The organism is Ottowia flava (genome assembly GCF_008017535.1).
Classification (GTDB): Bacteria; Pseudomonadota; Gammaproteobacteria; order Burkholderiales; family Burkholderiaceae_C; genus Ottowia; species Ottowia flava.
Map to the genome: position 1 here is coordinate 226,185 of NZ_VRUA01000002.1, position 114,188 is coordinate 340,372.

The 114,188-nt window shown below is 67.5% G+C and carries 101 protein-coding genes (2 of these 101 cut by a window edge); 41 read left to right on the top strand and 60 right to left on the bottom strand.

Translation table 11 applies throughout. The features are described 5' to 3' along the window. The 3 genes in view from FVQ98_RS03215 to FVQ98_RS03225 are tightly spaced (at most 56 nt apart) and all read left to right on the top strand, a layout consistent with a single transcriptional unit that may run on beyond the window. A protein-coding gene (locus FVQ98_RS03215) for a phenylacetate--CoA ligase family protein (RefSeq protein ID WP_147911982.1) crosses the window boundary here: on the top strand, positions 1–345 show its final stretch. It extends 1,017 nt beyond the left edge of the window; 345 of the gene's 1,362 nt are visible here — the last part of the coding sequence; its start codon lies off the left edge, out of view; the stop codon is at positions 343–345. A 37-nt stretch (positions 346–382) separates the two neighbouring features. After that, positions 383–1,147 carry an enoyl-CoA hydratase/isomerase family protein gene (locus tag FVQ98_RS03220; protein ID WP_147911983.1) on the top strand — a complete coding sequence of 255 codons (765 nt, stop codon included), beginning with the start codon at positions 383–385 and terminating at the stop codon, positions 1,145–1,147. Between the two features lie 56 nt (positions 1,148–1,203). Next, the gene (locus tag FVQ98_RS03225; RefSeq protein WP_255507609.1) at positions 1,204–2,394 is read left to right on the top strand and encodes an ABC transporter substrate-binding protein; all 1,191 of its coding nucleotides are present in this window, start codon (positions 1,204–1,206) and stop codon (positions 2,392–2,394) included. An 89-nt stretch (positions 2,395–2,483) separates the two neighbouring features. Here the strand turns inward: FVQ98_RS03225 and FVQ98_RS03230 are convergent, their stop codons facing one another. Then, positions 2,484–4,646, bottom strand: a complete 2,163-nt coding sequence (locus tag FVQ98_RS03230) for a 3-hydroxyacyl-CoA dehydrogenase NAD-binding domain-containing protein (RefSeq protein WP_147911985.1) — start codon at positions 4,644–4,646, stop codon at positions 2,484–2,486. Positions 4,647–4,707: 61 nt separating this feature from the next. Further along, positions 4,708–5,913 (bottom strand): acetyl-CoA C-acetyltransferase, encoded by a 1,206-nt coding sequence (locus FVQ98_RS03235; RefSeq protein WP_147911986.1) that lies wholly within the window; start codon positions 5,911–5,913, stop codon positions 4,708–4,710. Positions 5,914–6,197: 284 nt separating this feature from the next. On the opposite strand from FVQ98_RS03235, the gene FVQ98_RS03240 reads away from it, so the two are divergent. The 6 genes from FVQ98_RS03240 (at position 6,198) to FVQ98_RS03265 (ending at position 12,913) form a co-directional block, all read left to right on the top strand. Continuing rightward, positions 6,198–7,073 (top strand): branched-chain amino acid ABC transporter permease, encoded by an 876-nt coding sequence (locus FVQ98_RS03240; protein WP_147911987.1) that lies wholly within the window; start codon positions 6,198–6,200, stop codon positions 7,071–7,073. Then, positions 7,073–8,149 carry a branched-chain amino acid ABC transporter permease gene (locus tag FVQ98_RS03245; RefSeq protein ID WP_147911988.1) on the top strand — a complete coding sequence of 359 codons (1,077 nt, stop codon included), beginning with the start codon at positions 7,073–7,075 and terminating at the stop codon, positions 8,147–8,149. The genes FVQ98_RS03240 and FVQ98_RS03245 overlap by 1 nt, the downstream gene beginning before the upstream one ends. Next, positions 8,146–8,958, top strand: a complete 813-nt coding sequence (locus tag FVQ98_RS03250) for an ABC transporter ATP-binding protein (RefSeq protein ID WP_147911989.1) — start codon at positions 8,146–8,148, stop codon at positions 8,956–8,958. The genes FVQ98_RS03245 and FVQ98_RS03250 overlap by 4 nt, the downstream gene beginning before the upstream one ends. 8 nt (positions 8,959–8,966) lie before the next feature. Next, positions 8,967–9,773, top strand: coding sequence for an ABC transporter ATP-binding protein (locus tag FVQ98_RS03255; protein ID WP_147911990.1), 807 nt, complete (start codon positions 8,967–8,969; stop codon positions 9,771–9,773). A gap of 5 nt (positions 9,774–9,778) precedes the next feature. Continuing rightward, entirely contained in the window at positions 9,779–11,638 is a 1,860-nt protein-coding gene (locus FVQ98_RS03260; protein ID WP_147911991.1) for an AMP-dependent synthetase/ligase, read from the top strand. Positions 11,639–11,752: 114 nt separating this feature from the next. After that, positions 11,753–12,913 (top strand): ABC transporter substrate-binding protein, encoded by a 1,161-nt coding sequence (locus tag FVQ98_RS03265; RefSeq protein WP_370512910.1) that lies wholly within the window; start codon positions 11,753–11,755, stop codon positions 12,911–12,913. Positions 12,914–13,012: 99 nt separating this feature from the next. On the opposite strand, the gene FVQ98_RS03270 is transcribed toward FVQ98_RS03265, so the two are convergent. The 11 genes from FVQ98_RS03270 to asd all read right to left on the bottom strand — a co-directional run bounded on the left by FVQ98_RS03270 (position 13,013) and on the right by asd (position 27,560). After that, a complete protein-coding gene (locus FVQ98_RS03270; RefSeq protein WP_147911992.1) occupies positions 13,013–14,590 on the bottom strand; it encodes a class I adenylate-forming enzyme family protein in 1,578 nt (525 codons plus the stop codon). A gap of 74 nt (positions 14,591–14,664) precedes the next feature. Beyond that, positions 14,665–15,477, bottom strand: coding sequence for an SDR family oxidoreductase (locus FVQ98_RS03275; RefSeq protein WP_147911993.1), 813 nt, complete (start codon positions 15,475–15,477; stop codon positions 14,665–14,667). After that, entirely contained in the window at positions 15,455–17,071 is a 1,617-nt protein-coding gene (locus tag FVQ98_RS03280) for a class I adenylate-forming enzyme family protein (protein ID WP_147911994.1), read from the bottom strand. Before FVQ98_RS03280 ends, FVQ98_RS03275 begins: the two co-directional genes overlap by 23 nt. A gap of 131 nt (positions 17,072–17,202) precedes the next feature. Continuing rightward, a complete protein-coding gene (locus FVQ98_RS03285) occupies positions 17,203–18,444 on the bottom strand; it encodes an acyl-CoA dehydrogenase family protein (protein WP_147911995.1) in 1,242 nt (413 codons plus the stop codon). Continuing rightward, complete coding sequence (locus FVQ98_RS03290) at positions 18,441–20,408, bottom strand: acetyl/propionyl/methylcrotonyl-CoA carboxylase subunit alpha (protein ID WP_147911996.1); 1,968 nt, start codon at positions 20,406–20,408, stop codon at positions 18,441–18,443. The genes FVQ98_RS03285 and FVQ98_RS03290 overlap by 4 nt, the downstream gene beginning before the upstream one ends. Positions 20,409–20,730: 322 nt before the next feature. Next, positions 20,731–21,900 carry an acyl-CoA dehydrogenase family protein gene (locus FVQ98_RS03295; RefSeq protein WP_147911997.1) on the bottom strand — a complete coding sequence of 390 codons (1,170 nt, stop codon included), beginning with the start codon at positions 21,898–21,900 and terminating at the stop codon, positions 20,731–20,733. Positions 21,901–21,942: 42 nt separating this feature from the next. Beyond that, positions 21,943–23,586, bottom strand: a complete 1,644-nt coding sequence (locus tag FVQ98_RS03300) for an acyl-CoA carboxylase subunit beta (protein WP_147911998.1) — start codon at positions 23,584–23,586, stop codon at positions 21,943–21,945. Continuing rightward, positions 23,583–24,467, bottom strand: coding sequence for an SDR family oxidoreductase (locus FVQ98_RS03305; RefSeq protein WP_147911999.1), 885 nt, complete (start codon positions 24,465–24,467; stop codon positions 23,583–23,585). The genes FVQ98_RS03300 and FVQ98_RS03305 overlap by 4 nt, the downstream gene beginning before the upstream one ends. Then, a complete protein-coding gene (locus FVQ98_RS03310) occupies positions 24,464–25,111 on the bottom strand; it encodes a TetR family transcriptional regulator (protein WP_147912000.1) in 648 nt (215 codons plus the stop codon). Before FVQ98_RS03310 ends, FVQ98_RS03305 begins: the two co-directional genes overlap by 4 nt. A 290-nt stretch (positions 25,112–25,401) precedes the next feature. Further along, positions 25,402–26,622, bottom strand: coding sequence for a formate-dependent phosphoribosylglycinamide formyltransferase (gene purT / locus FVQ98_RS03315; protein WP_147912001.1), 1,221 nt, complete (start codon positions 26,620–26,622; stop codon positions 25,402–25,404). A gap of 89 nt (positions 26,623–26,711) precedes the next feature. Further along, a complete protein-coding gene (gene asd, locus FVQ98_RS03320; RefSeq protein WP_147912002.1) occupies positions 26,712–27,560 on the bottom strand; it encodes an archaetidylserine decarboxylase in 849 nt (282 codons plus the stop codon). Positions 27,561–27,642: 82 nt separating this feature from the next. Here asd and FVQ98_RS03325 point away from each other — a divergent pair, with 82 nt between their 5' ends. Then, positions 27,643–28,155, top strand: a complete 513-nt coding sequence (locus FVQ98_RS03325; RefSeq protein ID WP_147912003.1) for a hypothetical protein — start codon at positions 27,643–27,645, stop codon at positions 28,153–28,155. Between the two features lie 30 nt (positions 28,156–28,185). Here the strand turns inward: FVQ98_RS03325 and FVQ98_RS03330 are convergent, their stop codons facing one another. Both FVQ98_RS03330 and FVQ98_RS03335 read right to left on the bottom strand, forming a co-directional pair. After that, positions 28,186–28,884: a fumarylacetoacetate hydrolase family protein gene (locus FVQ98_RS03330; protein ID WP_147912004.1), complete on the bottom strand. Its 699-nt coding sequence runs from the start codon at positions 28,882–28,884 to the stop codon at positions 28,186–28,188. Positions 28,885–28,939: 55 nt separating this feature from the next. Then, complete coding sequence (locus FVQ98_RS03335) at positions 28,940–30,013, bottom strand: cupin domain-containing protein (protein WP_147912005.1); 1,074 nt, start codon at positions 30,011–30,013, stop codon at positions 28,940–28,942. A gap of 183 nt (positions 30,014–30,196) precedes the next feature. On the opposite strand from FVQ98_RS03335, the gene FVQ98_RS03340 reads away from it, so the two are divergent. Both FVQ98_RS03340 and FVQ98_RS03345 read left to right on the top strand, forming a co-directional pair. Next, positions 30,197–31,141 carry an ATP-binding cassette domain-containing protein gene (locus FVQ98_RS03340; RefSeq protein ID WP_147912006.1) on the top strand — a complete coding sequence of 315 codons (945 nt, stop codon included), beginning with the start codon at positions 30,197–30,199 and terminating at the stop codon, positions 31,139–31,141. Between the two features lie 66 nt (positions 31,142–31,207). Continuing rightward, the gene (locus tag FVQ98_RS03345) at positions 31,208–32,050 is read left to right on the top strand and encodes an ABC transporter permease (RefSeq protein WP_147912007.1); all 843 of its coding nucleotides are present in this window, start codon (positions 31,208–31,210) and stop codon (positions 32,048–32,050) included. Between the two features lie 170 nt (positions 32,051–32,220). Here FVQ98_RS03345 and FVQ98_RS03350 read toward each other — a convergent pair whose 3' ends face one another. The 8 genes from FVQ98_RS03350 to FVQ98_RS03385 form a co-directional block, all read right to left on the bottom strand. Further along, positions 32,221–33,852, bottom strand: coding sequence for an MFS transporter (locus FVQ98_RS03350; RefSeq protein ID WP_147912008.1), 1,632 nt, complete (start codon positions 33,850–33,852; stop codon positions 32,221–32,223). Positions 33,853–33,987: 135 nt separating this feature from the next. Continuing rightward, positions 33,988–34,626: a CDP-diacylglycerol--serine O-phosphatidyltransferase gene (pssA, locus tag FVQ98_RS03355; RefSeq protein WP_147912009.1), complete on the bottom strand. Its 639-nt coding sequence runs from the start codon at positions 34,624–34,626 to the stop codon at positions 33,988–33,990. A 36-nt stretch (positions 34,627–34,662) separates the two neighbouring features. Next, positions 34,663–35,640, bottom strand: coding sequence for a glutathione synthase (gshB, locus tag FVQ98_RS03360; RefSeq protein WP_147912010.1), 978 nt, complete (start codon positions 35,638–35,640; stop codon positions 34,663–34,665). A 57-nt stretch (positions 35,641–35,697) separates the two neighbouring features. Further along, positions 35,698–36,891 carry a benzoate/H(+) symporter BenE family transporter gene (locus FVQ98_RS03365; protein ID WP_147912011.1) on the bottom strand — a complete coding sequence of 398 codons (1,194 nt, stop codon included), beginning with the start codon at positions 36,889–36,891 and terminating at the stop codon, positions 35,698–35,700. A gap of 93 nt (positions 36,892–36,984) precedes the next feature. Continuing rightward, positions 36,985–38,856 (bottom strand): potassium transporter Kup, encoded by a 1,872-nt coding sequence (locus tag FVQ98_RS03370; protein ID WP_147912012.1) that lies wholly within the window; start codon positions 38,854–38,856, stop codon positions 36,985–36,987. Between the two features lie 162 nt (positions 38,857–39,018). After that, the gene (gene gshA, locus FVQ98_RS03375) at positions 39,019–40,308 is read right to left on the bottom strand and encodes a glutamate--cysteine ligase (RefSeq protein WP_147912013.1); all 1,290 of its coding nucleotides are present in this window, start codon (positions 40,306–40,308) and stop codon (positions 39,019–39,021) included. Positions 40,309–40,459: 151 nt separating this feature from the next. Next, on the bottom strand, positions 40,460–41,782 hold the full coding sequence (locus tag FVQ98_RS03380) for a glutamate-5-semialdehyde dehydrogenase (RefSeq protein WP_147912014.1): 1,323 nt from the start codon (positions 41,780–41,782) through the stop codon (positions 40,460–40,462). Between the two features lie 215 nt (positions 41,783–41,997). After that, positions 41,998–42,207, bottom strand: coding sequence for a hypothetical protein (locus tag FVQ98_RS03385; protein WP_147912015.1), 210 nt, complete (start codon positions 42,205–42,207; stop codon positions 41,998–42,000). 8 nt (positions 42,208–42,215) lie between these two features. Here FVQ98_RS03385 and FVQ98_RS03390 point away from each other — a divergent pair, with 8 nt between their 5' ends. Beyond that, the gene (locus tag FVQ98_RS03390) at positions 42,216–42,575 is read left to right on the top strand and encodes a hypothetical protein (protein ID WP_147912016.1); all 360 of its coding nucleotides are present in this window, start codon (positions 42,216–42,218) and stop codon (positions 42,573–42,575) included. A 136-nt stretch (positions 42,576–42,711) separates the two neighbouring features. Here the strand turns inward: FVQ98_RS03390 and FVQ98_RS03395 are convergent, their stop codons facing one another. From FVQ98_RS03395 to FVQ98_RS03430, 8 genes are all read right to left on the bottom strand, one after another. Then, the gene (locus tag FVQ98_RS03395) at positions 42,712–42,963 is read right to left on the bottom strand and encodes a ribbon-helix-helix domain-containing protein (RefSeq protein ID WP_255507610.1); all 252 of its coding nucleotides are present in this window, start codon (positions 42,961–42,963) and stop codon (positions 42,712–42,714) included. A gap of 134 nt (positions 42,964–43,097) precedes the next feature. Next, positions 43,098–44,174, bottom strand: coding sequence for a DNA polymerase III subunit delta (holA, locus tag FVQ98_RS03400; protein ID WP_147912018.1), 1,077 nt, complete (start codon positions 44,172–44,174; stop codon positions 43,098–43,100). A gap of 52 nt (positions 44,175–44,226) precedes the next feature. Further along, positions 44,227–44,727 carry an LPS-assembly lipoprotein LptE gene (locus FVQ98_RS03405; RefSeq protein WP_147912019.1) on the bottom strand — a complete coding sequence of 167 codons (501 nt, stop codon included), beginning with the start codon at positions 44,725–44,727 and terminating at the stop codon, positions 44,227–44,229. Between the two features lies 1 nt (position 44,728). Then, positions 44,729–47,422, bottom strand: a complete 2,694-nt coding sequence (gene leuS / locus FVQ98_RS03410) for a leucine--tRNA ligase (protein WP_147912020.1) — start codon at positions 47,420–47,422, stop codon at positions 44,729–44,731. Between the two features lie 152 nt (positions 47,423–47,574). Continuing rightward, on the bottom strand, positions 47,575–48,021 hold the full coding sequence (locus FVQ98_RS03415) for an ExbD/TolR family protein (RefSeq protein WP_147912021.1): 447 nt from the start codon (positions 48,019–48,021) through the stop codon (positions 47,575–47,577). Between the two features lie 164 nt (positions 48,022–48,185). Further along, entirely contained in the window at positions 48,186–48,824 is a 639-nt protein-coding gene (locus FVQ98_RS03420) for a MotA/TolQ/ExbB proton channel family protein (RefSeq protein WP_147912022.1), read from the bottom strand. 26 nt (positions 48,825–48,850) lie between these two features. Beyond that, positions 48,851–49,663, bottom strand: a complete 813-nt coding sequence (dapB, locus tag FVQ98_RS03425) for a 4-hydroxy-tetrahydrodipicolinate reductase (RefSeq protein ID WP_147912023.1) — start codon at positions 49,661–49,663, stop codon at positions 48,851–48,853. 64 nt (positions 49,664–49,727) lie between these two features. Further along, a complete protein-coding gene (locus FVQ98_RS03430) occupies positions 49,728–50,300 on the bottom strand; it encodes an outer membrane protein assembly factor BamE (protein WP_147912024.1) in 573 nt (190 codons plus the stop codon). A 78-nt stretch (positions 50,301–50,378) separates the two neighbouring features. Between FVQ98_RS03430 and fur the strand changes: the two genes are divergently transcribed. Next, on the top strand, positions 50,379–50,843 hold the full coding sequence (gene fur / locus FVQ98_RS03435; RefSeq protein WP_147912025.1) for a ferric iron uptake transcriptional regulator: 465 nt from the start codon (positions 50,379–50,381) through the stop codon (positions 50,841–50,843). Positions 50,844–50,938: 95 nt separating this feature from the next. Here the strand turns inward: fur and hprK are convergent, their stop codons facing one another. From hprK to hpf, 3 genes are all read right to left on the bottom strand, one after another. Then, a complete protein-coding gene (hprK, locus tag FVQ98_RS03440) occupies positions 50,939–51,895 on the bottom strand; it encodes an HPr(Ser) kinase/phosphatase (RefSeq protein ID WP_147912026.1) in 957 nt (318 codons plus the stop codon). Between the two features lie 79 nt (positions 51,896–51,974). Continuing rightward, positions 51,975–52,442, bottom strand: a complete 468-nt coding sequence (locus tag FVQ98_RS03445; RefSeq protein WP_147912027.1) for a PTS sugar transporter subunit IIA — start codon at positions 52,440–52,442, stop codon at positions 51,975–51,977. 254 nt (positions 52,443–52,696) lie between these two features. Then, positions 52,697–53,029, bottom strand: a complete 333-nt coding sequence (hpf, locus tag FVQ98_RS03450) for a ribosome hibernation-promoting factor, HPF/YfiA family (protein ID WP_147912028.1) — start codon at positions 53,027–53,029, stop codon at positions 52,697–52,699. Between the two features lie 360 nt (positions 53,030–53,389). On the opposite strand from hpf, the gene corA reads away from it, so the two are divergent. Further along, positions 53,390–54,376 carry a magnesium/cobalt transporter CorA gene (gene corA, locus FVQ98_RS03455; protein ID WP_147912029.1) on the top strand — a complete coding sequence of 329 codons (987 nt, stop codon included), beginning with the start codon at positions 53,390–53,392 and terminating at the stop codon, positions 54,374–54,376. 265 nt (positions 54,377–54,641) lie between these two features. Here the strand turns inward: corA and FVQ98_RS03460 are convergent, their stop codons facing one another. The 6 genes from FVQ98_RS03460 to FVQ98_RS03485 form a co-directional block, all read right to left on the bottom strand. Continuing rightward, entirely contained in the window at positions 54,642–55,433 is a 792-nt protein-coding gene (locus FVQ98_RS03460; protein WP_187265606.1) for a 5'-methylthioadenosine/adenosylhomocysteine nucleosidase, read from the bottom strand. Between the two features lie 41 nt (positions 55,434–55,474). Continuing rightward, positions 55,475–57,193: a long-chain-fatty-acid--CoA ligase gene (locus FVQ98_RS03465; protein ID WP_147912031.1), complete on the bottom strand. Its 1,719-nt coding sequence runs from the start codon at positions 57,191–57,193 to the stop codon at positions 55,475–55,477. A gap of 244 nt (positions 57,194–57,437) precedes the next feature. Next, on the bottom strand, positions 57,438–58,871 hold the full coding sequence (locus FVQ98_RS03470) for an NAD(P)(+) transhydrogenase (Re/Si-specific) subunit beta (protein WP_147912032.1): 1,434 nt from the start codon (positions 58,869–58,871) through the stop codon (positions 57,438–57,440). A gap of 34 nt (positions 58,872–58,905) precedes the next feature. After that, positions 58,906–59,223, bottom strand: coding sequence for an NAD(P) transhydrogenase subunit alpha part 2 (locus FVQ98_RS03475; protein WP_147912033.1), 318 nt, complete (start codon positions 59,221–59,223; stop codon positions 58,906–58,908). 49 nt (positions 59,224–59,272) lie between these two features. Beyond that, on the bottom strand, positions 59,273–60,133 hold the full coding sequence (locus FVQ98_RS03480; protein WP_147912034.1) for a hypothetical protein: 861 nt from the start codon (positions 60,131–60,133) through the stop codon (positions 59,273–59,275). Between the two features lie 23 nt (positions 60,134–60,156). Next, entirely contained in the window at positions 60,157–61,317 is a 1,161-nt protein-coding gene (locus FVQ98_RS03485; RefSeq protein WP_147912035.1) for a Re/Si-specific NAD(P)(+) transhydrogenase subunit alpha, read from the bottom strand. A gap of 161 nt (positions 61,318–61,478) precedes the next feature. Here FVQ98_RS03485 and FVQ98_RS03490 point away from each other — a divergent pair, with 161 nt between their 5' ends. The 3 genes from FVQ98_RS03490 (at position 61,479) to FVQ98_RS03500 (ending at position 64,251) form a co-directional block, all read left to right on the top strand. Beyond that, the gene (locus FVQ98_RS03490; protein ID WP_147912036.1) at positions 61,479–61,967 is read left to right on the top strand and encodes an NUDIX hydrolase; all 489 of its coding nucleotides are present in this window, start codon (positions 61,479–61,481) and stop codon (positions 61,965–61,967) included. 227 nt (positions 61,968–62,194) lie between these two features. Continuing rightward, positions 62,195–62,959: a sulfite exporter TauE/SafE family protein gene (locus FVQ98_RS03495; RefSeq protein WP_147912037.1), complete on the top strand. Its 765-nt coding sequence runs from the start codon at positions 62,195–62,197 to the stop codon at positions 62,957–62,959. A 395-nt stretch (positions 62,960–63,354) separates the two neighbouring features. After that, the gene (locus FVQ98_RS03500) at positions 63,355–64,251 is read left to right on the top strand and encodes an L-type lectin family protein (RefSeq protein WP_147912038.1); all 897 of its coding nucleotides are present in this window, start codon (positions 63,355–63,357) and stop codon (positions 64,249–64,251) included. A gap of 188 nt (positions 64,252–64,439) precedes the next feature. On the opposite strand, the gene FVQ98_RS03505 is transcribed toward FVQ98_RS03500, so the two are convergent. Then, positions 64,440–65,579 carry an ABC transporter substrate-binding protein gene (locus FVQ98_RS03505; RefSeq protein ID WP_147912039.1) on the bottom strand — a complete coding sequence of 380 codons (1,140 nt, stop codon included), beginning with the start codon at positions 65,577–65,579 and terminating at the stop codon, positions 64,440–64,442. A 186-nt stretch (positions 65,580–65,765) separates the two neighbouring features. Between FVQ98_RS03505 and mnmA the strand changes: the two genes are divergently transcribed. Beyond that, positions 65,766–66,932, top strand: coding sequence for a tRNA 2-thiouridine(34) synthase MnmA (mnmA, locus tag FVQ98_RS03510; protein WP_147912040.1), 1,167 nt, complete (start codon positions 65,766–65,768; stop codon positions 66,930–66,932). Between the two features lie 131 nt (positions 66,933–67,063). On the opposite strand, the gene FVQ98_RS03515 is transcribed toward mnmA, so the two are convergent. After that, positions 67,064–67,972 (bottom strand): LysR family transcriptional regulator, encoded by a 909-nt coding sequence (locus FVQ98_RS03515; protein ID WP_187265607.1) that lies wholly within the window; start codon positions 67,970–67,972, stop codon positions 67,064–67,066. Between the two features lie 72 nt (positions 67,973–68,044). Between FVQ98_RS03515 and FVQ98_RS03520 the strand changes: the two genes are divergently transcribed. Next, positions 68,045–69,085 (top strand): aldo/keto reductase, encoded by a 1,041-nt coding sequence (locus tag FVQ98_RS03520; RefSeq protein WP_147912041.1) that lies wholly within the window; start codon positions 68,045–68,047, stop codon positions 69,083–69,085. A 91-nt stretch (positions 69,086–69,176) separates the two neighbouring features. Continuing rightward, entirely contained in the window at positions 69,177–72,164 is a 2,988-nt protein-coding gene (uvrA, locus tag FVQ98_RS03525) for an excinuclease ABC subunit UvrA (RefSeq protein ID WP_255507612.1), read from the top strand. A gap of 61 nt (positions 72,165–72,225) precedes the next feature. On the opposite strand, the gene FVQ98_RS03530 is transcribed toward uvrA, so the two are convergent. After that, a complete protein-coding gene (locus tag FVQ98_RS03530; protein ID WP_147912042.1) occupies positions 72,226–73,131 on the bottom strand; it encodes a LysR family transcriptional regulator in 906 nt (301 codons plus the stop codon). Positions 73,132–73,231: 100 nt separating this feature from the next. On the opposite strand from FVQ98_RS03530, the gene FVQ98_RS03535 reads away from it, so the two are divergent. From FVQ98_RS03535 to FVQ98_RS03550, 5 genes are all read left to right on the top strand, one after another. Beyond that, a complete protein-coding gene (locus FVQ98_RS03535) occupies positions 73,232–73,924 on the top strand; it encodes a type 1 glutamine amidotransferase domain-containing protein (RefSeq protein WP_147912043.1) in 693 nt (230 codons plus the stop codon). Positions 73,925–74,540: 616 nt separating this feature from the next. Then, positions 74,541–75,494: a sulfurtransferase gene (locus FVQ98_RS03540; RefSeq protein WP_147912044.1), complete on the top strand. Its 954-nt coding sequence runs from the start codon at positions 74,541–74,543 to the stop codon at positions 75,492–75,494. Positions 75,495–75,741: 247 nt separating this feature from the next. After that, positions 75,742–76,812, top strand: coding sequence for a YeeE/YedE thiosulfate transporter family protein (locus FVQ98_RS03545; protein WP_147912045.1), 1,071 nt, complete (start codon positions 75,742–75,744; stop codon positions 76,810–76,812). 13 nt (positions 76,813–76,825) lie between these two features. Then, positions 76,826–76,993, top strand: a complete 168-nt coding sequence (locus tag FVQ98_RS19570) for a hypothetical protein (protein WP_187265608.1) — start codon at positions 76,826–76,828, stop codon at positions 76,991–76,993. A gap of 219 nt (positions 76,994–77,212) precedes the next feature. Then, positions 77,213–78,031, top strand: coding sequence for a M48 family metallopeptidase (locus tag FVQ98_RS03550; RefSeq protein ID WP_147912046.1), 819 nt, complete (start codon positions 77,213–77,215; stop codon positions 78,029–78,031). A 132-nt stretch (positions 78,032–78,163) separates the two neighbouring features. Here the strand turns inward: FVQ98_RS03550 and FVQ98_RS03555 are convergent, their stop codons facing one another. From FVQ98_RS03555 to pyrF, 3 genes are all read right to left on the bottom strand, one after another. Next, on the bottom strand, positions 78,164–79,156 hold the full coding sequence (locus tag FVQ98_RS03555) for a M14 family metallopeptidase (RefSeq protein WP_147912047.1): 993 nt from the start codon (positions 79,154–79,156) through the stop codon (positions 78,164–78,166). Then, positions 79,153–80,133, bottom strand: coding sequence for a Bug family tripartite tricarboxylate transporter substrate binding protein (locus FVQ98_RS03560; protein WP_147912048.1), 981 nt, complete (start codon positions 80,131–80,133; stop codon positions 79,153–79,155). The genes FVQ98_RS03555 and FVQ98_RS03560 overlap by 4 nt, the downstream gene beginning before the upstream one ends. Positions 80,134–80,357: 224 nt before the next feature. Continuing rightward, positions 80,358–81,203 (bottom strand): orotidine-5'-phosphate decarboxylase, encoded by an 846-nt coding sequence (gene pyrF / locus FVQ98_RS03565; RefSeq protein ID WP_147912049.1) that lies wholly within the window; start codon positions 81,201–81,203, stop codon positions 80,358–80,360. Positions 81,204–81,356: 153 nt separating this feature from the next. Here pyrF and FVQ98_RS03570 point away from each other — a divergent pair, with 153 nt between their 5' ends. Further along, positions 81,357–82,490, top strand: coding sequence for a phosphoserine transaminase (locus tag FVQ98_RS03570; protein ID WP_147912050.1), 1,134 nt, complete (start codon positions 81,357–81,359; stop codon positions 82,488–82,490). 43 nt (positions 82,491–82,533) lie between these two features. On the opposite strand, the gene FVQ98_RS03575 is transcribed toward FVQ98_RS03570, so the two are convergent. The 6 genes from FVQ98_RS03575 to FVQ98_RS03600 form a co-directional block, all read right to left on the bottom strand. Further along, the gene (locus FVQ98_RS03575) at positions 82,534–84,684 is read right to left on the bottom strand and encodes a TonB-dependent receptor domain-containing protein (protein ID WP_147912051.1); all 2,151 of its coding nucleotides are present in this window, start codon (positions 84,682–84,684) and stop codon (positions 82,534–82,536) included. 272 nt (positions 84,685–84,956) lie between these two features. Then, a complete protein-coding gene (locus tag FVQ98_RS03580) occupies positions 84,957–85,373 on the bottom strand; it encodes a hypothetical protein (protein ID WP_147912052.1) in 417 nt (138 codons plus the stop codon). A 32-nt stretch (positions 85,374–85,405) separates the two neighbouring features. Then, positions 85,406–86,308, bottom strand: coding sequence for a phosphoribosylaminoimidazolesuccinocarboxamide synthase (locus tag FVQ98_RS03585; protein WP_147912053.1), 903 nt, complete (start codon positions 86,306–86,308; stop codon positions 85,406–85,408). Between the two features lie 49 nt (positions 86,309–86,357). Then, positions 86,358–87,686, bottom strand: a complete 1,329-nt coding sequence (locus FVQ98_RS03590) for a DUF2254 domain-containing protein (RefSeq protein WP_187265609.1) — start codon at positions 87,684–87,686, stop codon at positions 86,358–86,360. 19 nt (positions 87,687–87,705) lie between these two features. Further along, positions 87,706–88,770, bottom strand: a complete 1,065-nt coding sequence (gene fba / locus FVQ98_RS03595; protein WP_147912055.1) for a class II fructose-bisphosphate aldolase — start codon at positions 88,768–88,770, stop codon at positions 87,706–87,708. 118 nt (positions 88,771–88,888) lie between these two features. Beyond that, positions 88,889–89,827 carry a magnesium and cobalt transport protein CorA gene (locus tag FVQ98_RS03600; protein ID WP_187265610.1) on the bottom strand — a complete coding sequence of 313 codons (939 nt, stop codon included), beginning with the start codon at positions 89,825–89,827 and terminating at the stop codon, positions 88,889–88,891. 142 nt (positions 89,828–89,969) lie between these two features. Here FVQ98_RS03600 and FVQ98_RS03605 point away from each other — a divergent pair, with 142 nt between their 5' ends. The 3 genes from FVQ98_RS03605 (at position 89,970) to FVQ98_RS03615 (ending at position 91,921) form a co-directional block, all read left to right on the top strand. After that, positions 89,970–90,707 (top strand): phosphatase PAP2 family protein, encoded by a 738-nt coding sequence (locus FVQ98_RS03605; protein WP_147912057.1) that lies wholly within the window; start codon positions 89,970–89,972, stop codon positions 90,705–90,707. 221 nt (positions 90,708–90,928) lie between these two features. After that, the gene (locus FVQ98_RS03610; RefSeq protein ID WP_187265611.1) at positions 90,929–91,342 is read left to right on the top strand and encodes a phosphatase PAP2 family protein; all 414 of its coding nucleotides are present in this window, start codon (positions 90,929–90,931) and stop codon (positions 91,340–91,342) included. A gap of 42 nt (positions 91,343–91,384) precedes the next feature. After that, positions 91,385–91,921, top strand: a complete 537-nt coding sequence (locus FVQ98_RS03615; RefSeq protein ID WP_147912059.1) for a phosphatase PAP2 family protein — start codon at positions 91,385–91,387, stop codon at positions 91,919–91,921. 9 nt (positions 91,922–91,930) lie between these two features. Here the strand turns inward: FVQ98_RS03615 and pyk are convergent, their stop codons facing one another. The 5 genes from pyk to FVQ98_RS03640 form a co-directional block, all read right to left on the bottom strand. Continuing rightward, on the bottom strand, positions 91,931–93,364 hold the full coding sequence (gene pyk, locus FVQ98_RS03620; RefSeq protein WP_147912060.1) for a pyruvate kinase: 1,434 nt from the start codon (positions 93,362–93,364) through the stop codon (positions 91,931–91,933). Positions 93,365–93,577: 213 nt separating this feature from the next. Then, complete coding sequence (locus FVQ98_RS03625) at positions 93,578–95,146, bottom strand: phospholipase D family protein (protein ID WP_222707549.1); 1,569 nt, start codon at positions 95,144–95,146, stop codon at positions 93,578–93,580. Between the two features lie 78 nt (positions 95,147–95,224). Next, the gene (locus FVQ98_RS03630) at positions 95,225–96,418 is read right to left on the bottom strand and encodes a phosphoglycerate kinase (RefSeq protein ID WP_147912062.1); all 1,194 of its coding nucleotides are present in this window, start codon (positions 96,416–96,418) and stop codon (positions 95,225–95,227) included. Positions 96,419–96,602: 184 nt separating this feature from the next. Further along, positions 96,603–97,598 (bottom strand): Bug family tripartite tricarboxylate transporter substrate binding protein, encoded by a 996-nt coding sequence (locus tag FVQ98_RS03635; RefSeq protein WP_147912063.1) that lies wholly within the window; start codon positions 97,596–97,598, stop codon positions 96,603–96,605. Between the two features lie 60 nt (positions 97,599–97,658). Beyond that, complete coding sequence (locus tag FVQ98_RS03640; protein WP_255507613.1) at positions 97,659–99,284, bottom strand: long-chain-fatty-acid--CoA ligase; 1,626 nt, start codon at positions 99,282–99,284, stop codon at positions 97,659–97,661. Between the two features lie 253 nt (positions 99,285–99,537). Here FVQ98_RS03640 and FVQ98_RS03645 point away from each other — a divergent pair, with 253 nt between their 5' ends. After that, positions 99,538–99,975 (top strand): MarR family winged helix-turn-helix transcriptional regulator, encoded by a 438-nt coding sequence (locus FVQ98_RS03645; RefSeq protein WP_147912064.1) that lies wholly within the window; start codon positions 99,538–99,540, stop codon positions 99,973–99,975. A gap of 127 nt (positions 99,976–100,102) precedes the next feature. Here FVQ98_RS03645 and FVQ98_RS03650 read toward each other — a convergent pair whose 3' ends face one another. Beyond that, positions 100,103–101,071: a tetratricopeptide repeat protein gene (locus FVQ98_RS03650; protein WP_147912065.1), complete on the bottom strand. Its 969-nt coding sequence runs from the start codon at positions 101,069–101,071 to the stop codon at positions 100,103–100,105. Positions 101,072–101,260: 189 nt separating this feature from the next. On the opposite strand from FVQ98_RS03650, the gene purE reads away from it, so the two are divergent. The 4 genes from purE to FVQ98_RS03670 all read left to right on the top strand — a co-directional run bounded on the left by purE (position 101,261) and on the right by FVQ98_RS03670 (position 105,035). Next, positions 101,261–101,755, top strand: coding sequence for a 5-(carboxyamino)imidazole ribonucleotide mutase (gene purE, locus FVQ98_RS03655; RefSeq protein ID WP_147912066.1), 495 nt, complete (start codon positions 101,261–101,263; stop codon positions 101,753–101,755). An 85-nt stretch (positions 101,756–101,840) separates the two neighbouring features. Continuing rightward, entirely contained in the window at positions 101,841–103,064 is a 1,224-nt protein-coding gene (locus FVQ98_RS03660; RefSeq protein WP_370512911.1) for a 5-(carboxyamino)imidazole ribonucleotide synthase, read from the top strand. After that, positions 103,061–104,053 carry an L-threonylcarbamoyladenylate synthase gene (locus tag FVQ98_RS03665; RefSeq protein WP_147912067.1) on the top strand — a complete coding sequence of 331 codons (993 nt, stop codon included), beginning with the start codon at positions 103,061–103,063 and terminating at the stop codon, positions 104,051–104,053. Before FVQ98_RS03660 ends, FVQ98_RS03665 begins: the two co-directional genes overlap by 4 nt. Positions 104,054–104,120: 67 nt before the next feature. Continuing rightward, positions 104,121–105,035, top strand: a complete 915-nt coding sequence (locus FVQ98_RS03670; protein WP_147912068.1) for an SGNH/GDSL hydrolase family protein — start codon at positions 104,121–104,123, stop codon at positions 105,033–105,035. Between the two features lie 95 nt (positions 105,036–105,130). Here the strand turns inward: FVQ98_RS03670 and FVQ98_RS03675 are convergent, their stop codons facing one another. Continuing rightward, entirely contained in the window at positions 105,131–106,333 is a 1,203-nt protein-coding gene (locus tag FVQ98_RS03675) for an SGNH/GDSL hydrolase family protein (RefSeq protein WP_147912069.1), read from the bottom strand. Positions 106,334–106,505: 172 nt separating this feature from the next. Here FVQ98_RS03675 and FVQ98_RS03680 point away from each other — a divergent pair, with 172 nt between their 5' ends. Together FVQ98_RS03680 and FVQ98_RS03685 are read left to right on the top strand one after the other, a co-directional pair. Continuing rightward, positions 106,506–107,582 carry a tartrate dehydrogenase gene (locus FVQ98_RS03680; protein WP_147912070.1) on the top strand — a complete coding sequence of 359 codons (1,077 nt, stop codon included), beginning with the start codon at positions 106,506–106,508 and terminating at the stop codon, positions 107,580–107,582. 233 nt (positions 107,583–107,815) lie between these two features. After that, a complete protein-coding gene (locus FVQ98_RS03685; protein ID WP_147912071.1) occupies positions 107,816–108,187 on the top strand; it encodes a hypothetical protein in 372 nt (123 codons plus the stop codon). Positions 108,188–109,260: 1,073 nt separating this feature from the next. Here FVQ98_RS03685 and dacB read toward each other — a convergent pair. Then, positions 109,261–110,805, bottom strand: coding sequence for a D-alanyl-D-alanine carboxypeptidase/D-alanyl-D-alanine endopeptidase (dacB, locus tag FVQ98_RS03690; RefSeq protein WP_147912072.1), 1,545 nt, complete (start codon positions 110,803–110,805; stop codon positions 109,261–109,263). Positions 110,806–110,903: 98 nt separating this feature from the next. Here dacB and FVQ98_RS03695 point away from each other — a divergent pair, with 98 nt between their 5' ends. The 4 genes from FVQ98_RS03695 to FVQ98_RS03710 all read left to right on the top strand — a co-directional run. After that, positions 110,904–111,899 (top strand): DMT family transporter, encoded by a 996-nt coding sequence (locus FVQ98_RS03695; protein ID WP_187265612.1) that lies wholly within the window; start codon positions 110,904–110,906, stop codon positions 111,897–111,899. Between the two features lies 1 nt (position 111,900). Further along, positions 111,901–112,638, top strand: coding sequence for a tRNA (adenosine(37)-N6)-threonylcarbamoyltransferase complex dimerization subunit type 1 TsaB (gene tsaB / locus FVQ98_RS03700; RefSeq protein ID WP_147912073.1), 738 nt, complete (start codon positions 111,901–111,903; stop codon positions 112,636–112,638). A gap of 51 nt (positions 112,639–112,689) precedes the next feature. Then, on the top strand, positions 112,690–113,190 hold the full coding sequence (gene rimI / locus FVQ98_RS03705) for a ribosomal protein S18-alanine N-acetyltransferase (RefSeq protein ID WP_147912074.1): 501 nt from the start codon (positions 112,690–112,692) through the stop codon (positions 113,188–113,190). 118 nt (positions 113,191–113,308) lie between these two features. Next, positions 113,309–114,188 carry the 5' portion of a uracil-DNA glycosylase gene (locus FVQ98_RS03710; protein ID WP_187265613.1) on the top strand. Its footprint extends 149 nt past the window's final position, so the window shows 880 of its 1,029 coding nt (coding positions 1–880); it begins with the start codon at positions 113,309–113,311; its stop codon lies beyond the right edge, outside the window.

Genomic DNA, 114,188 nt, shown 5'->3' on the forward strand with positions numbered 1-114,188 from the left:
GGCCCACGATTCAAGGTTATCGGCCGCTCGGACGACATGCTGATCGTCAAAGGCGCCAACATTTATCCGGCCTCGATCCGCACGGTGATCAACGAATTTGTGCCTCAAATCACAGGGCAAATGCGCATCGTGCTGAACCAACCGCCGCCGCGCGTGGAGCCGCCCTTGCTGATCAAGGTGGAAAAGGGCGAAGGCATGACGGATGAAGCCGTCAAGGACGTCGACGCAAAAATCAAGAACGCCCTGCATACGCGCATCCGGCTGACACCCGCCATTGAATGGGTGAACGCGGGCGAACTTGAGCGCGCCGTGACCAAGACCCCCATGTTTGAAAAGAGGTATTGAATTGAAAACACCGGAATTCGAAACACTGCGACTTGACGTGGCAGGCGACACGCTCGTTGCCACGATGTCGCGCCCGCGCGAGCTCAACGCCGTATCTTCTGCCCTGCTCGAGGAACTGGTCCAGCTGGCCGATTGGTTGAAATACCAAACCAGCATCCATTTCCTGATTCTGGACCACGAAGGCCCCGCGTTTTCGGCCGGTGCCCACCTGAAGGAAGTCAGCGGCATTCTTGACGATAAAGAACACGCCGTGGATCGGCTTCGCATCAACCAGATCGTTGCCACCGAGATGGTCCGCAAGATGAGCAATGTCGAGCAGATCACCTTTGCCGCCGTTCGCGGGCCCGCCTACGGCGCCGGCGTGGGCATCGCGATGACCTGCGACTTCCGCGTGATGGAAGAAAACGCCAAGTTCAACTTGCCTGAAACCCGGCTTGGCATGTTTCTGACCTACGGCCTGACGCCCAGCCTCGTTGCTTCCATCGGGTTGGCCAAGGCCAAGGAAATGATCATGTTTTGCGAGGACTGGGACGCAGAAAAATGCCAACAGGCCGGTCTGGTCGAGCATGTCGTCGGCACGGGCGCGGCGCGCACCAAGATTGCCAGTCTGATCGATCAGCTGCGCACCATGGATTGGCAAGCGCTTCGACTGGTTAAGCGGATTGCCAACTCGGCCGCCGCCGCGATCGTCAACTCACCATCGACCACCGAGGTCGAACTCGCTGGCTTTGCCATTGCCGGCGGCGAGGTCGCGACGCACCTCAATGACTTTGTTCGCCGCAAAGCCGAAAGCAAGAACTAAAACGGCGCCCTTCCACCATTGATTCTGGAGACATGATGAAACTTTCACCCTCGCTGTTGGCCTTGTCGGCTGCTTGTCTGGCCGCCGGTGCGCAAGCCCAGATTTCGGACGACAAAATCAAGATCGGTGTGCTGACCGATATGTCGGGCATATTCTCCGATTTTTCCGGTCGCGGCTCGGTTGAGGCGGCCAAGATGGCGGTAGAGAAACTCGGGGGAAAGATTGCCGGCAAGCCCGTCGAGGTGGTCTTTGCCGACCATCAAAACAAGCCGGATGTTGGGCTGGCCATTGCGCGCAAGTGGTTTGACACCGAGGGGGTCGATGCCATCGTCGATATTCCGCAGACGGCCATCGCGCTGGCGGTCGTGAACCTGGCCGTCGAGCGCAACAAGGCCGTTCTGCTTTCGTCTGCCGCGTCCTCGGACTTGTCAGGCTCCAAATGCACACCCAACCACGTGATGTGGACCCACGACTCCTGGGCTTACACCAACACGGTCGGCAGGCAGATGGTCAAGGAGGGTGGCGACACCTGGTTTGTCCTGGCTGCGGACTACGTGTTCGGGAAAGTGCTCACCAACGACCTGACGTCGGCCGTCAATAAAGCCGGCGGCAAGATGGTCGGGACGGTCGCGCACCCGGTCGGCACCAACGACTTTTCGTCGTTCCTGCTACAAGCGCAGAGCTCAAAGGCCAAGGTCATCGCGCTCGGCAACTCGGGCGCCGACGCTGCCAACGCCGTCAAGCAGGCCACCGAGTTCGGGTTGACCCAAGGCGGCAAGCAACGGCTGGCGGGCTTGTTCATGACGCTGCCCGATATCCATTCCTTGGGCACCAAACTGACCCAAGGCATGTACCTCAGCACGACCTTCTATTGGGACAAGAACGACAGCACGCGCGCTTTCACGAAGCAGATATCGGCACGCAACAAGGGCATCTACCCCGACGCGCCGCAGGCGGGCGTCTATTCAGCCGTGCTCCACTACGCGAAAGCCATTGAATCGGAAAAAACCGACGCGGGCGACAAGGTCATCGCCGCGATGAAGAAGATCCCCACCGATGATCCGCTGTTCGGCCCGGGGCGGGTGCGGGAAGACGGTCGCAAGATCCACCCCGTGTACCTGATGCAGGTCAAGACGCCCAAGGAGTCGACCGGTCCCTACGACGTCTACAAGACCGTCGCCGTCACCCCGGCAGAAGAAGCGTTCCAGCCGCTGGCGGAAAGCGCCTGTCCGCTGGTCAAGAAGTAAGCGGAAGGGCAGCGGCCAGATAAACAGGCGCTGTGCTGCTAAGCAGCGCAGCGCCACGGACGCGCCAACCGCTCAGCCGCTGCCGCCGATCAGTACGCCGGACGGAACTTCTGGATCGCCGCGCGCACCTCGTCTGACAGCGCAAAGCCCGCCCCGTACCGGGCCGCCAATGCCGCGCAGCGCTTGTCAAACTCCTCGACGCCCTGCCCATAGATGAACTGCATGGCGCCGCCCGTCCACCCCGGAAAGCCGATGCCGAAGATGCTGCCGATGTTGGCGTCGTGCACGCTGGTCAGCACGCCTTCGGCCAGGCAGCGGGCGGTTTCAACGGACTGGCGGTACAGCAGACGGTCTTGCACGTCCTTTGCGGTCCACGGCACGTCGGCACGTTCGAACAGCGTTTTCAACTCGGGCCACAGGTGCTTCTTGCCATCGGCGCCGTAGTCGTAGAAGCCGCCGCCGCCCGCACGACCCGGGCGCTTCAGCGCCTTCACCATGCGCTCAACCAGCAACTCGCCTGGTGTGGCGCCGTAGGTTTTGCCTTCCGCTACAAAGTCGGCGCGGGTCTGGTCCAGCACATGGACGGACAGCGACAGCGCGGTTTCATCCAGCACAGCCAGCGGCCCGACCGGCAGACCGGCCTGGACGGCAGCGTTCTCGATCACGGCCGCCGGAATGCCTTCGCCCAGCATGGCCGCGCCTTCCATCACGTAGGCGCCGAAGGTGCGGCTGGTGTAGAAGCCGCGCGAGTCGTTGACAACGATGGGCAGCTTGCCCAGCGCCAGCACGTAGTCGTAGGCGCGCGCCACCGTCTCGTCGTCGGTCTGCTGGCCGCGGATGATTTCCACCAGCTGCATCTTGTCGACCGGGCTGAAAAAGTGGATGCCGACAAACTGGGCCGGCCGCGCGCTGGCCTGCGCCAGCCCGCTGATCGGCAGCGTGCTGGTGTTGCTGGCGAAGATACCGCCGGGCGCCAGCATGGGCTCGGCCTCGCGCGTGACCTGGGCCTTCAAATCGCGTTGTTCAAACACCGCTTCGATGATCAGATCGCAGCCGTTCAGGTCGGCCACGTTGGCGGTGGGCGTGATGCGCCCCAGCAGCTCGGCCTGCTCCACCGCGCCCATGCGGCCCTTGGCCACGCGCGCGCTGGTGAGCTTCTCGCTGTAGGCCTTGCCGTGCGCGGCCTTGTCGGCGCTGACGTCCTTCAACACGGTGGCCATGCCGCGGCTGGCCTGCGCGTAGGCGATGCCCGCGCCCATCATCCCGGCACCCAGCACGCCCACCTTCCTTGGGCGCCACTTGGGCACGCCACCGGGGCGCGACTGGCCGCTCTTGATCGCGTTCATGTTGAAGAAGAACGTGTTGATCATCGCCCTGGTCACCGGGCTGGCCAGCAGCCCCGCCAGGTAGCGGCTCTCGATCCGCATCGCGGTGTCGAAGTCGACCTGCGCGCCTTCGACCATGGCCGACAGCGTGGCCGCCGGCGCTGGGTACAGGCCGCGCGTGCGCGCCTTCAGCATGGCCGGCGCCACGGGCAACATCGCGGCCACCTTGGGGTTGTCCGGCGTGCCGCCCGGCATGCGGTAGTCCTTGCGCTCCCACGGGTGCTGCGCCGCTTCGGGCTGGCCTTGCACGCTGTCGATCCAGGCGCGGGCGGCGGGCAGCAGCGCGTCGGCGCTGGCCACCAGCTCGTGCACCACACCCAGTTGAAGCGCCTCTTGTGGGCCGAACAGCTTGCTTTCGACCAGGTACGGCTGTGCCCCGGTCAGGCCCAGCAGGCGCGTCATCTTGGTGATGCCACCGCCGCCCGGCAGCAGGCCGATGCTGACTTCGGGCAGGCCGAGACGGATCTTCGCGTCGTCCACGGCGATGCGGTAATGGCCCACCAGGCCCAGCTCCCAGCCGCCGCCCAATGCCGCGCCGTTCAGGCAGGTCGCGATGGGCTTGCCCAGCGTTTCGATGGTGCGGAAGTGGCGCTTCATGCCCTCCACTTCGGCGAAGAACCTGCGCGGCGCTTCCACCGCGTCCATGCGCATCACACCCTTGAGGTCAGCGCCCGCGAAGAAGGTGCTTTTGGCCGACGCGAGCACGATGCCGCGGAACTGGTCTCGCTCCGCGCTGAGCTGGGTGGCCAGCGCGGTCAGATCGGCCTGCCAGGCCTCGCTCATGGTGTTGACCGGCGCTGCCGGATCGTCGAAGGTGACGACGGCAATGCCGTCCTCGATGGCGTAGCGCAGGGTCTTGTAGCTCATGGATGCTCTTAATTGAGTAGCTGGTTGCGCAGGTAGTTGTAGGGCTGCAACCTGATTTCTCTTAAATTCTCTCAACGATGGTGGCAATGCCCATGCCACCGCCCACGCACAGCGTGGCCAGGCCGTAGCGCAGCTGGCGGCGGTGCAGCTCGTCGATCAGCGTGCTGAGGATCATGGCGCCCGTGGCGCCCAGCGGGTGGCCCATGGCAATGGCGCCGCCGTTGACGTTGACCTTCTCGTGCGGCACGCCAAATTCCTTCATGAACTTCATCGGCACGGCGGCAAACGCCTCGTTCACTTCGAACAGGTCGATCTGGTCGATCGTCATGCCCGCCTTGGCCAGCGCCTTGCGCGTGGCGGGCATCGGGCCGGTGAGCATGATGGTCGGGTCGGCGCCCGACAGCGCCGTGGCGACGATGCGCGCGCGCGGCGTGAAGCCGTGCGCCTTGGCCGCGGCCTCGCTGCCGATCAGCATCGCCGCGGCGCCGTCGACGATGCCCGACGAGTTGCCGGCGTGGTGCACGTGGTCAATGCGCTCGACCTGCGGATAGCGGCCCAGCGCCACGGCGTCAAAGCCCAGCGCACCCAGCTGCGCGAACGAAGGCTTCAATCCGCCCAGTGCCTCCACCGTGGTGCGTGGTTTGATGAACTCGTCGGCGTCCAGAATGGTCTGGCCCAGCCAGTCTTTCACCGGTACGACCGAGCCGGAGAAGTAGCCACTGTCGCGCGCCTTGGCCGCGCGCTGCTGCGACACCACGGCAAAGCCGTCCACGTCTTCGCGCGAAAAGCCTTCCATGGTGGCGATCAAATCGGCGCCCACGCCTTGTGGCACGAAGTCGGTCGCCATGTTGGTGGCCGGGTCCTGCGCCCAGGCCCCGCCGTCGGCGCCGATGGGCACGCGGCTCATGCTTTCCACCCCGCCAGCGACCACCAGATCTTCCCAGCCGGAGCGCACTTTCTGCGCGGCCAGGTTCACGGCCTCCAGGCCCGACGCGCAGAACCGGTTGATCTGCACCCCGGCGCACTGCCAGTCCCAGCCTGCCTTGAGCGCCGCGACCTTGGCGATCACCGAGCCCTGTTCGCCGATGGGCGACACCACGCCCATGACCACATCGTCCACCACCGCCGTGTCGAAATCGTGGCGCGTGCGCAAGGCCTCTAGCGTGCCCGCGAGCAGGTCGACGGGTTTGACCTCATGCAGGCTGCCGTCCTTCTTGCCTTTGCCGCGGGGGGTGCGCACGGCGTCAAACACATAGGCTTCGCTCATCAGGTGTCTCCTCGGAAAGAACCGAATCTGCGCAGTATAGGCATTTCACCAAGTGTGCGCTTGGTGAAATTCACCCTGTCGTTCGGGCAGATGTCGCACCCTGCTGGAGCTGTGCGATGCGGCTTCAGCACCGGCCACTGGGATTTTCACTGAGTGCTTGCTTGGTAAAAATCCAACACAATGGCCGCTACCGCATGCGATCTAGGGTTTGCGCTAACGAGAACCCGGGACCGACATCGCTAGAGTCCGCCCAATACCCCCCAGCCCTGGAGCCAAGGAGACACGTGCAATTTCTGCAGTTGGTGATCAGCGGTATCGCGCAAGGCTGTATCTACGGCCTGATTGCGCTCGGCTTCGTGCTGATCTACAAGGCCACCGAAACCGTCAGCTTCGCCCAGGGCGAGCTGATGATGCTCGGCGCCTTTGCCGGCCTGGTGTGCATGACGATGCTGGGCTTTCCGTACTGGCTGGCCATCATCGCCAGCATCGCAGCGGTGGGCATGTTGGGCATGGCCACCGAGCGCCTGGTCATTCGCCCCATTTTGGGGCAGCCTGCGTTCTCGATCGTGATGCTGACCATCGGCCTGGGCTACGTCGGCCGCGGGCTGATCACCATGGTGCCTGGCATCGGCACCGAAACGCACACCCTGCCCGTGCCGTACAAGGACATGGTCTGGAAGCTGGGCTCGCTGGTGCTGAGCGCCGAGCAGGTGGTGGTCATCGCGGTCACCACCGTGTTGTGCGCGGCGCTGTACGGCCTGTTCAAGTACAGCAAGCTGGGCATCGCGATGCAGGCCTCGTCGCAGAACCAGCTGGCGGCGTACTACATGGGCATCCCGGTGCAGCGCCTGAACGGACTGGTGTGGGCGCTCGCTGCCAGCGTTGCGGCCATCGCGGGCCTGTTGCTGGCGCCGATCACCTTCGTGCACGCCAACATGGGCTTCATCGGGCTCAAGGCGTTCCCGGCCGCCGTGGTCGGTGGCTTCGGCAGCCTGCCCGGCGCCATCGTGGGCGGCCTGATCATCGGCATCGTGGAATCGCTGGCGGGCTTCTACCTGCCTGAGGGCTTCAAGGACATCGCCGCCTACATCGTGGTGCTGGTCATGCTGGTGGTGCGGCCCAACGGCCTGTTCGGCGAGAAGCTCAGGAAGAAGGTCTGATGCGATTCATCTTCAAGACCGACTACGCGCAGGACATCCGCCTGATCAAGCATGGCGGCCAGGCCTTCTGGTATGGCCTGCTCGCCGTTTTCCTGCTGCTCGCGCCCTGGATCGTTCCCGAATACTGGCTGGCGCAACTCAGTTTCGTGCTGATCTACGGGATCATTGGCCTAGGCTTGATGCTGCTGGCTGGTTACACCGGACAATTCTCACTGGGCCACGCCGCCTTCGTGGGTGTGGGCGCCTACGCCCAGGCGGTGCTGACCAACGCGGGCCTGCCCTTCCCGCTGGCGATGCTGTGCGCGGCCGTGCTGGCTGCGCTGGTCGGCGTGGTCGTCGGGCTGCCAGCGTTGCGCGTGAAAGGCATCTACCTGGGCATTGCGACGCTGGCCTTCGGCTTCATCGTGGAAGAAGTGTTCGCGCGCTGGGAAAAACTGACCGGCGGCAACGCCGGCATGCACGTGAAGGCACCGACCATCGGCAGCTGGCACATCGATTCGGGCGAAGGCTTTTATTTCATCGCGCTAGTCACCGCCGTGCTGTGCACGCTGGCCATCCTGAATCTGCTGCGCAGCGCCACCGGGCGCGCCTTCGTCGCCATTCGCGACTCGGAAATTTCGGCGCAGAGCATGGGCATCCAGCTCGCGCGCTACAAGACGCTGTCGTTCGCGCTGTCGGCGGCGCTGGCGGGCATTGGCGGCGCGCTGTATGCGCACAAGATGCGCTTTCTGTCGCCCGACCAGTTCAGCATCCTGCAGTCGATCGACCTGCTGCTGCTGGTCGTGATCGGCGGGCTGGGTTCGGTGCACGGCGCCTTCCTGGGCGCCATCTTCCTGATCGCCATGCCGCAGCTGATCTCGCTGTTCAAGGACTACCTGCCCGACGCCATCGGCCAGGCGCCCGGATTGCAGGCCGTGGTGTACGGCGCGGTGCTGATCGCGTTCGTGCTGTTCGAGCCGCTGGGCCTGTACGGCCGCTGGCTGAAGATCCGCACCTGGTTCCAGATGTTCCCGTTCTACCGCCAGGGCATGTTCAAGCGGCAGAAGTCGTTCCAGAAATCCGATCGGCTGAAATGAACGACGTTCTGCTCTCTGCCAAGAACCTCAGCGTGCGCTTCGGCGGCGTGTTGGCCGTCAACGATGTCAGCTTTGACGTGCGCCGCGGCGAAGTGTTCACGCTGATCGGCCCCAACGGCGCCGGCAAGACCACGGTGTTCAACCTGATCAGCCGCATCTACACGCCGACCAGCGGCGAGATCGACTACGCCGGCCCGGACGGCTTGATCAAACTGACGGCCCAGCCGCCGCACAAGGTGGCCTCGCTCGGCATTGCGCGCACCTTCCAGAACATCGAGCTGTTCGAGCACGCCACGGTGTTGCACAACCTGCTGATTGGCCGTCACACGCACCGCCAGACCGGGTTCTGGAGCGAGGTCTTCTTCACGCCCGCCACGCGCCGGGCCGAGCTGGCCGCGCGCGAGCAGGTAGAACGCGTCATCGACCTGCTCGACCTGCAGCACCACCGCGACGCCACCGTGGCCGGCCTGCCCTACGGTGTACGCAAGGTGGTCGAGCTGGCGCGCGCGCTGTGCGCCGAACCCCGCCTTCTGCTGCTGGACGAGCCTTCGTCCGGCCTGAATGTCGAGGAAACCGAGGACATGGCCTTCTGGATCCAGGACATCGTGCAGGAGCTCGGTACCACGGTGCTGATGGTCGAGCACGACATGACGCTGGTCTCGCGCGTATCGGACCGCGTGGTCGCCATGAACCAGGGGCAGGTGCTGGCGCTGGGCACACCGGCCGAGGTGCAGAGCGATCCGGCGGTGATCGAGGCCTACCTGGGATCGATCGACGACGTGTCCTCACTGAGGAGGACGGCGGCATGACAAATGCTATGACTTCAGTAGCTGCCTGCGCAGACCCATCTAGGGCAGAAGCCCTATTGAAGCTGCAAAACATCGAAAGCGCCTACGGCCCGATCAAGGCCATTCGCGGCGTGAGTCTGCAGGTGCGACAAGGCGAGATCGCCACCGTCCTCGGCAGCAACGGTGCCGGCAAGACGACGATCTTGAAGACCATCTCCGGCATCATCGATCCGCGCAAGGGCTCGGTGAACTTCCAGGGTCAGGACATCACCGCGCGCGACCCGGCCCGCATCGTGCAGCTTGGCCTCAGCCACGTGCCGGAAGGCCGCGAGGTCTTTCCGCTGCTCTCCGTGCGCGACAACCTGCTGATGGGTGCGTACACACGGCGCGACCGCGACGGCGTGGCGCGCGACATCGAGCAGGTGTTCCAGTACTTCCCGATCCTGCGCGAGCGGGCTGGCCAGGATGCCGGCCTGCTCTCCGGTGGCCAGCAGCAGATGCTGGCCATCAGCCGCGCGCTGATGGCCGAACCCGCGCTGATCCTGCTGGACGAGCCCAGCCTGGGCCTGTCGCCCAAGCTGACCAAGGAAATCTTCGAGATCGTGGTGCGCATCAACCGCGAGCGCGGCACCACCATCCTGTTGGTGGAGCAAAACGCCAACATGGCACTGAACGCGGCCGACTACGGCTACGTGCTGGAGAACGGGCGCATCGTGATGGAAGACCGGTGCGATCGCCTGCGCGAGAAGGACGACATCAAGGAGTTCTACCTCGGCATGAAGGACGCCGGCGTGCGCGGCGAGCGGCGCTGGAAAAAGAAGAAGACCTGGAGGTAGCGCCCGTGTCAAATCTCTGGGACCTGAGCCACATTCAACCGCGCATGGACAGCGTGCTCGATGGCGACACCCTGCCTGCCATGTTCTGGAACGCCGTGCGTGCGCGCGGTGACCACGTCTGGCTGCGCGAGAAGGACCTGGGCATCTGGCGCAGCTGGAGCTGGCGGGAGTCGGGCGATGCGGTCGCCGAGATCGCCGCAGGCCTCATGAGTCTGGGCTTCGCGGCGGGCGACACCGCCTCCATCCTGTCCAACACGGTGATCGAATGGGTGCTGTGCGATCTGGCCGTGCTCAGCTGCGGCGCGGTGTCCAACGGCATCTATCCCACCGACGCCGCCTCGCAGGTGCACTACCTGTGCGAGGACTCGCGCACCAGCATCCTGTTCGTCGAAGACGACGAGCAGCTCGACAAGGCGCTGGAAGTGCGCGCCCAGTTGCCCGGCCTGCGCAAGATCGTGGTGTTCGACATGGAAGGCCTGCGCGGGCTGAGCGACCCCGACGTGCTCAGCCTGGCGCAGCTTCGCGCGCTGGGACGCGAGCACCTGAAGGCCCACCCCGACGCCGTCGTGCGCGCGGCGGCCGCCGTGCAGCCGGACGACCTGGCGATTCTGGTCTACACGTCGGGCACCACAGGAAAACCCAAAGGCGCGATGCACACGCACGGTGGGCTGACCTACACCGTGCGCGGGTACAACACGCTGATCGCGCGCGATGAGCACGACGAATGCATGTGCTTTCTGCCGCTGTGCCACATCGCTGAGCGCATGGGCGGCGAATACTTCGCGCTCTACACCGGCGCCAAGCTCAACTTCGTCGAGAACCCGGACACGGTGCCCGAGAACGTGCGTGAGATCGCACCCACGGTGTTCACGGCCGTGCCCCGCGTGTGGGAAAAGTTCTATTCCGGCGTGACCATCGCGCTGAAGGAAAGCACGCGGCTGCAGCGCGCGGTCTACGCCTGGGGCATTGGCGTGGGCCAGCAGATTGCGGCACGTGTGCTGGCCGGCGAACCGGTTCCCGCTGGCCTGAAAGCGCGTTTTCGGGTGGCGCGCTGGCTGGCGCTGGACAACGTGCGCAAGCTGATCGGCATCCACCGCGCGCGCTACCTCGTGACGGGCGCGGCCCCCATCTCACCCGAGCTGGTCAAGTGGTACCTGGCGCTGGGCGTGCCGATGCTCGAAGTCTGGGGCATGACCGAGACCTGCGGCGCCTCGACCGGTGTGCGGGTCGACCGGGTCAAGCCTGGCTCGATCGGCCGCGCAACCGACTTCAACCAGGTGCGGCTAGATCCAGACTCCGGCGAGATTCAGGTCAAGGGCCCGAACGTGTTCAAGGGCTACCTCAACCTGCCGGAAAAGACGGCCGAGACCTTCACCCCCGACGGCTGGCTGCGCACGGGCGACGTGGGCACCGTGGACGGCGAGGGCTTTTACCGCATCACCGACCGGATGAAAGACATCATCATCACGGCGGGTGGCAAGAACATCACGCCCAGCGAACTGGAAAACGAGCTGAAGTTCAGCCCCTACATCACCGACGCTGTGGTCATCGGCGACCAGAAGCCCTATTTGGTGGTGGTGATCATGGTCGACCAGGAGAACGTGGAGAAGTTCGCGCAGGACAACGACGTGCCGTTCTCCAACTACGCCAGCCTGACGCGCGCGCCCGAAGTGCAGGCGCTGATCCAGGGGGTGATCGACGAGGTGAACCGCAAGTTCGCCCGCGTCGAGCAGATCAAGCGCTTCTTCCTGCTGGACACACAGTTGACCGCCGAGGACGAGGAGTTGACCCCCACCATGAAGCTCAAGCGCAAGCTGGTGCAGACCAAGTACGCCCCGCAGATCGACGCGATGTACCGAGCCTGAACGGGCATGTCAGGGTATTCACTGCGCCAGTCGCCACCACCCTTGCGCACAATTTCCCACACTGCGTCGCCGTCGCGACGCGCCTTTTGCCGCCGCCTTATCAAGGAGAACGCCATGCCAATGAAACACGCCCTGGTCGCCCTCGCGTGCACCGCCGTCGCCAGCGCCGCCTGGGCCCAATCCCAGGGCATCAGCAAGGACCAGATCTCGCTGGGGTCGATCCAGGATCTGTCGGGCCCACTGGCGGGCTTCGGCAAGCAGCTGCGCATGGGCATGCAGCTTCGGGTCGACGAAATCAACGAGCAGGGTGGCATCAACGGCCGCAAGCTGTCGCTGAAGTTCGAGGATTCGGGCTACGACCCCAAGCGCGCCGTGCTGGCCGCGCAGAAGCTGGTGAACCAGGACAAGGTGTTTGCCATCCTCGGGCACATCGGCACCGCGCAGAACGTCGCCACGTTTCCCGTGCTGTTTGAAAAGAACGTGATCAGCTTCTTTCCGGTGACGGCCGCGCGCGAGATGTACGAGCCGCACAACCGCCTGAAGTACTCGTTTGCCGCGACCTACTACGACCAGATTCGCCTGGCTGCGCCCAAGCTGTTCAAGGAAAAGAACGCCAAGAAGGCCTGCGCGATCTACCAGGACGACGAGTTCGGCCTGGAAGTGCTGCGCGGCGCCGAGGACGGCCTCAAGACCATTGGCGTGCCGCTGGCCGAGAAAACCTCGTTCAAGCGCGCTGCCACCGATTTCTCTTCGCAGGTTGCGCGCATGAAGGCGGCGGGTTGCGATTTCGTGGTGATGGGCACGATCATCCGCGAGACGATCGGCACGATTGCGGAAGCACGCAAGAACAGTTTTTCGCCCACCTTCCTGGGCTCCAGCGCAGCCTACACCGACCTGATCCACAAGCTCGGCGGCAAGGCGATGGATGGGCTGTACGCCACGATGACGGTGCAGAACCCCTACACGGACGAGACTTCACAACCAATCCGCTTCTGGGCCAACAAGTACAAGACCAAGTTCAACGAGGACCCTGCCGTGTTCTCGGTCTACGGCTACAACGTGGTGGACTCGTTCGCCAAGGCCGCCCAGAAAGCCGGCCCCAACCTGACCACCGACAGCTTCATCAAGGCGATGGACAGCATGACGCTGCCGCCGGACATGTTCGGCTCGGCCGAAATGACCTTCACCGCCACCAAACGCCTGGGCAGCAACACGTCGCGCCTGTCGCAATTGCAGGATGGCCGCTGGAAGGTGGTGTCCGACTACATCAAGTAAGCAGCGACCTGGGTCGCTCAAAGCAAGGGCCGCCCCAGGGCGGCCCTTTCTGCTTTTGCCAGGCTCGGCGAGGTCGGCCAGTCCTGGGCAACGCGGCGCTCAGTTCGCCCGCGCCTGCAGCAGTTCGCTCAAGGTCTTGCGCAGCACGTGTTTTTGCACCTTGCCGGTGGCGGTGGCCGGCAGCACGTCCACGAAGTGCACGACCTTGGGCACCTCGAAGCCGCCCAGGCGCTCCTTGCAGTGCGCCAGCACGCTGTCTTCGTCCGCGTCGGTATCGGGCTTGCGCACCACCACCGCACACACGGCTTCGCCCCAGTGCGCATGCGGCACGCCGAACACAGCGGCACCCGCCACGGCCGGATGCGCCAGCAGCACCGCTTCGACGCGCACGCTGGCGACGTTCTCGCCGCCGGTCTTGATCATGTCCTTCTTGCGGTCCAGAAAGACCATCTGCCCGCCTTCGTCCCACATGCCGAGGTCGCCCGTGTGGTGCCAGCCAAAGCGCTGCGCGGCCGCGGTCGCCTCTGGGTCCTTGAAGTAGCCCATCATCACGTTGGGGCCGCGGTGCACGATCTCACCCACCTGGCCGGCGCCCAACAACCGACCGTCGTCGTCCATGACCGCGGTCTCGTTGGTCACCAGCGAGGTTCCCCAGTAGTTGCCGTCGCTGCCGGGATGGGCCAGCGGGTCGAAAGTCATGGTGGCCGGATAGATTTCGGTCTGCCCGGTGGCCAACATGATGTGCGGGCACATGCGTTCGGCGATCTGCGCAATCAGGGGCTTGGGGATGGGCGCCATCGCGTACACACACTGGCGCAGCGTGGTGGGACGGAAATTGGGGTCGGCCAACACGGCCGCGTACATCAGCGGCAGGCCAACGTACACCGTCATGCCCTCTCGCACGACCAGGTTCGCGACCTCGGCCGGCACGAAGGCGCGCGTCAGCACCACGCAGGCACCGGCCGCGCACGCCGTGGCGGCCAGCGTATGCTGCGCGCAATGGAACAAGGGCAACCAGCCGCTGACCACGTCGTGCTCGGTGTAGCGCATGCCAACCATGTTGCCCATGATGGCGCTGTAGACCGACAGGTGCGAATGCACCACACCCTTGGGGTGGCCCGTGGTGCCACTGGTGTACATCAGCAGCGCGGGCTGGTCGCCGTCGATGACCACATCGGGCAGGTCGGTCGGCTGCCCCGCTTCCGCCTGCGCCAGGGGGGTGCCGTGCGCAGACGTGGCACCGCCGGCCATGGTCACCAGCACCGGCACGTTCAGATCGCGCACCACCTGCAGCAACTCGGGCGCGGCGCACAGCGCTTCGTCCACCACGACGGCCGATACCTCGGCGTGCTGCAGGATGTAGGCAATGGCGGACGCGTCCAGCTTGATGTTGACGGGCACCCAGACCTGGCCCGCCTTGTGGATGGCGTAGGTGGCCACCACCATGTCGGTCGAGTTGGCGCACAGCATGCCGACCTGCTTGCCAGCGCCCACCTGGGCCAGCAAGTGGTGCGCCAGCTGCGAGCTGCGCGCGTCCAGCGTGCGGTAGTCGATGCGCTGGTCGCCATCGACGAGCGCGGTGCGCGGGCCGAAGCGCTGCGTGGTGCGGTACAGCAGGTCGCCCAGGGCGACTCGCCGGATGCGGCGCGCCGCATCGGTCAGGGGCATCTCAATCATGGTTTTGTCTCCGGTTGTTGGTTGAGTTCAAGCTGCCACTCTCAGCGGTGGCATGCAACGGATTGGTCTGGCGATCAAGCGCCGGCCGTCTGTGCCAGTCGGGCGGCGGCAGTGACCATGGGCGTCAGCTGTCCCTGCGCACCGCCATCGCACGCGATCACCGTGCCCGACACGTAGGCGGCGGCATCCGAGCCGAGGAACATCGCCAGTTGCGCAATGTCTTCCGGCGTGCCCATGCGGCCCAGTGGCACCATGTCGCGCACCAGCGCATCGCCTTCAGGCCCTTGCGGTGCCAAGCGCTTCATGCCCTCGGTGCCTGCGATGGGCCCCGGTGAAATGCCATTGACGCGCACGCCCAGCGCGCCCCATTCGATCGCCAGCACCCGGGTCAGCTGATCCACGCCCGCTTTGGCCGCGCAGACATGGGCCTGGTAGGCCATCGGCACGACCGACTGCGGCGCGGTGATGAAAATCAGGCTGGCACCCGGCTTGCGCAGGTGCTCCAGCGCACGCCTGGCCACGTGAAAGCTGCCTTGCAGGTCGATGTCGACCACCACCTTGAAGGCGTTGGACGACATGTCGGCCGCGGCCGCCAGAAAGTTGCCCGCCGCGCCCGAAACCAGCACGTCGATCGGCCCATGCCGCGCCACGGCCTGCGCCAGCGCAGCGCCCACCGCCTCGTCATCGCGCACGTCCGCGATCACGCCGAAGCCGTTGGGTCCGAGCGTTGCCGCAGCAGACTCCACGTTGGGGGCCTTCCGGCTGGCCACGGTGACCTTGGCACCCTGGCGTGCGTAGGCCTGCGCAATGCCCAGGTTGATGCCGGTGGTGCCGCCAAACACCACCACGTGGCGGCCCGAGAAATCAAAGCTGACGTTGTGTTTCATCATCGTCTTCTCCTGCCTGCGGCGTGGGTCGCGCTTCATCGCGCAGCGCCGCCTTTTGGATCTTGCCGGCAGGGGTCATCGGCAGTGCGTCGCGAAACACGACCTGGCGCGGCACCTTGTAGTCGGCCAGGTGTTCACGGCAGTGCGCAACGATGGCGTCGGCCGTCTGGCCGCTGTCCGGCTTAGCGACGACGTAGTAGCGGCCGATCTCGCCCAGCACCGGGTCCGGCACGCCGATGCCCGCCACCATCACCACGCCGGGCAGCGCCCCGATCACGCCTTCGACCTCGGCCGGGTACACGTTGAAGCCGCCTTGCAGGAACATGTCCTTGCGCCGCCCCATCAGGTAGATCTGCCCGGCCGCGTCCTGGTAGCCCATGTCGCCGGAGTGCAGCCAGCCCTCCGCGTCAAACGTGCCTTCGTCCTGCTGCGCGCCGACGTAGCGCGGGATCACGCCGCAGCCGCGGAACAGCAGCTCCCCAACTTCGCCCACGGCGGCGTCGGTGCCGTCCGGGTTCAGCACGCGCACGCTGGCGCCGCGCAAGGGTTTGCCGATGGAGTTGAGCAGCGCGTCCTGCGTGGCACCGCGCGGCGTCATCACGACGGCGCCGGACGACTCCGACAGGCCATACAGGTTCATCAGTGTGGCGTTCGGGAAGGCCGTCTGCAGCCGTTTGAGCAGCGCCGGCTCGACGTTGGAGCCGCCCACGATCATCAAGCGCACACGCGACCAGTTGCCCTGCGCAAAGTCCGGATGCATCAGCAACAGCGTCAGCATGGTCGGCACGCCGACCAACATGGTGGGCGGGTGGCGCCGCGTCATGGCCAGAACGGTGTCTGGCTGGAAGGCCGCGACCAGTTCGCTGGCGCCACCGGCGATCAGCATCGACAGCACGCCGCAAGTGATGCCACCCACGTGGTTGAGCGGCAGGGCCAGTTGCAGCAGATCGGTGGACGCCATGCCGGTGTGCGCCTGCTGGGCGCTGGCCGACGTGAGTTGCGATCTGTGGGTCAGCCCAGCGGCCTTGGGCCGGCCGGTGGTGCCGGAGGTGTAAATCACCATGACCAGGTCGTCCGGTGCCGGACCCACGCCGCTCGGGGCCGCTGTCTCGCCTGCCCGGTCCTGCATCCACTCACCAAAATCCACGTCGCCATCGCCGTCAGCTTGGGGCGCGCCGACGAACATCAGGTGCTGCAGGTGCGGCATGCGTGCACGCGCGGCGTGCAGGTAGCCCACATAGTCAAACCCGGCAAAGCTGGCCGGCGCCAGCACCGCCTTGGCGCCGCTGTCGCTCAGCATGAAGTCCAGCTCGGTGTCGCGGTAGCGCACGCTCAGGCCCACCACTACTGCGCCGATGCGCGCGGCAGCGAAATACAGCGCAACCCATTCGATCTGGTTGGGCAGGATCACGCCAATGCGGTCGCCGTGGCCGATGCCCAGCGCCTGCAGGCGCTGCCCGATGCGCGTCGCCAGCCGATCCATCTCAGGCCAGGTGTACGTCGCATCCTGGTCGATGAATGCCGTGCCGGCGTGCTCGGCGGCGGTGTGTGCCAGGGCGGCACCCACGGTGCCGGCTGGATCGTCAAAACGCATGTCTCCGTCCTTGTGTTGCGCGCCGTGTGGCGCGTGAAGTGTTAGGTACGCTGCGGGGTGGCATCAAGCTTGATGCTCTTGTTTTTCTAGCTATCCGCGCATATCCCTCTAGGGCTCAAAGGCTTTTTGATTCAAATCCTCCACTGGCGCGCCGCCAGCTCGCGCATGATCTCGTCGGTGCCACCGCCGATGGTCAGCACCTTCACCTCGCGGTAGATGCGCTCGCACACCGTGCCGCGCATGTAACCCATGCCGCCCGAAATCTGCACACCCGCATCGGCGCAGAACGCCATGGCCTGCGTCGCGTGGTTCTTGAGCACGCAGACCTCGCCCACCCAGTCGGCACCGGTGTCGCCGCCGTCCGCGCGCGCGGCCAATTGCTCCAGCCAGGCTTCGGTGGACCGGATGCGCTGTTGCATGTCGATCAGCCGGTGGCGCACCACCTGGTGCTGTGTGAGCGTCACGCCGAAAGTCTGGCGTTCGCGTGCCCAGGCCAGCGCTTCGTCGTAGCAGGCCTGCGCAAAGCCCAGCGCCGCACAGGCGATGCCGAAGCGCTCGCCATTGAAGTTGCCCATGATGGCCTTGAAGCCCGCGCCTTCCTCGCCCAGCAGGTAGCGCGCCGGCACGCGCACGCCGTCAAAGCGCAGGTGCGCCGTGTCGGAACAGAGCCAGCCCATCTTGTCCAGGCGGGTGCGGCTGAGGCCGGCGCTGTCGCCCGGCACCAGGAGCAGGGAGATGCCGCCCGCGCCGTGGGTGCCGGCGTCCCCGCCGCTGCCGCCGGGCCGCCCCAAGGCAGCGGCAGCCCCCTTGGGGGGCAGCGCACCATGCGCAGCAGGGAGCGTGGGGGCGGGTGTCCGCACGGCCACGGTGATCCAGTCGGCGCGCATGCCCGAGGTGATGAACACCTTTTCGCCATCGATGACGTACTCGTCGCCCTCGCGCCGCGCGCGGGTGCGCAGCGCCGCCACGTCAGAGCCACCGCCGGGCTCGGTGATCGCCAGTGCGGCGATGCGCTCGCCCGCGAGCACCGGCGCAATCACTTCCTGCTTGACGGCATCGCTGCCCAGCGCCAGCACAGGCGGCAGTCCGATGTTGTGGGACAGCAGGCTGGCCAGCACGCCGCCGCTGGCGCCGTACCGGCACAACGGCACCCACAGACTGAGGCGCATCCGGTGTGACGCTGGCGTGCCGCCATAGGCTTCGGGGTAGCCCAGGCCGAGCAAACCCAGATCGGCCGCCTCGCGGTACAGCGCGCGCGGAAACTCGCCGGCCGCGTCCCACGCCGTGACGTGCGGCGCGATGCGCTCGCGCGCAAAACGCGCCACCGTGTCGGCCAGCAGCGCGCGCTCTGCGGCTGTGGCGTCGGCGTTCATGCGGCCTCCGGGAGGGGCGCCAGGCGCAGCAGCACCTGGCCGGGCGTGACCTGCTGGCCTTCGCTGACCAGCACCTCGGCCACCACCGCGGCCGCGCGCGGCCCCACGCTGTGTTCGAGCTTCATGGATTCGATCACCACCGCGGCGTCGCCTGCCGCCAGCGTCTGCCCCGCCTCAGCGCCGATGCGGACCACCTTGCCATTGAACGGCGCTCTCAATTCAGAAGCTGCCTGCGCTTGCTGGGCGCCGGCTTCTGGCTCAAAAGACACATCATCCAGCCACCAGTCCACGCCATCGGCCTGCACGTGCCAACGCGCGCCGGGCTCGGCGGACGGCACGTTGACCGCCGCCAGGCGCTGCGTCAGGTGCTCGCCGGCGACACGGCGCACGCCCGGCGCCAGCGCCTGCACGTGGCAAGTTGCGGCTTCGCCTTCGGCCGCGCGCAGGCGCCACGCACCGTCGCCCAGCGCCTGCACCGCCACGTCGCGCGCGATGCCGCGGTGGCTCAGCCGGCGCGGCGCAGCAAAGGCGCAAGGCAGCGCACCAGCGGGCCCCGTGGTCACCAGTGCGCCAAAGCGCCCGTCCGCCAGCCGCTCGCGCGCATGCAGCTCGGCGCGCAAGCCGTCGCCTTCGCGCGCCAAGAAGTTGATCAGCGCGTGCCCGGCGCGGAAGGGCGCGCTGGCCAGGCATTCGATCAAGAAGCCGCGGTTGGTCCGCAGGCCCAGCACCTCCAGTTCGCGCAGCGCGGCCAGCAGGTGGTCAATGGCGGCTTCGCGCGTGTCGGCGTGCACGATCAGCTTGCCCAGCATCGGGTCGTAGTGCGGCGACACCTCCAGCCCGACGCGCAGGGCGTGGTCAAAACGCAGCGGTGCCACCTCGAACGCGGCGGCTGCCGGTGCGAGCAGGTGCCGCACCCGACCGGTGTGCGGGTGGTAGTGCTCGTCCTCGGCGCACAGGCGCACTTCAATGGCGTGGCCGCGCAGCACGATCTGGTCCTGCGCCAGCGGCAGCAGCTCGCCGCGCGCGACGCGGATCTGCCACTCGACCAGGTCGAGCCCTGTCAGCGCCTCGGTCACCGGGTGCTCGACCTGCAGGCGCGTGTTCATCTCCATCAAATAGAACTGGTCATCCTCGACCAAGAACTCCACCGTACCCGCGCCCACATAGCCCGCGGCCTGAGCCAACTCCACAGCGCAGGCGCCCATGCGTTCGCGCAGCGCAGGCGTCAACGCCGGGCTGGGCGCTTCTTCAATGATCTTCTGGTGGCGGCGCTGCACCGAACAATCGCGCTCGCCCAGATGCACCGCACGGCCGTGCGCGTCGGCAAACACCTGCACCTCCACGTGGCGCGGGTCCATCAGCGCGCGCTCGATCAGCAACTCGTCGCTGCCGAAACCTGACAGCGCTTCCGAACGCGCGCTGGCCAGGGCGGCGACCAGTTTGTCGGGCACCGTCACCAGGCGCATGCCGCGCCCACCGCCGCCCGCCACCGCCTTCACCATGACCGGGTAGCCGATGGCGTGCGCCTCGGCCGCAAAGCGCGCGTCGCTCTGGTCCTCACCCGCGTAGCCGGGCAGGCATGGCACATCGTGCGCGCGCGCCAACGCCTTGGCAGCGGACTTGCTGCCCAGCGCGCGGATGGCGCTGGCCGGCGGCCCGATCCAGGTCAGGCCCGCGTGGGCCACCGCCTGCGCAAAGCCCGCGTCTTCGCTCAAGAAGCCATAGCCGGGGTGAACCGCGTCCGCACCCGTCGCCAGCGCCGCGGCGATCAGCGCGTCGCCCCGCAGGTAGCTGTCGGCCGAACTCTGCCCACCCAAAGCCCACGCTGTCGTCGCCTCGCGCACATGCAGCGCATCGGCGTCCGGCTCGGAATACACCGCCACCGTCTCGATCCCCATCCGCCGCGCCGTGGCGATGACGCGGCGCGCGATCTCGCCCCGGTTGGCAATCAGGATGCGCCGCATGCGCCCTCCGTTGTAAAAAAAATTGGAATGAAATCGCCCCGCGGCGCTGGTGCCATTTGCGCAGGCAGCTGCAAATTTCGGAGCAATAAAGATGCACCGATTGCACGGGCAGACACACAAAGCTCGAGACATAAACGCGCCGACTCGCCTCGCGAAAGCCCAGCCGCCCACCGCACACCACTGCGCGAATGGCCGCGGAGCAGGCCACCCCAGCGAACGCGGTCGACGCACCTGCGGCGGCGACTCGCGTTGTCCCCCTGCCCGAAGCGCTTCAGCGCGAAGAGAGCGGGGGGATGGCGCCGCAGGCGACTCAGGGGGGTGCTCATCTTTTCGCCATCCCCATGGTCTTCGCAATGATCCCCATCATCACCTCGTCCGCCCCGCCGCCAATCGACGCCAGGCGCCCATCGCGGTACAGGCGCGACACACGGTTGTCCAGCGTGAAGCCCATGCCGCCCCAGAACTGCAGACAGGTGTCGGCCACCTCGCGCATCAGGCGTCCGGCCTTCAGCTTGGCCATGCTGGCCCACTGCAACACGTCGTCGCCCTGCACGTAGCGCTCACCCGCCGCCCAGGTCAGCGCGCGCAGCGCTTCGACCTCAGTCTGCAGCTCGACCAGCTTGAACTGCACCCACTGCTGGTTGAGCAGCGTGCTGCCGAACATCTGGCGGTCGCGCGCCCAGGCAATGGTTTCCTGGATGCATTCGTCCAGCGCCAACAGCGCATTGGCGGCGGCCCACAGGCGCTCTTCCTGGAACTGCTGCATCTGGTAGATGAAGCCTTGGCCTTCCTGCCCGATCAGGTAGCGCTGCGGCACGCGCACGTCGTCGAAATAGATCAACCCGGTGTCGGACGAATCCATGCCGATCTTGCGGATCTTGCGCGCCACCTCGATCCCCGGCGTCAGCTGGCCGCCGCGGCCGTCGCGCATCGGCACCATGACCAGGCTCTTGTTCTTGTGCAGGTTGTCGCCGCCCGTGTTGACCAGCATGCACATCCAGTCGGCCTGCAGGCTGTTGGTGATCCACATCTTCTGGCCGCTGATCAGGTAGTCGTCACCGTCCTTGCGCGCCACGCTCTTGATGCCCGACACATCACTGCCCGCCGCCGGCTCGCTGACGCCGATGCACCCGACCATGTCGCCCGCGATGGCCGGCGCGAGAAAGTCGCGGCGCAGCTCATCGCTGCCGAAGCGCGCCAGCGCGGGCGTGCACATGTCGGTCTGCACGCCAATCGCCATGGGCACGCCGCCGCAGCGGATGTGGCCCAGCGTCTCGGCCATGACCATGCTGTACGAATAGTCGAGCCCCGCGCCACCGTACTCGACCGGCTTGGTCAGGCCCAGCAGGCCCAGATCACCCAGGCCCTTGAAGACCTGGTGCGCGGGGAAAATTTCGGCCTCTTCCCATTCGTCGACGTGCGGGTTGATGTGCTCGTCGATGTAGCGCTTGAGCGTGTCGCGGACCTGCTCGTGTTCGTGCGTCAGCTGCATGGGTGTCTCCTCGGATTTTTGGCTCTCGAACCGACGGGCGCGTCACATGCGCGCCACGCCGAACTGCATGGGCCGAACTTCGCGCGCCGCGCCTTCGGCGATCGTGTCCAGGCAAAAACGCAGCACGGCGCGCGTGTCGCGCGGGTCGATCACGCCGTCGTCCAGCAACAGGCCGCTGGTGTAGAAGGCGTCGGCCTGCGCTTCGAACATGGCGACGATCTGCTCGTACTGCGCTTGCGATTCGGCCGGGTCGGGCGTCAGGCCTTTGCGCGCCAGGCCGGCCTCGGTCACGATCTGCATGGTGCGGGCGGCCTGCTCGCCGCCCATCACCGCGGTCTTGGCGCCGGGCCAGCTGAACAGGAAGCGCGGTGCGTAGCCGCGTCCGCACATGCCGTAGTTGCCCGCCCCAAAGCTGGCGCCGCACTGGATGGTGAGCTGCGGCACCGTGGCGTTGGTCACCGCCTGGATCATCTTGCTGCCGTGCTTGATCATCCCGCCCTGTTCGCTGTCCTTGCCGACCATGTAGCCGGTGGTGTTTTGCAGGTAGACGATGGGGTGCCCGAGCTGGCACATCCATTGGATGAAGTGCGTGGCCTTGTTGGCGCCCGCCACGTCGATCGGCCCGTTGTTGCTGATGATGCCGACGCGGTGACCGCCGATGCGGGCCTGCACGCACAGCGTAGGCGCGCCGTACAGCGGCTTGAATTCCAGCAGGTCGGAACCATCCACGATGCGCGCCATCACCTCGCGCATGTCGACCGGCTCGCGGTGGTGCGGCGGCATCAGGCCGAGCAGATCGTCGGCGCCGAAGTGCGGCTCCAATGCTTCTGAATTCATAGCTGCCCGCGCAGATGTATCTAGCGCCACAGGCCGATTCGACTCAGAAAACCCGCGGATGACGGCGCGCGCCATGCCCAGCGCCTGCCGGTCGTTCTCGGCCAGGTATTCGCCCAGGCCCGACACGCCGGTGTGCATCTCGGCGCCGCCCAGCTCTTCTTCGGTAGCGATTTCACCCGTCGCCGCTTTCAGCAAGGGCGGGCCAGCGAGGAAGGCGCGCGAGCGGCCGCGCACCATGATCACGATGTCAGACAGGCCCGGCATGTACGCACCGCCCGCCGTGCCCGAACCGTGCTGCACCGTGACCACCGGCAGCCCCGCCGCCGAATGCCGCGCCAGGTTGCGGAACAGCGAGCCGCCGTGCACGAAGCCTTCGACGCGGTAGCGCATCAGGTTGGCGCCCGCGCTTTCAACCAGGTGGATGAAGGGCAGGCGGTTTTGCAGTGCGATCTCCTGCACGCGCAGGATCTTGTCGAGCCCGCGCTCCTGGATCGCGCCGGCCTCGATGCCCGAGTCGCTCGCCACCACCATGCAGCGCACGCCTTCGATGAAGCCGATGCCCGCCAGCATGCCGCCGCCCGGCACCGATTTGGCCGGGTCGCGCCGATCCTGCAGGTAGCCGGCCAGCGTGCACAGCGGCAGCCACGGCGCACCCGGGTCGAGCAGCAGCGCGACGCGCTCGCGCGGCAGCAGTTGCCCGCGTTTGTCGAACTGCGGCTTGGCGCGCGCTGACGCATCGGCCGCGCGCGCTTCAAGCGCACGCCAGGCAGCGATGCGCTCCAGCGTGGCGGCGCGGCGCGCCTGGGCCTGCTCGCCCTGGGAATTCCAATGGGAAGAGAACACGCTCATGAACTGAACACTTTCGGCGTGACGTAGCGATGAAAGCCGTCGAAGGGGCGCACCGCTGCGCGCTGCTGCACCTCGGTCGGTGCAGCCACCTGGCCCCAGCCCATGCGCACCTGCGGGCGGGCGCCGTCGATGCGCAGCACCGTGCCGCTGATGAAGCTGGCTGCCGGGCTGAGCAAGAACACGATGCCCGCCGACACCTCAGCCTCGGTGGCAAAGCGCCCGAGCGGCACGGTGTGCCGCATCTGGCGCAGCATGTCGCCCGCCTCGGGCGGGTAGTGGTCCATCCCGCTGGACGCGATGTAGCCCGGCGCCACCGCGTTGACGCGCACGCCACTCGTCGCCCATTCGACGGCGGCGGTTTCGGTGAAGCTGACCATGCCCGCGCGCGCCGCACCGCTGTGCGCCATGCCGGGCATGGAGCCCCAGATGTCGGCCACGATGTTGACAATGGCGCCGCCATTCGCCTGCATGCTCTGCAGGAAGCACTCGCGGGCCATCAGAAAGCCGCCGGTCAGGTTGGTGTCGACCACCGCCTGCCAGCCCTTGGCGCTGATCTTTTCTGCCGGCGTCATGTACTGGCCACCGGCGTTGTTGACCAGCGCGTCGATCCGGCCCTGCGCCTGCACGATGCCCGCCACGGTGGCGCGCACCGCGTCTTCCTGGCGGATGTCGCACACCGCGTGGCTGGCGCGGCCCCCGTCCTGGACGATCTCGTCCTGCGTGGTGCGCAGCTTGTCGCCGTTGCGGCCGATCAGCACCACGTGCGCGCCCAGCGCCGCCAGCTCGTGCGCCGTGCAACGCCCGATGCCGGAACCACCGCCGGTCACCACCACCACCTGCCCGGCCAGCAGGCCGGGCGCGAACACACTGCGGTACGTCATGCTTCCCCCGTGAAGAGCTTCATGGCCTGAGCGCTGATTTCGTCGAGCGTCATCGGACCGTCGACCGAATACCACTGCACCGCCCAGTGCAGCGCGCCAAAGATCAGCAGGCGCGCAGCGCCTGGCTTCGCCTTGATATGGCCCGAGCGGTGCAACGCGCGCAGCACCGGGATCCAGACCGATTCGTACGCGTCCTTGATTTGCGTCACGTCGGCCCGTTGCTCCGGCGTGAGCGATCGCCACTCGTACAGCATCACTGGGATGAAATCGCTGTACGGGCCCAAGAGCACTTCAAAGTGGTGGCGGATCAGCGCGCGCAGCTTGTCGTGCGCCGACGCGCCGGCGCCCAGCGCCTTCAGCGTGTCGCTCTGTGTGACCGCCACGCGTGCCATACCTTCCTGCATGACCGCATGCAGCAAGGCCTGCTTGCTCTGAAAGAAATAGAAGGGGGAGCCGCTTTGCATGTCCGCCGCCGCGGCGATGTCGCGCGTGCTGGTGGCGTCAAAGCCCTTGGTGCGAAACAGCTTGGCTGCAGCAGCGATCAGCGCCTGGCGGCGGTTGCCTTCATCGCGCTCGGCCGCCGTCTTGGGCGGGCGACCGCGGCGCGGTGCGGGCGTGGTCGGGGTGGGCTCTGGGCGCTCCATTCACGCAGCATAGCAAGGCTTTCTATTTTCGCCAAGCGTTTGCTTTGTAAAAATGAACGACGCCCCATTTGGGCAAATCGCCGATGTGAAATGGCTCGAATGGCTTTGAGCGCAGGCACAGAACGCTCGCGCGAACATACCGACGATCGGCTGGGACCGCGCGCCACCCCCTGTCGATTCGTTGACTGCCCCGCGTGGGCAGCGGTACGCGGCGAACACGTGCAGGCGCGCCGACGCATCGGTGCGTGCGAGCGCTCAGCGGTTTGCGGGGCCGCCGCTCGCGCGGCGCGCTAGCCTGCGGCGCGTGGCCGCACGCGGCCAGCCACGCGCTTGGCCTTGTCGCGCGCGCGGTCTGCGTCCTCATCCCGCGCCAGCGCCACGCCCATGCGGCGCTTGCTGAAGCTTTCGGGCTTGCCGAACAGGCGCAACTCGGTCCCGGGTTCGCGCAGGGCATCGGCCACGCCGTCGAAGACGATGCCTTCGGCGTCCACGCCACCGTAGATCACGGCGCTGGCGCCGGGCGTCTTCAGGCCGGTGTCGACCGGCAGACCCAGGATGGCGCGCGCGTGCAGCTCGAACTCGTTCTGCCACTGCGTGATCAGGGTGACCATGCCGGTGTCGTGCGGGCGCGGGCTGACTTCGCTGAACCAGACCTGGTCGCCCTTGACGAACAGCTCCACACCGAACAGACCCTGGCCGCCCAGGTCGGCGGTGACCGCTTCGGCGATGCGTTGCGCCTCGGCCAGCGCGGCGGGGTTCATGGGGTGCGGCTGCCAGCTTTCGACGTAGTCGCCGCTGACCTGCAGGTGGCCGATGGGCGCGCAGAAATGCGTTTCCACTTGCCCGTCCACGCCCAGCGCGCGCACGGTAAGCAGCGTGATCTCGTAGTCGAAGTCGATGAAGCCTTCGACGATCACGCGGCCGTGGCTCACGCGGCCGCCCGCCATGGCGACCTCCCAGGCATTTTGCACATCAGCGAGGCCGTCGATCTTGCTCTGGCCCTTGCCGCTGCTGCTCATCACCGGCTTGACGACGCAGGGGTAGCCAATGGCGGGTTGGCCGTCGGTACCGTCGATAGCGGCCTGCAGTTCGGCCGCCGAATCGCAGAAGCGGTACGGGCTGGTTGGCAAGCCCAGGGTTTCTGCGGCGAGGCGGCGGATGCCTTCGCGGTCCATGGTCAGGCGGGCGGCGCGCGCGGTGGGGATCACGCGCACGGTGCCGGCGGCCTCCAGCGCTTCCAGCACGGGCGTGGCGATGGCCTCGATCTCCGGCACGACCAGCATCGGCTTTTCACGCTCGATCAGCGCGCGCAGCGCGTCGGGGTCGCTCATCGTGATGGTGTGCGCGTGGTGCGCCACCTGCTGGCCGGGCGCGTTGGCGTAGCGGTCAACAGCGATGGTTTCAACACCCAGGCGTTGCAGCGCGATCAGAACTTCCTTGCCCAGCTCGCCGCTGCCCAGCAGCATGACGCGGGTGGCCGAAGGGGACAAAGGGGTGCCGAGCGTGGTCATGAAGTGCAGTCCGGAAAACCTTGATTGCTATGAATTAAGAAGCTGCGAGCGCAAGTGGCTGTGGGGCCAGAGGTCATTTTGGCTTGAAATCAGCCCAGCGCCTTGCCCATCGCCTCGCCCATGCGCACGCCGCGACCGGGCGCCCAGTCGGGGTTGAATTTGAGCGTGCCGTGCGGCCACAGCAGCACGACGGTGGAGCCCAGCAGAAAGCGCCCCATCTCCGCGCCCTGCGCCAGCGTGACCGGCGGCTCGTTGTACGACCAACGCCGCACGTCGCCGGTGCGCGGTGGGTTGACCACGCCATGCCACACCGTGGCCATGCTGCCGACGATGGTCGCGCCGACCAGCACCAGCACGAAGGGGCCGCGCGCGGTGTCGAACACGCACACCACGCGCTCGTTGCGCGCGAATAGGCCGGGCACGCCGCGCGCCGTGGTCGGGTTGACCGAAAACAAATCGCCCGGCACGTACACCATCTGCGTCAGCCGCCCGGCGCAGGGCATGTGGATGCGGTGGTAGTCCTTGGGGCTGAGGTACAGCGTGGCGAACTGTCCGTTGTCGAACTCGGTGGCCAGACGCGCATCGCCCGCCAGCAGCGCGCGGGTGCTGTAGCTGTGGCCCTTGGCCTGGAAAATCTGGTCGCGCTCGATCGGCCCGAACTGGCTGATGGCGCCGTCCACTGGGCAGACGTAGTCTGCCACCGCCAGCGGGCGGGCACCCTCGCGCAGCGGCCGCGTGAAGAAGTCGTTGAAGCTCGCGTAGCTGGTGATGTCGGGGTTGGCGGCCTCGGCCATGTCCACGCCGTAGCGCGCGACAAAACGGCGGATGACGGCGTGGGTCATCTGGCCGCCGTGCAGGCCGGCCCCCCAGCCGGCCAATTGGGTCAACAACTTCTTGGGCAGCAGGTACTGCGGCAGGACGGCAAGGCGGTCAGACATAGACGCCGATTCTAGAGAGGGCGCAATGGGACAATCGGCCACGCGCCCGGCAGCATGGCCGCGCAGCGCACGGTGGGGATGCATGGCAGGTACAAGGGGGTGCCGCTGGGCGATCGCCGGAACATTGGCACTGCTGGTGCTGGGCGCATTGGCACTGTGGGCCAGCGAACGCCCGGTCCCGCTGTCGGTCTGGTGGGACCGTCAGATGGGCGGGCGCCAGTTTGCGCTGCACGGCATCACGATGGAAACGCCTGCCGGCTGCGCGCGCTACAGCGGCGCGACAGACAGCAGAAGCATTGTTTTCCGCTGCGTGGCCGGCCCCAAAACCTTTGCCGGGGTGCAGATCGGCTTCGAGTTCGATTCCCTGCAGGCCGTGGCCCGCACGCGGCCCTACACCGAGTCGTACCAGGAAACCGAGGAGACGGTGGAGATGGTGCTGGGCCCGAAGCAGGGGTTGCGCTACAGCTTTCCCACCATCTACGTCAAACGCCACCAGGTCAGCGTGGCGGGCGATTCGCGCCGTCTGCTGCAGCCCTTTGTGCAGGAGTTGCTGCGGCACCCGGCGGTAAGCGACGAGCAAGTCGCGCAGCGCTGAAACCCAGCGCGCCGGGGTCGAGCGCGCGCCTTACTCCGGTTGGCCGAGCGTCAGGGCGATCTCGCCCACGCGTTCGATCTTGCCGGTGATCCGGTCGCCGGGCTGCACCGGGCCGACGCCCTCGGGCGTGCCGGTGTAGATCAAATCGCCCGGCTGCAGGTGGTAGTACTCAGACAGGTTGGAGATCACCTCGGGTACGCTCCAGATCAGGTCCTTCAGGTCGGCGTTCTGCTTGACGGCGCCGTTCACGCTGAGCTGGATGTTGCCGCTGTCGATCAGGCCGACCTCGCTCACCGGCACCAGCGGGCTGATGACGGCGGCGTTCTCGAAATCCTTGCCGAAATCCCACGGGCGGCCCATCTCGCGCGACTTGATCTGCAGGTCGCGCCGCGTCATGTCCAGGCCACAGGCGTAGCCCCACACGCAGTCTTTGGCCTGCTCGGGCGTGACGCGGAAGGCCGGCCGCCCGATGGCGATGACCAGTTCCATCTCGTAGTGGTAGTTCTGGGTGCCCAGCGGGAAGGGGATCGTCGAGCCGGTGGCCACCAGGTCGATCGGGGTCTTGTTGAAGTAGAACGGCGGTTCGCGATCCGGGTCGAAGCCCATCTCGCGCGCATGGGCCGCGTAGTTGCGGCCGACGCAGAAGATGCGGCTGACGGCGTACCGCTGGTCGCTGCCGCGCACGGGCACGGCGGCTTGCGGGGCGGGCGGGAAGACGTAGTTGCTCATGCTGAATTGCTATGAATTAAGAAGCTGCTTGCGCAGATGGTTGTAGGGCTGGCGGTCAAAAATCTTCGTAAAAACCCAGCGCGCGCTGCATCGGCGCATCGTCCACGTGGAACAGGTAGGCGTCCTGCCCCTGGGCGCGGTGCGTCACTTCGGCGTGCGTCGGGATCGCCAGCGTATCGCCTTCCGACCAGGTCAGGGTCACGCCGTCGATCTGCGACTCGCCCTGCCCTTCGATCACGTGGACGACGCTGCTGGCCGAGCGCTTGCGCGGCGCAAAATCTTCGCCCGCGCGCAGCAGTTGCGCCGAGAAGCCCAGCGTAGGCAGGCAGCTGCGGCCGGTTTCGGGGTTGACGTACGCCAGCTGCACCGCCTCGCCGCGCGGCGTGACACCGGCCAGCGCGCCCAGCGCTTCGCGCACGTCCTGCCAAGGGAAGCGGATCTGCGGGTAGTCGGCCCGCTGCGCCTGGCCCAGCGACGCGTACGGCAGCAGGCCGGCGCGGCGGTACTTGCTCTGCGACGCATCGGGCTCGGCGCGCGCGTGTTGCGAAGGGCCTTCGATGGCGTAGCTGGCTTCCATGGCGTAGACCATCGGCAGGTCAAGCGCGTCCAGCCAGACCACCGGGCCGCTGCCTTCGTGGCCGTGCTCGTGCCAGTTCAGGGCGGGCGTCAGGATCAGGTCGCCCTTCTCCATCGGGCACTTTTCGCCGTTGACGGTGGTGAAGCCGCCGCTGCCTTCGATCACGAAGCGCACGGCTGTGGGCGTGTGGCGGTGGTTGGGCGCGACTTCGCCCGGCAGGATCAGCTGCATGCCGACGTAGATCGTCGGCGTGGCCACCAGCTTGTCGAGGCCGTGGCCCGGGTTGCACAGCACCAGCACGCGGCGCTCGGCCTTTTCGATGGGCGTGAGCTCGCCGGCACGCAGCAGGTGCGGGCGCACGTCCTGATAGCGCCACATAAAGGGCTGCGTGGCGCGCGCCGGCTTGCCGCGCGGCAGCAGCCCCCGCAGCTGCGGCCACAAGGGCGCGACCGACAGGTCGTTGATCGCCTTCAGGTACTCCGGCGGCAGATCTTCCAAACGACCGAGCGATTCGGCGTGGCCGAGCGAACTGACAGCATCCAAGGGGTTCATGGTGTCTCCTGGCGCGGCTGTGTGCGTGCCCGCGCCGTGGTGTCGGCCTCACGCCAACTTATTCATATGCATGCTTATGATCTTAACCATGGTCAAGCTTGGCCGCAAGTTTCGCTAGCACGCAAGGGGTATCCGTCCTAGGGTCGCATCTTGCGCCGGCGCGGCCGCGGGCACAATGGCCGTATGTCCGATCTGGCCCTGCTGCACGCCCGCGACCTCGTCAAACATTACGGCGACACGCGCGTGGTGGACGGGGTGTCCTTCCACATCGCGCCGGGCGAATGTCTGGGCGTGATTGGCCCCAACGGCGCCGGCAAAACGACCACCATCCGCCTGTGCCTGGGCCTGACGGCGGCGAACGCGGGGCAGATCCACTACTTTGAGCGCGAGGACGGCCAGGCGCTGGCCATGCCGCACGACGCGCTCGCGATCAAGGCGCGCCTGGGCGTGGTGTCGCAGTTCGATTCGCTCGACCCGGACTTCAGCTGCGCCGAAAACCTGGTCGTGTTCGGCCGCTACTTCGGCCTGCCGCGCGCCGAGCTGGCCGAACGCGTGCCGCCGCTGCTCGAATTTGCCGCGCTCACCCACAAGGCGGACGCCAAGCCGGGCGAGTTGTCGGGCGGCATGAAGCGCCGGCTGTCGTTGGCGCGCGCCCTCATCAACAACCCCGACCTGCTGCTGCTCGACGAGCCCACCACCGGGCTCGATCCGCAAGCGCGCCACCTGATGTGGGAGCGCCTGCAGATGCTGGTGTCGGGCGGCAAGTCGATCCTGCTGACCACGCACTTCATGGACGAGGCCGAGCGCCTGTGCCACCGGCTGCTGGTGCTGGACCACGGCCGCAAGATCGCGGAAGGTCGTCCGCGCGAGCTGATCGCCGAGCACCTGGAGCCCGAAGTGATCGAGGTCTACGGCCCCGGCGCGCGCGCCCTGGTCGGCGACCCGCTGGCCGCGCACGCCGAGCGCGTCGAGCAAAGCGGCGACACCGTCTTCTTCTACACCCACAACGCGCGCGCCCTGCTGCAGGCGCTGCAAGCCCACCCGCAGCTGCGCACGCTGCACCGCCCGGCGAACCTGGAGGACCTGTTCCTCAAGCTCACCGGGCGCCAGATCCGCGAGGACGGTTGATGGCCCAATCACCCTCCCGCCCTACAACCGCTTGCGCGGCCAGCTGCGTATTCAGGAGCACGAACAATGTCTGACGCCCCTGCCGACGCGGCGCCTGCCGTGCCCGCCAGCGCCGCGCCCTCGGTCTGGGCGCCGCCGCAAGTGTCGATGCGCTGGTGGCCCGTGTTCCAGCGCAACCTGCTGGTCTGGCGCAAGTTGGCCGTGCCCAGCCTGCTGGCCAACATCGGCGAGCCGCTGCTGTGGCTGGTCGCCTTCGGCTACGGCCTGGGCAGCATGATCGGGCGCGTGCCCACCAACGGGCAGGAGGTGCCCTACATCCTGTTTCTGGCCAGCGGCTCGATCTGCATGAGCGCCATGAACGCGGCCAGCTTCGAGGCGCTCTACTCCACCTTCTCGCGCATGCACGTGCAGAAAACCTGGGACGGCATCCTCAACACCCCCGTGCAGTTGGACGACGTGGTGCTGGCCGAAATGCTTTGGGCGGGCTTCAAGGCGCTGTTCTCCGCCACCGCCATCCTGGGCGTGATGCTGGCACTGGGCATCAGCCACAGCCCCAAGCTGGTGCTGGTGTTGCCGATCCTGCTGCTCACCGGCGTCACCTTCGCCAGCCTGGCGCTGGTGTTCAACGCCAAGGCCAAGGGCTACGACTTCTTCACCTACTACTTCGCGGTGTTCCTGTCGCCGATGATGTTCCTATCCGGCGTCTTCTTCCCGCGCCAGCAACTGCCCGCCTTCGCGCAGGCCATCACCGACTGGCTGCCGCTGACCGCGGCCGTGGAGCTGGTGCGTCCGTTGTTTCTGGACCAATGGCCTGCGCATCCCCTGCGCCACCTGCTGGTGCTCGTGGTCTACGCCGTCGCCGGCTTCTGGGTCGCACTGGCTTTTACGCGACAGCGATTTCGGGCCTGACGCGGCAATGCCGCACCCGTCGTCGGCGACCGATTTACTCACTTTTCAATAGCTGCCTGCGCAGACTGCTGTAGGGTTGAAGCCTGATATCGCTTGAATCTGCGTCTCGCCCGGCCCATGCGACCGAGATGCTCTGACAGAGCGTTGCCGCGCCGTTGGATGGCGCCCGCTTAGGCGTGCCGCGCCGTCGTCTCGCGCACCGCGCGGCGCACTACCGGCGGCTCTTCGCCCAGGTGAAAGGCGAGCTTGCGTTCGCGCAGTCCGGCGTCGGCGGCGCTGACGCGGTCGAAGCGGCGCAGGTGCTCTGTCCACGAGGCGTCTTCGATCACCTCGACAAAGCGGCCGGGGTCGTTCACATCCGACAGCAGCTCCCAGGTCAGCGCCCCCTGGCGCAGGCGGGCACGGCGGCTCTCGTCCATCAGCGCGCGGAATTCGTCGGCGCGCGCCGGGTCGATCTGGTATTCGATGGTGACCAACACGTGGCCGTGCGCGGGCGGCTCGGCCACGCGCGGGTGCGGCATTGGGCCGGCGGGCGTTGGGTCTTCCATCACGCCGCGGTCGGGCCAGCGCCAGTTCACCAGGGCCATGATCAGCGCGCCGCTGACGGCGCCCGCGGCCAGCGCCACCGGCACGCTGCTCCACGTGGCCACCTGGCCCCACACCGCCGCACCGGCTGCGCTGGCGCCCATGATGGCCATCTGGTACATCGACATGCCGCGCGCGCGCACCCAGTCGGGCAGGCTCAGTTGCGCGGACACACTGAGCGAGTTGGCTGTGGTCAGCCACGCCGCGCCGCCCACCGCCATCGCCGCCGCGCCCAGCCACAGGCTCTTGTTGAAGGCCATCACCGCCATGGTGAGCGCCTGGGTGGTCGCGCCCAGCAGCACGAGCCGGTCGCGCGACAGCTTCTGGCGCAGGCGCGGCAGCGCAAAACTGGACGCCACCGCGCCCCCGCCCATGGCCGCCAGCAGCACGGTGAAGGTGCCGGCGTTGCCGCCCTCGATGTTGCGCGCCACCAGCGGCAGCAGCGCCATCAGCGCGGTGGAGTGAAAGAAGAAGATCGCGATGCGCGCCAGCACGCCCTTGAGGTGGTAGGACTGCGCAACGTACTGCAGGCCCACGCGCATGGCGCCGGTGAGGCGCTCGCGCCCCAGCGGGTCGACCCGGTGTTCACGCTGCCAACGCGAAATGACCACCGCCGCGGCGATCGACAGCAACGCGTTCAGCAGGAACACCCAGGCGCTGCCCAGCGCCGCGATGATGGCCCCGGCGATCAGCGGCCCGAGAATGCGCGAGGTGTTCATCGACACCCCGTTCAGCGCCAGCGCCGCCGGCAGCTTGCTGCGCGGCACCAGCTCGGGAACGATGGCCGAAAACACCGGCCAGCGCAGCGCCAGGCCCACGCCGTTCAGGAAGATCAGCATCAACAACAGCGGCGGCGTCATCATCCCCGAAAACACCGCCAGCGACAGCACCACGCCCACCACCGCCACCCACAACTGGGTGAACAGCAGGAAGCGCTTGCGGTCCAGGATGTCGGCCAGCGCGCCCGAAGGCAAGCCCAGCAGAAACACCGGCAGCGTGGCCGCCGTCTGCACCAGCGCCACCCAGATCGGCTTGGACGTCAGCGTGGTCATCAGCCACGCCGAGGCCACGTCGTTCATCCACATGCACAGGTTGGCGATCAGCCAGGTGCTCCACAGCATGGTGAACACGCTGTGCCGGAAGGGCGCCAGGGCGCTCAGCTCATCGGGGTCGATGGCGGGCGCGGATGAGGGCGTGTCGCGGCGGCTGTCGGGCATGGGCGCTTGATCATAGGCCAACCAACGGCTTGGCGTGATGCTCCGGTTGCTATGCTTTCGGAAGCTGCCTGCGCAATGCCAGCAACAGCGACAGGCCTGATTGTTTTTTGAAACCTGTGCGCGTAGCAGTAGGTATCAAAACTTCGGTAGGCGGATGCGACTGATCATGAGCGAGCCGGACAGCGCATACAGCAGCACCAGCGGGTGCAGCGTGAAGCCCGCGATGCGGACGGAGCCGCCCCACAGGTTCGGCCCGATCGCGCCCATCGCTGCCGCCACCCAGAGCAGCAGCACCAGCAGGATGGACGTCGGAATCGGCGTGCCTTCGAAGTACTTCACCTTGTCGCCGCCGTCCGACAGGGCTTCGGCGGTGACGTTGAAGCGCGCGAGCCGCGACACACCGCAGGCCACGAAAAAACCCAGCACGACGCGGTCCCACAGGCCCTGCATGCCACAGCCGTAGGCGATCAGCGCCGGCGCCACGCCGAAGGAGATGACATCGGCCAGCGAATCCAGCTCGCGCCCCAGCAGCGAAGACTTCTGCCGCCAGCGCGCCACGCGGCCGTCGAAGATGTCGAACACCAGCGCAGCAACCACCAGCGCGCACGCGTAATAGATGTGCTGCACGCTGCCGACCTGGATGTAGGTGATGATGGCGAACATCGCCCCCACGCCGCACACGGCGTTGCCCAGGGTGAACCAGTCCGCGAGGTGGAACTCGCGGATCATGGAAAACGGTTTGGGCTTGTGCGCTGGGGTATTCGGGTCGCTCATCGCCGCCAGTGTGCCGCGCGCACGGTGGAACGCCTGTCAGCCAAGGCCGCGAATCGCCCCCGGTGCGGGCTCAGCCACCCGGCGCTCCAGAGCGTCGATGAACAGCGCGGCCACGTCGCAGCCGGTCTGCTGCGTGATTTCCTGAAAGGCCGTGGGGCTGGTGACGTTGATCTCGGTCACCTTGGTGCCGATGATGTCCAGCCCGATCAGCAGCAGCCCGCGCGGCGCCAGCACCTGCCCGATGGCGCGCGCCGTGGCGCGGTCGGTGTCGGTGAGCGGTTGCGCCACGCCCTTGCCGCCTGCGGCCAGGTTGCCGCGCACCTCGCTGCCTTGCGGGATGCGCGCCAGGCAGAAGGGCACGGGCTCGCCGTCGATGATCAGCACGCGCTTGTCGCCCTCCACGATTTCGGGCAGGAACTTCTGCACCATCAGCGTAACTGCGCCATGGTGGTTGAGCGTCTCGATGATGCTGCCCAGGTTCAGGCCATCGGCTTTCACGCGGAAGATGCCCATGCCGCCCATGCCGTCAAGCGGCTTGCAGATGATGTCCTGGTGCTCGGCGTGAAAGGCACGCACGTCGTCGGCCGAACGGGTGACCAGGGTCGGGCCGATGAACTGCGGGAACTCCATCACCGCGAGCTTCTCGGGGTGCTCGCGCAGCGAAGCCGGTCGGTTGATGACGCGGGCGCCCTCGCGCTCCGCCTGCGACAAAAGGTGCGTGCAATAAATGAATTCGGCGTCGAACGGCGGGTCCTTGCGCATCAGCACGGCGTCGACGTCGCGCAGCGCGACCGCGCGCGGTTCGCTGGCGCTGTACCAGTTCGCACTGTCCCCCGTCAGCGTGATGTCGCGCACCGTCGCCATCACCGGCTGGCCGCTTTGCCAGCGGATGTCGCGCGGCTCGCAGGCCGTGAGCTGGTGCCCGCGCCGCGCCGCCTCGCGCATCATGGCGAAGGTGGTGTCCTTGTAGATCTTGAAGTGGTCGAGCGGGTCGGCGATGACGAGCAGGTTCATGGGTGACAGTCCGGTTCACACAGCGGCGCACGCAGCCGCCGGGGCCGCCATCTTGCCTTATCGCGCCGGGTCTTGCGCGCCTGGGGCCGTGCGCCGCCACTGCGCGATGGCCAGCGCCAGCGCACCGGCGACAACGCCCCAAAAGGCCGAGCCAATGCCCCACAGCGTGACACCCGAGAGCGTGACGAGGAAGGTGATGACGGCCGGTTCGCGGTGCGCTTCGTCCTTGACTGCGGCGACCAGGCCGTTGCCGATGGTGGCCAGCAGCGCCAGCCCGGCGATGGCCGCGACCAGTTCCTTCGGGAAAGCGGTCAGCAGCCCCGTCACGGCCGCGCCGAACAGGCCGACCAGCACGTAGAACACCCCGCAGGCCACGGCGGCGGTGTAGCGCCGGTCGCGGTCCGGGTGCGCCTCCGGCCCCATGCAAATGGCGGCGGTGATCGCACTGAGGTTGAGCGCGTACCCGCCAAACGGTGCCAGCATCAGCGTGGCGATGCCCGTGAGGCTGATCAAGCGGCTGATCGGCATGTCGTAGCCCGCGGCCCGGATCGCGGCCACGCCCGGCAGGTTCTGCGACGCCATGGTCACCACGAAGAGCGGCAGCGCCAGGCTCACGGCCGCCTGCCACGTGAAGTGCGGTGTGGTCCAGACCGGGTGCGCCCATTCCCACTGCACGGCCGACCAACCGATCCGCCCCTGGGCCGCGGCGATGGCGATGCCCACCAGCAGCGTGATCGGCACCGCGTAGCGCGGCAGCAGGCGCTTGCCGAGCAGGTACGCGACAAGCATCGCGATGACCAGCAGCGGCGCCGTCTGCGCGGCCGAAAACGCCGACATCCCAAAGCGCGCCAGCACGCCCGCCAGCAGCGCCGACGCGATGGCCATGGGGATGCGGTTCATCACGCGCGCAAACCACCCGGTGGCCCCCGCCAGCGTGATCAACACGGCGCAGACGATGAAGGCGCCCACCGCTTCGTGCATCGAGTAGCCCATGCCCGCGCTGGCCAGCACGGCCGCGCCGGGCGTGCTCCAGGCGATCATCACCGGCTGCTTCAGCCACAGCGAGGGCAACGCCGTGGTCAACCCCATGCCCAGGCCCAGCGCCCACATCCAGGACGTGGTCTGCTCGGGTGTGGCGCCAAAGGCCTGTGCGGCCTGGAACACCAGCGCGACGGAACTGGTGAAGCCTACCAGCACGGCCACGAAACCGGCGACGACCGCCGAGACGCTCAGGTCGCGAAAGAAGCTCATGCGGCGCTGCGGCGCGCGGAGACGACGCGGCAAAAAACTATCAAATCAATAGCTGCCTGCGCAGGTGGCCGTAGGGCTGCAGACACAAAACACTTAAATTTCAACTTTGGAGCCCAGCTCGACCACAGCGTTGCTTGGCAGGTTCAGGAACTCGGCCGCGGCGGTGGCGCTGTGGTGCATCTGGGCGAACAGCTTCTCGCGCCACGGCATCATGCCGGAGCCGATAGTGGGCGTGACGATGTCGCGCGAGAGGAAGTAGCTGGTCGACATCGGGTTGAGTTTGATGCCGCGCGCCGACAGCAGCGCCAGCGCCTTGGGCAGGTCCTGGTCGTTCTTGAAACCGTAGTGCACGATGACCTGCCAGCAGTCGTGGCCGAGCGAATCGACCTGCAGGCGCTTGTCCATCCCGATCCAGGGCACTTCGTGGCTGCGCACGGTGACGAACAGGTTCTGCTCGTGCAGCACCTTGTTGTGCTTGAGGTTGTGCAGCATGGCGTTGGGCACAACGTCGGGCTGCGAGGTCATGAACACGGCCGTGCCTTCCACCCGCGCGGGTGGCGAGACGAAGACCGATTCGAGGAAGGTCTTGAGGTCAATCGCCGAGGCGCGCAGCGTGCGCACCAGCAGGTCGCGCCCGTCCTTCCAGGTGATCATCAGCATGAAGATGGCGCCGCCGATCAGCAGCGGGAACCAGCCGCCCTCGAACAGCTTGAGCAGGTTGGAGCTGAAGAAGGCCAGATCGACCGTGAAGAAAAAGCCCGTGGCGCCCAGGCACAGCCACAGCGGGTAGCCCCAGCCGTAGCGGATCACAAAGAAGGTGAGCACGGTGGTGATCAGCATGTCGAGCGTGACGGCAATGCCGTAAGCAGCGGCCAGGTTGCTGGACGAACGGAACAGCACAACGGCCAGCACGATCAGCGCGAACAGCGTCCAGTTGACGAAGGGCATGTAGATCTGGCCCGTGTCCTTGGTGCTGGTGTGGCGGATCTGCAGGCGCGGCAGGTAGCCCAGCTGGATGACCTGCTTGGTCACGCTGAACGCGCCGCTGATCAGCGCCTGCGACGCGATCACCGTGGCCATGGTTGCCATGCCCACCAGCGGCAGCGCAAACCAGTCGGGCGCGAGGTGGAAGAACGGGTTCTTCACCGCCTCGGGCTCGGCCAGCAGCAGCGCACCCTGGCCAAAGTAGTTAAGCGTGAGCGCGGGCATCACGATCGAGAACCAGGCGATGCGGATCGGCTTCTTGCCGAAGTGCCCCATGTCGGCGTAGAGCGCCTCGCCCCCGGTCACGCACAGCACCACAGCGCCGAGAATGATGAAGGCCGTGCCGGGCTGGCGCCAGATGAAACCCAGCGCGTGGTGCGGGCTGAGGGCGCTCAAGATCTCGGGGTGATCAACGATGTGGTAAACGCCCAGCGACGCGATGGTGGCAAACCACACCAGCATCACCGGTCCGAAGAACTTGCCGATGCCGGCCGTCCCGCGTTTTTGCACCCAGAACAGCAGAAACAGCACGACCAAGGTGAGCGGAATCACGGCCTTGGTGAAGGTGGGCGAGACGACTTCCAGCCCCTCCACCGCCGACAGCACCGAGATGGCCGGGGTGATGACGCCATCGCCGTAGAACAGGCAGGTGCCGAAGATGCCGATCAGCAGCATCCACTTGCGCAGCGCGGGTGCCTTGTCCTTCACCGATTGCGACGCCAGCGCCAGCATGGCGACCAGACCGCCCTCGCCGTGGTTGTCGGCGCGCAGCACCAGCGTCACGTACTTCAGCGAGACGATGATCGTCAGCGTCCAGAAGATGATGGACAGCACGCCGTAGACGTTGGCGTGCGTGAAAGGCACATGGCCGGAGCCGAACACCTCCTTCACGGCGTACAGCACGCTGGTGCCGATGTCGCCGTAGACCACGCCGATGGCGCCCACGGTCAGGGCGGGAAGGGAGGATTTGGAGTCAGACACAGATCAGGTCAGTGGCATCGCGCACGGGACGTGAGCGTAAACGACTTCCCGGCGACGCGGGCAACAACAAGCGGTCGGGGCGCCAGATGGCAACCATACAGGGCTTGGGTGTCGGTAGCGAGAAGGGCGGCCGGTCTGCGCTGTCCGAAGGCGCCCTTGCGGTCAGGCCAGGGCTTCCAGTTCGGGATCGGTCGCTTCCAGCTCGTAGCTGGCGGCCACCAGGGCCAGGCGGCCGATCACGCCGTACATGTAAAAGCGGTTGGGCGCGCTAGCGCCAGCCTTGACGCCCGGCTTGGGCAGCTGGGTGTTGTTGGCAAAGGCCAGCGGCACAAAGCGCGCGCCGGGGGCGTTCAGGCTCTCGTCCTCACCGCGGTCGGCGTGCACGCGGTAGAAGCCACCCACCACATAGCGGTCGATCATGTAGACCACCGGCTCGGCCACCGCGTCGTGGATGCGCTCGTTGGTCAGCACGCCTTCCTGGATGATCACCTCGCCGTGCGGCACTTCGGGCAGCGCCTTGCCACGCGTGGGTTTGCTGCCCAACTGCGCCAGTTCCTTGGCGTCGCGAACGGTCATGATGCCCATGCCGCGCGTGCCCTGATCGGCCTTGACGACGACGAAGGGCTTCTCGTTGATGCCGTATTCCTTGTACTTGCGGCGGATCTTGGTCAGCAGCGCGTCCACGTTGCTGCGCAGGCACTCGCCGCCGCTGGGCTCGTGGATGTCGATCTCGCCGCAGCTGGCGAACAGCGGGTTGATCAGCCAGGGATCGACCCCGATCAACTTTCCGAAACGCTTGGCCACTTCTTCGTAGCACTGGAAGTGGCGGCTCTTGCGCCGCACGCTCCAACCCGCCTGCAACGGCGGCAGCAGGTACTGCTCATGCAGGTCTTCCAGAATGCCCGGGGCACCCGCCGACAGGTCGTTGTTCAGCAGGATCGTGCACGGGTCGAAATGCTTGAGCCCCACTCTGTAGCGCGTGCGCTGCGCGGGCTCGAAGGTGATCTTCTCGCCATCCGGCAGGGCGTAAGACACGGCGCGCTTGACCGCCGGGTCGATCGAGCCGAAGCGCACGTTCAGCCCCGCCATCCGGAAGATCTCCTGCAGCCGCGCCAGGCTGGCCAGGTAGAAACTGCTCGGCTTGCCGTTTTCCGGCACGATCAGCAGGTTGCGCGCCTCGGGGCAGATCTTCTCGATCGCCGCCTGTCCGGCCTGCACCGCCAGCGGCAGCATGTCCGGCGACAGGTTGTGCCAGCCGTCCGGGTACAGGTTGGTATCCACTGGCGAGAGCTTGAAGCCCGCATTGCGGATATCCACCGAGCAGTACAGCGGTGGCGTGTGCTCCATCCACTCCAGGCGGAACCAGCGCTCGATCACCGGCGTGGCGTCCAGGATGCGCTGCTCCAGCTCGTTGATGGGGCCCGTGAGGGCGGTGATGAGGTGGGGGACCATGGTGCGGGTAGTCGGGCGGCGCGGAGCGCGATCAAGCCCGCAGTGTAGTGGCACGGCCGCCCGTTACCGCATCAGCGGCCGCCTTGCACAGAACGCGCGGCGCGAGTGCGTCGCGCCGGCGGTCGACGGCGTCAGCCGGCCGGAGAAGCGTTCACCCGCGCACCTCACCCTCGCCCAGCACCACCCATTTCAGCGAAGTCAGCCCTTCCAGGCCGACTGGGCCGCGGGCGTGGAACTTGTCGGTGCTGATGCCGATTTCGGCGCCCAGTCCGTATTCGAAACCGTCGGCAAAGCGCGTGCTGGCGTTGACCATGACGCTGGCCGAATCGACTTCGCGCAGGAAACGCTGCGCGTGCCCGTGGTCCGTGGTGAGAATGGCGTCGGTGTGGTGGCTGGAGTAGCGGTTGATGTGCTCGATCGCCTCGTCCACGCCGGCCACGACCTTGATGCTGAGAATGGGGGCGAGGTATTCCTCCGACCAGTCCTGCTCCGTTGCCGGCACCAATTTCACTATTTTTTTTGTAGCTGCTTGCGCAGACGGCTGTAGGGCTGAGCAGAGATTTGATTCAAGAATAGCCAAGGACTCGGGATCGCAGCGCATTTCCACGCCCTTGGCCGCCAGCACGGCGCCGATGCGCGGCAGGAAGGCGGGCGCCACGCCGCGCGCGACCAGCAGGCTCTCGGTCGCGTTGCAAGGACTGTATTTCTGGGTCTTGGCGTTGTCCGTCACCTTGACGGCCAGGTCCAGATCGCTCGGGTCGTCGACATAGGTGTGGCAGTTGCCGTCCAGGTGCTTGATGACGGGCACCTTGGCTTCGGCGCTGATGCGCTCGATCAGGCCCTTTCCGCCGCGCGGGATGATCACGTCGACAAAGTCCGGCATGGCGATCAGGTGGCCCACCGCGGCGCGGTCGGTGGTCGGCACCAATTGCACGGCTTCGCGCGGCAGCCCGGCGATCTGCAGCGCTTGCTGCACCAGTGCCGCCAAGGCTGTGTTGGAATCGATCGCCTCGCTGCCGCCACGCAGGATGCAGGCGTTGCCGCTCTTGATCGACAGGCTGGCCGCCTCGATCGTGACGTTGGGGCGGCTTTCGTAAATCATGCCGAACACGCCGATCGGCACGCGCATCTGGCCGACGCGGATGCCGCTGGGCTGTTGGCGCAGGGAGACAACGTCGCCAATCACATCGGGCATGGCCGCCAGTTGCTCGCAGCCCTCGGCGCAGGTTTCGAGGATGGCTGGCGTGAGTTTGAGACGATCGACCATCGGCTCGGCCAGACCGGCATCGCGCGCGCGCGCCAGATCGCGCTGGTTGGGCGCTTGCAGCGCGTCGGTCTGCTCGCGCAGCAGCCGCGCCAGCTCGCGCAGGGCGCGGTTGCGCGCAGCAATGCCCGAGCGGGCCATGGCGCGCGAGGCGGCGCGGGCCTGCGAGCCCAGCAGTTGCATGGTTTCGGCGACGTTGGAGGCATTCATCACCTCATTTTCCCAAAAAGCAACCGGGGTGGTCGCCAACGCCAGGCAAGCCCGTGAACGGCGACTTGAGTTGACGGGGTGATGTTGCGGTGCGCCTGGGCCTGTTCAGCCGATTCATAGGACATTTCACCGTCCCATGCCCCTTTTTGCCACCGTGAAATAAGTCGCGCCTGGATCGCAAACACCAGCCGATGCCGCCCGAAGTCTGTCTCCTTTCAAGCAGTGGCGTTGCAGCCATCCCACGGCACGCAAGGTGTTTTTGCGCCGGCAACCATGCAATCCATCACACGAACTCCGCACACATGCCTGCGCCCCCATTGCGATGGAATCAGACGGCCGATTACATTGGACTCCAGCAAGCCGCGCAGCGCCCAGGCAATGCCCAGCGAGCCTTTTTCTCTCTTCACCTCACTCATTTCAAACAAGGAAGCACATGGCTACGATCAAACAAACCCTCGACGAATTGATGACTCTGGATGGCGCCATGTGCGCGGCCGTGGTCGACTCCGCCTCCGGCATGATGCTGGGCTCCATCGGTACCGGCGTGGACCTGGAAGTGGCCGCCGCCGGCAACACCGAAGTGGTGCGCGCCAAGATGAAGACCATGCGCTCGCTCGGTCTGAACGACGTCATCGAAGACATCCTGATCACGCTGGGCAAGCAGTACCACATCCTGCGCCCGTCGGCCCGCAAGGAAGGCGTGTTCATCTACTACGTGCTGGACAAGCAGCGCGCCAACCTGGCCATGGCCCGTCGCAAGACCGCCGACGTGGACAAGGAAATGAACTTCTGATCCTGGCCGGATCGTCCAACAAAAAGCCCCGGCATGCCGGGGCTTTTTTTATGAGAACGGTGCGTACGGCGCAGGAAGGTCGGCACTAGGAGAGGCACGATTCGCCTCAAGCCAAGCGGGAGAACGTCAGCGCGACTCAGCCCTGACCGTCGGCATCACCGGCATTGTCTTCGCCGTGATCGCCCGGGGTCCATTGCACCCCGTTCTGCGTAAGGTAGTCGCGGATCAGCTTGCGCACCACCTGTGAGGGGGTGACGTCCAGCGAAGCACAGAGGGCTTCAAACGCGCGCTTCTTGGACGGGTCAATCAACACCGTCAGTCGCGCAGTTTTCTGTTCAAGCTTTGGCATATGCGTCCAATGGGATTCCCATTGTAAGAAGAACCGCATGTGTTGGCCCGTGCGGCGGGCATCGGCCTCGCGCCAAAGCCGGCGCTAGCGTGAAATGTGCCGCACGAGCGACAGGCCACGCCTTGCGATCGATCCAGGCACACGCGCATCCGTCCCGCGCCGCGAGGCGCCAATCACACCCTGGACACCGGCCGGCTGACCGCTTTTCCGCACGCGCCGCACAGGCTTTGCGCCAGCCGGTGCAACGCTGCCCAGGGCTGCGCCGGCCAACCAGGGTGTTTCAACCCCTTGACGATCCCATCGACCTGCTGTGCCGCCTGCAGCAAGCCATGCAGTTGCAGATCGGTCATATGCGGCAGCACGCGCTCAAACAGCCGTTCGCGCAAGCCCCAGATGCGCTGTTCACGCAGGGCCATTGGCAATGGGCGGCCCTGGCCCAGTGCGTCCTTGACGCGCTTGAGCGCACGGATGTCCTCGGCCAGCGTGTAGTGGACCAGCACTTCGGACTCGCCTTCGGCCTGCAAGCCGTCCAGCATGCGCTGCACGCGCTCGCGCCGACCGGCCAGCACGGCCTCGCTCAGCTTGAATACGTCAAAGCGCGCGACGTTCAACACCGCGGCCTCGATCTGCTCGGCGCTGAGTTCGCCCGCCGGGTAAAGCAAACCCAGCTTGGTGATTTCCTGGTGTGCCGCCAGCAGGTTGCCTTCCACGCGATCGGCAAAGAAGCTGAGCGTTCTTTGCCCCGCTTCGCCAGCCGCCACGCGTTGCCCCTGGGCCGCCAGCCGCGCCGCAATCCATGGCGGGAGCGCATGGCGCTCCACCGGATCGATCTGGACCGTGGCGCCGGCGCCGTCGAGCGCAGCGAACCAGGCCCCCGTGCGCGTGGCCTTGTCCAGCCGCGGCAGCAGCACCAGCGTCAGCGTGCTGTCATTGCCCGCGGCACCTTCGGCGATCTGCTGCAGCGCAGCGCTGCCGTCCTTGCCGGGCTTGCCCGACGGAATGCGGATCTCGATCAGTTGCTTGTCGGCAAACAGGCTCAGGCTGTTGCCGGCCGCGAGCACCGAGCCCCAGTCGAAGTGGGCGCCCTGCACGGTGTGCACGGTGCGCTCGGTGTAGCCCTGGGTGCGCGCGGCCTCCCGGATGGCGTCGGCCGCTTCCTGCACCAACAGGGGCTCATCGCCGTGCACGGTGTACAGCGGCCGCAGCGTTTTCTGCAGATGCGTCAGGAGTTGAGGCGCTGGCAGTTGCATCGGGTTCCGGTCGTTCAGCTGCGGCGTGCCATGCGCGCCAGCAGACAACAGATCACAGGTGGGCGGTCGCCAGCCGGCGCATGACCTGCTGGACGATGTCGCTCTGCATGTTCTGGTAGAGCATCAGCCCTTCCTGCTCCTTCGACAACGCGGCCGATTCGGCATAGCTCTGGTCGATCTGGCGCGTGATCTCGGACATGGGCAGCAACTCGCGTCCATCCGCGGTGCGCAGCCGGAAGCTGAAGCGGATGCGCAGCGTCAACTCGCGCACCTCGCCGGTGGCCGTCACGCTCACCACCACCCGTTCGCGCACGTCGCCCGGGCTTTCCAGCACCGCTTCGGCCTTGCCGAGCTGCGCCGGGTCGGTGATGACCTGCACGCTGCCCGTGCCCTCCAGCTGCCGACGCAGCTCGGTCCCCAGGGTGGACGTGGCCGGCATCGCCAGCGCGATGCTGCGGAAGGCGAACTTCGGCGGCTTGCGCAGCGCGAAGCCGCAGGCGGTGAACAGGGGCGCCGTCAGGGCGGCACCGAACAGCGTGCGGCGGCGCGCCATGTCAGGCCACCACCACGTTGACCAGTCGGCCGGGCACCACGATGACCTTCTTCACCGCGCCCTCACCGCTGTGCTTGGCAAACGCCTCGCTGGCCAGCGCGGTTTTCTCGATGTCGTCCTTGCTGGCGCCGGCCGGCACCTGAATCGCCCCGCGCAACTTGCCGTTGACCTGCAGCATCAATTCCACCTCGTCCAGCTTGAGCGCATCCTCGTCCGGCTTGGGCCAGGGCGCGTCCAGCAACGCGCCCTGCACCGCCTCGAAGCCCAGCGCCTTCCACAGCGCGTGCGTCATGTGCGGCGTGACCGGGTACAGCACGCGCAGCAGCACCGAAAAGCCTTCGGCCAGCGCGGCCTGGTCGCCCACCGAGCCATCGGACTTGAAGCCCTCCAGCGCGTTCAGCAGCTTCATCGCGCCGGACACCACGGTGTTGTACTGCAGGCGCTGGTAGTCGTAGTCGATCTGGCCCAGCACGCTGTGCACCTCGTGCCGCAAGCCCTTGGCGTTCTTGCTGAATTCAATGCCATTCTTGCCTGCAGCGCTCGCCAATACTGCGCTGGCAGCTATGTTATTCATAGCATTCAGCTTGACGCCGAAGTTCCACACGCGGCGCAGGAAGCGGTAGCTGCCTTCGACGGCCGCGTCGTTCCACTCCAGCGTGGCCTCGGGCGGCGCGGTGAACATGGTGTACAGGCGTGCGGTGTCGGCGCCGTACTTTTCGATCAGGTCCTGCGGGTCCACGCCGTTGTTCTTGGACTTGGACATGGTGCCCACGCCCTCGTAGTCGATCAGCGTGCCGGCGGGCAAGTCGCCCACCGCCTTGTTCAGCTTGGCGCCCACCTGGTGGCCGTCGGCGTCCATCACGGGGTCGATGTCGGCCGGCCAGAAATATTCCTTGCCACCCTTGGCGGTGCGGCGCGAATAGATGTGGTTGAGCACCATGCCCTGCGTCAGCAGTTTGGTGAAGGGCTCGTCAATCTTCACCAAGCCCAGGTCGCGCATCACCTTGGTCCAGAAGCGCGCGTACAGCAGGTGCAGGATGGCGTGTTCGATACCGCCGATGTACTGGTCCATCGGCATCCAGTACTCGGTGCCGCCGGCGACCATGGCCTCGGCGTTCTTCGGGTCGCAGTAGCGCATGAAGTACCAGGACGAGTCGATGAAGGTGTCCATCGTGTCCGTCTCGCGCCGCGCCGGCTTTCCACAGCACGGGCAATCGACCTTCAGAAACGCCTCGGACTTGTTCAGCGGGTTGCCGCTGCCGTCGGGCACCAGGTCCTGCGGCAAGACGACGGGCAGGTCCCTCTCGGGCACGGGCACGGTGCCGCACGCGTCGCAATGGATCATGGGGATCGGCGTGCCCCAGTAGCGCTGGCGGCTGATGCCCCAGTCGCGCAGGCGCCAGGTGGTCTTCTTCTCGCCCAGGCCTTTTTGTTCCAGCGCGTGGGCAACGGCGTTGACCGCCTCGGGGTAGCTCATGCCGCTGAACGTGTCCGAATTGATGGTCACGCCGCGCTGCTTGTCGGCGTACCAGTCCTGCCACTGGCTGTGGTTGTAGGTCTCGCCGTCGATGTGCACCACTTGGGTGATCGGCAGGCCGTACTTCAACGCGAAAGCAAAGTCGCGTTCGTCGTGCGCGGGCACGCCCATGACGGCGCCGTCGCCGTAGCTCATCAGCACGTAGTTACCAACCCACAGCGGGACTTCCTCGCCGGTCAGCGGGTGCACCACGTTCAGGCCAGTGGGCATGCCTTCCTTGTCTCTCAGCGCCAGTTCGGCCTCGGTCGTGCCGCCCTGCTTGCACTTTTCAATGAAGGCCGCCAGTTCGGGGTTGCCTTGCGCGGCGTGGGTGGCCAGCGGGTGCTCGGCCGCGACGGCGCAGAAGGTCACGCCCATGATGGTGTCGGCGCGCGTGGTGAACACGTACATGCGCCCTTCCTGGATCGGCTGCCCGTCCGCGCCGCGGATGTCGTGGGTGAAGGCGAAGCGCACACCGGCGCTCTTGCCAATCCAGTTTTCCTGCATCAGGCGCACGCGATCGGGCCAGCCGGTGAGCGTCGCCTTGTCGTTGCCGAGCTGCACGTGGTCGAGCAGCTCTTGCACGTAGTCGGTGATCTTCAGGTAGTAGCCGGGGATCTCGCGCTTTTCCACCGGCGCGCCGGTGCGCCAGCCCTTGCCGTCGATCACCTGCTCGTTGGCCAGCACCGTCTGGTCGACCGGGTCCCAGTTGACGACCTGGGTCTTGCGGTAGGCGATGCCTTTTTCCAGCATCTTCAAGAACAGCCACTGGTTCCAGCGGTAGTAGTCGGGGTCGCAGGTGGCGACTTCGCGGCTCCAGTCGATGGCCAAGCCCATGGCCTGCATTTGCCCTTTCATGTAGGCGATGTTCTCGTAGGTCCACTTGGCCGGCGGCACACCGTTTTTTAGCGCCGCGTTCTCGGCCGGCAGGCCGAAGGCGTCCCAGCCCATGGGCATCAGCACGTTGTAGCCCTGCATGCGCAGCTGGCGCGCCAGCATGTCGTTGATGGTGTAGTTGCGCACGTGCCCCATGTGCAGCTTGCCGCTGGGGTAGGGCAACATGGAACAGGCGTAGTATTTTTTCTTGTTCGGGTCTTCCGTCACCCGGTAGGCGTCCTGGGCTTGCCAGTCGGCCTGGGCAGCCTGCTCGACGCGGCGATGGTCGTAGGTTTCTTGCATGCGCAAATTGTAGGCGCGCGGCGCAGGCCGACCGGGCGGCTCAGGAATCCGACATCACTACAAAAAAAGGAGCTGCCCGCGCAATCCGCTGTAGGGCCAGAGGCCGAAATGACCCAGAATCCGGCTCGACGCCCCCGTGGGTGGCGCGCGCCCTATTGCGACGCCGCAGGCACCGGCGGCGCGGCGCCCGTCGGGTCGGCCACAAAGCCGATGCGGTTCAGCCCGGCCTTTTGCGCCTCGCCCATCACCTCGACCACGCGGCCGTAGGGCACGCCGCTGTCGGCGCGCAGCTGCACTTCGGTTTCAGGATTGAGCTTGGCCGCGCCCTGCAATTCGTTGGCCAGCTCGCCCTGCGACACCGGCTTGTCGTTGAAGAAGGCCTGGCCGGTCTTGTCGACCACCACCGTCACGAACTTGGGCGGATCGCCCGGTTTGGCCGCGTCCGTCTTCGGCAGATCCAGCCGGATCGAGCTGGCCAGCAGCGGCGCCGTGATGATGAAGATCACCAACAGCACCAGCATCACGTCCACCAGCGGCGTGACGTTGATGTCGCTCATGGGCTCGGAGCCCTTGGTGCGTTCCAGTCGTCCGAATGCCATAAGTCAAAGTTTCCTTGCGCCGGCCACGCTCAGATGCGCCACTGACGAACGCACAGCCCCCGCCCCCACCAGCGAACGCGATGGCCGGACCTGAGCCGGCCAATCGCGTTGTCCCCCCTCCCGCAGGAGAGAGGGGAAGGCGCGAAGCGACTCAGGGGGGTGCATCAATGCCCCGCCATGAGCTCGCGCAAATCGCGCGCAAAGCCTTCCAGCTCGGCCTCGATCCGGCCAATCGTGCGGCCGAACCAGTTGTAGGCGAGCACGGCGGGAATGGCCACAGCCAGGCCGGCGGCGGTCATGATCAGCGCCTCGCCCACCGGGCCGGCGACCTTGTCGATGCCGATCTGGTTGGCGGCGGCGATGCTGGTCAGCGCGTGGTAGATGCCCCAGACGGTGCCCAGCAGGCCGACGAAGGGCGCGGTGGAGCCCACCGTGGCCAGCAGCACCTGGCCGAACTGCAGGCGGCCCATGGTGGCATGCAGCGTGTCGCGCAGCACGCGGGTCAACTGCTGCGCACGGTCACCGGCCGCGGCCAGCGTGCCACCGGCGGGGCGCTGCGTGGCGGCGATCAGCGGCGTGACCAGCTGGCCCTTGTCGAAGCCGCCGATGCGCGTGGCCGCTTCGTCCAGCGACGGCGCCTGCCAGAACGCGGTAACGCTGCGCGCCACGTCGCTGCTCGCGCGGCGCAGCATCCAGGCCTTGTAGAGGATGACCACCCAGCTGGCGATCGACATGAGCAGCAGCAGGATGGCCACGGCCTTGCCGATGGCGTCGCTCTGCGAAAAGACGTGTTGGAGGTTCATGGTCTGAAGTTACCTGATTCGGGGGTTCAGCGAAGGTTCAGCACGTCGTACATGTCATACAAACCGTTGCGCTTGTCGGCCAGGAAGCGCGCGGCGCGCAGTGCGCCCTGGGCGTAGCCCTGGCGATTGGAAGATTTGTGGCTGATCTCGATGCGCTCGCCGGTGCCAGCGAACAGCACGGTGTGGTCGCCCACGATGTCGCCACCGCGGATGGTGGCAAAGCCGATGGTGGACGGGTCGCGCTCGCCGGTGTGGCCAAAGCGCTCGTACACGGCGCAGTCCTTCAGGTCGCGGCCCAGGGCTTCGGCGATGACTTCGCCCATCTTCAGCGCGGTGCCGCTGGGCGCGTCCACCTTGTGGCGGTGGTGCGCCTCGATCACCTCGATGTCGTAGCCGGTGGACAGGGCCTTGGCGGCCATTTCCAGCAACTTGAAGGTGACATTCACACCGACACTCATGTTCGGTGCAAAGACGACCGGAATGTCCTTGGCCGCCGCGGTGATGTCGGCCTTTTGTTCATCCGAGAAGCCCGTGGTGCCGATGACGAGGCCCACGCCGTTCTTCTGGCAGGCGGCGAGGTGCGCCATGGTCGCCTCGGGGCGGGTGAAGTCGATCAGCACGCGGGCCGGCTTCAGGCCCGTGTCCAGGTCGGCCGTCACCTTGACGCCCGATGCCCAGCCAGCGGGAGCGCCCGCGTCCTGGCCCAGGGCAGGGCTGTCGCTGCGGTCCAGTGCACCGGCCAGCGCGCAGTCGCCGGACTGGCGGATGGCGTCGATCAGCATCTGGCCCATGCGCCCACTGGCGCCGGCAACAGCGATGGGCAAAGCAGAAAATGTCATGCAGTCTTTCAGTTTGGCGAGCGCCACGCGCCCACCTGTGCACCCTTGCGGTGCGCAGACCAGCTTACCGCTGCGGCTCCAGGGGTGGGTAACTACCGGCAGGGCGGGGCTGCGCCTCCTGCGTCGCCGACCCTGCGCCTGTCCCGGCGCCCTCGCCCTCGCTCGGCGCGGGAAACTTGGCGAGTTGTTCTTCGGTGGCCTCCAGCTGAGGCACCTTGACCTTTTTCGTGCGCGTGATGCGCTGCACGAACTCGGCCTCGCTGGGCATCTCGTCGCCCTCGTGGCGCTCAAGCAGGTCGTCCTTGAAGAACAGCGAGAGCTTGTAATGCTGTTCCGGCACGCCCTGGCGCTTCATGGTGAAGACGTAGTCCCAGCGGTTGCCGTGGAACACGCTGGTCATCAGCGGCGTGCCCAGCACGTCACGCACCTGCAGGCGCGTCATGCCGGGCTGCAGCTGGGCCACCTGCTCCTTGGAGACGAAGTTGCCCTGCACCACTTCGGGCTTGTACAGGGTGATTGCGTCGGCCATGCTGCGCGTGGCCGAATCGAAGCTGCTGCAGGCCCCCAGGCCGCAGACCAGCGCTACCAGCATGACCGGACGGATCATGCGGGCATGGGGTCGAGAAATGTCCACCATGAATCCGAGCTCATGCACAATACGAGCCGGACATTGTAGCGGTGCGCATTTTTCGCGCGCTGCGCAACCCGGGACGGCATGGACACCATCGACGAACTCAAGAGCACTGGCCTGAAGGCCACGCTGCCGCGCCTGAAGATCCTCGAGATCTTCCAGAAGGCCGATCAGCGGCACATGACAGCGGAAGACGTCTACCGCCTGCTGCTGGCCGAGCAGTCCGATATCGGACTGGCCACGGTGTACCGCGTGCTCACGCAGTTTGAACAGGCGGGCATCCTGAACCGCAACCACTTCGAGGCCGGCAAGGCGGTCTACGAGCTGCGCGACGACCAGCACCACGACCATCTGGTGTGCCTGGACTGCGGTCACGTAGAAGAGTTCTACGACCCCGAGATTGAAAAGCGCCAGAACGCGGTGGCCAAGGCCAAGGGCTTTCACATCGCCGATCATGCACTGAGCCTGTACGCCAACTGCACCAAGACCGACTGCCCCTACCGCGCGGCTGCGGCACCTGGCTCAGGTATTCGCCGGCCGGCGACCTGACAGCGGAAATTCACCAAGAATCGGCCTCCAGCGCACGGCAGGTCTGCGCAGATAGCTATTAATAATATAGCTATCTGCCGACTCAAGCACGCGCCTCAGACTTCTGCGTCGCGCTCCATGGCCTTGCGGTGTCGCTCGACGAATTCCTGGTAGGTATCGATGCCACGCAACTGCAGGATGTGGTTGCGCACCGCCGCCTCGACCAGCACAGCGATGTTGCGGCCCGCCACCACCTGGATGATGGCCTTCTGGATCGGCACGCCCAGCACCTCCTGCGTCAGCGGCTCATAGGGCATGCGCTCGTAGTCGCGCTCCATCGTTTCGCGCCGCACCAGGTGCACGATCAGCTTGAGCCGCATGCGCCGGCGAACCGCCGTCTCACCGAAGATGGCACGGATGTCGAGCAGACCAATGCCACGCACTTCCAGCAGGTTCTGCAGCAGCTCGGGGCAGCGCCCTTCGATGGTGGTCTGGTTGATGCGGAACAGGTCGACCGCGTCGTCGGCCACCAGCCCATTGCCGCGCGAGATCAGCTCCAACCCCAGTTCGCTTTTGCCCAGGCCGGATTCCCCCGTGATCAGCACGCCCAGGCCCAGGATGTCCATGAACACGCCGTGCATGGTCGTGCGGTTGGCAAAGTGCTTGGACAGGTAGGCCCGCAGCACGTCGACGACGAAAGCGGCCGACTCGTGGGTGGCGAACAGCGGAATCTGCGCCCGCTCGCACATCGACACCAGGGCTTCGGGCGCGGCCTGTCCGTCGCACAGCACCAGCACCGGCGGCTCCAGCGTGACGATGCGCGAGATGCGGCGTGCACAATCTTCCGGCGCGGCGTTGGTCAAGTAGGCGATTTCGCGTGTGCCGAGGATCTGCACACGGTACGGATGGATGTAGTTCAGGTAGCCAACCAGGTCGGCGCTGGACTGCGCCTCGCGGACGGCCACCTCGTCGAAACGCCGCTCCGAGGCGCCCAGCCCGGCGATCCATTGCCAGCGCAGGCTGGCGCGGTGGTCCTCGAACAGGACATCGGCACTGATGACGGTGGGCTTCATGGCGCAGTTGCAGCGAAGGGTAGCCGCAGTCTATGCGAAGCCGTCACGGGGCGGTCTTCGCCCGCTCAGAGGGCTGATGTCAGGCCGCTTGTGCGGGCTGCCACTGGGCGATCAGCCCGTGCAGGTCTTCGACGCTGGCGGCCGACTTGACGCGCTCGCGCAGGTTGCTGTCGCTCAGCAACTCGGCAATCTCGGACAGAATTTCCAGGTGCTTTTGCGTCGCCGCCTCGGGCACCAGCAGAAAGATCAGCAACCCGACGGGCTGCTCGTCCGGGGCGTCGAAGCCGATGGGCTGCGCCAACTGCAGCACAGCGGCCATCGGCGCCTTCAGGCCCTTGATGCGCCCGTGTGGAATGGCCACGCCGTGGCCCAGGCCCGTGGAGCCCAGGCGCTCACGCGCGAACAGGCTGTCGGTGATCAGGGCGCGCGAGAGACCGTGCAGGTTCTCGAACAGCAGGCCGGCTTCCTCGAACGCCCGCTTCTTGCTGGTGGCGTCGACGCCCACCAGCACTTGCGAGGCCGGGAGAATGGATGCGAGACGGTTCATGGCTTAGGGGCCGAATTATGCCCTGCACAGATCAAGAAACGACACCGGTGGCAACAGGCGCCGGCGCACGACAACGGTGGACTCGGGTAATAAGTCCGCCAAACCACCAGATCGGGCCGTGACCCGAACCGGCTGCAAGCGCGGCATTGTGCAGCATCCAGAAAGCGTTCAAGCCGCCCGGTGAAACCGGCGCGGCTTGCAGTGGGTTTTTGAGGCCGCCCGGAGGCGGCCGTGAAATGCCTGGCAGAACGTCCTTACACCAGGTGCTTGGCGGCGACCGCCCGGTCGTGCGACTGCACCTTGTCCTTGTGACGTACCACCTGGCGGTCCAGCTTGTCCATCAATTCGTCGACGGCAGCGTAAAGGTCTTCGTGTGCGCTTTCGGCAAACAGGTCGTTGCCCTTGACGCGAATGGTGCATTCGGCGCGCTGGCGTTTGTCCTTTTCCTTCTGGTTTTCAACCGAGAGCAACACCTTGACGTCCACCATCTGATCAAAGTGCCGTGTGACCCGGTCAAGCTTGCTGGTCACATAGCCGCGCAAGGCAGGGGTAACTTCCAGATGGTGTCCGCTGATCGTCAAGTTCATGTAGGGCCTCCATTCCTGACGGGATAAACGGCCGGCGCACCACCGGTTGTGGTGCCCTGGCCACCCATGACTGCGTCAGATCGCTGAGGTCATGACGCCGTCATGCAAGCTCACTATGCCTGTGATCGGAGCGCGTGGCAACGGTCGCCATCAATTCCCGGCGACCCTGCTGAGACCGCCCCCAAAACGCCTGGCCAATGCCATAATCCGAGGGTTTTTCCTCACTCGAAAGCCCCGCCTTGGAACCCGTCCCGAGTCGCTAGCTTTCGCTCCCTGGGATCCGCTGGCGCGGGGGGCTGAAAGCCATCACACCCTGCTGCGCCGCACCGTCCTGCCCCGAAATCCCCAGGGAGTCTGCCCATGCTCAACGTTTTCACGCTGTCGAACGGACGGCTGTTTCAGGAAGAAATCGAATCCCTCGAGGAGCTCTCCAAGTTCCGCCCGATCTGGGTGGACCTGGAAGAACCCACGACCGAAGAAAAGCGCTGGGTGCGCCAGTACTACGGCCTGTCGATTCCGGAAGACGCGATCGACGACGACATTGAAGAGTCGGCCCGCTTCTACGAAGAAGACAACGGCGAGCTGCACATCCGCAGCGACTTCCTGGTGGCCGACCCCGACGAGCCGCAGCAGGTGCGCGTGGCCTTCATCCTGAACATGACCAACGAGCTGCTGCGCAGCCACGGCGTGCTGTTCTCGATCCACGACGAAACGGTGCCCGCCTTTCGCCTGCTGCGCATGCGCGCGCGGCGCATGCCCGGGCTGCTGGCCGACGCCAAGGAAGTGCTGCTCAAGCTGTTCGACGCCGACGCCGAGTACTGCGCCGACACGCTGGAAGGCGTTTACGACGAGCTGGAAACGGCCAGCAAGAAGGTGCTGGACGGCAACGTGGGTGACGAGGTCGCCAGCGAGGTGCTGGGCGCCATCGCCCGCCAGGAAGACATGAACGGGCGCATCCGCCGCAACGTGATGGACACGCGCCGCGCCGTCAGCTTCCTGATGCGCAGCAAGATGCTGGACGCCGAGCAGTTCGAAGAAGCCCGCCAGATCCTGCGCGACATCGATTCGCTGGACAGCCACACCACCTTCCTGTTCGACAAGATCAACTTCCTGATGGACGCCACGGTCGGTTTCATCAACATCAACCAGAACAAGATCATCAAGCTGTTCTCGGTGGCCAGCGTCGCGCTGCTGCCGCCGACGCTGATTGCCAGCGTGTACGGGATGAACTTCAAGGTCATGCCCGAGCTGGAATGGCAGTATGGCTACGCCTGGGGCATCGGCCTGATGATCGCCAGCGCGCTGCTTCCGATGTGGTATTTCCGGCGGCGCGGCTGGTTGAAGTGAAGGGCACCCCCCTGAGGCGCTGACGCGCCTTCCCCCCTCTCTCTGCGCGCTGCGCGCTTCGGGAGGGGGGACAACGCCAGTTGCCGGCGCGGGTCCGGCAACGGCGTTCGCTGGGCTGTTGGCCGGGCGCGCGGATTGGGGCGGTCGGGTGAATTGGGTGTGCTGGGCGTACCGCGGCGCGCTTCGACACACGTGCGCCAAGCGATGAAATTCAGATGAAATCACCCCTCCACCCTACACCCACCTGCGCGAACAGCTCCCGTTTTCAGAGCATCTCAAAGAACCTATCGAGCGTGGTGGCGCTGTAGCGGCTGGCGACGGTGTCGATGAAGCGAGTGAAGTCGACGTGGGCGCTGTCGTCGGCGCGGTCGGAGATGGTGCGCAGGGCGGCCAGGGGGATGCCGTAGTCGTGGCAGACCTGGGCGACGGCGGCGCCTTCCATTTCGACGGCCAGGGCGTCCGGCAGACGCTGGCGCAGGGCCTGGCTTTCGGCGCTGGTGGCGACGAAGCGGTCGCCGCTGACGATCAGGCCGTCGTGCAGGCGCGGGGCGTGCAGCGCGAATTCTTGCACCGCGGCGGCGCCCAGCGCTTCCTCGGGCCGCACGAGGACCTGCTCTGTGGCGGCGCGCAGCGTGGCGCTCAGGCCCGCGTCGGCCTCGAACAGGGCGCGCCCGTACAGCGGAACTTCGTGCGGCGGGAACAGGGGCGAGGCGTCCATGTCGTGCTGCAGGAAGGCGTCCGCCAGTACCACGTCGCCCACGCGCACGCCCTGCCCCAGACCGCCGGCGACGCCGGTGAAGACGATATGGGTGACGCCAAAGCGCTCGATCAGCGCGGTGGCGGTGGTCGCGGCGGCCACCTTGCCGATGCGCGACAGCACGGCGACGACCTCGTGCCCGCGCCAGTGGCCGACCCAGAAGTCGCGCCCGGCGGCGGACTGGCGCTGCTCGTCGGGCAGCGTCTTCAGCACCTCGCTCAGCTCCTGGTGCATCGCGCTCATCAGGCCGATGCGGCGCGGCGAATTCAAAGCGAAAAACCCTTCACGCCCTACAACCATCTGCGCAAGCAGCTATCTAATCAATAGCGAATGTCAGCCGACTAATTGACCGAAACGGTGCCCGCTGCCGGCGCAGCGGCCGGGGCGGGCGCGTCGCGCAGCTCGCGGCGCAGCACCTTGCCAACGGGGGTTTTGGGCAGTTCGGTGCGGAACTCGATGACGCGCGGGCGCTTGTAGCCGGTGAGGTTGTCGTGGCAGAACTGGCGCACGGCGTCTTCGGTGAGCGCCGGGTCTTTTTTGACGATGACGAGCTTGACGGCCTCGCCCATGCGCTCGTCCGGCACGCCAACGGCGGCCACTTCGAGCACGCCGGGCATGGCGGCCACGACGTCTTCCACTTCGTTCGGGTAGACGTTGAAGCCGCTGACCAGGATCATGTCCTTCTTGCGGTCGACTATTTTTGTGTAGCCGCGCTCGTCCATCACACCGATGTCGCCCGAGCGGAAGTAGCCGTCGGCCGTCATGACCTTGGCGGTTTCATCGGGCCGCTGCCAGTAGCCGGCCATGACCTGCGGGCCCTTGATGCCGATCTCGCCCGGCTGGCCGAGCGGCACCTCGTTGCCCGCATCGTCCAGGATCTTGATGTAGGTGCTGGGGATCGGCAGGCCGATGGTGCCGGTGAATTCCTTGTTGGTCACCGGGTTGCAGGTGGCCGAGGGGCTGGTTTCGGACAGACCGTAGCCCTCACAGATCGGGCAGCCGGTCTTTTCGAGCCAGAGCTTGGCCACCGCGCCCTGCACCGCCATGCCGCCACCGACCGACACCTTCAGGTTCTTCCAGTTCACGGTGTTGAAGTCGGGGTGGTGCGCCAGCCCGTTGAACAGGGTGTTGACGGCCGGAAAGCTGTGAAAGGTGTGCTTGGACAGCTCTTTCAGCGTGGCGGGCAGATCGCGCGGGTTGGGGATCAGGATGGTCTTGCCTCCCGTGCGCATGCTCAGCATCATGTTCACCGTGAAGGCGAAGATATGGTAGAGCGGCAGCGCGCAGATGTTGGTGGACTGCTCGCCGGCCGGCACCCGCTTCATCGCGGGGTCGTTCCAGGCCTCGGACTGCAGCACGTTGGCGATCACGTTGCGGTGCAGCAGCATCGCGCCCTTGCTGACGCCGGTGGTGCCGCCGGTGTATTGCAGCACGGCGATGTCGTCTGGCGCGATGGCCGGCGCGCTGAAGGGCGCGCCACGGCCCTTGGCCACCGCATCGTTGAAGCGCACGGCGCCGGGCAGGCGGTAGGCCGGCACCAGCTTCTTGACCTTGCGCACCACGAAGTTGACGATCAGCCCTTTCAGCCCGCCCAGGCGGTCGCCCATGCTGGCCAGCACCACGTGCTTGACCGGCGTGCTGGCGATGCACTTGTCCAGCGTGGCGGCGAAGTTCTCGATGATGACGATGGCCTTGGCGCCGGAATCCTTCAGCTGGTGCTCCAGCTCGCGCGCGGTGTAGAGCGGGTTGACGTTCACCACGACGTAGCCCGCGCGCAGGATGGCCGCCACAGTGGCGGGGTACTGGGGCACGTTGGGCATCATGATGGCCACGCGGTCACCGCGCGCCAGGCCCAGGCTCTGCAGGTAGGCCGCCAGCGCGCGGCTTTGCGCGTCGGTGTCGGCGTAGCTGAAGTCCTTGCCCATGAAGCTGTACGCCGCGCGGTCGGCGTACTTCTTGAAGCTCTCCTCGATCAGCGCCACCAGCGACGGGTACTGCGTCTCGTCGATGTCGGCGGGAACGCCTTCCGGGTAGTGCTTGAGCCAGATGCGCTCGGTCATGGGGCCGGTACTCCTTCAGTTGAACGCCGCCGGGCAGGGCGACGCAGGGGGAAGCGAACGGCCGCGCGGTGCACGGCCAGAACCTCGCATTGTGTGACCTGATGTTCCGGCGAGGTACTGGCGTTTTCCTGAGTCACCCGAACGCGACACCTGAAGTACCGCTAAGAGATACTTTTCGCACGGTCGTTCGAAAACAGCACTGCGCCGCAATCCCGGGCGGTTGCTGGCCCCGCCCGGCGTGAGGTCATTCGATCGCCTTGCCGATGTCCTCGACCACCTTCTTGGCGTCGCCGAACACCATCATGGTCTTGGGCATGTAGAACAGCTCGTTGTCCAGACCGGCGTAGCCCGCGGCCATGGAGCGCTTGTTCACGATCACCGATTTGGCCTTGTAGGCCTCCAGGATCGGCATGCCGTAGATCGAGCTGCCCTTTTGCAGCGCGGCCGGGTTCACCACGTCGTTGGCGCCCAGGATGATGGCGACGTCGGCCTGGCCGAATTCGCCGTTGACGTCTTCCATCTCGTGCACCTGATCGTAGGGCACTTCGGCCTCGGCCAGCAGCACGTTCATGTGGCCGGGCATGCGGCCGGCGACGGGGTGAATGGCGTACTTCACGTCGACGCCCTTGGCCACCAGCTTGTCGACCAGTTCCTTCACGGCGTGCTGGGCGCGCGCCACCGCCAGGCCGTAGCCGGGGACGATGATCACGCTGTCGGCGTTGCTGAGCATGAAGGCCGCGTCGTCGGCGCTGCCGGTCTTGACCGGGCGCTGCTCCTGCGTGCCGGTGGCGACGGCGGCTTCACCGCCAAAGCCGCCCAGGATCACGTTGAAGAACGATCGGTTCATCGCCTTGCACATGATGTAACTCAGGATCGCGCCGGAGCTGCCCACCAGCGAGCCGGCAATGATCAGCATGCTGTTGTTCAGGCTGAAGCCGATGCCCGCGGCGGCCCAGCCGGAGTAGCTGTTCAGCATGGACACCACCACCGGCATGTCGGCGCCGCCGATGGGGATGATCAGCGTCACGCCGATGATGAAGCCCAGCAGGCACACCAGCACGAAGTCCATCGTGCTCTGCGAATGCCAGAAGCCGAAGATGAAGAACAGCGCGGCCAGGCCCAGCGCCAGGTTCAGCCAGTGCTGGCCGGGGAACTGCACCGGCGCGCCCTGGAACAGGCGGAACTTGGACTTGCCCGACAGCTTGCCCCAGGCGATGACGGAGCCGCTGAAGGTCACCGCGCCGATGAAGGCGCCCAGCGCCAGCTCGATCCGGTTGCCGCCCGGAATCTGGCCGCCCACGCCGTTCACCGGGTGGTCGGCGATGCCGAAGGCCCAGGGCTCGATGGCCGCCGCGCCGGCGATGAACACCGCCGCCAAGCCGATCATGCTGTGGAAGAACGCCACCAGCTCGGGCATCTTGGTCATCTCGACGGTCTTGGCGCGCCAGGCGCCGTAACCGCCGCCGACCACCAGGCCCAGCAGCACCCAGCCCAGGCCGGCGGCCGAGCCAGCCAGCTTGACGATCAGCGCGGCCGTGGTCAGCACGGCGATGGTCATGCCCGCCATGCCGAACAGGTTGCCGCGGATCGAGGTGGTGGGGTGGCTCAGGCCCTTCAGGGCCTGAATGAAGCAAACGCTGGCGATCAGGTACAGCAGCGTGACGAGGTTCATGCTCATCGGATGTTTCTCCTCTTTTTATAGCTGCTTGCGCTTATTTGGCGGGCGCCGGAGCGACTTTTTTATCTTTTTTCTTGAACATCTCGAGCATCCGGCGCGTGACCAGGAAGCCGCCGAAGATGTTGACCGCGGCCAGCGCCACCGCCGCCACGCCCAGCGCCTTGCCCACCGTGCCTTCGGTCAGTGCCGCGGCCAGCATGGCGCCGACGATGACGATGGCCGAGATGGCGTTGGTCACCGCCATCAGCGGCGTGTGCAAGGCGGGCGTTACCGTCCACACCACGTGGTAGCCCACGTAGATGGCCAGCACGAAGATGATCAGGTTGATGAGGGTGGGCGACACGATGTCCATGGCGATCTCCAGGGGCGGGCTGGCGTCAGGCGTTGCAGGAAAAACAGGCTTACTCGCGGTCGACGCGCGGCACGGGCGCCGGCGGCGTGACCTGCGTGGCGCGGGCGGGCGGCGGCGCTTTCACCGCGGGCGGCGGTGGCGGCAGGCCGATGCGCGGGCCGTACGGGAACTGCGGCACGGCCAGGCGGCCGCTGCCACCCGCGGCGCGCGCGGCGGCAGCGAACTGGCGCGCCCACTGCGTGGCCGGCGCGCCGGCCAGCAGAAAGTCGTTGGGGTTGCGCGTGACCGGCTCGATCAGCGCCATGTCGAACAGCGCATGCGCTTCCAGGGCCGGGCCGTTTTCGGCCGGGACGCGGTACGACACCCAGCTGCGCGGGCGCAGGGACCAGCCCCGGCTGTCCAGCCACTGGTACATCACCGCGTTCTGGCGCTGCATCCAGCCGTCGAAGTCGGCGTCGCGGCGCATGCGCAGGCAGTGGCCGTCGGGGCCCGGCACCACTTCCTGGTTCATCGCCAGCGGGCAGTGCGCCATGCCGGGGGCGGACGCCGCGGTCTGCACCACCACGATGGCCAGCCACTGGCCGTCGTCGCGGCGCCAGCCGGCCACGCGCGTGGGGGCATTCGGGCCGGTGACGGGCACGGGCGAATCGCCGGCCAGCCAGGGGGCGTTGAAATGGCCCAGATCAACCCAGGTGCCCACGTTGGCGGGCGGCACGGTGATCAGCGGCGCCTGCGTTCCCTGGACGGTGCCGGCGACGGTGCCTTGGGCGGAGTCGGCGGGCGTCGCGCGTGGCGCGGCGCAGCCGGCCAGCACAGCCCCCAGCGCGAGGGCGGACAGCGCCAGCGCCGGGCGGCGCAGGCGAACGGATCGGGTGGCCGGTTGGGCCGGTGCAGAAGGTGTGGCGGTCATGGCGTAAAACTGAGCCAGGAAAATCACTTGCGCGTCACCGTACCCTGATGGGCCATCAGGCAGGCGGCGACGATGTCGTCTTCCGCGTCGATCCGGAAGGTGGCGGCCGGCTCGCCCTTGGCGGCGGGCGGGAGCACCAGCTTCAGGAAGTCGAGCACGTTGCGCGCGTACAGCGCGGAGGCGTCCGCGCCCACGCGCGCCGCCAGGTTGGTGTCACCGATGATGGTCACACCGTGTTTGGACACGATCTTGTCGGCCTCGGTCAGGGGGCAGTTGCCGCCCACCGTGCCGTCCGGGTTGGGCGCGCCCTTGCCGGCGGCCATGTCGACGATGACCGAGCCCGGCTTCATGCTCTTGACCATGTCTTCGGTGATCAGCACGGGCGCGGCGCGGCCGGGGATCAGCGCGGTGGAAATCACCACGTCGGCCTGGGCCACGCGCTTGGCGACCTCGACCTTCTGGCGCTCCAGCCAGCTCGGCGGCATCGGCTTGGCGTAGCCGCCCACGCCTTCGGCGGCTTCTTTTTCTTCCGCCGTTTCGTAAGGCACGTCGATGAACTTGCCGCCCAGCGATTCGATCTGCTCCTTGACGCTGGGGCGCACGTCGCTCGCCTCGATCACGGCGCCCAGGCGCTTGGCCGTGGCGATCGCCTGCAGACCGGCCACGCCGACGCCCAGAATGACCACGCGCGCCGCCTTCACGGTGCCGGCGGCGGTCATCAGCATGGGGAAGAATTTCGGGTAATGGTCGGCCGCGGTGATGACGGCCTTGTAGCCGGCGATGTTGGCCTGGCTGGACAACACGTCCATGCTTTGCGCGCGCGTGGTGCGCGGCGCCGCTTCCAGGGCAAAGGCGGTGAGGTTGGCGGCGGCCAGGCGCTGCAGGCCATCGGCGTTGAAGGGCTCCAGCATGCCGACCAGCACGGCGCCCGGCTTCATCTGGGCCAGTTCGGCGTCATTGGGCAGGCGCACTTTCAGCACCATCTCGGCGCCCAGCGCGCGGGCAGCGTCGGTGATCTCGGCGCCCGCGGCGTGGTAGGCCTCGTCCGTCGCGCTGGCGCGCAGGCCGGCGCCCGACTGCACCATGACCTGGTGGCCTTGGGCGACGAGCTTCTTGGCCGTCTCCGGCGTCACGGCCACGCGGGTTTCTCCAGCCGCCGTTTCAGCGGGCACGCCAATCTGCATGGCACGTCTCCTCGTGATTCAGGTCATGCGGGCGGCGCCGGGGCGGCGGCCCTGTATCAAATAGTGCCGGCGAGCTTAACAGACGACCAGCCCGCCAACGCTGTCCGCTGACGCTCTGGCGACGCCCTGCCCCACCGCGGGCGCCGGCCCATAATCGCCGCATGACAACGAAGCGATGGAAGCCCAGCGTGACCGTGGCCGCCGTGATCGAGCAGGATGGCCGCTACCTGCTGGTGGAGGAGCACACCGCCGACGGGCTGCGCCTGAACACGCCGGCCGGCCACCTGGAGCCGGGCGAATCGCCCCAGGACGGCGCCGTGCGCGAAGCGCTGGAGGAAACCGGCCGCCATTTCACGCCCGAGGCGCTGCTGGGCGTCTACCTGGCCGCGTCGCCCGACAGCGCGGGCACGCCGACCACCTGGGTGCGCTTTGCCTTCTGCGGCCGCGCCAGCGCGCCGGTGCCGGGCCAGGCGCTGGACGCCGGCATCGTGCGCACGCTGTGGCTGACGCCCGCCGAGGTCGAAGCCAGCCAGGAACGCCACCGCAGCCCGCTGGTCTGGCGCTGTGTGCAGGACCATGTGCTCGGCCAGCGCTTTGCGCTGGCGGCGGTGCAGACCGACGCCAGCGCGACCCCCGGCGCCGCGGCCTGAGCCGGCGCACGCGGGCGGCGCGCCGTGGCGCGGTCTGATCACGCCGCTGCCGCCACCGTTTGCAAGCAGAATCGGTCTCGCGCCCTACAAGCACCTGCGCAGGCAGCTATGGTTTTTGACAATCGACCGAGGCGGTTGATAAATATGCTTCAAATCACCCCTCAGCCCTAGAACTACCTGCGCAAGCAGCTTCCAACTTGATAGCACACCCGCTCACCTGACCCGCCATGGACGCCCTCTCCCAGTTCCTTTTGCTCGCCACCGCCGCCTTCGGCGCGGGCGTGCTCAACGCCATTGCCGGCGGCGGCACCTTCCTGACCTTCCCCGCCCTGGTCTACACCGGCGTGCCGCCCATCGCCGCCAACGCCACCAGCGCGCTGGCCGTGTCGCCCGGCTACCTGGGCAGCACGCTGGGCTTCCGGCCCGAGCTGGCCGCCCAGCCGCGCAGCCTGCTGGTGCGCGAAATGCTGATCTGCGCCGTCGGCGGCGTGGCCGGCGCGCTGCTGCTGCTGGTGACGCCCGCCAAGGTCTTTGAAGGCGTCGTGCCGTGGCTGCTGCTGTTCGCCACCGCGCTGTTCGCCCTGGGCCCCAGCATCGCGCGCTGGGCCGGCTCGGCCGACGGCGGCGCGTCGCCGCTGTGGCGCAACGTGGGGCTGGCGGTGGTCGCCGTGTACGGCGGTTACTTCAACGGCGGCCTGGGCATTTTGCTGATGGCGCTGTATCTGCTGGTCGGCGTGACGCAGCTGAACACCGTCAACGCGCTGAAGAATTTGAATTCCTTCGTACTATCGGTGCTGTCCGTCGTCGCCTTCGCCATCGGCGGCGCCATCGTCTGGAAACAAGCGCTGCTGATGGCCGTGTTCGCCACCTTCGGCGGCTTTGCCGGCGCCCGGCTGGCCAAGCGCCTGCCCGTGGCGTGGGTGCGCGCCATTGTCATCGTCACCGGGCTGGCGATGAGCGTGCTGTTCTTCATGCGCAGCAGCGCGGGCTGAGCGGCGGCGCGCGCCGCCTCCCGGGCGGGCGAGAGCGGCCCACGCCCGCCTCATCGGTCACGCGGCCGCGCTGCGGCAGCGCCATGCACCGTGTCCGGCGCAATTGGCCTCCCCCGCGTAGGCACGGCCGGCTCGGGCGAACCTGTCCGCCGCGCACGGCCACCAGCACTTTGACGCCGCCAATCCTTCAGAACGCTCCGCAGATTGACCGACGTCAACAAGCCTCAGGCGATGTTTTGACCGATTTGCATGTATTTTTGTACTACTCATTGACTGAAATCGGTAGCAAGTTTTAACATTTAAGTCAACTACCGTTGACGCCAAAAAAACCGATGCGCTGCCGCCACACCGACACCCCGCCCTCACTTCCCCACGGGGTACGCCTTGGCCTGCTCATGGCGGTCTGGTTTACCAGCGCCGCTGCCGCGCAGGCGCAGCACGTGAACGAAACCCAGAGCTTCAGAGGCGCCGCCGCTCCTGGCTGGACGCTGCTGGGTGCCGCAACCTTGTCCAACAACCCGGCCGGCGAAGGCTGGCTGCGCCTGACGGGCAGCGGGGCCGGAGAAGCCAATATCCAGGGAGGCGCGGTCTTCGATACCCCTGTGCTGGCCACGCAGGGCGTGGACATCCGTTTCACGTACCAGGTGGATGGAGATGCCGATGGCTTCACGGTATTCGCCATCGATGGCAGCACCGCCAGCCCTTCGCTCGCCCCCAGTCCTCCGTTTTATGGTCACCGCCTGGGCTACGTGGGTATGCCGGGGGGCTATGTGGCCGCAGGCTTCAACGAATATTTTGGCTTGGCCTACTTGTTCCACTGTGTCCCCGAGGTTTCCTCTAAGCCGTGCGGTGGGGCACAGACCGAGACGGAGCAGGTGGTCGCACTGGGGTCTGTCCAGGCCGGCTCGCCACCAACCAACACCGCACTTGACTGGGCGTCGGCCGTCGGGAAGATCAAAGTGCCAAGCACGAGGGTGGTGCACACCGGCAGGGTCACCTTGACACCGGCCCCCGACGTCACCATGACGATCGAGATTGACGGCACCCCCGTGCTGACCACGCCGTTGATGGTGGCGGGCCAGCCGATGCCCGGCATGGCTGCGCTGCCTGCCACACTGAAGTTCGGCTTCAGCGGCGCCTTCGGCGCCTGGCGAGCGAGTCACGACATTCGCGACGTCACCATCGTCAGCGGGCGCGCGCCCACCGCGGTACCAACGACCTCGCTGGGCGGCCTGGCCGCCTTGGCCGCGTTGCTGACGGCTGCGCTCGCCTGGCGCCGCCAACGGGGCTGAACGGCCCACGCCACCAGAGCGCCGCCGCCGCGGCGCGGATTTGGCTCGCCAGCCGCTTGCGATTGGCCACCACCGCGTGCGCCGATCTTGTTGCGGCTACTACCACGCCGCTCCGTGGCCGCGCCGATCGGTGCTTGCTATGTTTTCAGCAGCTATTGGCGCAGATGGTTGTTGGGCCGGCGCCCGATTCAGCGCTGAAACTTGCCGTTGCGCCCGATGATCGACAGTTCCACGTAGTTCAAGCCGGTGTGGTCGGTGGGGCTGAAGCCCAGCTCCAGGCCGCCCAGGTTCAGGTGGTTGATGCTGTTGAGCGCGTCAATGACCTTGGCGCGCGTCGGGCTGGGGCCGGCGCGGCGCAGCGCCTCGACCAGCACCTTGGCGCTGGCAAAGCCCTCCATCACCTGCGGCGACAGCTCTCCCTTGCCCTTGAGCAGGGCCAGCGCCTCGCGGTTGATCGGCACGCCCAGCGCACGTTCGCTCGGGAACACCTGGGTCACCACCACGCCGTGCGCGTGCTCACCCAGCTGCTTGATGAAACCGGCCGACGCGTTGTTCGACACGGTCAGCACCTGCGCGGCCGAACCGGCCTGGCGCAGCGCCTTGACGCCGCCGCTCACGGCCACGCTGGAGCCGATCCACAGCACGGCCTGTGCCTGCTTGTCGATCAGCGTCTTGACGATGGCCGCGTAGTCAGGCTTTTCCCGGTCGGCCTTGATGACGGCCACGGGCTGCTTGCCTGCGGCGGCAAAGCCTTTCATGGCGCCGGCCAGGCAGTCGGCGCCAAAGCTGTCGTCCACGTGCACCACGGCCACGCGCTCCAGCGTGATCTCGTGCAGGTGGCGAATGGCGCGCTCGGTCTCGGCCTGGTAGCTGGAGCGCACGTTGAACACGTACGGGTTGACCGGTGTGTGGAACACCATGGCGCCGGTGGACGGGGCGACCAGCGCCAGCTTGTGCTGGGCCAGCAGCGGCAGGATGGCCTCGGTGTGCGGGGTGGCGCGACTCATGAACAGCGCGACCACGTTGTCCTGCTCGATCAGCTTCTTGGCGTTCTCGGCCGCGCGCGGCGGCTTGAAGTTGTCGTCCAGCGTGATCAGCTTGATCTTCTCGCCATGAATGCCGCCTTGCGCGTTGACGTGGTCCAGATAGGCGCGCACGCCCACCAGCGTTTCGCCCACGCTGGCGGCCACCGGGCCGGTGACGGAGGTGGTCTGGCCGATCAGGATGTCGGCCTGCGCGGGCAGGGCCACGGCCAGGCCGCAGGCGATCAAGGTGGGCGCCAGCCAACGGCGAGTCCAATGGCGGGGAGAGATGCGAGAGGTTTTCATCGACAGCAAAACCAGAAGCCCTGGCGTGCAACAACAGCGCAGCCGACGCAGCGCCGCGCCAGCGCTCAAGAAAAAGGAACCCCCTGAACAGGGGGTGCGGCGAGTGTGCCAACGGCGGCGGCCTGCTGCCATGCGCAATAACCCGTAGGTATTCGTCGCCCATGTCGCGCTGCGGATAATCGGGGGATGCAAGCCAAGCAACGCATCGTGGTGGGCCTCTCGGGCGGGGTCGATTCGGCCGTGACCGCCTGGCTGCTTAAAAAAGCGGGTCACGAGGTGGTCGGCATCTTCATGAAGAACTGGGAAGACGACGACGACAGCGAGTACTGCTCGTCCAACGTCGACTTCGTGGACGCTGCCGCCGTGGCCGATGTAATCGGCATCGAGATCGAGCACGTCAACTTCGCCGCCGACTACAAGGACCGCGTGTTCGCCGAATTCCTGCGCGAATACTCGGCCGGCCGCACGCCCAACCCCGACGTGCTGTGCAACGCCGAGATCAAGTTCAAGGCGTTTCTGGACCACGCCCTGCGCCTGGGCGCTGAAAAAATCGCCACGGGCCATTACGCACGGGTGCGCTTGAACGCGGCCACCGCGCGCCACGAACTGCTCAAAGGCCTGGACCCCGCCAAAGACCAGAGCTACTTCCTGCACCGGCTCACGCAGGCGCAGCTCGCCAAGACGCTGTTCCCCGTGGGCGAGCTGCACAAGACCGAGGTGCGACGCATCGCCGCCGAGATCGGCCTGCCGAACGCCAGAAAGAAGGATTCGACCGGCATCTGCTTCATCGGCGAGCGGCCGTTCCGCGAATTCCTCAACCGCTACCTGCAGACGAAGCCCGGCCCGATCAAGGACGAGCGCGGCCGCAAGATCGGCGAGCACGTCGGCCTGAGCTTCTACACGCTGGGCCAGCGCCAGGGCCTGGGCATTGGCGGCGTGCGCGAAAAAGGCGCGCAGCGCGGTGGGGGCGACCACTCGCCGTGGTTCGTGGCGCGCAAGGACATGGCGACCAACACGCTGTACGCCGTGCAAGGCCACGACCACCCCTGGCTGCTGTCGCACGAGCTGGTGTTTGACGACCTGTCCTGGACCGCAGACGCCGCGCCCGCGACCGGCGCCTACGCTGCCAAGACGCGCTACCGCCAGGCCGACGCGCCCTGCACCCTGGCAGGCGGCCCCACGCCCGCCAGCCGCGTGCTGCGCTTTGCCGAGCCGCAATGGGCCGTCACCCCGGGCCAAAGCGCCGTGCTGTACGACGGCGAGGTCTGCCTGGGCGGCGGCGTGATCGCCAGCGCCGAGACGCTGGCGGAGGACGCGGCGAGCGCGCCCGAACGCGCCGCCGCGCGCGCCTGAACCGGGCGGTGCGCGCTCAGGCAGGGCGCACCAATTTTCAAGCAAAATCGACCTTCAGCCCTACAGCCACCTGCGTAACCAGCTCCTTATTTGGTAGCAAATGGACAGATGCATCGGGAAGATACGGGTGCTCAGCCCGCTTCCGCTGTCGCACGCACTGCGTCCACCAGCGCCGTCAGCGCGGCCGACTTCATGCGCGCGCTGGGGTAGTACAGGTAGAAGTGCTCGGCCGGCGGCAGCCAGTCGGGCAGCACGGCGCGCAAGCGCCCCGCTTGCAACCCCGCGCGCGCCTGCACTTCGTACACATAGGCCAAACCCAGCCCGGCTTCGGCCAGGGCCAGCGCGGCGGCGCTGTCGTTCACGGTGACGGCGCCGTCGGTGCGCACGTCCACCGTGCGACCGGCACGGGTGAATTGCCAGCGGTACAGCGCGCCGCTGCCAAAGCGCAGCTGGATGCAGCGGTGCTGCGCCAGATCGGCCGGCACGGCGGGCGTGCCGTGCGCGGCCAGGTAGGCCGGCGTGCCGACCACCGTGAAGGCCAGCGGCGCGCCGACGGGCAGCGCCACCATGTCGGCCTGCAGCTGTTCACCAAAGCGCACGCCAGCGTCAAAACCGTCCTGCACGATGTCGACCAGGGTGTCGCTGCACACCAGTTCCACCGCAATGCGCGGGTGCTCGGCCTGCAACCGCGCCAGCACCGGCGCCAGCACGGAGCGCGCGGCCATGTGCGGCAGGGTCAGGCGCAGCGTGCCGCTGGGCGTGGCGGCCTGCTCGCGCACGGCGGCCAGCGCGTCGCGCACGTGGGCCAGCGCCGGCGCCAGGGTCGCCAACAGCTGCTGGCCGGCCTCGGTCGGGGCGACGCTGCGCGTGGTCCGGTGCAACAGGCGCAGGCCCAGGCGCGCTTCCAGCGCGCGCAGCCGGTGGCTGAGGGCCGACGGCGTCACGCCCAGCGTGGCGGCAGCCTGGCGGAAGCTGCGCGCGTCGGCCACAGCGGCGAAGGCGGCCAGGTCGTCCAATGAGGGCGGCAGGGTCTCATTCATGAACTTGGCTCAGTAAATCGTGAATCGATCAGGCGATTATCAAATTGACTGCGCTGCTTTACGCTTGTTGGCATGAACACACGCACCTCCTCCCCTTCTTCTTCAACCGCTGTCGCGGCGCGCGCGCTGGGCCACGTGCTGCCGCCGGTCTTTCCGATCGGCCTGGGTTGCATGGGCATGAGCGAGTTCTACGGCGACAGCGACGACGCCGAATCGCTGGCCACGCTAACGCGTGCGGTCGAGCTGGGCGTGACCCTGTTCGACACCGCCGACACCTACGGCCTGGGCGCCAACGAGGCGCTGCTGGGCCGCTTTCTGGCCGAAGGCGGCAACGCCCTGCGCGACCGGCTGGTGCTCGCGACCAAGTTCGGCATCGTGCGCGCGCCGGGCGTGTACGAGCGCCGCATCGACAACTCGCCCGCCTACATCCGCGCAGCGTGCGAGGCCTCGCTGCAGCGCCTGGGCGTGGACCACATCGACCTGTACTACTGCCACCGACGTGACACCGCGGTGCCGATCGAGGACGTGGTCGGCGCCATGGCCGAGCTGGTGCAGGCCGGCAAGGTGCGCGCCATCGGCCTGTCGGAAGTCAGCGCCGACACGCTGCGGCGCGCCCACGCCGTACACCCGATCGCCGCGGTGCAATCCGAATATTCGCTGTGGGCGCGCGAAGCCGAGCACGACATGCTGCCGCTGTGCGCCGAGCTGGGCGTGGGCTTTGTCGCCTACAGCCCGCTGGGCCGCGCCTTCCTGACCGGCGCACTGGACACCGGCGCGCTGGCCCAGAACGACTTTCGCGCCCACCACCCGCGCTTTCAGGGCGAGGCGGCCCAGGCCAACGCGGCGCTGGTCGCGCATCTGGGCGCGCTGGCGGCCAGCTGGGGCTTGTCTAACGCGCAGCTGGCCCTGGCCTGGCTGCTGGCCAAGCAGCCGCATGGGGTGCCGATCCCCGGCACGCGGCGCCAGCGCTGGCTCGAGCAGAACGTGGCTGCCGCAGGCGTGCGCCTGAGCGCCGAGCAGATGGCCGCCGTGGAAGCCGTCTTCACCCCCGACGCGGCCCAGGGCGCGCGCTACCCCGAAGCCGGCTGGGCCGGCATGGAAACCCGGACCTGATCGTCCCACGCCACCAACGCGGGCGCCGCCTGCCTGCACGAAACAGGCCAATTGCCGATAATGCTGGGTTGCCCTTTTGGGACCCCCCGCAGTGCCCCCAGACACCCTGACCACCGACGCCCGCGGTGGCGCCGAAGACGATTCCCGCCACCTGGCGCAGGTGCTGCGCGCGCAGCGCATCAGCATCCGCGGCGCGCGCACCCACAACCTGAAAAACATCGACGTGGACATCCCGCGCAACGAGCTGGTGGTGATCACCGGCTTGTCGGGCTCGGGCAAGTCGTCGCTGGCGTTCGACACGCTGTACGCCGAAGGCCAGCGCCGCTATGTTGAAAGCCTGTCGGCGTACGCGCGGCAGTTTCTGCAGCTGATGGACAAGCCCGACGTCGATCTGATCGAAGGCCTGTCGCCCGCCATCGCCATCGAGCAGAAGGCCACCAGCCACAACCCGCGCTCGACCGTGGGCACGGTGACCGAGATCCACGACTACCTGCGCCTGCTGTACGCGCGCGCGGGCACGCCCTACTGCCCCGACCACCATCTGCCGCTGACGGTACAGACGGTGAGCCAGATGGTGGACCACGTCCTCGCGCTGCCCGAAGAGACCAAGCTGATGATCCTCGCGCCCGTGGCGCGCGAGAAGAAAGGCGAATTCGTCGAGCTGTTCGATCACATGCAAGCCCAGGGCTACGTGCGTTTTCGCGTGGACGGCCAGACCGTCGACGCGACCGAGCTGCCCACGCTGAAAAAGTCCGAGAAGCACGACATCGACGTGGTGATCGACCGCCTGAAGGTGCGCCCCGACATGGCCAGCCGCCTGGCCGACAGCTTCGAAGCCGCGCTGCGCGTGGCCGATGGCCGCGTCATCGCGATGGAGATGGACAGCGGCCAGGAGACCCTGTTCAACAGCAAGTTCGCTTGCCCGGTGTGCGGCTACTCCATCCCCGAGCTGGAGCCGCGCCTGTTCTCCTTCAACGCACCTGCGGGCGCCTGCCCGACCTGCGACGGCCTGGGCACGACCGAGCACTTCGACCCCGAGCGCGTGGTCGCCTTCCCGTCGCTCAGCCTGGCCAGCGGCGCCATCAAGGGCTGGGACCGGCGCAACGGCTACTACTTCTCGCTGATCGAGGGACTGGCCAAGCACTACAAGTTCGATGTGGATACGGCGTTCGAGGACTTGCCGCAGAACGTCCAGCACGTCATCCTGCATGGCTCGGGCGACGAGGGGATCAAGTTCGCCTACACCTTTGACAGCGGCGCGCAGGCCGGCAAGCAGGTCAGCAAGAAGCACCCGTTCGAGGGCATCCTGCCGAACATGGTGCGGCGCTACCGCGAGACCGATTCCACCGTGGTGCGCGAGGAGCTGGCGCGGTACCGGGGCCACCAACCCTGCCCCGACTGCGGCGGCACGCGGCTGCGGCGCGAGGCGCGCAACGTGTTCGTGGGCGAAGGCGCACAGCGCCGTGCCATCTTCGAGATCAGCCACGTCACGCTGGGCGAGGCCAAGCAGTACTTCGATGCGCTGAAGCTGGAAGGCGCCAAGGCCGAGATCGCCGACAAGGTGGTGCGCGAGATCGGCAACCGCCTGCGCTTCCTGACCGACGTCGGCCTGAACTACCTCAGCCTCGATCGCAGCGCCGACACGCTGTCGGGCGGCGAGGCGCAACGCATTCGCCTGGCCAGCCAGATCGGCAGCGGGCTGACCGGGGTGATGTACGTGCTGGACGAACCCAGCATCGGCCTGCACCAGCGCGACAACGACCGGCTGATCGCCACGCTGCAGCACCTGCGCGACCTGGGCAACAGCGTGCTGGTGGTCGAGCACGACGAGGACATGATGCGCGCCGCCGACCACGTCATCGACATGGGGCCCGGCGCCGGCGTGCATGGCGGTGAGGTCATGGCGCAGGGCAACTTCGACGACGTGGCCGCGGCGCCGCACTCGGTCACGGGCCAGTTTCTGCGCGGCGAGCGGCACATTGCCATCCCGAAGCGCCGCGCACCCAGCTACGATGTTGATAGCTTGCCGCGCCCACCTGAAGCCAGTTCTGGCGATGATTCACCTGAAACTCCAAGCGGGCGCCTGCGCATTGTCGGCGCGCGCGGCAACAGCCTGAAGAACGTCACCGTGGACCTCCCCGTCGGCCTGTTCACCTGTGTGACGGGCGTATCGGGCTCGGGCAAATCCACCCTGGTCAACGACACGTTGTACACGGCGGCGGCGCACACCATTCACCGCGCCCACGCGGAAGCCGCGCCGCACGACGCGATCGAAGGCCTGTCGCAGTTCGACAAGGTCATCGCCGTCGACCAGAGCCCCATCGGCCGCACGCCGCGCAGCAACCCCGCCACCTACACCGGCCTGTTCACGCCCATCCGAGACCTGATGGCCGAAGTGGCCACCGCGCGCGAACGCGGCTACGGCCCCGGGCGCTTTTCGTTCAACGTGCCACAGTCCAGCGGCGGCGGCCGCTGCGAGGCTTGCCAGGGCGATGGCGTGGTCAAGGTCGAGATGCACTTCCTGCCCGACGTGTACGTGCCCTGCGATGTCTGCCACGGCCAGCGCTACAACCGCGAAACGCTGGAGGTGCAGTGGAAGGGCCGGAACATCGCTCAGATCCTGCAGATGACGGTGGAAGAGGCGCACGCCTTCTTCAAGGACCAGCCCAGCCTGGCGCGCAAGCTGCAGACGCTGATGGACGTGGGCCTGTCCTACATCCAGCTCGGCCAGAGCGCGACCACGCTGTCCGGCGGCGAAGCGCAGCGCGTCAAGCTGGCGCACGAACTGTCGCGCCGCGACACCGGCCGCACGCTCTACATCCTGGACGAACCCACCACCGGCCTGCACTTCGCCGACATCGAGCTGCTGCTGAAAGTGCTGCACCAGCTGCGCGACGCGGGCAACACCATCGTGGTGATCGAGCACAACCTCGACGTCATCAAGACCGCCGACTGGCTGATCGACATGGGCCCTGAAGGCGGCGACGGCGGCGGGACGGTGGTGGCGCAGGGCACGCCGGAGGATGTGGCCGCGAATCCGGCGAGCCACACCGGAAAGTACTTGAAGCGCCTGCTCTGACGGCTTCGGGGCCCAGTTCCGATCAGTCCGCCTACGCAGCCGCCAGTCGGCGAGACCTGTATCAGCCTGGACCGTGTCCGAGCAAACACTCTGTGAGCAAACGCGCCGCAGTGGTGAGGCGTTTGCGGGGAGGATACAGCAGGTGGAACGGCCTCGAACGCCCGCGCATTTGCGGCAACACCTCAACCAGTCGCCCCCTCGATAGGTCCTCCTTCACCGCAAAGTCATAGGTTTGGCAAATGCCAAGCCCTTGCGCGGCAAGCGAAACGGTCGCCAGGACATCCCCGGACACTGCAAAGGTGACAGGAGGTTGCCAGTCCACCGGTTCGCCTTCGACTTGCAGCAGCCAAGGCACAACACGTCCGGTGCTTGGCAGCACAAACGGCAGACATCGGTGCTGTGCGAAGTCGCTCAGGCCGCTCGGTGGCGCCCGCTCTGCCAGGTACTGAGGCGCCGCGACCAAACACAACGCCGCTTGCTCCAGCAAGCGCGCCTGGATCTCGCGCTCAGGTGGCGCGCCCAGACGGATCGCTAAGTCAAACCCTTCGGCCACCAAATCCACATTGCGATTGGTGATATCGATGTCCAACTCGATGAGGGGATAAAGGCGCGTGAACCTGGCCAAATACTCTGGCAGTCGGTGGTGTCCGTAGGTGGTGGGTGCCGTCAACCGAACCCTGCCTTGGGGCGCACCGTCGCTGTCACGCAACTCGCGCTCCACCGCTTCAATCTGGGCCAGAGCACCCTGAGCATGCTCCCAATACTGACGCCCTTTTTCCGTCAGACTGAGGCGTCGTGTGCTTCGGCGCAACAGTTGGCAGCGTAACCGCGCCTCAAGCCGCGCTACGGCGCGGCTCACGACAGAGGGCGTCGTCGCCAACGCGACCGCCGCGGCGCTCATCGAGCCCAACTCCACGACCACGACAAAGGCCTCCAGATCGGGTACATGGTCAAACCTACGACCCACTTTTGCTCCAAAGGTAAAAATAAATTGTCATTAACCTACTTTATCTCGCTCTGAGCAATTTATAAAGTTCGGCTTTTCTTTCATTCACAAGGCGCACCGCATGTCCGAGCCCACTTCACTCCCTCTGTTATTTGTGCTGACCAGCCACGGCCTTACGGGCAGGACCGGAAAGCCGACGGGTTATTACCTGCCCGAAGTCACGCATCCGCTCACCGTGTTGCAAGCAGCCGGAATCCCCGTGGAATTTGCATCGATTCAAGGCGGCGAGCCGCCGGTGGATGGCTTGGATCTGAGCGATCCAGACAACGCCCGGTACTGGAGCGATCCTGCTTTCCGCGCCGCCGTCCGCCAAACTACTGCGCTCGCCCGAGTCGACCCTGCGCGCTATGCGGGCATCTTCTTCGCGGGCGGTCACGGCGCCATGTGGGACTTCCCCTCCAACCAAGCTGTGCACCACGTTACGCGCCACATCTATGAAGCTGGCGGAATCGTGGGAGCCGTCTGCCACGGGCCTGCGGCGCTGGTGAATGTCACCTTGAGCAACGGTCGACCACTTGTGGCGGGCCGCCAATTGGCCGCCTTCACCAACGCCGAGGAGCAAGCCGTTGGTTTGAGCGAAGTGGTCCCATTTTTACTCGCTGACAGCCTGATCGCTCAGGGCGCGCAGCATCTGCCAGCAGCCAACTGGACGCCGCAGGTTGTGGTCAATGGAGCCCTTATCACCGGGCAGAACCCTCAGTCGGCGCGCGGCGTGGGTGAGGCGCTGCGCGACGCCTGGATCCAACACCTATAACTCTTTAGTCCGCTACAAAAACAGAAGCGCAACGCATGTTTACGGGGCAGGCAGGATCAGATTCGTAGCAAGATCGATCCGATCGTGAATGCGCCCTGACGTGCAGTCGACCGCATGACTTTCCCGTGCCGCCCGCGCCGCCGCAAGGCAGCCCGGGGCAAGGGGTCTTCAGTTTTTGTGAAGGCTGGCGCCGGTCCAGTGTCCAGCACGCACCAGCGCGCGTGCCACGTCGCCGAGCACCACGCGCGCGCGCGCCCCATGCTGCCGAGCTCGCAGACTTTGGCGAAGTAACGCAGCTGGCGCAGTTCCATGGGGCTAGGGCCAGCGACGCGGCGCGCCCTGCAGGGCGCACGCCGGCCGCCAGACGAGGCGCTGGTCGCGGGTTGGGGTGGCGCAGACCGTGGGCATGCACCATGCTAGCGCGTTGGCACCGACGCAGGCGCTGCCCCGCCCTTCGACTGAATAGGCATCAAATCGGCCATTGAAGCTACAACCGCCAGCGCTGACAGCTACCAAACAAATAGCAGGCGCTGGCACATAAGCTTCTGACGAAACTGTATTTGCCGGGCACCTCTGCGTGGCGACAATACAGGGTTTGCCTCGTGAAAACGGCCCCATGTCGCCCCTGATCCGATTCCTGCTCGCCCTGCCTGCGCTGCTGTGGGCTTCCATCGCCTGCGCGGCCACGCCATTGATCGGCCCGGCGGAGCTGAAGTCGTTGGCCGACCAGGGCGCGGTCCGCATCGTCGACGTGCGCGAAGCCGAGGCCTACGCCCTGCAGCATGTGCCGGGCGCGGTGTCGGCGCCCTACCTGACGCGCTGGCGCGGGCCGGCGACCAATCCTGGCCTGCCACCGTCGCAGGGTGCGTTGACCGCGCTGGTGCAATCGCTGGGCCTGACGCCCGAGACGCGCACCGTGCTGGTCTATACCGGCACCGATTCGAGCGATTTCGCCACCGCGGCGCGCGCGTACTGGACGCTCAAGAGCCTGGGCGCGCAGAACCTCTCGATCCTGAATGGCGGGCTGAACGCCTGGCGCAGTGCGGGCCTGCCGGTGAGCAACCAGGCGGCGGTGGCGCCGCGCAGCCAGTGGCAACCGACCTTCAACTCGCAGTGGTTGGCCACGCGCGAGGACGTGCGGGCGCTGCTCGGCCAGCCCGGTGCGGTGCTGGTGGATTCGCGACCGGCGCCGTTCTATCAGGGGCGTGTGCAGGTCGACCTGGCGCACGCCAAGGGCACGCTGCCGGGCGCCATCAACCAGGACAGCGATCTGTACTTTGAACTGGGCAGCGCCGTGCTGATGGACAAGGACAGCCTGCAGGCCGAGGCCGACAAGGCCCACGCCAAGCCCGAGCAGACCGTCGTGACGTTCTGCAACGCCGGGCACTGGAGCGCCACCGACTGGTTCGTCCGCTCCGAGCTGCTGGGCGAGCCCAACGTGAAGCTGTACGCCGGTTCGGTCATCGACTGGAGCCAGGCTCCGCAGGCGCTGCCGATGGTCAACGAGCCGACGCGCGCCGAAAAGCTGCGTCAAATGTTGGCGACCTGGGTGCAGCGGAATATCAAGTGAACACCACCCTGATGTGCCTGCGGCGTCTTCACTCCGCTCTCTTCGGGAGGAGGGACAACGCCGATGCCCGGCGCAGGTCCGGGCATGGCGTTTGCTGGAGGGCAGCGTCCGTCTCATTGCTTCGGGGTTGGCCGACCAGCGCGTGCTTAAGCAAGCAAGAATTCAAACGATGACAACGCTCACCTCTCCTCTTTCCGCGGCCGATGCTGCGCCGGTTGGCACAGCGCCAGCCCCCAGCCTCTGGGCCATGCGCGCCCCCCTGGCATTGACCATCGCCGCCTTGTTCGGCTGGCTGCTGTGGTCGGTGTCGGCGCGGCAGGCCTTGCTGCTGCTGGTCGGTGTCGGGCTGGGCTGGGGCCTGGCAGCGGCGCGCTTCGGCTTCACCACGGGCTGGCGCATGCTGGTCGAGCAGCGCGATCCGGCGGGCGTCTACGGGCAACTGGTTTTGCTGGCGCTGCTGGCGGCGCTCAGCATGCCGATGCTCGGTCATTTCCCCGAAACTCACGCCGCGCTGGGGCCGCTGTCGGTCAGCCTGCTGGTGGGCGCCTTCGTGTTCGGGCTGTGCATGCAGATCGCCGACGGCTGCGGCTCGGGCACGCTGTACAAGGCCGGGCTGGGTGTGCCGCTGAACATGGCGATCCTGCCGATGTTCGCCATCGGCAGCTTTCTCGGTTCGGCCCAGCTCAACGACTGGCTGGCGCTGGGCGCGCTGGAGCCGGTCGGTCTGGTCGACCGCCTGGGCGCGGGCCCGGCGCTGGGGGCCACGCTGATCGCCCTGGCCGTGGCGGCCGCGGGCGTCGCAGGGTGGACGGGCAAGGGCTTGCGCGGTATGCCGCGGCGCTGGTTCTGGGGCGCACTGGTGCTGGCGCTGTTCGCCGCGCTCAACCTCTTCGTCGCCGGCCAGCCCTGGGGCGTGGTGTACGGCTTTGGTCTGTGGGCGGCCAAGGCGGCGACCGCGCTGGGCCTGTTCGACCCGACACAGAACGCCTTCTGGAGCGACCCCGGCCACGCGCAGCGCCTGCACCAGACGCTGCTGCTCGATGTGACCAGCATCACCAACATCGGCATCTTGGCCGGCGCGCTGTGGGTGGCGCCCAAGCGCCCGCAGAACGCGCGGCCCCTCACCGGCACGCAATGGCTGGTGGGCTTGGCCGCAGGCTTGCTGATGGGCTACAGCTCGCGCTTGGCCTTTGGCTGCAACGTGGGCGCCATGGTCAGCGGCATCAGCACCGGCAGCCTGCACGGCTGGATCTGGGTGCCGATGGCCTTTCTGGGCACCTTGGTCGGGCTGCGCGTGCGCCGCCATTTCAAGTTCTGAGAGGGGCGACGCCATGACCCGCACCGCCACCCGCCGCTGGATTTTCTGGGCTGCCCTGGTCGGCTTCGTCGCGTGGGACGTCGCCGCCTCCGACCCCATCAACGTGCGGCTGGAGCCGCCGATTTTTGCCGCCGGCTCGGGCTTGCCCACCAGCAGCGGGCACTGCGCCATGCCCAAGTGACGGCTCGGGCAGGCGCGCAGACCGCCCCGCCCTTCTCGCTGCGGCGGCACATACATAGCTCTTCATTTGATAGCTGCTCGCGCAGAACCCTCCAGGGCGAACGGCCTTTTTTCTCAAGAATCCCGTCCGCAAATGCCCTGCGCGCTTGTCCGACGCGCGGCGCCCCGGTCGCCGGGTACGATCGGCCCATTCCCCCGACGACCGACTGAGGAGCCCCGCATGTCCCACCGCACACTGGCCGCCCTGGCCGCCACCGCCCTGCTTGCCGCCGGCTGCGGCACCACCACCACGGGCAGCGTGGCCTCCGGTGGCGGCAGCCGCTCTCAGCTGCTGCTGGTCTCGTCCGAAACGGTGATGCAACAGTCGCTGCAGTACTACAACGAACAGAACAACGAAGCGCGCTCCGACGGCACGCTGATCACCAGCGGCCCCGAATACAACCGCGTGCGCAACGTCATGCAGCGTCTGGTGCCGCAGGTCGGCGCCTTCCGCCCCGACGCCGCGAAGTGGCCCTGGCAGCTGGTGCTGATCAACGAAGACACCGTCAACGCCCACGTCATGGCGGGCGGCAAGATCACCTTCTACACCGGGCTGATCCGCAAGCTGAAGCTGACCGACGACGAGATCGCCGCCGTCATGGGCCACGAAATGGCGCACGCGCTGCGCGAGCACTCGCGCGAGAAGATGTCGCAGTCGGCGGCGGGCGATCTGGCGGTGTCGATCGGCGGCGCGCTGCTCGGGCTGGGCAGCGGCGCCACGCAACTGGCCAGCATGGGCAAGCAGTTGGCGCTGGATCTGCCGTTCTCGCGCAGCATGGAAAGCGAAGCCGACCTGTACGGCCTGGAGCTGGCCGCGCGTGCCGGCTACGACCCGCGCGCGGCCATCACGCTGTGGCAGAAGATGGCGCAACAAGGCGGCGGCAGCGGCCCGGGCTTCATGTCGACGCACCCTTCATCGGGCGACCGCATCGCCGCGCTGCAACAGGCCGTGCCGCGCGTCATGCCGCTGTACGAGGCGGCGCGCAGCGGCAAGCGCTGAGCGGCGAGCGCGCCCGGCGGTCCGGCGGCCTGCCGGCCGTTTTTTCATGCCATTCAGGGTCGCAGCCCTACAACCATCTGCGCGGCCAGCTATGGTTTTGATACTCAGCGCAGCGTCAAAAGGCCGCTCACTTCAGGCCAGCGCCGCCCGCCGTGCGAAGCGCACCACCGTCACACCCTCGCGCGCCTGACGCACCGACGGCATCACCAGCACGCAGTCGTCGTAAGGCGTGACCACGGCGTCGCCCTCGCCGGGGCCGTCGTGGTGGCCGATCACGGTGCCGGCTTTCTCAAACACTTCCAGCCCGGTGAAGTCGCCGACAAAGGCGAAGCGCTCGCTGCGCGCCACGGCGGCGCCGTCCACCGTCAGGGCCCATTGCCGCGGCGCATCGGGCAGGCGCCAGCCGGGCAACTTTTCGGCCAGCGTGCCCGCGCCGACGCAGCCGCTTTCCTGAAGGAAGCGCAGGCTCATGTCCTGCGCGACGGCGCGGCTGCTCAGGTCGCCATGAAAGCCGCATTCGATCAAGAGCGAGCGCACATCGCCCGCCTGCCCGTCCGGCAGCCCAAAACGGCCGAAGTCGCGCATGCGCACGCCGTCCTTGTGGCCCGCGTCGATGACGATGTGCTCGGGCGCCCGCAGCGCCCGGGCCAACTGCAGGTTGCGCGGCTGCACGCCGGTCAGCAGCAGCGGCGCGCTGGGTTCGTGCATGGAATGCAGGTCCAGCAGCCAGTCGGCGCGCTCAACAAAGGGGCGCAATTCGGCGGCGCGGCGGCGTTCCAGGCTTTCGCCGCCGGCCATGCGCTCGGCGCTCCACTGGCGGTTCAGGTCTTCTTCGACGAAGCGCGCGGCGTCGGTGTTCGGCAGGCTGAAGCGGTCGAACGCGGCCAGGTTGCAAAAGGCCAGCGTCAAGCTGCCCACGTCGGGCCGCACGCCGGCTTCCAGCAAGCCCTGGAGTGCCCAGGCGCCGCAGACTTCGTTGCCGTGGATCAGCGCGCTGAGCATCACGGCGCGGCCGGGGCGCCCGCTGTCGAAATGCCAGACGCCTTCGACACCGGTGTTGCCCGTGCGCCAGGGCGCGATGTCGGGCAGCGGCAGGTGAAATGGCAGAGGGGCGGGACGGCTCATTGCTCGATCTTGGCGAATTGCACGATCTTCTGGTACTTGGCGATCTCGCTTTGCAGGAAGGGGCCGATCGCCACGTCGGGCGCCGCCACGGTGGAGCCGGTGGCCTCCATCTTCTTGCGGAAGTCGGGCGACTTCAGCACCTCGGTCAGCGCGGTCTTGAGCTTGGCGGTAACGGCGTCGGGCAGCTTGGCCGGGCCCATCAGCACGAACCAGCTGCCGATGTCCATGCCCTTGAGCTGCTTGTGCTCGCCCAGCGCGGGAATGTCGGCCGTCAGCGGCGAGCGCTTGGCCTCGGTCGTGCCCAGCGCGACCACCTTGCCCGCCTTGATGTGCGGCAGACCGCTGGACAGCACGAACACGCCGAATTCGAGGTTGCCCCCGACCAGGTCGTTGGTCAGCGGCGCCACGCCGCGGTAGGGGATGTGCGTCATGAACAGGCCCGCGCGTTCCTTGACCATCTCGCCGGCCAGGTGCAGGGCCGTGCCCACGCCCGAGCTGCCGTAGCTGTACTTGCCGGGCGCCGCCTTCACCTTGGCGATGAATTCGTCGATGTTCTTCACGCCCGAGGCGTTGGACGCCACCAGCACCATCGGCTGCGAAGCCACCAGGCCGATCGGCGTGAAGTCTTTCAGGTCGTACTTGACGTTCTTGGTCACCAGCTTGTTGATGGCGACTTCGTTGTTGGCGCCCACGAACAGCGTGTAGCCGTCGGGCGCTGCGTTGGCCGCCTTCTGCGCGCCGATGGCACCGCCCGCGCCGCCCACGTTCTCGATCACCACCGGCACGCCCAGCTGCTTGCCGAGTGCGTCACCCACGTGGCGGCCGGTAAGGTCGGTACTGCCACCGGCCGGGTAGCCGACGATGATGGTGATGGGCTTGGCGGGGTACGCGCCCTGCGCGAAAGCTGCGGGCGCCAGCAGCGCCAGCGCACAGGCGCCCAGCAGGCGGGTACGGCGGGACAGGTGGGGAAAGGACATCGAGAAAACTCCAGAAAAAGCGCGGGCCGGTCAGGGGGCGCAGCGCAGGTCGATGGGCCGATTGTCACCAAAACGTCATGCGCTCGACCAACTGGCTGGCACTTGCGTGCCATGGATTTCCCGCAGGGGTCGACCGCTCTGCACGCATCACGCGCGCACGAATTTCAGACGAAATCGAGCTGCAGCGCTTGATGGGCTTGCGCGAACAGCTATCGAATCAATAGTTAAATCATTCGTGCGGCGTGCAGCGCCGCACGCGTGGCCTGCGCCGCGGCGCGCGCTGCGTCGCGGAAGTCCGTGCCGCTGCTCGCGTACAGGATGGCGCGCGAGCTGTTGACGATCACCGGCCCAGTGGTGGCGCCCGCCGCATCACCGCGCCAGCCTGCCTTGACCGTGGCGGCGGCATCGCCCCCTTGCGCGCCGACGCCGGGGATCAGCAATGGCAACGTGGCCGCCAGTTCGCGCACGCGTTCGATCTCCTGCGGGTAGGTGGCGCCCACCACCAGGCCGAGCTGGCCGTTGAGGTTCCACGGCCCCGCGGCCAGGCGCGCGACGTGCTCGTACAGCAGCGGCTGCCCGTCCACGCTGGCCAGGCGCTGGTTCTGCAGATCGTCACCGCCAGGGTTGGAGGTGCGGCACAGCAGGAAGGCGCCCTTGTTCTTGTACTGCAGGTAGGGCGCGACCGAGTCGAAGCCCATGAACGGCGACAAGGTGACGGCGTCGGCCTCGTAGCGCTCGAAGGCTTCCTTGGCGTACTGCTCGGCGGTGGAGCCGATGTCGCCGCGCTTGGCGTCCAGGATGATCGGCACCTTGGGCGCGATCTCGCGCATGCGGCGCATCAGGCGTTCGAGCTGCGGCTCGGCGCGGTGCGCGGCGAAGTAGGCGATCTGCGGCTTGAAGGCCATCGCCAGGTCGGCCGTGGCTTCGACGATGGCCACGCAAAAATCGAAGATGCCTTCGGCGTCGCGCGTGATGCCGGTGGGAAAGCGCGTGGGCTCCGGGTCCAGCCCGACGCACAGCATCGACTGGTTCAGGCTTTCGGCCTGGCGCAACTGCTCGAGAAAGTTCATGGCGCCGATTCTAGGCAAGCAGCCTGCGCGCTCAAACCGCCAAGTCCGCGCCGGTCAACGCGCGCGCGGGCGGGGGCGGGGGCGGCCTAGAATTCCTGGCTTCGCGCCCGAGCGGGCGCACCTCGCATCCGTGAACGCCGTTCACCCGCCGCCATGACTCAACCCGCTGTTCGCCCCGCCTGCCCCAACTTCTCGTCCGGCCCCTGCGCCAAGCGCCCGGGTTACGACGTGTCCGCGCTCGATCTGCGTGCGCTGGGGCGATCGCACCGGTCGGCGCTGGGGCGCGAGCTGCTGGAGCGCGCCTGCACGGAAAGTGCGCGCATCCTGGGCCTGCCGGCCGGCTACCGCATTGGCATCGTGCCCGCGTCCGACACCGGCGCCGTGGAGATGGCGATGTGGAGCCTGCTCGGCCCGCGCGGCGTCGACGTGCTGGCCTGGGAGACCTTCGGGCTGACCTGGGTGAACGACCTGGTCAACCAGCTCAAGCTGGGCGATCTGAACGTATACAAAGCCCCGTACGGCGCGCTGCCCGATCTGGCGCAGGCCGATTTCGGCCGTGACGTGGTCTTCACCTGGAACGGCACCACCAGCGGCGTCTGCGTGCCCAACGGCGACTGGATCGCGGCCGACCGCGAAGGCCTGACGATCTGCGACGCCACCAGCGCCGCCTTCAGCATGGACCTACCCTGGGACAAGCTCGACGTGGTCACCTTCTCATGGCAGAAGGCGCTGGGTGGCGAAGGCGCGCACGGCATGCTGGTGCTGAGCCCGCGCGCCGTGGCGCGCCTGGAAAGCCACCGCCCTGCGTGGCCCATGCCCAAGATCTTCCGCATGACCAGCACCGGCGCCGACCGCCAGCCCGCGTTGATGGAAGCCATCTTCCGCGGCGACACCATCAACACCCCGTCGATGCTGTGCGTGGCCGACTACCTGGATGCGCTGCAATGGGCGGATGCCGCTAGCGGTGTGCCCGGCTTGATGGCGCGCAGCCGCGCCAACCTGAAGGCCATCGAGGACTTCGTCGCCACGCACCCCTGGATCCACTTCCTGGCGCAGACCGAGGCCACACGCTCGTGCACCAGCGTGTGCCTGACGGTCGACCTGCCGGATGCGCAAGTCAAGCAGATGGCCAAGCTGCTTGAAGCCGAGGGCGTGGCCTACGACATCGCCGCGTACAAGGACGCGCCCGCGGGGCTGCGCATCTGGTGCGGCGCGACCGTGGAAGCCAGCGACGTGGCCGCGCTCATGCCGTGGCTGAAGTGGGCCTACGAGCAGGTCAAGTTCTAAGCCAAAACCGTTCCCCGCCTTAGTCCCACCTGCGCAAGCAGCTTCAGAAGTTGTAGCGCGCGCCGACCATGATGCTGCGCCCCATCAACGGCGCCTGGTCCTTGATGAAGGACAGGTGCGAGTAGGCCAGCTTGTTGGTCAGATTGGTGCCGCGCAGGTAAAACTGCCAACTGCTGCCGTCGGCGAATGGGCGCGTGTAGCCGATACCTAAGTTCAACATGCCGTAGCCAGCGGTGGGTGTTTCGTGCTCGGCAACCCGGCGCACGCCGGCGGTCTGCACCCATTCGACCATGCCGTCCCAACCCTGCCAATGGCCATCGAGCCGCACGCCGACGCGCGCGGGCGCGCTGCGCGGCAAGCGGCTGCCATCGGCCAGACGCGCATGCACCACGTCGCCGAAGACCGTGACACCCAGGTGGCGCGTGAGGCGCTGGCGCAGCTTGGCCTCCAGCCCGGTGAAGCGCGCACTCGCCTGCGTGTAGTGCAGCAGTTGCACGCCCTCCAGTTCGTCCAGCGTGCGGCCGTAGATGTAGCCCGAGACGCGGTTGTGGTATGCATTGACCGAGAAGGTCGTGTCGCCCACCAGTTTGCGCAAGCCGATGTCGAGGTTGCTGGAGCGCTCGGCGCGCAGCGCGCTGTTGCCGACCTCGTAGGTGCGCGTGGCCATGTGCAGGCCGCGCGCATACAGCTCCTCGGCCGTGGGCATGCGCTGGGCGTGGGTGAAGCTGGCCGACAACTGGTAGCCCGGCGTAAAGCGCCAGACCGCGCCGAGGGAGCCGGAAGTACCGTGGTGCGAACGCTCCTCACCGGATTCGCGCACGGACACGCTCTGGCGCTCTTGCCGCAGCGCGCCCTCGAAGCGCCAGTCGCGCCAGGCCAATGTCTCCAGCCAGAACAGGCTGGTGCGCCGGGTGCGCGTGGGCTGCACGTAAGCTTCCTCCCCCAACGCGCTGAAGTCGCGCTGGCTGGTGGCCAGACCGAACACGCCGCGCCAGCCGGCGATCGGTTGGTGCTGCAGCTCGACGCGCCAGTCGTGCGCCTTGTTGCGGAAGGTGGTGGCGGTGACACCCTCTCCCTTCTCGTCGTGCCGGTAGTCGGTCACGCCGCCGCGCAGGCGCAGGGTGTCGAAACCCTTGAACGGGTCGCGCAACTCGCCGCGCACGTCCCAGCGCTGACTGCGCAGATCGACGACGGGGACGCTGCCGTGGTCGTGGTCGTGGTCGTGGTCGTGGTCACCCTCGTCGGCGTGGTGCTCGTGCTCGTGCTCGTGCTCGTGCTCGTGCCCATGGTGATCGCCATGGCCGCCGCAGTGCAGATGGTCGCCGTGCGGGTGGCAGTCTTCGCCGGTGTGGTCGTGCCCCGGCAGGCCATAGCGCGCACGCTGCTGGCTGAAGGCCATGCCGAGGTAGCCGCGCGAGCCGACCCACGACAGGCCGACGCTGCCGGTGTCGGTGCGATTGAAGCTGCCCTCCACCCGCTTGCCACCTGCCCAGCCGCGACCCACGCCGTAGTCGCCATCGTCCCGGCCAGCGCCCTCGACGTGCAGCACCAGCGGGCCTTTGCCCGCCGTGACCTGCGCCGCGCCCGACGCCCCGCGCGCACCCGAATTGGCGCGCAGCTCGGCGCTGCCTTCCACGCCCTTTTCCGGTGCGGCGGTGGGCACGCGCCCGTCCAGCACGTTCACCGCGCCGCCGACGGCGCCGCCGCTGTACAGCAGTGCCGAGGGGCCGCGCAGCACCTCGACCTGGCGCGCCAGCATGGGCTCGGCCGTGACGGCGTGGTCGGGGCTGACGGATGAGGCGTCGTGCACTTCGGCGCCGTCGCTGAGGATCTGCACGCGCGGGCCGTCCATGCCGCGGATGACCGGGCGGCTGGCACCTGCACCGAAATGGCTGGCGGCGATGCCGGGCTCGCCGTCCAGCGTTTCGCCCAGTGTCGCGCCGCGGCGCTGCACCAGATCGTCGCCTTCCAGCACCGACACGGGCGTGGCCGTGTCGGCAGCGGTCCGATCGAGGCCGCTGGCGCGCACGGTGACTTCCTTCAGTGAGGGCGCGTCATCGCCTGGGGGCGCCGGCGTGTCGGGCGCGCTCCACGCCGGGGTGGACAGAAATGCGGCGAGCAAGGCCGAGCTGAGGGGCCGCACGCGCGCGCGGGGCGCAGCAACGCGGAGATGAGGCAATACACGTGGTGACATGAAGCATCCAGAGGCCCGGGCGGCACGCGCATGGCGGCAAGCCCCCCGGGCAAAAAAGGGCAGAAAACGGCCAACACCGACCTGTAGGGACAGCGCCGCCGATCTAAAAAGACAAGAAAAATCCAAGGCGCCACACCGCGGGTCAAGGCACGGCGGGCGATAACGGCCCGCGCTGGGCGCGCGAAGCCCACGCGCTGACGGCCCGGCGCACGACGCGCGAGGGCCGGGGTATCAGAAGCGTGGGGAAGTGGCGCGAGCGCCAGGCAGGCCGCTCAGGCCGCTGCAGGCGGGGCGCGGGCGCTGTAGGGTGCGCCGCTGGGCGCTCTGTGTACCGGCGCGCGCCACAAGGGCAGCGGCGTGGCCGCGGTCTGCACCACGGGCACCGCCGGCGGCGCAAAGCCCGGCGCGTCGGCGTGGGCCAGTTGGTCCAGCAGGCGGCAGTCCAGCGCGCCGTGGCCCGCGAAAAGCCGACCCAGCCAGTCGTCAGCGCCGTGGGCGTGGCCCGCGGGTGCGGCGCTGTGATCGTGCCCAACCGCAGCGCCTCCCGCCGGGACGGCAGGACCGTGCAGTGCAGCCGCGTGAAAGCCCTGGTGCCACTGCCCCAGCGTCTGGCCCAACACCAGCACGAGCGCGAACACCGCCCACCAGCGGGCGGGCAGCGATCGGCGAAGTGGGGGTTGCGGGGCCATCGGATCGGATGCGGTGTCGGCCAGTGTCGGCGTCAGCCCAGCAGGCGTTGCATCGCCTCGCGGTACTTGGCCGCGGTGTTGGCGACGACGTCGTCGGGCAGGCGCGGCGGCGGCGGGGCCTTGGCCCACGGCGCACCGTCAACGGTGACCTGCTCCAGCCAGTCGCGCAGGTACTGCTTGTCGAAGCTGGGCGGGTTGACGCCTTCGCGGTACTGGTCGGCTGGCCAGTAGCGGGACGAATCGGGTGTAAGCACCTCGTCCATCAGCACCAGTTCGCCCGCGGGGTTCAGACCAAATTCGAACTTGGTGTCGGCAATGATGATGCCCTTTTTCAGCGCGATCTCGGCCGCGCGCGTGTACAGCGCAATGGCGGTATCGCGGATCTGCGCGGCCAGCTTGTCGCCGACCATCTCCACGGTCCGCTCGTAGGTGATGTTCTCGTCGTGCTCGCCCACCTCGGCCTTGGCGGCGGGAGTGTAGATCGGCTGGGGCAATGGGCTCGCGTTGTTCAAGCCTGCAGGCAGCGGCACGCCACACACGGCGGCCTGGCCGTCCTGGTATTCCTTCCAGCCGCTGCCGGCCAAGTAGCCGCGCACCACGGCCTCGATGGGCACGGGTTTCAGGCGCTGCACGAGCATGCTGCGGCCCTTGACCTGGGCCACCTCGTCCGCCGCGACCACGCTTTCCGGCGCGTCGCCGGTCAGGTGGTTGGGAACGATGTCCTTCAACTGTTCAAACCACCACAGCGCCATCTGCGTCAGCAGCTCGCCCTTGCCGGGGATCGGGTCGTCCATGATCACGTCGAAGGCGCTGATGCGGTCGCTGGCCACCATCAGGATGCGGTCGTTGCCCACCGCGTAGTTGTCGCGCACCTTGCCGCGCGCGAGCAGGGGCAGGCTGGTGAGTTGGCTGGTGTGCAGGGCGTCGGTGGACATGGTGGAACTGAAAGGGAAAAGCTGCAGATTGTCGCGCCGTCACGCCAGCTCAGATGGACGGCTCGGCGTGCTGCGCGCGCACCGCCTGGCGCTCGTGCTCGTGCTGCAAGGTGGCAGTGGCGTAGTCGCGGGCCTGTTCAGCCTGCGCACGGGCGGCGCGCGACACCGCGCCGCTGCGCGAGGCCATGGCCAGCATGGCCAGCAGCTTCTGCATGCGGATGCCCACCTCCACATGGCCGGCGCCGTCGCGCGCGATGGGCTGAAACGCGTCCGTCACCAGCGCCGCCTCGTCCAGCGGCACCAGCGAGAGCCGTTCGTAGCGCACCTCGGCTGTCGGCGATGCTTTCTCGTCGTCGTCGGCACGCTGGCTGTCGATCAGCACCCGCACCAGCCGGTTCATGACGTCGATGGCGGTGCCGGGGTCATTGACCGCGGGTGACAGCGCGCGCTGGCCGGATTCGCTCAGCACGATGAGGCCGAAACGCGGGTCCTGATCGAAGCTGCGGGTGGCACCGATCACCATGCCGTCCCGCACCCGGCGGCTTAGCTCGTCGAGGCCCACGTCCGCGCCATCGGCCCCGTCCGCATCCTCTGTGTCGCGCGACGACCGCGGCCCGACCCGCGCCACCACGGCACCCGGCCACACCATCGCGCCGGGGCGCACGCGCACATGCACGTCGCGCCCGGCGGCCACGGCGCAGGCTTGCAGCTCGGCCATGTCCAGTGCCTTCAGGTAGCCGGTGTCGCTGGCGTAGATCGGTTCGCCGAGCGGGTCGCCTTCGTGCTCCGGCAGGCCGGGCCGGGCGCCCAGCCAGGGGTCGCGCCAGTGCGCCTCCAGTGCGTCGCGGGCAACGTCCTCGACTTTCTGCAGCGTGTTGTCCATCGACCCGAGCGACGACAGCGTGCGCACCCAGCGCACCAGCGTGATCAGCAGCCAGGCCAGCACCGCCAGCGTGCCCAGAAACAGGATGAAGCGGCCGTTGGTGCCGTAGTAGCCGATGCCCAGCGCGATCTTGGCCACCACCGCGTAGATGAACGCCGACAGGAACGCAGCGATGGCGGTGCGCGTGCCGTCGTCGGCCATCAGCAGCGGGCGCGCGCGCGGCGTGACGCTGCTGGCGGCGGCACCGAAGGCACCGACCATGGTGGACAGCGAAAAGGTGGTGACGGCCAGCATGCTGGAGGCGATCACCGTCAGCAGGCCGTCGAGCGTTTCGCGCTCGAGGTCGGGGAAGGTGCCTTCAGGAACGAAGTACGCGCCCCACGAACCCGCCAGCGCCAGCAGCACCGCGGCGATGCTGGCCACCACCTGCGTGACCCACAGGCGGTTCTCCCGCGCGAACAGTTCGCGCCACCAGCGTTTGAGCCTGATCAGCACCGCCAGGCTCGCTGCGGGTTTACTGCACCACCTGGGCGAGTTCGCCCTGGGCGTACTTCTCGGCCATGACGGACAGCGGCTTGCCCTTGATCTTGGCGCCCTGGCCTTCGCAGCCGAATTCGAGGTAACGCTGCTTGCAGATGGCCTGCGCGGCGGCGCGCGCGGGCTTCATCCATTCGCGCATGTCGAACTTGTCCGGGTTCTCGGCCAGGAACTTGCGCACCGCACCGGTCATGGCCAGACGGATGTCGGTGTCGATGTTGATCTTGCGCACGCCGTACTTGATGGCTTCCTGGATCTCGGAAACCGGCACGCCGTAGGTTTCCTTCATCTTGCCGCCGTACTGGTTGATCAGCGCCAGCAGCTCCTGCGGCACGCTGGACGAACCATGCATGACCAGGTGCGTGTTGGGAATGCGCGCGTGGATTTCCTTGACGCGGCTGATCGCCAGGATGTCGCCCGTGGGCGGGCGGCTGAACTTGTAGGCGCCATGGCTGGTGCCGATGGCGATGGCCAGCGCGTCGAGCTGGGTGGCCTTGACGAACTGGGCGGCCTCTTCCGGGTCGGTCAGCAGCTGGTCGTGGCTGAGCTTGCCTTCGGCGCCGACGCCGTCTTCTTCGCCGGCTTCACCGGTTTCAAGGTTGCCCAGGCAACCCAGCTCGCCCTCGACGGTGGCGCCGATCTTGTGCGCCATGTCCACCACTTCGCGCGTCACGCGCACGTTGTAGTCGAAGTCGGCGGGCGTCTTGCCATCTTCGCGCAGGCTGCCGTCCATCATGACGGAGCCGAAGCCGAGCTTGAGCGCCCCTTCGCAAATCGCGGGGCTGGTGCCGTGGTCCTGGTGCATGACCAACGGAATGTGCGGATAGGCTTCGCTGGCGGCGGCGATCAGGTGCTTGATGAAGTGCTCGCCCGCGTACTTGCGCGCACCGGCGCTCGCCTGCAGGATGACGGGCGCGCCCACTTCGTCGGCGGCCGACATCACGGCCTGCACCTGCTCGAGGTTGTTCACGTTGAAGGCGGGGATGCCGTAATGGTTGGCCGCTGCGTGGTCAAGCAGCTCGCGCATGGAAACGAGAGGCATGGCAACTCCGATGGAAAGTCAGGTCAAGCCGCGGCGCCGATCCTGGCAGGCGGCGGCGCGTCGGGGGGTATCAGCTCTCTATTTTAGTCGGCCTTGCCTCTGGCCACGGGCGATCGCCCTAGAGCCAGCCGGCGCGGCGGAAACTGCGGTGCAGCACCCAGCAGATCAGCGCGATCACGCCCAGCACCACGAAATAGCTGTAGCGGTAGTGCAGCTCGGGCATATGGTCGAAGTTCATGCCGTAGATGCCGGCGATCGCCGTCGGCACCGCGATGATCGCGCCCCAGGCCGCCAACTGGCGGGTGATGGCGTTCTGGCGCTGCTGCTCAAGCAGGTTGCTGACCTCGAACACCGACGTCACGACTTCCCACAGGCCGTTGACAGAGTCCTTGACCCGCTCCAGGTGGTCAGCCACGTCCCGGAAGTACGGCCGGACCTCCGCGGGAACAAACGGCGCGCCGGTGTCCAAAAGCCGCTGGGCCAAGTGGCAGGAGGGCGTGACGACCCGCAGGAACAGGATCAGTTCCCTGCGCAGCTTGAACAGGACCGCGACCTGTTCGCGGCTGAGCCCGGAGTCCAGCACCGAGCCCTCGATGGCGAGCACCGCGTCTTCCACCTTTTCGACCAGATGCACGTAAGCGTCGACGGTGGTGTCCATCAGGGTATGCAGCACGGTGCTGGCGGCCTGCGGCATGAATTCGGGCGGCAGCGCGTCCCACCGACGGCGCGCCTCCTGGAACACCTCGTCGGCGCCGCGGCGCACCGTGATCACCTGCCCTGACCGCGCAAACACCGCGATCTGGCCATAGACGATCTCCTCGCCCACCAGCCGCGCGGTGCGCAGCACCAGAAAGAGGTAGGCGCCAAAGGCCTCGACCTTGGGCGCCTGTTCGTCCGTCAGGGCATCCTCGACCGACAGGCTGTGCAGTCCCTGCACCTGTGCCAGCGCTTCCAACTCCGCCAACGTCGGGTTGGCGACGTCCAGCCATTCAACCCCTCCGCCTGACGCCGGGGCACACCAATCGTCTTTCAAAGGCTGAACGGGGGTCAAGGTCATGGTCGATCGCTCGGTTGCCAACGGTGAACGCGGGCCGAACCAGTTTAGCGCGGGGCTGTGGTTGCCCCGACCTGGACCGCACCGCCCGTCTGGGGGGCGCGGCTTAAGCCGCTGATCAGATGCGTTCGCCAGGATAGCCACCATGCCCTTGACGACTCTGGCCACCGGCTCGCCGGCCCTGCGCCCCCCTGCCGCCAGTGCGCCGCGCACCACCACCGCGCTCTGGTTGACCGTGGTCGGGCTCGGCTTGGCCCTTCTGCTGGCGTGGGACGCGACCGGCTGGGACTTGCCACTGGCGCGCCTCTTCGGCGACGCGCACGGCTTCGCCCGCCGCAACGACTGGTGGCTGACCCGGGTCCTGCACGACGGTGCGCGCAACGCGTCGTGGGTGCTGACCGCGCTGTTGGCCGTGATGGTCGTGCGACCTCTGGGGGTGATGCGTCGGCTGTCGCGGCGCGAGCGGTTTGGCCTGGTGCTGGGCGTAGTTGCCTCGGTGATCGTCATGTCGCTGATGAAGCACGCCAGCGGCACCAGTTGCCCCTGGGACCTGCAGGAATTCGGCGGCAGCGCGCGCTACGTCTCGCATTGGCGTTGGGGAGTGTTTGACGGGGGGGGTGGCCATTGCTTTCCGGCGGGGCACGCATCGGCCGGCTTCGCCTACCTGGGCGGCTGGTTCTGGCTACGCCGCGCAGCCCCCCGGGCGGCAGTGGTCTGGCTGGCCAGCGCCGTCGTCCTGGGACTGGTCCTGGGCGGGGTGCAGCAGTTGCGCGGCGCGCACTACATGAGCCACACCCTTTGGACCGCCTGGCTGTGCTGGACCGTGTCCGGCGCGGTCTGGTGGCTGTGGCAGGGCCGCCGCGAGCGCACTGCCACCGTCTGAGCGGCCGCGCCGACTTGGTCGTTCATGGTGACGTCATGATCGTGCTGCAAGCTGCCGGGATGCCCGGATGGGACCGAACCCTCTTTCTATGGATCAACCTTGACGCCCAGTCTTCGGGCGCATGGGTCGCCCTCGCCTTGTTCGCCACGTAGTGGCTGCCGTTTGTGGCCTTGGCGGTCCTGCTGCCCGTGGCGCTCAGAACAGCGCCAGGGCGACGGTCGTTGCTCGCCCTGGCGTGCGCTGTCGGCCTGGCCTGGTGGGCCGCCAGCCTGCTCAAGCACGGCGTGACCGCGCCGCGCCCCTTCATGCTCGGCCTGGGAACCGACTGGCTGAAGCACGCCCACGGCAATGGGTTTCCCAGCTCCCACGCCAGTGTGGCCGCGGCTTTCGCCGTGACCGCGCTGCTGAGCCCTTGGCCACGACCGCTGCGCTGGGCATTGGCGCTGGCAGGTGCCCTCGTCTGCTGGAGTCGAATCGCGCTCGGCGTGCACTTTCCGTCGGATGTTGCCGCGGCGGTGTTGCTGGGCAGCCTGTGCGCCCTGCTGTCGCAAATTGCCACACGCCAACTGGCCGTGGCGTGGCACCATCGCACCCTCGCCCGTTCGCTCGCCGCGCCGGTCGGCCCGCCCTCCTGATCGCATCTGATCCAACAAAAAGAAGTCATCTTCCGCACCTGTATGCAAGTTTGGGACCGCTCGCTCTTTCTCTGGCTGAACCTTGATCCGGGCGACCCCCACCTCTTCGTCGCCATGGCGATGTTCGCCAGCGAGTGGTTGCCCGATCTGGTCCTGGGCGGCTTGGTCGTCGCCCTGCTGTTGGGCGGCGCCGGCACCCGGCGCGCTCTGCTGCCCGTGGTGGGGGCCATGCTGCTGGCGTGGGCTGGGTCGCAAGCCATCAAGGACATGGTCGTTTCGCCACGCCCCTACCTCATGGGCCTGGGCACCGACTGGCTGGGGCGCGCCGGGGCCAGTGGCTTCCCCAGTACTCACGCCAGCATCGCGCTGGCGTTGGCGGCGGCATCCTGGCTCAACCCGTGGCCGCTGGCGCTGCGCCTGGGCCTGCTGGTGTTGGCCGTTCTGATCGCGTGGAGCCGCGTGGCCCTGGGCGCGCACTTCCCGTCCGATGTTGCAGGTGCGGCCGTGCTGGCCGCAGCCAGCGCCGTGATCGCCCACCAGGCCGTCGCACGGATCGCGCGCCGACGCGTGCGCGCGTGAGCGCGCCGATCAGCCCACCCGACCCATCTTGAGCATGTTGGTGCCACCCGGCGCACCCATGGGTTCGCCGCAGGTGATGGCGTAGACGTCGCCCGGCTCGACCACGCCCTGGCGCTTGAGGTGCGCTTCGGCCTGCGCCAGCGCCTCGTCGCGGTGGGCGCTGGTGTCCATCAGCATCGGGCGCACGTTGCGGTACAGCGCCATTTTGCGCTGGGTGCTGACCTTGGGCGTGAGCGCATAGATCGGGATGCGCACGCGGTGGCGGCTCATCCACAGCGCAGTCGAGCCCGAATCGGTCAGTGCCACGATGGCCTTGGCGCCCAGGTGGTACGCCGTGAACAGCGCGCCCATGGCGATCGACTGGTCGATGCGGCGGAAGGTCTTGCCGGTGAAGTCGGCGTCCAGCTCGACCGGGTCGTGCTCTTCGGCGGCGACGCAGATGGCGGCCATCTCGCGCACCGTTTCCAGCGGGTAGCGGCCGGCGGCAGTTTCGGCGCTCAGCATCACGGCGTCGGTGCCATCCAGCACGGCGTTGGCCACGTCGCTGACCTCGGCGCGGGTGGGCACCGGGTTGGTGATCATGCTTTCCATCATCTGGGTGGCGGTGATGACCAGCTTGTCTTTCTCACGCGCCATGGCGATCATCTTCTTTTGCAGTGCCGGCACGGCGGCATTGCCCACTTCCACCGCCAGGTCCCCGCGCGCCACCATGATGCCGTCGCTTGCGGCCAGGATCTCGCCCAGCCTGGGGATCGCCTCGGCGCGCTCGATCTTGGCGATCAGGTACGGTTTGTGGCCCCATTCCGAGCCCGCCACGTTCGCCAGCTGGCGCGCCATTTCCATGTCGGTCGCGCTTTTGGGGAAGCTCACCGCGAGGTAGTCGGCCTTCAGCCCCATGGCGGTCTTGATGTCCTCCATGTCCTTGCCGGTCAGCGCGGGGGCCGTGAGGCCGCCACCCTGCTTGTTGATGCCCTTGTTGTTGGACAGCTCGCCGCCCAGCTTGACGGTGGTGTGCACGGCGTCGCCGCGCACCTCGGTCACCGTCAGCACGATCAGCCCGTCGTTCAGCAGCAGCGTGTCGCCGGGCTTCACGTCGCGCGGCAGCTCCTTGTAGTCCAGGCCGACGCCGCCCAGGTCGCCCGGCTCCTTGCGCGCAGCGTCCAGCACGAACGCAGCGCCCGGCACCAGCATGACCTTGCCTTCGGCGAACTTGCCGACGCGGATCTTCGGGCCCTGCAGGTCGGCCATGATCGCCACCTCGCGGCCCGCGCGCTCACTGACTTCGCGCACCATGGCGGCCCGTTCGATGTGGTCCTGCGCGGTGCCGTGGCTGAAGTTCAGGCGCACCACGTTCACCCCCGCGCGGATCATCTCCTCCAGCAAGGCCGGGTCGCTGGAGGCGGGGCCGAGGGTGGCGACGATTTTGGTGGCGCGGTAGTTCATGGCGGGGCGAATCCTTGGCTGACTGGTCTGAAGCGGGCGGTGCCGGCGCAGCGGCGCGAATCGGCCATTCTGGCATGCCCGCGCGGCAACGCCTTGACAGCGGACCCGGCCGCAGCACCGGTACTGCGACGCACAACTCCATCGGCCTCCAGCGCTACACCCACCTGCGCAGGCAGCTTCTCTTTCAATAGCAAAAAGCGCGCCGCAGCACCCCTACAGCTGCGACTCCAGCGGCAGCCAGCTCATCAACCAGACCAGCAAGCGCAGGCCCGGGCCGCTTTCCGGCTCGTGACGCCAAGCCCGCCCGCCCTCGCCTTCCGTCCAGCGCAGGCCGCCGTCCTGCGGGTCCAGCTCGATCTTCCAGGCCGACGCGGGGCGGGCACCCTGCTCGAACATCTGCTGCACCTCGGCGGCCAGCGCCGGGTGGTCGAAGACAACGCCCATCTCCGTGTTCAGCTGGGCCGAACGCGGATCGAAATTGAATGAGCCAACAAACCCACGCTGTCCGTCCACCACGAAAGCCTTGGTGTGCAGGCTGGCCCCGCTGGAGCCGAGCAGTTCGCGGTTGGTCTTGGCCTGGCCGGGGCGCAATTCGTACAGCCCGACGCCGTTGCGCAGCAGCGTTTCGCGGTAATTGCGGTAGCCGGCGTGCACCAGCGGCACGTCGTTGGCCATCAGCGAATTGGTGAGCACGCGCACCTGCATGCCGCGCTGCGCCTGGCTGCTCAACATCATGGCGCCGCCGTCACCGGGCACGAAGTAGGGCGAGATGATCCAGCTGCCCCGCTGGGCCGAAAACAGCAGCGCCATCACGTCGTACAGCAGCCAGGACGCGGTTTCGCGCCGGCTGGCCACGGCCGAGGCCTTCTCGGGCGGGTCGGACAGCACGCGGATGCTGGGCGACCAGTGGAGCGCGAGCTGCCCGCCGGTCAGTTTTTGCTGCAGGTCATCGCGCTCGGCCAGCGCCTTCACCCACGGCGTGGACGCGGCTTCGGTCAGCCATTGCGCGCGCTGCTGGGCGAATTGCTCGGGCGTCCAGCGCGGCGGCGCGCTGTGCAGCGCCGCCAGCGGCACCACGGCGGCCGAATTCCAGAAGCGGTCGAAGATCTCGCTGGTCTGGGCCACCGCCGGGCCCAGCAGCAGCAGGTCGGCGTCCTGAAAGTTCTTGTCGTCGGCCGCGTCAAAGTACTCGTCGCCCACGTTGCGCCCGCCCACCACGGCCAGGCGGTTGTCGGCGATCCAGGCCTTGTTGTGCATGCGGCGGTTGAAGCCGACAAAGCGCAGGCCCATTTCGACCGCGCGCAGGATGCCGCCATCGCGGTTGCGCCCGGGGTTGAACAGCCGCACCTCCAGGTTCGGGTGCGCGTCCATCGCACGCAACGCGTCGTCCATGCCGTCGACGTTCATGTCGTCGATCAGCAGGCGCACGCGCACGCCCCGTTCGGCGGCGGCCATCAGCTCGTGTTCCAGGAGCTTGCCGGTGAGGTCGTGCCGCCAGATGTAGTACTGCACATCCAGGCTGCGTTCGGCCATGCGCGCGGAATGGCCGCGCGCCGCAAACGCCTGCACCGCGTCGTGCAGCAAGGCCGCGCCGCTGGCGCCAGCCGGGTGCTGGTCCAGCACCGACTGCGCCAGCCGATCCAGCAGGGTCGCTGCGGGCGCCGCCGGCAGCGCCGACGATGGCGCACCGCGCGCGCTGGCGGCAAAGCGGCCCCAGGACCACATCGCCAGCACCGACAGCAGCGCCAGCACCACCACCGCAAGAAGCACCCAGCGCCACATCGGTTTTCTCATCCCAATCAGCTTATCGCCCTACAACCACCAGCGCAAGCAGCTACCCTATTTGTAGCGTTTTCGCACTCATCCTGCGGCGCGTCTGGCGAGGATCTCGAAGGCCGGCAGGGTCTTGCCCTCCAGCACTTCCAGGAAGGCGCCGCCGCCGGTCGAGATGTAGCCCACGTCTTTCTCGATACCGTACTTCGCAATGGCCGCCAGCGTGTCGCCGCCGCCGGCGATGCTGAAGGCGGGCGACGCGGCAATGGCTTCGGCGATCGCCTTCGTGCCACCGGCAAATTGGTCGAATTCGAACACGCCGACCGGGCCATTCCAGACGATGGTGCCCGCCTTCATCAGCTGCGCGGCCAGGCGCGCGGCGGTGTCGGGGCCGATGTCCAGGATCATGTCGTCGGGCCCAACGTCGGCCGCGGCCTTCACCGTGGCCTTGGCGTCGGCCTTGAATTCGGTGGCGACCACCACGTCGGTCGGGATCGGCACATCGGCGCCGCGCGCCTTCATGGCAGCCATCACGGCCTCGGCCTGGTCGACCAGATCCGGCTCGGCCAGGCTTTTGCCGATCGGCAAACCCGCCGCCAGCATGAAGGTGTTGGCGATGCCGCCGCCCACGATGAGCTGATCGACCTTGTCGGCCAGCGACTGCAGGATGGTCAGCTTGGTGCTCACCTTGCTGCCGGCCACGATGGCGACCAGCGGGCGCTTCGGGTTGGCCAGGGCCTTGGTGATGGCGTCGATCTCGGCCGCCAGCAGCGGGCCGGCGCTGGCCACGGGGGCAAACTGGGCGATGCCGTAGGTCGTGCCCTCAGCGCGGTGGGCGGTGCCGAAGGCGTCGTTCACGTAGATGTCGCACAGCGCGGCCATCTTGCGCGCCAGCTGCTCGTCGTTCTTCTTCTCGCCCTTGTTCAGGCGGCAGTTTTCCAGCAGCACCACCTGACCGGGCGCGACCTGCACGCCGTCGACCCAGTTCTGCACCAGCGGCACTTCGCGGCCCAGCAGCTCGCCCAGGCGCTGGGCGACGGGGGCCAGCGAATCCTCGGGCTTGAACTCGCCTTCGGTCGGGCGGCCCAGGTGGCTGGTCACCATGACGGCGGCCCCGGCCTGAAGCGCCATCTGGATGGCCGGCACGCTGGCGCGGATGCGCGTGTCTTCGGTGATGCGGCCGGCGTCGTCCTGCGGCACGTTCAGATCGGCGCGGATGAACACGCGCTTGCCCTTGACGGCACCCTGTGCGCACAGGTCGGCGAATCGGATCACTTGCATGGGAGGATTTTTCCTGGAGTCGTTGAAAGACGGCGGGCCGCGCGGTGCGGCCCTGAACGGGATGATTATAAAAACCGCGCCGTCTCGCTATAAATAGCAGAGCTTGCCGCGCACCATCCACCTGGCTTTCAGGCTCTTTTCATGCCTCATCTTGACAGCCAGGCGCCGAGCCTGACGCGGCAGCTCAGTTGTCGGCCGAGAAGCCGATGCGCTGGATGATCGGCGCCCAGCGCGTGCTGGCCTGCTGCAGCGCGGCGTTCAGCTCGTCGGGGCTGCTGGGCGCGGCCACCATGCCGAACATGGTCAACGTCTCTTTCAGCTCTGGCTGCACCAGCACCTGGCGCAGCGCCGTGTTCAGCGCCTTGACCGTGGCGGGCGGTGCCTTGGCGGGCAGGTAAAAGCCGTACCACTCGGTCAGCAACACGTCCTTGTAGCCCTGTTCGGCAAACGTGGGCACGGTGGGCGTGAATTCGTTGCGCGTCAGGCCGGAGGTGCCCAGGATGCGCACTTTTCCTTCGGGCAGGTAGCGCAGGAACTCGCCCACCGGGCTGATCATGGCCGGCAGTTGCCCGGCGATCAACTCGGGCATGGCGGCGGTGGTGCCGCGGTAGCCGACGTGCGTCAGCGGCACGCCAGACGCGCGGCTGAGCTCCGCACTCAGGAAGTGCAACGTCGACCCCGTGGCTGGCGAGCCGACGTTGGCCTTGCCAGGGTTGGCCTTGGCCCAGGCCAGGAACTGCGGCACGGTCTTGACCTCGGCCGGAACGCCGGCACCCACGGCCAGTGCGGCATCAAACGTCACGCCCATCGACACCGGCACGATGTCGGTGCTGATGTTGTACGGCAGGTTCTTGTAGGTGTGCGGGTAGATGCCCAGCATCGACATGGGCGTCAGCAAGATGGTCTTGCCGTCGGCCGCGGCGCCCTTGAGCGCCGCCACCGCGAGCTGACCGCCCGCGCCGGTGCGGTTTTCGACAATGACCGACTTGGCGTACAGCGGCGCCAAACGCTCGGCCACGCGGCGCGCCAGCACGTCGGGCGTGCTGCCCGCCGGAAAGCCGACCACGATCTTGGCGTTGTCCACGGCAGCGGTTTGTGCCTGCACGGCGGTCCAGGGCGTCAGGGCGAGCGCGCACAGCGCGGCAGCACCCAGCCACCCGCGTCGGGGGATGCGGTCCATGAGAAAGTCTCCTAGGGTTGTCGAAAGAGGTGACCCGAAGGCCGTCAACCGGCGTTCAGGTCAGTCGGCGCCGCCGGCAAACTGCTTGCGCAGCTCATTTTTCTGCACCTTGCCGGTGCCGCCCACCGGCAGGCTGTCGAGGAACATCACGTCGTCGGGCACCCACCACTTGGCGACCCGCTCGACCAAGAAGTCCAGGATGTCCTGCTTTTCCACGCTCTGGCCCGGTTTGCGCACGATGAACAGCAGCGGGCGTTCGTCCCACTTCGGATGCTTGACGCCAATCACCGCCGCCATGGCAACGGCGGGGTGGCCAGCGGCGGCGTTTTCCAGATCGATCGAGCTGATCCATTCGCCGCCGCTCTTGATCACGTCCTTGGTGCGGTCGCGAATGGTCAGCACGCCGTCGGCGCTGATGGTGGCGATGTCACCCGTGGGGAACCAGCCATTGATGAGCGCGGTTTTGTCGGATTTGAAGTAGCGCTCCATGATCCAGTGGCCGCGCACCATCAGCTCGCCCTGCGCGATGTCGTCGCGTGGCAGCGTCTGCCCGTTTTCATCGACCACCTTGATCTCGATGCCCGATACCGGTTTGCCTTGACGGGCGACGATGGCTTGGCGCTCGTCGGCTGGACGCGCCAGGTCGCGTCGGCTCAAGACGCTGAGCGTGGCCACCGAGGTGGTTTCCGTCATGCCCCACCCGTGGCGCACTTCCACGCCATAGGTGTCGACGAATTTGCCGATCAGTGCCTTGGGCATGGCCGAGCCGCCCACCAGCGTGCGCTTGAGGTAATTGAAGCGTGCGCCTTGCTGGTCGACATGCTGCAGCAAACCCATCCAGATAGTCGGCACGCCAGCGGCCAGCGTGACCTGTTCGGCCTCCATCAGCTCGTACAGGCTGGCGCCGTCCAGCTTGGGCCCGGGCAGCACCAGCTTGGCGCCACCAACGAGCGCCGAGTAGGGGATGCACCAGGCGTTGATGTGGAACATCGGCACCACGGGCAGCACCGCCTCCTGCGCCGACAGGTTGAGTACGCCGCCCATACAGGAAGTGGTGGCGTTCAGGAAGATGCCACGGTGCGAATACAGCACGCCCTTGGGGTTGCCAGTGGTGCCCGAGGTGTAGCAGAGCGCCGCGCCCGAGGTCTCATCCAGATCGGGCCAGTCGAACGCTGTCGACTCCGGGGCGATCAGTGCGTCGTAGCACAGGACTTCAGGGCCGCCCTCGATCACCGGCGTGTGCTCGGCGTCGCTCAGGCACACCCAGGCCTTCACCTTCGGGCAATGCGGCGCGATGGCCTTGACCAGCGGCGCGAAGGTGCTGTCGAACAGCACCACCTCGTCCTCAGCATGGTTGATCACGTAGGCCAGTTGGTCTGGGTGTAGGCGGGGGTTGCAGGTATGGATCACCATGCCACTGCCCGAGACGGCGTAGTAGGCCTCGACGTGGCGGTGGTTGTTCCAGGCGATCGAGCCGACCATGCCGCCCGGAGTCACGCCCAGGCGCTGCAGCGCGTGCGCCAGCTGCGCGGCGCGCGCACCCATCTCGGCGAAGGTGTAACAGAACAGCGGACCATGGGTTTCGCGCGAGACGATTTCCTGGTCGCCGAAATGCGTCATGCCGTGCTTCAGGATGCTGGAGATCAGCATCGGGCGGAACATCATCAAACTGGGGGCGGCAGACATGGGCAGCAGGCTCCTTGAAATTGGTCGTTCGTCGGCGGGCGCTGAGCGCGTCGCAATTCCAGACGGCGGGGTTGGCTGAAGAACCAGGCGCCGACGCGCGAGCGCAGGTTAACGTCAACCTCACTTGACACACCGCATTCTGTCGCGGGTCGACTTCTTGTCAACACCAATTGACGTTCTGCGGCCGGGGATTTACCCTGAAAGGCGCCACGTTGGCTGTGGCTTGCACCGTTCACTCGCTCGATTCGCCCTGATGCCTCATCCACCCGCTCTTCTCCGCAACCTGCTGTTCCAGCGCTCCGCCTGGTTCGAGACACGCGTGGTCGAACGCGCGCGCATCAACGGCTACGAACACATCACCCCGGCGATGGCCCGCATGTTCGGACATATGTCGCACCGCCCGATCGGCCTGTCCGAACTGGCCCGGCGCCTGGGCATCAGCCGCCAAGCCGTGCACAAGTGCGCGTCCGACGCCGCTCGCCACGGGCTGGTGGAGTTTCTGCCCGACCCTGCCAATGGCCGCGTCGTGCGCGTGCAGTACACCGCAACCGGCCGCGACATGGAGGCGCTGGCGCTCAGCGATTTCGGAGGCATCGAGCGAGAGCTCGCTGAGCGCATTGGCAGCGAAGCGGTCGACGAACTCAAGCGCTTGCTGGCGCTGGATTGGGAAGACGGCACCGCTGGCCGGTGAATGGTCAGGCGGACCGGAACCCGTTGGCGTGGTGGATTCGCTTGATCGCCGTGCACCGCATCGCGCACCGCGGCCCTCATGAAAAAGCCCCGCTTCTGCGGGGCTTTGCGCAGGCGCGGACGCCGAATCAGTTCAGCGCCATGCTCAGCTTGCGCCGGTAGCTCGACAACAGCTCGGCCTGCGGGTCTTCCTGCTTGGCGGCTTTGCCGGTGAGCTCGATCCCGCCGGCGGTCTTGCCGTCGGCGCCCGCGCCGGCCTTGGCGGGCGGCGGAGTCAACAGTTCCAGAATGGCCACATAGGCCTTGCGCGCGGCCTCGTCGTTCCACTTTCGGTCGCGCATGATGATTTCCAGCAGCTCGTCCATGCTGGCCGTCCATTGGCCTTCGGCCATCAGCGCCTGGGCCTTGGCGAAGCGGGTGTCGAAGTCGCGCTTGTTTTCGGCAATCTTGGCGTCGAACTGCTCCACCGTCCAATTGCCGCGGTCGTCCTTTTCGACGAACTCGCGCGCGTCGAGCCAGCGGCGCAGTGCGTCAAAGCGCAGCGGACGCGGTTCGCGCCTGAGCGGCTCTTCCAGCACGGCGGCGGCCTCTTCGTACGCGCCGGTCGAAATCAGCAGGCGCACGTAGTCGGCGCGGGCGTCGTCGTTGCCCGGGTCTTGCGCGACGGCGTCGGCCAGCTTGGCGAGCGCCGCGTCGGTGTCGCCGGACTGCAGCAGGGCCTCGGCCTCATCGACCTCGGCCTCGGCCGTCAGCGCGCCTTCGCTCGGTACGTGCTTGTTGAGGAATTCGCGCACCTGCGCGGCCGGCAGCGCGCCGACGAAGCCGTCGACCGGCTGACCGCCCTTGAACAGCACGCAGAACGGGATGCTGCGCACCCCGAACATCTGCGACAGCTGGCCGGCCAATTCCTTGACCTTGTCGGCGTCGAGCTTGGCCAGCACGAAGCGCCCGGCGTACTCGACCTCCAGCTGCTCCAGCACCGGGCCAAGCTGCTTGCACGGGCCGCACCACTCGGCCCAGATGTCGACCAGCACCGGCACCTGGGTGGAGGCCAGCATGACCTCGGTTTCGAAGTTTTCTAGGGTGACGTCAATCATCGGGCGTATCTGAGGGCAAAATCTAAAGGTTCCAGCCCCCTGTGGCGCTGCGCGCCTTCCTCTGGGGACAACGCCGTTGGCCGGCGCGTGTCCGCCCAAGGCATTCGCTGGGGACGCTGGGGTTGAACATCCCGAGAATACCTAATTAAAGTGGCGCCGCCGCCTGCGGCGCTGCACGGACGCAAAGCGATGACTTCTCCCTTGATCGGCGTGGTGATGGGTTCCAGCAGCGACTGGGACACGATGCAGCATGCCGTGCAGATCCTCACCCAGTTCGGCGTTCCGCACGCCGCGCAGGTGGTGTCGGCGCACCGCATGCCGGACGACATGTTTGCGTACGCAGAAAGCGCGCAGGGGCGCGGCCTGCGCGCCATCATCGCGGGCGCGGGCGGCGCGGCGCACCTGCCGGGCATGCTGGCGGCCAAGACCGTGGTGCCAGTGCTGGGCGTGCCGGTGGCCAGCCGCCACCTGCAGGGCGTGGACTCGCTGCACTCCATCGTGCAGATGCCCAAGGGTGTGCCGGTGGCCACCTTTGCCATCGGCGCGGCCGGCGCGGCCAACGCGGCGCTGTTTGCCGTGGCGATGCTGGCCAGCGGCGACCCCGCGCTGCGCCAGAAGCTGGAAGCCTTCCGCGCCGACCAGACCGCCGCCGCGCGCGCGATGGCGCTGCCGCCGGCGGCTTGATTGGCACCTGAATTACTCCGTTTTTTATAGCTGCTCGCGCAGACTCCCGTAGCGCCAGAGCCCGATTTGACTTAAAAAAACCACCGTGTCCCAGACTCCCACCCAAACCACCTTGCCCCTGCTGCCCGGCCCCTTGAGCGATGGCAGCATGGCCACCCTGGGCGTTCTGGGCGGGGGCCAACTGGGGCGCATGTTCGTGCACGCGGCGCAGGCGCTGGGCTATGAAACCGTGGTGCTCGACCCGGACGCCGGCAGCCCCGCCGGCCACGTCAGCCAGCATTTCATCCACGCCGACTACCGCGACGCGCAGGCCCTGCGCGACCTGGCCACGCTGGCCGGCGCCGTCACCACCGAGTTTGAGAACGTGCCCGCCGAATCGCTGGCCGCGCTGGCCGCCGACCGGCCGGTCTCGCCGATGGCCGATTGCGTGGCCATCGCCCAGGACCGCATCCGCGAAAAAGCGCACTTCACCCGCTGCGCGGCGGCGGGCGGCGTGGCGCCTGCGCCCTACGCGGTGATCGAATCCGAGGCCGACCTGGCCGACGTGCCCGACGCGCTGCTGCCCGGCGTGCTGAAGACCGCGCGCCTGGGCTACGACGGCAAGGGCCAAGCCCGTGTCGCCACGCGCGACGAACTGGCCGCCGCCTGGCAGCAGATGGGCCGTGTGGCCTGCGTGCTGGAACAACTGCTGCCGCTGGCCGCCGAATGCTCGGTGATCGTCGCGCGCGGTCGTGACGGCCAGGTCGTCAGCCTGCCGGTGCAGCGCAACCTGCACCGCGACGGCATTCTGGCCGTGACCGAGGTTTTTGAAGACAATGTGCCGCCTGCCCTAGCCCAACAAGCGCGGGCAGCTACCGAACAGATAGCAACCGAGCTGGGTTATGTGGGCGTGCTGTGCGTCGAATACTTCGTGCTGCAGGACGGCCGCCTGGTCGTCAACGAAATGGCGCCGCGCCCGCACAACAGCGGCCACTACACGGTGGACGCGTGCGACGTGTCGCAGTTCGAGCTGCAGGTGCGCACCCTGGCCGGCCTGCCGCTCACGGCGCCGCGCCAGCACAGCGCGGCCGTCATGCTGAACCTGCTGGGCGACTTGTGGTTTGACGTGGTCGATGGCGAAGACGTGCCGCGCACGCCGCCCTGGCCGGCGCTGCTGGCCCTGCCCGGCGCGCACCTGCACCTGTACGGCAAGGCCGAGGCGCGGCGCGGCCGCAAGATGGGCCACCTCACGTTCACCGCCGCCGACGCGGCCAGCGTGCGCGCCACCGCGCAGCAGGCCTGCGCGCTGCTCGGGCTGGAGGCGTTTTGATCCTGCCGGGCGACGCCCCCGCCAGCATCGCCGCCGCGGTCGACGCGCTGACCGCTGGCCAGTTGGTCGGCCTGCCCACCGAAACCGTCTATGGCCTGGCCGCCGACGCCGGTAACGACACCGCCGTGCACGGCATCTACGCCGCGAAGGGCCGCCCGGCCGACCACCCGCTGATCGTGCACGTGGCCGACGCGCAGGGCGTGGCCGCCTTTGCCGCCGACGTGCCGGCGTTCGCTCAAAGGCTGATCGACGCCTTCTGGCCCGGCCCGCTGACCCTGATCCTGCCGCGCCGACCCGGTGTGGCCAACGGCGCCGCGGGCGGGCACGCCACCATCGGCCTGCGCTGCCCGGCGCACCCGGTGGCGCACGCGCTGCTGGCGGCGGGCGCCGCGCGCGGCATTGCTGGCCTGGCCGCGCCCAGCGCCAACCGCTTTGGCCGCATCAGCCCGACCACCGCCGCGCACGTGGCGCAGGAATTCGGTGACGATTTGCTGGTGCTGGACGGCGGTGCCTGCCAGGTCGGCATCGAATCGACCATCATCGACTGCACCCGCGGCGCGCCGGTGCTGCTGCGCCCTGGGCAGATCGACCGCACCCGCATCGAGCAGGTGGCGCGCGCCCGCTTGCTATCTAAAGAAGAGCTGTCAGAGCCCGACCCACAAGCGCCTGGCACGCTTCTGGCCCACTATGCGCCGCGCGCCAAGCTGCGCCTGATGAACGCGCGCGAGCTGCGCACCGGCCTGGAACTGCTGGGCGCCGACGCGAAAAACATCGCCGTGTGGGCGCGCGCACCGCTGAAGTCCGCCTCCAGCCAGCTCATCCTGCGCCGCATGCCGGACGACGCCGACACCGCCGCGCAGCAGCTGTTTGCCGTGCTGCGCGGCTTTGACGATGCTCAGGTCAAGCTGATCTGGGTCGAAACCCCACCGGGCGACGCGGCTTGGGACGGCGTGCGCGACCGCTTGGCGCGCGCCGCCGCGTCGGCCTGAAACCCGCGCCCAACCGCGGTCTGGCGCCCTCGTTAAACTACGTGCCCAGCAATTGGAGATGTCTGACATGAAAGCTTCCTGGACTCGACGCGCCACGCTGGCGCTGGCCACCGCCGGTGCCGCCACCCTGCTGGCCGCCTGCGGCGATGGCTCGGTCGTCTCGGACCTCAAGCCCACGCGCTTTATCACGGTGGGCGACAGCTTTGCCGACGTGGGCCAGACGGGCAGCAAGTTCACCGTGAACGATGGCACCAACAACTGGGTGCAAGAACTGGCGGCCCACTACAACCAGACCGTAGCCCCCGCATCGGCCGGTGGCTGGGGCTATGCGCAGGGGTACGCGCGCGTGGAAGCGCCCGACACCTCCAGCGGCACCAACACCCCGAGCGTCAGCCAGCAGATCGACACCCTGCTGGCGCGCACCCCCATGCAGGACGGTGACGTGATGATGCTCAACGGCGGCATGCACGACATCGTGGCCGCGGTCGAAGCCAACGGCATCTCCGACGCCACCACCCAAGCCGTGCAGGCCGCCGGCAAGGCCATGGCCGCCCAGGTGCGCCGCGTGGTGAATGCCGGCGCCACGCACGTGGTCGTGACCGGCGTGCAGAACATGGGCCTCACGCCCTGGGCGCTGCGCCGCGGCGAGAAAGACGCGATCGAGCGCCTGTCGTACGCCTTCAACGACCAGTTGCTGATCAACATCGCCGACATGGGCGCCACCGTGCTGTACTTCGACGCGGCGCTGTTCTTCAACCTGATCAACAACAAGCCGGACGGTTACTCCATCGACAACGAGAAGGACCCGGCCTGCACCACCCCGGACGCCAGCACCTGCACGCCGAGCACCATCGTGCCGAACGCGGACTACAACCGCTACATGTACGCGGACCTGCTGAACTTCTCGCCCAAGGTTCAGCGCAACTTCGTCAGCCGCGACTACAGCGAGAACGTGTACGACAAGTTCAAGAACCGCTGGTAAGCCCTGCCAGGCGAGGGGTTGTCTGCGACCGCCAACCGACCCTTCCGAACAAAAAAGCCGGCGCATGCGCCGGCTTTTTCATGCGTCTGGCCGGTTTACAGCCAGTCGGCGCCGTCCAGCGCCTCGATCACCTGGTCGGCCATCAGCGCGTGCCCATAGGGCGTGGGGTGGAAGCTGTCGGCAAACATGAAGCGTTCCCACCAGCTGCGGCCCGCCGGCGCGCCGGGCGGCGGCGTCGTGCCGGACAACGCATCGGCCGTGCAGTCGACGAATTCGCGCTTGGGCAGCACCGTCACGCCGTCGGCGCCACACACCGGGAGCGTCACGTTGGTCAGGCCATAGGCCGAAGGTCGGACCATGAAGTCGGTGAAGCGACCGGCCACGTCAATGACTTTCACGCGGGCGTCGCCGGCCAGGTTGGCCGACAGGCGCTGGTTGAAGGCGTCGACCCAGCCCTTGAACAGGCCTTCGGCTTGGGCCCGCGCTGCGGCGCCGGGGCCTCCGCCGCCCGCGGCCTGCGCGATCATGTCGAGCACGCCCTGGAAGCGCGGCGTGTAGGTGATGGTGGGCATGTTGGCCACAACCACATGCTGCGCGCCCTTGTCCAGCGCGCTGCTGCGGATCTCGGCGGCAAAACCGTCGGCCAGCGCCTGCATGTACATGCCGCCCGCGGTTTCCATGCCGTTGGGCTGCGCCAGCACCTGGGCCAGCGCCTGTTCGGAAACCTGGGTGCGCAGCAGCGCCAGGTACTTGACGCCCTTGTCGGCCGCCGCGCCCAGGTAGGCGCCGACCACATCGGCCGCGTCGTTGCCGCCACCATCGATCAGCAGCAGGTCGCCCTTGGCCCAGCCGCGCGCTGCACCGTCCTGCAACTGCTTCTTGATCGACAGCGGTGCCAGCGCACCACCGCTGTCCAGCGGGTTGTTGATGCGTCCGCCGCCGATGGCGTAGTTGGTGCAGCCGGCCTTGGGGTTGGCACCGAAGCTGGTGCCGTTGAACTTGTAGACCGGGCATTGCGCGCCCAGGCCATAGGCCGCGGTGACGTGTTCCACCCACAGCACCGTGGGCTCGTTGCGCGTGGCCTGCACAGTGAAGGTGCGGCTCATGCCCGGCAGGCCTGCAAAGGTGCCGCTGTCACTCAGCGAGTCGCCAAACACCTTCACAGCGGTGATGCCCAAGGGGTTGGTGTCGTTGTCGTCACTGCCGCCGCAGGCGGCCAGGGCGAGCGAGGCCGCCACGACGAGCGCAAGGGGTTGCCAGCGGCGCACGGTTGTGCGGGGCAGGGTATGCAAATCCATGAAAAAGTCTCCGGCGAAGTGAGGGGAGGGGCTTGTGACCAAGTGTCGGCAGTCTAGCGTTCGCCCTTGTGCATAGGCAACGCGTGCATACCCGTGGCCGCGCGAAATGGCGTGCCGGGTGCGATGAGCGCCAGCCGTTAAGCTCGGCCTGTTCGATCAGGAGATTTCGCCCATGCCCGCCCCCGCCCCCCGCCCCCACCGCATCGCCGTCATCCCGGGCGATGGCATCGGCAAGGAAGTCATGCCCGAGGCGCTGCGTGCGCTGGATGCGGTGCAGCGCAAGTTCGGCGTGCCACTTGAGCTGGTGCCGATCGATTGGGCGAGCTGCGACCACTACGCCAAGACGGGCGAGATGATGCCGCCCGACTGGAAGAACCAGCTGTCGGGCATGGACGCGATCCTGTTCGGCGCCGTGGGCTGGCCGGCCACCGTGCCGGACCATGTGTCGCTGTGGGGCAGCCTGCTGAAGTTCCGGCGCGAGTTCGACCAGTACATCAACCTGCGCCCGGTGCGCCTGTTCGACGGCGTGCCCTGCCCGCTGGCCGGGCGCAAGCCGGGTGACATCGACTTTCTGGTGGTGCGCGAGAACACCGAGGGCGAATACACCAACCTGGGCGGCGTGATGTACGCTGGCACCGAGCGCGAAATCGTGCTGCAGGAAACGGTGATGAGCCGCCACGGCACCGACCGCGTGCTGAAGTTCGCCTTCGAGCAGGCCGCCGCGCGCCCGCGCCAGAAGCTGGACGTGGCCACCAAGAGCAACGGCATCGCCATCAGCATGCCCTGGTGGGACGGCCGCGCCGACGCCATGCACGCCAACTACCCGCAGATCGCGGTGGAGAAGCACCACATCGACATCCTGTGCGCGCGCTTCGTGCTGCAGCCGCAGCGCTTTGACGTGGTGGTGGCCAGCAACCTGTTTGGCGACATCCTGTCCGACCTGGGCCCCGCCTGCACCGGCACCATCGGCCTGGCGCCGTCCGCCAACCTGAACCCCGAGCGCGCCTTCCCCAGCCTGTTCGAGCCGGTGCACGGCTCCGCGCCCGACATCTACGGCCAGGGCATCGCCAACCCGGTCGCCATGGTGTGGTCGGCCGCGCTGATGCTGCAGTTTTTGGGCGAACAGGCCGCGCACGACGCCATGCTGGCCGCCATCGAACAGGTGCTGGCGCAGGGCCCGCGCACGCGCGACCTGGGCGGGCAGGCCAGCACAGCGGAGATGGGCGCGGCCATTGCCGAGCGCATCTGAGCCCCATCTCCGCTGCTACCTGATGTTACATTTTTGATAGCTGCCTGCGCTGGTGGTTGTAGGGCTAGCGCCATATTTCCATGGTATTTTGAGCACCACCGCGGGCGCCCGGAGCGCTGCGCGGACTGACCCTCACCGCCGTGGCGGCGGGCGACCCGGGCGACACAAGCCTTTTGGCCCGTCACCGCTCATCCCACACCCAGCACCGCTTCTAGACGAAAGGCTCGCTGCCCATGCTGTACCGCACCACCTCCGCCGTCACATTGATGCTCGCCCTGGCCGCCGCCAACAGCGCGTCGGCCCAGACGCCCTCTCCCGCTGCAAGGAGCGCCGAGTTCGATCGCACCTTCGCTGTGATGATGCTGCCCGTGCGTCAGGCGACGCTGAACGCCTGCCTGAAGCACTTCCCGCAAAGCTCGCCGGGCATCCAGGCCGAGTGGAACGCCCAGATGGCCAACCCGGAGCTGAAGGCGCAGACGCAGACGCCGGCGTTCCAGCAGGAAGTGGCCAGCTTCGACCCGAAGATCGCCGAGCAGATGTCGACGCCCACCGGCCGCAAGGAGATGGAAAACGCCTGCCGCGGAGGGATTGGCCAGGGCAAGTGACCCTTCGCACGGCGCGGTGACCGCGCCCTTCACACGCTGACCACCGCTCACCCTCCCAACCGCGTCACCGCACATCATTGCCTACACCCAGACCGCTGAGTTCGCGGTCAAGCGCAAGCAGTACCACGAGGAGCAGCGCGCCGAGGCCGCCAAGCCGGGGCAGGCCCAGAAGCTGGAGGAGCAGTGCGGCCGTCTGCTGAAGTAAGGCTGGCGGCTGGTTTTTAGGGATCGAAAGCCGAACTGGCCCTACGGGGATATGCGCGGGCAGCTATTGAATTTGTAGTCGCTCGTTCGTTGCGCGCTTGTTGGACGTTGGTGTGTGAACGACGTTGGGAGGCCGGGTCTCGGCCCGGCGGCCGAGGCACTTTTCTTTGCTTCGCCAAAGAAAAGTCCCCAAAAGAAAGGCGACCCCACGTCTGCGACCGCGCTGCTGCGCAGCGGGGCAAACCTGCGTCGCGCTTCTGACGGGGTGGGCCGCAGAACTCACTGCGCGCTCTGCGAGCGCTCCGTTCAGACAACCGCGGCCAATCAGTTCACGAAGCGGCTGCATCCTGCGGTGCAGCCGCCACCCCGCCAGAACCACGCCGCAGGCGCAGCCTCAAGGGGTGATGAACAGCCACTCGGGCCATCGCTGCGCTCGGCCGCGAATCCAGGGCCGAGCGCAGCGATGGCCCGGATGGGCTTGCCACCCCTCTGGACGTGCCGAGAAGCGCAGAGCGGGCGGTGGGCGCGGGCACCGAAGGATGCCCGCGCTGCGTGCTCTGACTCGCTGCAGTTGTCTGAGCGAAGCGCCAATGGCGCGAAGCGAGTTCTGCAGCGCCACCGCTCGATCGAGCATCGCAGGTTGCCCCGCAGCGAAGCGCAGGGGACACGGCCAGTGGGGTCGCCTTCTTTTGCCTTCTTTTCTTGGCGAGTCAAGAAAAGAAGGTGCGCCGCCGGGCGCATGTCCCGGCCTCCCAACTTCGGTCAAGCGACAACGCCCAACGAGCGCGCAACGAACAAACCACTACAAATTCAATAGCTGTCCGCGCAGACCACCCTAGGGCCAACGCCTCAAAAGGCACAAAAACCTCTTAAGGCGCATCCCGCACCGCCCACTCCACCAACCGGTCCAACGCCGGCCGCGCTGCCGGCGCGTTGGGGTGGTTGATCAGCCCGACCACCGCGTACTTCGCGCCCGAGCGGCCGTACGCGTAGCCCGCGATCGCCGTCACGTCACGCAGGGTTCCGGTCTTCAGGGTGGCGTTGCCGATGGCGTCGGAATTCGGGTTGCGCGCGCGCAGGCGGCGGGCGGTGCCGTCGATGCCGGCGATCGACAGCGACTGCTCGTACACCGCCGCGTTCGGGCTGCCCGCGGCCTGTTGCAGCAGCGCGGTCAGCGACGCGGCCGTCACGCGCTCGCTGCGCGACAGGCCGGAACCGTTTTCCACCACCGGCGTGGCGCGCACGCCAAAGCGCTGGCGCCACCAGCGCGCCAGGGTGTTGCGCGACTCGGCGAAGCTGCCGTGGCGGTCGCCCGCGGCCGACAGGGTCAGGAACAGCTGCTGCGCCATCACGTTGTTCGAGAACTTGTTGATGTCGGCAATGATCTCGGTCAGCGGCAGTGAAAAGCCGGTGATCAGCGGCTGGCCGGTCACGGCGCGGTCGGCCCATTTGACCTGGCCGGACAGGCCACCGCCGGCGCCGCGCCACATGGCCTCGAACACGCGCGGGGCGTAGCTGGCCGGGTCGACGTAAGCGACGCCCCAGGTTTGTTCGCCGCAGCTGAGCGGGAAGCGCCCACTGAACGTGACCTGGGTGGGCTGGGTGAAGTCGGCCGCCAGGCGCGACTTCCAGTTGCCACAGGCGCCGTTGGCGGCCGGCACCTCGGCCGGGATGGCCACGCCGGCCATGGGCGGCTCGGTTTCGACGCGCACGCGGCGCGTGGCGACGTCGGGGTAGAACTTGAGGATCAGCGCCTTGAAGTTGACCAGCAACCCGTCCGGCCCGACGTTGTAGGGGCGCAGTGGGTCGTCGTCAAAAGCGGCCGCGTCGTGCGGCGGCAGGCGGAACACGCTGTTGTCCAGCAGGATGTCGCCGCGGATCTCGCGCACGCCCTTGTCGCGGATGGCGGCGATCAGCTCCTGCAGGCGCTCGACCACCAATTTCGGGTCGCCGCTGCCCTGGATCAGCAAGTTGCCGTTCAGCACGCCGTTGCTGATGTAGCCCTGGGTGTAGACGCGCGTCTTCCAGAAATAGGTGGGGCCCAGCAAGTCCAGCCCGGCGTAGGTGGTGACCAGCTTCATGACCGACGCGGGGTTCATCGGCACGTCGGGCTGCCAGGCCAGGCGCGGCATCGGCAGCGCAGGGGGCGCGGCGCTGGCGCTGCGCTCGCCAGCCGGAGCGGCGCCGGCCGCTGCGTGACCGACCGCGCCGGGCGGCGGCGGCAGCGGCGCGACAACCATGGCGACGGCACTTTCGGGCACGTTGGCGCGGGTCAGGGCCTGCACCACCTCGGGCGGCAGGACGCCCTGCGCGGCGGCGTGCTGCGCCAGGGCTGCCGGCAGTGCGCCCGCCAGCAGCCAGACCGCCGCGCGCGCTGCACGGCCGCGCGCGAGGGAAACATTCGGTGACTTCATGCGCCCGCAGTCTAATCGCGCGCGGTGTCCGCGCGGCCCGCGCCGGGGGCAAGCCCTACGTCAGCGCTGGGTCGGGCGCCGGCCCGATAATCCCCGCCATGCCCCCCTCTTCGCGCACGCGCGGCATCGCCGCCGCCGTGATCACGGTCTGCATCTGGACCGGCTTCATCGTCATCGGCCGCGCCTCCGCGGGCCACACCCTGCTGCCCTTCGACATCGGCCTGCTGCGCATCCTGGGCGCCAGCGTGGTGCTGCTGCCCTGGGGCCTGTGGCTGACGCGCGCGCGCCGGGGCGACGCGGGCACCTCGCTGGGCGGGCTGTCACCGCTGCCGCTGCGCGTGACGGCGCTGTGCGGCGTCTTCGGCGGGCTGGTGTACGCCATCCTTTGCTACGCCGGGTTTTTCTACGCGCCGGCGGCGCACGCGTCGGTGCTGATGCCCGGCAGCCTGCCGCTGTGGACGGCGCTCCTGGCCGCCGTGCTGCTGCGCGACCACATCACGCCGGCGCGCGCGCTGGGCCTGCTGTGCATCGTCGCGGGCGATTTGCTGGTGGGTGGCGGCAGCCTGCTGGCGGCGCTGGGCGGCGGCGACGTGTGGAAGGGCGACGTGATCTTCATGAGCGCGGCCTTCTGCTGGTCGGTCTACAGCGTGCTGGCGCGCAAGTTCCACCTGGACCCGGTGCAGGCCACCATCGCCATCACCGCGTTCGCCTTCGTCACCTATTTGCCGCTGTTCCTGCTGCTGACGCAGACCGGCGTGCTGCCCACGCGGCTGGGGAGCGCGCCGTGGGGCGAAATCGCCTTCCAGGCGCTGTTCCAGGGCATCGGCTCGGTGGTGATTTCGGGCATTACCTTCGTGCAGATGGTGCGCGCCTTCGGGCCGGTGCGCTCGACCATGATCACCGCGCTGGTGCCCGGCCTGTCGGCGCTGGGCGCGGTGCTGCTGCTGGGTGAGCCGCTGGGCTGGAACCTGCTGGCCGGGTTGGCACTGGTCACGGCGGGCATCCTGTTTGGCGTGCGCGCGGCGCGCCCGGCGCCGTCTGGCGCTACAAATTTGGCAGCTGCCTGCGCAGACCCCTCCAGGGCTGGAGGCTGATTTGACCTCAAAGCCCACCACCCCGCTTCGCCTGCTGGCCTTCGACACCAGCACCGACCGCCTGAGCGTCGCCGTGCAGCACGGCGACCAGCGCTTCACGCAGGACGGCGAAGGCGGCGCGCAGTCGTCGGCCACGCTGATCCCGATGGTGCGCGCGTTGCTGGCGCAGGCCGACCTGTCGCTCAAAAGCCTGGGCGCCATCGTCTTCGGGCGCGGCCCGGGTTCTTTCACGGGCCTGCGCACCGCCTGCGCGGTGGCGCAGGGCTTTGCCTACGGCGCGGGCGTGCCGGTGTTGCCCGTCGACACGCTGCTGGCCGTGGCGCAGGACGCGCGCACGCGCCACGGCGCCACGCAGGTGCTGGCGCTGCTGGACGCGCGCATGAACGAGCTGTACAGCGCCGCGTACCAGGCGGACAACGCCACCGGCGCCTGGCAAACCCTGGGCGACATGCGCGTCGCCCCGCCTGAAGCCCTGCAGCCGCCCGCCGGCGCCACGGCCGCCAGCGGCTGGGTGCTGGCCGGCAACGCTTTTGCCGCCTACGGCGACCGCCTGCCCGCCGCGCTGGCCGACTGGCCGCGGCTGGACGCGCGGCCGACCGCCAGCGCGCTGCTGGACCTGGCGCCGCCGCTGCTGGCTGCCGGCGGCGCGGTGGACGCCGCGCAGGCCCTGCCGCTGTACATCCGCGATAAAGTGGCACAGACCACGGCCGAACGGCTGGCCAACGGCGGCGTGCGCTGAACGCGCCGCGCCCCATCCGCCCCGCTCGCCGCTGCCGCCCACCGATCTGCCATGAGTGCCCTGCCCGCCACCGCCGTATTGCCCAGCCTCGCCGCGCTGGAAGCGCGCTTCGAGCCGATGGCGGCCGCGCAGCTGGACGCGGTCGTCGCCATCGAGCAGCGCGCCTACAGCCACCCCTGGTCGCGCGGCAACTTTCTGGACACGCTGTCGGCCGGCCACCAGGCGCAGTGCCTGTGGGCGGGCGACACGCTGATCGGCTACTTCGTCGCCATGCCGGGCTATCAGGAGGTGCACCTGCTCAACATCACCGTGTCGCCCGAATTCCAGCGCCAGGGCTGGGCGCTGGTCATGCTGGACGCGCTGGCGCTGTGGGCGCGCGGCCACCAGGCCGAATGGGTGTGGCTGGAAGTGCGCCTCAGCAACACGCGCGCCCAGCAGGTCTACCTGCGGCGCGGCTTTGTGCGCGTCGGTCAGCGCAAGCGCTACTACCCGGCCGCGCACGGCGAGCGCGAAGACGCCGTGGTCATGAGCCTGCGGGTGGCGGCGCCATGATCGCGCCGGGCCGCCCCCAAGCGATCTGCCCGCAGTCCGCAGGACGGAGGGCTTCCGTGCACGCGCCGGGCCGCTCCCCAGCGATTTGCCCGCAGTCCGCAGGGCGGAGGGCTGTCAAATGAGCTTGCAACTGGATGCGCGCCAGCGCGCGATGCTGGCCGAAATGGGCGTCAAACTGTGGGCACGCCCGGGGGTGCCTGCGAGCGCGAACGCTATCGAATCGGAAGCTGCTCGTGCTGATCAGCGCAGCGCTGGCAGCACAAAAGATGCTGAACCGGCGAGTTCGACGGCAGCGCCCAGCGCCCGCGCTGGGGGGCCTGGGGCAGCATCGGCGCCACCGCCAACCCACGTCCCCGTAACGCAGACCGCGGACGTTGCGGCACCCGCACCCATCGTCGCCGAGCGCCCGCGCCCCCACCGCGCGCCGGCGCCAGCGCCAGCGCAGAACGCGGCCCGCGAAACGCCCATCGCCCTGGTCCCGCCGCCGCCTGGCGTCGACCAGCTGGACTGGCCCACGCTGCAGGCCACCGTCGCCGCCTGCCACGCCTGCGCGCTGTGCGGCACGCGCACGCAAACCGTGTTCGGCGTCGGTGCCACGCGCGCACGCTGGATGGTGGTGGGCGAAGCGCCGGGTGAGCAGGAAGACCGGCGCGGTGAGCCCTTCGTCGGTCAGGCCGGCCAGTTGCTGGACCAGATGCTGGCCGCGCTGGGCCTGACCCGCACATCGGAAGACGGCGCTATCGAATCAGAAGCTGACCGCGCAGGTAGCTCTAGGGCTACAGCCCAAAAACACTTGAAGAACGACGTTTACATCGCCAACGTCCTCAAGTGCCGTCCACCCGGCAACCGCAACCCGCAGCCCGACGAAATCGCGCAGTGCGAGCCCTACTTGCGCCGCCAGGTCGCGCTGGTGCAGCCGCACGTCATTCTGGCCATGGGCCGCTTCGCCGTGCAGTCGCTGCTGCAGACGACCGAGCCGATCGGCCGCCTGCGCGGGC

Coding starts and splice junctions, on each gene's coding strand:
- FVQ98_RS03330 (WP_147912004.1), bottom strand. CDS start 28,884: ATGAGCAACTACGTCTTCCCGCCCGCCCCGCAAGCCGCCGTGCCCGTG.
- FVQ98_RS03420 (WP_147912022.1), bottom strand. CDS start 48,824: ATGAACCTCCAACACGTCTTTTCGCAGAGCGACGCCATCGGCAAGGCC.
- FVQ98_RS03685 (WP_147912071.1), top strand. CDS start 107,816: ATGCTGTACCGCACCACCTCCGCCGTCACATTGATGCTCGCCCTGGCC.
- hprK (WP_147912026.1), bottom strand. CDS start 51,895: ATGAAGCCCACCGTCATCAGTGCCGATGTCCTGTTCGAGGACCACCGC.
- holA (WP_147912018.1), bottom strand. CDS start 44,174: ATGCAACTGCCAGCGCCTCAACTCCTGACGCATCTGCAGAAAACGCTG.
- FVQ98_RS03600 (WP_187265610.1), bottom strand. CDS start 89,827: ATGACCTTGACCCCCGTTCAGCCTTTGAAAGACGATTGGTGTGCCCCG.
- FVQ98_RS03645 (WP_147912064.1), top strand. CDS start 99,538: ATGCCTCATCCACCCGCTCTTCTCCGCAACCTGCTGTTCCAGCGCTCC.
- FVQ98_RS03250 (WP_147911989.1), top strand. CDS start 8,146: ATGAACGACGTTCTGCTCTCTGCCAAGAACCTCAGCGTGCGCTTCGGC.
- FVQ98_RS03670 (WP_147912068.1), top strand. CDS start 104,121: ATGAAAGCTTCCTGGACTCGACGCGCCACGCTGGCGCTGGCCACCGCC.
- FVQ98_RS03585 (WP_147912053.1), bottom strand. CDS start 86,308: ATGTCCACCGACGCCCTGCACACCAGCCAACTCACCAGCCTGCCCCTG.
- purT (WP_147912001.1), bottom strand. CDS start 26,622: ATGACCACGCTCGGCACCCCTTTGTCCCCTTCGGCCACCCGCGTCATG.
- FVQ98_RS03285 (WP_147911995.1), bottom strand. CDS start 18,444: ATGAACGCCGACGCCACAGCCGCAGAGCGCGCGCTGCTGGCCGACACG.
- FVQ98_RS03325 (WP_147912003.1), top strand. CDS start 27,643: ATGGCAGGTACAAGGGGGTGCCGCTGGGCGATCGCCGGAACATTGGCA.
- FVQ98_RS03640 (WP_255507613.1), bottom strand. CDS start 99,284: ATGTCTGCCGCCCCCAGTTTGATGATGTTCCGCCCGATGCTGATCTCC.
- FVQ98_RS03255 (WP_147911990.1), top strand. CDS start 8,967: ATGACTTCAGTAGCTGCCTGCGCAGACCCATCTAGGGCAGAAGCCCTA.
- rimI (WP_147912074.1), top strand. CDS start 112,690: ATGAGTGCCCTGCCCGCCACCGCCGTATTGCCCAGCCTCGCCGCGCTG.
- FVQ98_RS03340 (WP_147912006.1), top strand. CDS start 30,197: ATGTCCGATCTGGCCCTGCTGCACGCCCGCGACCTCGTCAAACATTAC.
- FVQ98_RS03490 (WP_147912036.1), top strand. CDS start 61,479: ATGACAACGAAGCGATGGAAGCCCAGCGTGACCGTGGCCGCCGTGATC.
- purE (WP_147912066.1), top strand. CDS start 101,261: ATGACTTCTCCCTTGATCGGCGTGGTGATGGGTTCCAGCAGCGACTGG.
- FVQ98_RS03350 (WP_147912008.1), bottom strand. CDS start 33,852: ATGCCCGACAGCCGCCGCGACACGCCCTCATCCGCGCCCGCCATCGAC.
- FVQ98_RS03365 (WP_147912011.1), bottom strand. CDS start 36,891: ATGAGCTTCTTTCGCGACCTGAGCGTCTCGGCGGTCGTCGCCGGTTTC.
- leuS (WP_147912020.1), bottom strand. CDS start 47,422: ATGCAAGAAACCTACGACCATCGCCGCGTCGAGCAGGCTGCCCAGGCC.
- FVQ98_RS03265 (WP_370512910.1), top strand. CDS start 11,753: ATGCCAATGAAACACGCCCTGGTCGCCCTCGCGTGCACCGCCGTCGCC.
- FVQ98_RS19570 (WP_187265608.1), top strand. CDS start 76,826: ATGACCCGCACCGCCACCCGCCGCTGGATTTTCTGGGCTGCCCTGGTC.
- FVQ98_RS03495 (WP_147912037.1), top strand. CDS start 62,195: ATGGACGCCCTCTCCCAGTTCCTTTTGCTCGCCACCGCCGCCTTCGGC.
- asd (WP_147912002.1), bottom strand. CDS start 27,560: ATGTCTGACCGCCTTGCCGTCCTGCCGCAGTACCTGCTGCCCAAGAAG.
- dacB (WP_147912072.1), bottom strand. CDS start 110,805: ATGAAGTCACCGAATGTTTCCCTCGCGCGCGGCCGTGCAGCGCGCGCG.
- corA (WP_147912029.1), top strand. CDS start 53,390: ATGCTCAACGTTTTCACGCTGTCGAACGGACGGCTGTTTCAGGAAGAA.
- FVQ98_RS03290 (WP_147911996.1), bottom strand. CDS start 20,408: ATGCGGCGCATCCTGATTGCCAACCGGGGCGAGATCGCGCGCCGCGTC.
- gshB (WP_147912010.1), bottom strand. CDS start 35,640: ATGAACCTGCTCGTCATCGCCGACCCGCTCGACCACTTCAAGATCTAC.
- FVQ98_RS03345 (WP_147912007.1), top strand. CDS start 31,208: ATGTCTGACGCCCCTGCCGACGCGGCGCCTGCCGTGCCCGCCAGCGCC.
- FVQ98_RS03390 (WP_147912016.1), top strand. CDS start 42,216: ATGGCTACGATCAAACAAACCCTCGACGAATTGATGACTCTGGATGGC.
- FVQ98_RS03680 (WP_147912070.1), top strand. CDS start 106,506: ATGCCCGCCCCCGCCCCCCGCCCCCACCGCATCGCCGTCATCCCGGGC.
- FVQ98_RS03230 (WP_147911985.1), bottom strand. CDS start 4,646: ATGAGCTACAAGACCCTGCGCTACGCCATCGAGGACGGCATTGCCGTC.
- FVQ98_RS03445 (WP_147912027.1), bottom strand. CDS start 52,442: ATGAACCGTCTCGCATCCATTCTCCCGGCCTCGCAAGTGCTGGTGGGC.
- FVQ98_RS03280 (WP_147911994.1), bottom strand. CDS start 17,071: ATGCGTTTTGACGATCCAGCCGGCACCGTGGGTGCCGCCCTGGCACAC.
- FVQ98_RS03695 (WP_187265612.1), top strand. CDS start 110,904: ATGCCCCCCTCTTCGCGCACGCGCGGCATCGCCGCCGCCGTGATCACG.
- FVQ98_RS03635 (WP_147912063.1), bottom strand. CDS start 97,598: ATGGACCGCATCCCCCGACGCGGGTGGCTGGGTGCTGCCGCGCTGTGC.
- pssA (WP_147912009.1), bottom strand. CDS start 34,626: ATGAGCGACCCGAATACCCCAGCGCACAAGCCCAAACCGTTTTCCATG.
- FVQ98_RS03560 (WP_147912048.1), bottom strand. CDS start 80,133: ATGTCCTTTCCCCACCTGTCCCGCCGTACCCGCCTGCTGGGCGCCTGT.
- dapB (WP_147912023.1), bottom strand. CDS start 49,663: ATGACATTTTCTGCTTTGCCCATCGCTGTTGCCGGCGCCAGTGGGCGC.
- FVQ98_RS03545 (WP_147912045.1), top strand. CDS start 75,742: ATGCGCGCCCCCCTGGCATTGACCATCGCCGCCTTGTTCGGCTGGCTG.
- FVQ98_RS03460 (WP_187265606.1), bottom strand. CDS start 55,433: ATGGTTGTAGGGCGTGAAGGGTTTTTCGCTTTGAATTCGCCGCGCCGC.
- FVQ98_RS03245 (WP_147911988.1), top strand. CDS start 7,073: ATGCGATTCATCTTCAAGACCGACTACGCGCAGGACATCCGCCTGATC.
- FVQ98_RS03520 (WP_147912041.1), top strand. CDS start 68,045: ATGAACACACGCACCTCCTCCCCTTCTTCTTCAACCGCTGTCGCGGCG.
- FVQ98_RS03570 (WP_147912050.1), top strand. CDS start 81,357: ATGACTCAACCCGCTGTTCGCCCCGCCTGCCCCAACTTCTCGTCCGGC.
- FVQ98_RS03310 (WP_147912000.1), bottom strand. CDS start 25,111: ATGGAGCGCCCAGAGCCCACCCCGACCACGCCCGCACCGCGCCGCGGT.
- pyrF (WP_147912049.1), bottom strand. CDS start 81,203: ATGAACTTTCTCGAGCAGTTGCGCCAGGCCGAAAGCCTGAACCAGTCG.
- FVQ98_RS03500 (WP_147912038.1), top strand. CDS start 63,355: ATGGCGGTCTGGTTTACCAGCGCCGCTGCCGCGCAGGCGCAGCACGTG.
- FVQ98_RS03555 (WP_147912047.1), bottom strand. CDS start 79,156: ATGAGCCGTCCCGCCCCTCTGCCATTTCACCTGCCGCTGCCCGACATC.
- FVQ98_RS03415 (WP_147912021.1), bottom strand. CDS start 48,021: ATGGCATTCGGACGACTGGAACGCACCAAGGGCTCCGAGCCCATGAGC.
- FVQ98_RS03295 (WP_147911997.1), bottom strand. CDS start 21,900: ATGCAGCTGACGCACGAACACGAGCAGGTCCGCGACACGCTCAAGCGC.
- FVQ98_RS03515 (WP_187265607.1), bottom strand. CDS start 67,972: ATGAATGAGACCCTGCCGCCCTCATTGGACGACCTGGCCGCCTTCGCC.
- FVQ98_RS03650 (WP_147912065.1), bottom strand. CDS start 101,071: ATGATTGACGTCACCCTAGAAAACTTCGAAACCGAGGTCATGCTGGCC.
- hpf (WP_147912028.1), bottom strand. CDS start 53,029: ATGAACTTGACGATCAGCGGACACCATCTGGAAGTTACCCCTGCCTTG.
- gshA (WP_147912013.1), bottom strand. CDS start 40,308: ATGGTCCCCCACCTCATCACCGCCCTCACGGGCCCCATCAACGAGCTG.
- FVQ98_RS03605 (WP_147912057.1), top strand. CDS start 89,970: ATGCCCTTGACGACTCTGGCCACCGGCTCGCCGGCCCTGCGCCCCCCT.
- FVQ98_RS03235 (WP_147911986.1), bottom strand. CDS start 5,913: ATGAGCGAAGCCTATGTGTTTGACGCCGTGCGCACCCCCCGCGGCAAA.
- FVQ98_RS03300 (WP_147911998.1), bottom strand. CDS start 23,586: ATGAGCGTGTTCTCTTCCCATTGGAATTCCCAGGGCGAGCAGGCCCAG.
- FVQ98_RS03630 (WP_147912062.1), bottom strand. CDS start 96,418: ATGCAAGTGATCCGATTCGCCGACCTGTGCGCACAGGGTGCCGTCAAG.
- FVQ98_RS03380 (WP_147912014.1), bottom strand. CDS start 41,782: ATGAATGCCTCCAACGTCGCCGAAACCATGCAACTGCTGGGCTCGCAG.
- FVQ98_RS03480 (WP_147912034.1), bottom strand. CDS start 60,133: ATGACCGCCACACCTTCTGCACCGGCCCAACCGGCCACCCGATCCGTT.
- FVQ98_RS03535 (WP_147912043.1), top strand. CDS start 73,232: ATGTCCGAGCCCACTTCACTCCCTCTGTTATTTGTGCTGACCAGCCAC.
- FVQ98_RS03625 (WP_222707549.1), bottom strand. CDS start 95,146: ATGTGGCGCTGGGTGCTTCTTGCGGTGGTGGTGCTGGCGCTGCTGTCG.
- FVQ98_RS03475 (WP_147912033.1), bottom strand. CDS start 59,223: ATGGACATCGTGTCGCCCACCCTCATCAACCTGATCATCTTCGTGCTG.
- FVQ98_RS03540 (WP_147912044.1), top strand. CDS start 74,541: ATGTCGCCCCTGATCCGATTCCTGCTCGCCCTGCCTGCGCTGCTGTGG.
- fba (WP_147912055.1), bottom strand. CDS start 88,770: ATGCCTCTCGTTTCCATGCGCGAGCTGCTTGACCACGCAGCGGCCAAC.
- FVQ98_RS03470 (WP_147912032.1), bottom strand. CDS start 58,871: ATGAGCATGAACCTCGTCACGCTGCTGTACCTGATCGCCAGCGTTTGC.
- FVQ98_RS03430 (WP_147912024.1), bottom strand. CDS start 50,300: ATGGTGGACATTTCTCGACCCCATGCCCGCATGATCCGTCCGGTCATG.
- FVQ98_RS03395 (WP_255507610.1), bottom strand. CDS start 42,963: ATGCGGTTCTTCTTACAATGGGAATCCCATTGGACGCATATGCCAAAG.
- FVQ98_RS03405 (WP_147912019.1), bottom strand. CDS start 44,727: ATGGCGCGCCGCCGCACGCTGTTCGGTGCCGCCCTGACGGCGCCCCTG.
- FVQ98_RS03550 (WP_147912046.1), top strand. CDS start 77,213: ATGTCCCACCGCACACTGGCCGCCCTGGCCGCCACCGCCCTGCTTGCC.
- mnmA (WP_147912040.1), top strand. CDS start 65,766: ATGCAAGCCAAGCAACGCATCGTGGTGGGCCTCTCGGGCGGGGTCGAT.
- FVQ98_RS03485 (WP_147912035.1), bottom strand. CDS start 61,317: ATGCAGATTGGCGTGCCCGCTGAAACGGCGGCTGGAGAAACCCGCGTG.
- FVQ98_RS03505 (WP_147912039.1), bottom strand. CDS start 65,579: ATGAAAACCTCTCGCATCTCTCCCCGCCATTGGACTCGCCGTTGGCTG.
- pyk (WP_147912060.1), bottom strand. CDS start 93,364: ATGAACTACCGCGCCACCAAAATCGTCGCCACCCTCGGCCCCGCCTCC.
- FVQ98_RS03675 (WP_147912069.1), bottom strand. CDS start 106,333: ATGGATTTGCATACCCTGCCCCGCACAACCGTGCGCCGCTGGCAACCC.
- FVQ98_RS03305 (WP_147911999.1), bottom strand. CDS start 24,467: ATGACGTACCGCAGTGTGTTCGCGCCCGGCCTGCTGGCCGGGCAGGTG.
- FVQ98_RS03580 (WP_147912052.1), bottom strand. CDS start 85,373: ATGGCCCCGCAACCCCCACTTCGCCGATCGCTGCCCGCCCGCTGGTGG.
- fur (WP_147912025.1), top strand. CDS start 50,379: ATGGACACCATCGACGAACTCAAGAGCACTGGCCTGAAGGCCACGCTG.
- FVQ98_RS03275 (WP_147911993.1), bottom strand. CDS start 15,477: ATGAAACACAACGTCAGCTTTGATTTCTCGGGCCGCCACGTGGTGGTG.
- FVQ98_RS03270 (WP_147911992.1), bottom strand. CDS start 14,590: ATGATTGAGATGCCCCTGACCGATGCGGCGCGCCGCATCCGGCGAGTC.
- FVQ98_RS03465 (WP_147912031.1), bottom strand. CDS start 57,193: ATGACCGAGCGCATCTGGCTCAAGCACTACCCGGAAGGCGTTCCCGCC.
- FVQ98_RS03615 (WP_147912059.1), top strand. CDS start 91,385: ATGCAAGTTTGGGACCGCTCGCTCTTTCTCTGGCTGAACCTTGATCCG.
- FVQ98_RS03575 (WP_147912051.1), bottom strand. CDS start 84,684: ATGTCACCACGTGTATTGCCTCATCTCCGCGTTGCTGCGCCCCGCGCG.
- FVQ98_RS03335 (WP_147912005.1), bottom strand. CDS start 30,013: ATGAACCCCTTGGATGCTGTCAGTTCGCTCGGCCACGCCGAATCGCTC.